Below are 114,343 nucleotides of genomic sequence, written 5' to 3'. Positions count from 1 at the left end.
CGAGCAGCGTGAGCGAATGCAGACTCGACAATTGGCTGGACGGATCGTCTTCCGCGTCGCCCATGCACTCGAAACTTTCGCGCAGTTTGGCGGAGAACAATTGCAGGAACGCCGTGCGTCCTTGTTGCACCTGGTGACGGCTATCGAAAAAGCGCTGCTGCTCGAGGTGGCCGCGAGACTTCTCGGCTTGCGCGTACAGCTGCTTGTCGAAGCGATCCAGGCACAGGCGCATCGTGGGTTCGAGCCAGTGATCGCACTGCACGCAGGCGGCATCGATCAGTTTGCGCGTACGCAGAGGCATCCGCCCGAGGTCGGCATGGCTGCCGCCAGCGGCAAACGGTGGATGAACCTTCGGCTCGACGTCCATGACTTGCTTTCCCCTGAAGTTCCCCTGCGGGAAGTGTAAGCCTGTTCCCGTGCCTCGTCATGGGTTGGAAGGGGGAGCCGCTTAGTCCAGAAAGCTTGCGATGACGTCGTTGAGGAAGCGTTGGCCCAGAGGGGTGGTGCGAAGGATGTGCGGATCGTTTTCCAGCCAGCCTTTGTCGCGGCCCGCAACGAGGCCGGCCGCGATCCGGGCCTGGGGGAGGCCGGTACGGGCGCTGAAATCCTCCGCCGGCACGCCATCGATCAGGCGCAGGGCGTTGAGCATGTATTCGAACGGCAATTCGCCGGCCGCCACGGCCGCGTGGCCGCCGATGCGCGCGGGGCCGCCGGCGGCCTCCAGGTAGGCGTTGGGGTGGCGGGTTTTCCACCGACGCGACACTTCGTTGCGGGCGGTATCAGTGACTTTGCCGTGCGCGCCCGCGCCTATGCCCAGGTAATCGCCAAAGCGCCAGTAATTGAGGTTGTGCTGGCAGCGCCGGCCGGCTTGGGCGTACGCGGATATTTCGTATTGGGTGTAACCGGCGTCGGCCAGTTTGGCTTCGCAGGCCTCCTGCATGGCCCAGGCCGCATCGTCGTCGGGCAGCGGCGGCGGATGGGCGGCGAAGACGGTGTTGGGTTCAAGGGTCAATTGGTAATGCGAGATATGTGTGGGGCGCAGGGCGACTGCGCGATCCACGTCGTTCAGCGCGCCGGGCAAGGTTTGCTCCGGCAGCGCGTACATCAGATCGAGATTGATATTGTCGAAGCCAGCATCCTGCGCTGACTTCACCGCCGCTTCTGCCTCGCTTGCGGAGTGGATGCGCCCCAACCGCTTCAGTTTGGCGTCGTCGAAACTTTGAATGCCGAAAGAAATACGGTTGACGCCGGCGGCGAGATAGCCGTCGAAGCGTCCATGTTCGACCGTGCCCGGATTGGTTTCCAGTGTGACTTCGCAGGCATCCGCAAAGACCAGGCGTGCGCGTGCGCCGTCGAGAAAGCGGGCAATCAAGTCCGGCGCGAAAAGGCTGGGTGTGCCGCCGCCGAAGAACACGCTGACAATCGGCCGATTTTCCAGTGCGGCGCCGAAATCGACGCGATCCGCGTCGAGATCGGCCAGCAGCGTGTCCACGTAAGTCGCGTACGGCGGTTCGCCGCGCAAACCGTGCGAATTGAAATCGCAGTACGGGCATTTCTTCACGCACCAAGGCATGTGAACGTAAAGCGCCAGCGGTGGTGCGACCCACGACATATCAAGCCTTCAATTCGGCGACGCGCGCGTGCAGTTTCGTCAAAGCTTGCCCGCGATGGCTCAGGCGATTTTTTACATCGGGTTCGAGTTCCGCTGCGCTCAGCGATTGCTCATGCGGCAGAAACAACGGGTCGTAGCCGAAGCCGCGCTCGCCGCGAGGTGCGTCCAGTACGCGCCCGTGCCAGCGTCCCTCCGCGATCAACGGTGCGGGATCTTCCGCGTGCCACAACAGCGCGAGCACGCAGATAAAGAAAGCGCCACGTTGTTCGGCCGTCACGCCATCGAGTTCGCGCAGCAAGCGTGCATTGTTGGCGGCGGAATCGCCGTGCGTGCCGCTGTAGCGCGCGGAATACAAACCTGGCGCGCCGCGCAGATGCGCGACGCACAATCCCGAATCGTCGGCTAGCGCGGGCAAGCCCGTGGCGAGCGACGCGTGACGCGCTTTGAGCAGCGCGTTTTCGACAAAGGTGAGGCCGGTTTCTTCGGCATCCTCCACACCCAATTCGGACTGGGGGATCACTTCGAAATGGCTGTCGGCGAGCAGCGCGCTGAATTCGGCGAGCTTGCCGCGATTGCTGCTGGCGAGAACGATACGTTGCATAAACTTTTTGACGTGCGTGAAAGAGACGCCGCGAAGGCGTCAGTTCGATTCCAGAGCGGCGCGTTGCAAGCCGATCAATTCGCCGATGCCTTTTTCGGCGAGATCGATCATCGCGTCCATTTCAGCACGACGGAACGCATGGCCTTCCGCGGTGCCTTGCACTTCGATGATGCCGCCGCCGTCGTTCATCACCACATTCATGTCGGTGTCGCAGTTGGAATCTTCGTCGTAATCCAGGTCGAGCACGGGCGTGCCCTGGTAGACGCCGACCGATACCGCCGCCACTGCGCCGATAATCGGGTTGCGGCGGAGATTCTCGCGCTTCATCAATACATTCACCGCATCGACCAAGGCCACATAGGCGCCGGTGATGGCGGCGGTGCGGGTGCCGCCGTCCGCTTGCAGCACATCGCAATCGAGCGTGATGACGCGTTCGCCCAGCGCCTGGCGATCCACGCAGGCGCGCAGGCTGCGGCCGATCAATCGCTGGATTTCCATGGTGCGACCACCCTGGCTACCGCGCGTGGCTTCGCGCTGCGTGCGCGTGGAGGTGGCGCGGGGGAGCATGCCGTATTCGGCGGTGACCCAGCCTTCGCCTTTGCCGCGCAGCCAGATCGGCATGCGATCTTCGACGCTGGCCGTGCACAGCACGCGGGTGTGGCCGAAGGCGACCAGCACCGAGCCTTCCGCGTGGCGGGTGTAGTGGCGCTCGATAGAGATGTTGCGCATTTGGTCGTGGGCACGACCGCTCGGGCGGGACACTGTCATAGGCTCATTGGGCAAGTGAGGGCGGTACAGTTTACCATTGGCCCCTTTCCTTACTGTTCGGGACCCGAGTTTCCATGATCCGCAGCATGACCGCCTACGCGTCCGCCGAAGCCAACACCTCCGTAGGGGCGCTGACGTGCGAGCTGCGTGCGGTCAATCATCGTTACCTGGAACTCAGCCCGCGCATGCCGGAAGACATGCGGGTGTTCGAATCTTCGATGCGCGAGCGCATTGCCGCACGCTTATCGCGCGGCAAGGTGGACGTGGTCGTGCGTCGCGGGGAATCGTGCAGCGAATCGCTACAGGTGGACAGCACCATGATCGGACGCCTGTCCGAACTGGCGCTGGACCTGGAAGCCCGCTTCCCGCGCATGCGCATCGAATTCACCGAGCTGTTGCGTTTCCCCGGCGTGCTTCAACACGCCGAAGCGGACCAGGACGCACAGCAGGCCGCGTTGCTGGACGTGCTGGATCGGGCGTTGGATGCCTTGACGGCGACGCGTGAGCGCGAGGGCGCGAAGCTTGGGGACATTCTGCGCGAACGCCTTGACGGGATCGAACGCATCGTCGCCGACGTGCGCGGCTGGATGCCTGAGATTCGCACCGCCTTGCGCGCGCGACTCGAATCGCGGCTAGCCGATCTGAAGCAGCCGGCCGACCCGGGTCGCTTGGAGCAGGAGCTGGTGCTGCAGGTCACCCGTACGGATGTGGACGAAGAGCTCGATCGCCTCAGCACGCATATCGCCGAAACGCGCCGTGTGTTGGGTTTGAAGGAGCCGGTCGGTCGTCGCCTGGATTTCCTGATGCAGGAATTCAATCGCGAGGCCAACACTTTGGGCTCCAAATCGGTGGACTCGCGTACCACCAACGCGGCGGTGGAATTGAAAGTCCTGATTGAGCAGATGCGCGAACAAGTGCAGAACATCGAATGAGTGCGCACACCGCCAACAAGGAACGTGTCGAAGGCACACTCTTTATCGTTGCGGCTCCATCAGGTGCGGGCAAATCGACGCTCGTGAACGCGTTGCTTGAGCGCGAGCCGGATATTTCGCTGTCGATTTCGCATACCACGCGTCCGCCGCGCCCAGGCGAGCAGTACGGTCGTCACTATTATTTTGTGGAGCGCGCGGATTTCGAGCGCGAGGTGGCCGAAGGCATCTTTCTCGAGCACGCCGAAGTGCACGGCAATTTTTACGGCACGTCGCGCAACACCGTGCAAGGACTGCTGGAGCAAGGGCGCGATGTCTTGCTGGAAATCGACTGGCAAGGCGCCGCGCAGATTCGCAAGGCCAAACCCGATTGCGTCAGCGTGTTCATCCTTCCGCCTTCACGGCCGGAACTGGAGCGTCGCTTGCGCGGCCGCGGTTCGGATAGCGAGGAAGTCATCGAGCGCAGACTGCGCAATTCGCGCGGCGAGATCGCCCACGCCCACGAGTTCGACTACATCATCGTCAACGACCGGTTCGAGGACGCGTTGGACGGCCTCCAAGCCATCGTGCGGGCCGTTCGCCTGCGCACGGAGCTGCAGTGTCAGCGCCATGAAAGCTTGATTCGCGAACTCTTGACCGCAACCTGAACACCAAACCCCGATTACTGTACTGGCCCGGATAGCATTAGGCCTCTAGTTCAGTTAACGTCTTCACTTTCCTGCCACCCCCCTGGCCATGATCGATACCGCACAAGTCCAATCCGACGATCGTACGCTGGTGCGCATTCGTGGCCTGACCACGGTGCTCAACGGCAAAACCGTGTTCAATAAATTGGACTTGGATATCCCGCGCGGCAAAGTCACGGCCATCATGGGTCCCAGCGGCACCGGCAAGACCACCTTGCTCAAGCACATCACCGGGCAGATGCGTGCCGATGCGGGCGAAGTTCTGGTCGACGGGCAGAACGTGGCGGCGCTTCCGCGCGAGGCGCTGTTCGCGCTGCGCGAGCGTATCGGTTACCTGTTCCAGAACTCCGCGCTGCTGACCGATTTTGACGTGTTCGAAAACGTCGCGTTTCCGCTGCGCCAGCACACCAAGTTGCCGGAAGTGCTGATTCGCAACATCGTGCTGACCAAGCTGCAAGCCGTGGGTTTGCGCGGCGCGGCCTCGCTGATGCCGACCGAGCTTTCCGGCGGCATGGCGCGTCGCGTGGCGTTGGCGCGCGCGATCGTGTTCGATCCGATGCTGATTCTTTACGACGAACCGTTCGTCGGGTTGGACCCGATTGCGCTCAATCAGGTGCTTAAGCTGATCCGCACGCTCAACGAAACGCTGGGCTTGACCAGCGTGCTGGTGGCCCACGAGTTGGAAGCGATCAAGCAGGTGGCCGATCACGTGTATCTGATCGCCAACGGCAAAGTGGTGGCGCAGGGCGATCCCAAAACCATCGCCAATGACGGCTCGCCGTGGACCCGCCAGTTCTTCGGCGGTGACCCGGACGGCCCGGTGCCCTTTCAATATCCGGCCGACGATTACGCGCAGGCCCTCGGTTTCAAAGAAGGTGCGGCATGAGCGCGCGAGTAGAGCACGAAAATATCGTTGTCGGATCGCTGGCGCAGATCGGCCGCTGCGGTCTTTTCTTGCTGCGCATTCTTTCGGCCATTCCGCTCAGCATGCGGCATGCGCAAGAGACGGTGCGGCAGTTGTGGTTTGTCGGCGCGATGAGCCTCACCATCATCATGACGTGCGGACTGTTCGTCGGCATGGTGCTGGGCTTGCAGCTTTATCACGTGCTGGCGATTTTCGGCGGTACGTCGGCGACGGGTTCGGTGGTGGCGCTGGCGGTGTATCGCGAGCTTGGGCCGGTCGTGACGGCGCTGTTGTTCGCCGGCCGCGCCGGTACGTCGATCACCGCTGAAATCGGCTTGATGCGCGCGACCGATCAGATCGCCGCGATGGAAATGATGGCGGTGGATCCCATCGCCTATGTCATCGCGCCGCGTTTTCTGGCCGGCCTGATTGCGATGCCACTCTTGTGCTGCGTGTTCTGCGGGCTGTCGATTTTCGGCGGCCACATCGTGGCGGTGGATTGGCTGCGCGTCGACAACGGCACGTTCTGGTCGAACATGACCGCAACCGTCAATGTGTGGGACGACGTGATCAACGGCATCGTCTGGAAGAGCGTGGTGTTCGGTGCGGTGGTATCGCTGATCGCCGTATTCCAGGGCTACACCACGCCGCCTACCAGCGAAGGTGTGGCCTACGCCACCACGCGCACCGTTGTGACTTCGTCCATTGCGATTCTCGCGCTGGATTTCGTGCTCACCGCTTTCCTGATGTGACCATCATGACTATTCGTTTCTTTTTGAGGACTACGCCGTGAGCCAGAGAAAATCCTACGCCGTCGGCACCGGCATGTTTATCGTGCTCGGTTTCGCCGCACTGGTTTATCTGGCCACGCAAACGACTTCGGTCGTCAACACGCACCAGGGCGCCAGCTACACCGTTAGCGCGCAGTTCGCGAACATCGGCCAGCTTAAAGACCGTGCGCCGGTGAAAGTGGCGGGCGTGCGCGTGGGGCAGGTGCAGTCGATCAAGCTGGATCCTGGCAAAGACGTGGCGGACGTCAAATTGCAGATCGACAAAAAATACAACGAGATTCCCGCAGACTCGGTCGCGGTGATCTACACCAGCGGCTTGCTGGGCGATCAATATGTCGGCCTGCAATACGGCAATGCTAAGAATTATCTTGCCGATGGTGGCAGCATCGGATTGACCAAATCGACGCAGCCGCTGGAAGAAATGCTCGGCAAATTCTTCGGCGCGGGCGGTTCGGCCGATGCGATCGGCGGCAGCTACAAAGTCACGGCGCACTTCACCAATGTGGGCGCGCTGACGGCCGGCGCGCCGGTGAAGATGGCGGGCGTGGCCATCGGCAGTGTGTCGGACGTGAAGGCCGACCCGGTGAAACTGGACGCCACCGTCACGATGACCATCAACAACCGCTACAACCAGATTCCGGACGATTCGGCGGCGGCCGTGTTCACCAGTGGTTTGATCGGCAGCCAGTATGTTGCGATCCAACCGGGTGGCTCGCCGAATTCGTTGAAAAACGGTGACCAGCTTGTGCTGACGCAGTCGGCGATGCAGCTGGAAGATTTGATCGGCAAGTTCCTGGTAAATGGTTCGTCCAGCGGCAATACCAACAATGCCGGTGGCAACGGTTCGTCCAATCCGCCCGCCGGCAAACATTGATCCGGCTTTACGAGGAGTCATCCATGTTGCGTCATTTGGCTATTGCCACCGCCATCGCCCTGGGCACCGTCGTCGTTGCTGCGCCGGCTTTCGCGCAGAGCGCGCCCAGCGCGCCGACGTCCAATGCGGCCACACCGCAGGCCGTCGTGGAGGACATCACCAACAAGCTCGATACGCAGATTGCCGATCACAAGGCGCAGCTGCAGAACAACAAACCCAAGCTGGTTGCCGAGATCAACGAGATCTTCCTCCCGCACTTCGATACGGATTGGGCGTCGATTCTCGTGTTGGGCATGCACGCACGCGACGCCACACCGGAACAGCGTTCGCGCTTCGCCAAGGCGTTCTACACCTCGCTGACCAACCGCTACGCGGAAGGCTTGCTGAGCTACACCAAGGGCACGGTGAAAGTGTTGCCGTTCGCCGGCGAGCTCAATCCCAAGTACACGGTGGTGAAGACCCAGGTGACTACCGACGACAAGAAACAGATTGCGGTGAACTACGTGTTCCATCAGGCCGCCGACGGTCAGTGGAAGGCGTATGACGTGATCATCGAAGGCATCTCCTACATCACCAACTATCGCAATCAGGTCGACGCCGAGATCAAGAAAGAAGGTCTGGACAAGCTGATCGCCGAGCTGGAAACGCAGGGCGACAAGGCGCTGCAGCAGATGGAACAGGAAGACAAAGGCAATGGCGCCAAGTAAGTCGGGCCAATTTCGGGTCAGTTCCGACGTGCCGGATACGGTTTCCGTATCCGGCACGCTGAATTTCGCCACGGCGGCGGGCGCGCTTGAGGCGATGCGAAGCGCGTTCGCAAAGAACGACCGTCATACGTTGGATCTTTCCGACGTGGACACGTGCGACAGCGCGGGTCTCGCGTGCGTGCTGGCGGCACTGTCGGAAGCCGATAACGACGGACGCCACGTGGTGGTGCGCCACGTGCCTGCAGGCATGCAGGCGTTGGCGCGCGTTTGCGGCGTAGAGCCTTTCTTGCACTGATCGTCGTTCGACCGAAACAGGCATAAAAAAAGGGCTCCGATGAGCCCCTTTTTTTGTGTGCGGCTTGCTTACGCTCAGCCGCCGCCGGATTTCTGCTGCTTCTGTTGTTGTTCCCACTGCTGTTGCTGCTTGAGCAGTTCTTCCGGATCGTAGTTCTGATTGTTGTTGTTCGATCCGTTGCCGCCCTGCTGCAGTTTCAGCATCACGTCCGCCGGCGGGTTGCCGTCGTAGATCTTGTTGAGGCGGTTCTGGCGCCACGCGTCGCGCACGAAGGCATACGGGTCGTAGGCCGTCTTCAGGAAGCTGTCGGCGTCGAGCAACTGCGCGCGCATCTGGATGAAGTACACCACTTCCGGGAAGTAATACTGGCCGTAGTGGAACTTGTGGTTACGCTCGAAGTAGCTGAGCGGATCGAACAGGTAACCGTCCACCGGGTACTGCCACACGTCGCGGAAGTTGGACGGGCCCAGCAGCGGCACCATCAGGAAGTCGCCCTCCGGTACGCCCCAGCGAGCCAGGGTGATGCCGAAATCGGTTTCCTTGATCGGAATCTGCATCTTCGTGGCCGGATCGAAGAAGCCGGCCACGCCCACCGTCATATTGATCAGGAAGCGGCCCGTGTCCGTGATGGCGTCGCTCGGGCGCGCCTGGAGCAGGTTGTTGGCGATGCTGATCGGCAGCTTGATATTGGTGAAGAAGTTGCTGACCGAGGTCTGGACCGGTTTGGGCGTGACCTTGGTGTAGCCCACGGCCACCGGACGCAGCACATGCGTGTCCAGCGCCATGTTGAAGGCGTAGCTCTTGCGGTTGAATTTCTCCAGCGGGTCGTCGGTCCGGGGCGGCGCGATGGCGCAGCCCACGAGCAGGGTCATCATGGCGACCGCGGGCAAAAGTCGGATTAGGGAAGCGAATCGGGGCAGGGAGGGCATCGATTGGGGGTCCGCTGCAAAGGGTCAGTGATAAAAATTGTACTTTTTAGTTCTATATTGTGCACGCATTATGAATGCTGAATCGGATTGGATCGAGCTGGCGCGCAAAGGACCGGCATGATAAGAGTCAATCGCGTTGCCAGCCAAGTGGCCGGCCGATAAACTGTACGACCGCATAAGTTTCTATAGTTTAAGGATTTCTCATGGCCCGCATTACCGTGGAAGACTGCCTTGAAGTGGTCGACAACCGTTTCGAACTGGTGTTGATGGCGACCAAGCGCGCCCGCCAGCTCGCCAACGGCGCCGACCCGGCCGTCAACCCTGACAACGATAAGCCCACCGTGTTGGCGCTACGTGAAATTGCCGACCGTCGCATCGACCAGGTGACGATCGACGAGATCGACCGCGCCGAACGCGAACGCGCCGAACGCGAAGCGCTGGAATGGGCGGCGCAGGAAGTGGACGACGATCTCTCCAAAGGCGGAGATGACTGATGGATGGAGGCGGCTGTCGACAGTGTCGTCGTCACGCCGGTAACGCCGGAGCGTTTAACTGCGCACTGCGCTCACGCTGCCTTCGTCCTTGCCGTTTCCCCATCGATAATGAGGCGGTCGCCTGAACGGGCGTCGTGAACCCATGACAGCGGCCACGCATCCCGCACCCGAGGATACGTCCGCACTGCCTCCTTATGTGCTTGCGCTGAAAGAGCGCATCGCCTATCTGCCCGAGCAACATGTCGCACGCGTGGTACGCGCGTACCAGGTGGGCGCCGTCGCGCACGAAGGGCAAACGCGCAAGAGCGGCGAGCCGTACATCACGCATCCGATCGCCGTGGCCAGCATCCTGGCCGAGTTCGGCATGGACGCGGAAACCATCATCGCCGCGATCCTGCACGACACGCTGGAAGACACCGAACTCACGCGGCCGCAACTCGCGGGCGAATTCGGCGAACCCGTGGCCGAACTGGTCGACGGCGTCACCAAGCTGGACAAGATGCGGTTTTCCAGTCGCCAGGAAGCAGACGCGGAAAGTTTCCGCAAAATGCTGCTGGCGATGGCGCGCGATCTGCGCGTGATCTTGATCAAGCTGGCCGACCGTTTGCACAACATGCGCACGCTCGGCGCCAAAGACGCGCCATCGCGTCGCCGCATCGCGCGCGAAACGCTGGAAATCTACGCGCCCATCGCGCAGCGATTGGGCATGAACAAGATCAAGGCGGAGCTGCAGGATCTGGGCTTCCGTGCGCTGCATCCGGACCGCTATCGCGTGATCAGCGAACGCATTCGCGCTGCGCTGGGCAATCGCCGCGAAGCGATGAGCCGCATCGAAGGCGCATTGACGGCGCGCCTGGTCGAAGAACGCATTCCTGTGCGCGTGGTCGGGCGCATCAAGTCGCCGTGGAGCATCTACTCGAAGATGCGCAGCGAGCATAAAAGCTTCGCTCAGCTGATGGACGTGTACGGCTTCCGCGTCGTGACCGATAGTGCGATGAGCTGTTACATGGCGCTGGGCGTGGTGCATGCGTTGTACAAACCGGTGGATCGCCGCTTCAAGGATTTCATCGCGATTCCCAAAGCGAACGGCTATCAGTCGTTGCACACCGTGTTGCTGGGGCCGTTCGGCGCGCCGATCGAAGTGCAAATCCGCACCGAGGAAATGGATGCGGTGGCCGAGCGTGGCGTCGCTGCGCACGGCGCGTACAAAACCGAAAGCGGTCCGGCGAACAGCGCGCAGGCGCGTGCGCGCGAATGGCTTTCCGCGCTGGCGGACAGTCAGGCAAATACGCCTTCGTCGACCGAGTTCATCGAGAACGTCAAGATCGATCTGTTCCCGGACGAAACGTATCTGTTCACGCCACGCGGCGACATTCTTTCGTTGCCGCGCAGCGCTACGGCGTTGGATTTTGCTTACGCCGTACATACCGACGTGGGCGATCACGCCGTTGCCGCGCGCGTCGACAAGAAGCTGTTGCCGCTGCGCACGCGCTTGGAATCGGGTCAGTTGGTGGAAATCATCACCGCACCTTCCGCCGTGCCGAATCCGGCGTGGCTGGAATTCGTGGTGACGGGCAAAGCGCGCACGGCGATTCGCCAATATCTGAAACATCTGCAGCATGAGGATGCGGTCGACTTCGGTCATCGCATGCTCGACCGCGCGCTCGATGCGTTGGGCACCAGTCTCGACGCCATCCAGCCCGACGTGCTGGAAAAGTTTCTGCATAAATCCAAGCTCAAGCGCCTGGAAGAATTGCTGGCCGATATCGCGCTCGGCAATCGCATGCCTGATCAGGTGGCCAGTCAACTGGTCGCGTCGCGCGGTACGTCCGCACGCGGCGCCGCCACGGCGCATCCGGCGGAGAACATCCGCATCACCGGCGCCGAGCGCGGTGTGCTCAGCTTCGCCAATTGCTGCCACCCGCTGCCGGGCGACGACATCATCGGTTACTTGTCGCCAGGTAAGGGCATCGTCGTGCATCGCACGGAATGCCCGAATGTCGCCGAGTTGCGCAAATCGCCGGAACGTTGCGTGGCGATCGAATGGGATCGCGATGTGCAAGGCGATTACCGTGCCGAGTTGCGCATCGAGGTCATCAATCGCCCTGGCGTGCTCGCGACCATCGCCGCCGCCATCGCCGCTGCGAATTCCAATATCGAAAACGTCGAATACGTCGAGCGCGATATGTCCGCGGCGACGTTGCTCTTCGCCATCGAGGTGAGGAACCGCAAGCATCTGGCGGAAGTGATTCGACGCGTGCGGCGTACGGGCGTGGTGAGCGGCGCGTATCGCTATCCGCTGTAGCGTGGGATTCGCTCCGCCTCTCGAAGTTGAGAGGTACAGGCGCGCTACACTCCTACTTTCGCCTCAATGGATGATCCCCATGCCTCGCACCATCATCTCCACCGAGAAAGCTCCCGCGGCCATCGGTCCGTATTCGCAAGCCGTCCGCGCCGGCAACACGGTGTACTTTTCCGGGCAGATTCCGCTCGATCCGTCCAGCGGCATGTTGGTCGAGGGCGATATCAGCACGCAGGCGCGTCGCGTGTTCGACAATTTGAAGGCGGTCGCCGAAGCGGCTGGCGGATCGTTCGATAAATTCGTGCGCGTGGGTATCTATGTCACCGACTTGGCTAACTTCACGGCCGTCAATGCGGTGATGAACGAATACTTCCAGGCGCCATATCCGGCGCGCTCCACGATCGAAGTGTCCGGCCTGCCGAAGGGCGCGCACGTGGAAGTGGATGCCATCATGGTCTTGGACTGATGGAACGGCGGGCTGACTGCTGACAGGTTTCGTCCGCAGTTAGGCTCGCCAAACCTGCGCGCTCGGTTAGTCTTGTCTCGATGGCCGTCACCAAACGTCAATCCGCACCTGCGCCGACCGATGATCCTGGCAAGCTGCCAGTCACGGCTTTGGGCGGTGTCGGCCCAGCGCTGGTCGATTTGCTGGCGCGTTTGGGTTTGCAGCGCGTGCAGGATTTGTGGTTCCACTTACCGTTGCGCTACGAAGATCGCACGCATCTTGTTCCGCTGGAGGATCTGCGCCCGGGTATGCGTGCGCAGGTGGTGGGCACGGTGGAAGCGGTCGAGAAAGGTTTTCGCTATCGCCCACAATTGAAAGTCGCCATCGGCGACGGCGTGATGAACACGCTCTTGCTGCGATTTTTTCATTTCAATCGTTCGCAGGCCGAACAGTTTCGTCCCGGCGTGCGCGTGCTTTGCTACGGCGAAGTGCGCCAGGGTTCGGGCAGCCTAGAGATGGTGCATCCGCAATATCAGCGCTTGGCGGAAGACGCGGCCGTCGCGCTCGACGAGCGGCTCACACCGGTCTATCCCACCACGGAAGGATTGGGGCAGAAACGATTGGGCGGTGTGATCGCCAAAGCGTTGCAGCTGCTTCCGGAGGATGCGGATCTGGAATTGATACCGCCTTCGTTGTGCGGCACGTTTGGTCTGACGTCGTTGCGTGAAGCGCTGTTGTATGTGCATCGACCGCCTCCTGATGCGCGCATGGATCAATTGATCCAGGGTCGCCATCCTTCGCAACAGCGCCTTGCGTTCGAAGAATTGCTTACCCAACATATGAGCCTCAAACGCTTGCGCGCCGCGGTGCGTGAGCGGCGCGCACCGGTGTTGGGCGGCGATGGAGCGTTGCGGCAGCGCTGGTTGAAATCCTTGCCGTTCCAGCTCACGTCAGCGCAACAACGTGTAAGTGAAGAAGTTGCCACCGATATCGTGCAGCCGCGTCCGATGCTTCGTCTCGTGCAAGGCGATGTGGGTTCGGGCAAAACCGCGGTAGCGTGCGCGGCGGCGCTGGCTGCCGTGGAAGCCGGCTATCAGGTGGCGCTGATGGCACCGACGGAATTGCTCGCCGAGCAACACCTGCGCAATTTTCGCCAATGGCTCGATCCGCTCGGCATTGCTGTCGAATGGCTCGCAGGCAAGCAGCAAGGCAAGGCGCGTCAGCAAGCGATGCGTCGCGTGGCGGAAGGCGCATCGGTAGTGATTGGCACCCATGCATTGATGCAAGAAGGTGTCGAGTTTGCGAGCCTGGGTCTGGTGATTGTGGACGAGCAGCACCGCTTCGGCGTGCAGCAGCGCTTGGCGCTACGGGATAAAGGTTTAGAAGGCGAGTCAGTGCCGCATCAACTGGTGCTCACCGCAACGCCGATTCCGCGCACGCTGGCGATGAGCGCTTACGCGGATTTGGATATTTCCGCGATCGACGAATTGCCCCCCGGCCGCACGCCGGTGCAAACGATTGCCATCTCCAACGCACGGCGCAGCGAAGTGATCGAGCGTATCCATGCCGCCTGCACGGAAGGTCGGCAGGTGTATTGGGTTTGCACGCTGATTGAAGAATCCGAGCAATTGCGCGCGCAAGCTGCCGAAGCGGCGCATGCCGAACTGACGCATGCGCTAGCCGATTGCCGCGTCGGCTTGATTCACGGGCGCATGAAGCCGAAAGAAAAACAAGCGGTGATGGATGCGTTCAAGACCGGCGAACTCGCTGTGCTTGTCGCCACCACCGTGATCGAGGTGGGTGTGGACGTACCCAATGCGAGCTTGATGGTGATCGAAAACAGCGAGCGGCTCGGCTTGTCGCAATTGCATCAGCTGCGTGGACGCGTTGGGCGCGGCGCGATCGCTTCCAATTGCGTGCTGCTTTATCAGCCACCATTAGGCCAACTTGCGCGCGAGCGCTTGCAAGTGATGCGTGAGACCAACGACGGTTTTCGTATTGCCGAAAAAGATCTTGAGCTGCGCGGTCCTGGTGAGGTGTTGGGAACGCGCCAGACCGGTCAGTTGAGTTTCCGCATGGCCGATTTGGCGCGCGATGCGCATCTGTTGCCGGCCGTGCAGCGCGTGGGCGAACAGATGTTGGCGCGTCATCCGGATCAGGCGGCGCGTTTGATCGAGCGCTGGATCGGCGGCGCGGCGCGCTATGTGAACGCTTGAAGCAATTCCGCTTTCCTCATACGCCGATTAAGCTAGCCGGTCGGAATTAGGGAAACGCCATGAGCAAGCCGCAACTTCTTATCGATACCGATCCGGGCGTGGACGATGCGCTGGCCATTTTGATGGCGCACGCGCATGCCGACGTGCTCGGCTTGAGCATCGCCGCCGGCAACGTGGGTCTGGCGCATACGGTGCGCAATGCGCGCACGTTGGTCGATTTGGTTGGCGCGTCGACGCCCGTCTTCGCGGGTTGTCCCACACCGCTGGTGCGATTGCCCGAAGAAGACGCAGCATTTGTGCATGGGCGCGATGGTTTAGGCGATGTCGGTTTTCCAGAACCCACGACAAGTACGTCGGGCGAGCACGCTGCGTTGGCCCTGTTGCGTCTGACGCGCGAACGGCCGGGCGAGGTGACTTTGGTGGCATTGGCGCCGCTGACCAATCTCGCGTTGGCGTTACGACTCGACCCTTCATTACCTCAGCGTGTGAAACGCCTTATCGTGATGGGCGGCGCAGTGACCGGTCACGGCAACACCGATCGCGTGCCGGCGGAATTCAATGTCGGCTTCGATCCCGAAGCGGCGCACATAGTGTTCGAGAGTTTTCCGGATTTCGATCTGGTCGATTGGGAACTCACACTTCGCCATGCCTTCGATGAGGAAGAATTCGATCGTTGGCTGGCCGCCGGCGATCACCGTGCGGATTTCTTCGGTCGCGTGTTCAAAATCGCTCGCGAGGCCAACCGGCGCCGTGAGCGGCGAGGCATCATCGCGGCCGACGCTTTGGCGATGGCGGTCGCGATCGATCCGTCCGTGGTGGTTCGCAGCGAGCGCCGCCATGTCGGGGTCGAACTGGATGGCCGCCTGACGCGCGGCGCTACCGTCGTGGATTGGGGTCATCGGCTTGGTTTGCCCGCGCGGGCCAATATCGTGCTGGAGCTGGATCAGGCCAAGTTCGGGGCGATGGTGCGGCGGGCGCTGGGGGCGGAGCGGGGCGCTTGAATTCGGGCGTTTCGCAGGTTGACCCAGAGGACGGGCCGTCGATATAATGCCGCTCTTGTCTCCACCGGTTTGAGTCCGTCATGAAGCCCGATATCCATCCGAATTACCGCCAGGTGGTGTTCCAGGACCTGTCGTCTGAGTTCGCGTTCCTGACGCGTTCGACGATTGCGACCAAGGAAACCGTCAAATGGGAAGACGGCAACGAGTACCCGCTGGTCAAGGTGGATATCTCCAGCCACTCGCACCCGTTCTACACCGGCAAGCAGAAAGTCGTCGACGCCGGCGGCCGCGTGGACAAGTTCCGCCGCCGTTACGCGCAGAAGTAATTGCTGCGACCTGCCTCGCTGGCAGGTTCAACGAATTCGCACAAGGCAGGCCTCGCGCCTGCCTTGTGCTTTTTCACGTTTGTCAATCCGACCATTCGCGGTCGGATTGAACCGTAGTTCATGTGCGATAATGGATCGGATGCATCGGCGCTCCCCACGTTGATGCGCCTTTCCCTTGCCGGCTGGTCGCCGCTTTGCGGTTGCCCCGGTGGCGATCCATTTGTAGGAGGTTTCCGTGTCCGATTCCAAATCCGTCAAGCTGGTAGATGAGTCCAACGGCCGCAGCAGCGAGCTCCCTTTGCTGACCGGCACGATTGGCCCCGCCTGCATCGACATCGCACCGCTCTACAAGGACACCGGGCACTTCACCTACGACCCAGGTTACGGCAGCACAGCCAGCACCAAGAGCGCGATCACCTACATCGACGGCGACCAAGGCGTGTTGATGTATCGCGGCTATCCGATCGAACAGCTGGCCGAAAAATCCAACTTCCTCGAAGTGGCTTATCTGTTGCTCAACGGCGAGCTGCCCAGCAAGACGCAGTTTGCCGCCTTCGACAACGAGATCACGCATCACACGATGATGCACGAATCGCAGAAGAATTTTTTCCAGGGCTTCCATCACGACGCGCATCCGATGGCGATGCTCGCCGCTTCCATCGCCTCGCTGTCGGCCTTCTATCATGAAGATCTGGACGTCGAGAATCCGGAAGACCGCAAGTTGGCCGCGATCCGTCTGATCGCCAAGATGCCGACCATCGCCGCCGCGTGTTACCGCTATTCGATCGGCTGGCCGTTCCGTTATCCGCGCAACAACCTCGAATACGTCAACCGCTTCCTGCATATGATGTTCGAAGTGCCGAGCGAGCCGCTGGAACTCAGCCCGGTGTGTGCGAAGGCGTTGGATCTGCTGTTCATTCTGCATGCCGATCACGAACAGAACGCGTCCACATCCACGGTGCGCCTGGTCGGTTCCACGGGTGCGAATCCATATGCGTCGATCGCCGCAGGCATCACTGCGTTGTGGGGTCCGGCTCATGGCGGCGCCAACGAAGCCGTGCTGAAGATGCTCGAAGAAATCGGTTCGCCGGATAAGGTGGAAACCGCCGTTAAGCGCGCCAAAGACAAAAACGACAACTTCCGTCTGATGGGCTTCGGCCATCGCGTGTACAAGAACTTCGACCCGCGCGCGAAGATCATTCGCGAGATGTGCCACAAGGTGTTGTCCGAGCTCGGCGTCAACGACCCGCTGCTCGACGTGGCGATGAAGTTGGAAGAGGCCGCTCTGAAGGACGATTACTTCGTCGAGCGCAAGCTTTACCCGAACGTCGACTTCTATTCCGGCATCATCTACAAGGCGCTGGGCATTCCGACCGAAATGTTCACGGTGATGTTTGCTATCGCGCGCACCGCCGGCTGGATCGCGCATTGGATCGAACAGCACGAAACGCCTGGTTCGCGCATCGGCCGCCCGCGCCAGTTGTACGTGGGTTCCGACAAGCGCGATTACGTGAATATCGACAAGCGCTGATCTATCGCACGTTGTGTCGAATAAAAAACGCCCGGCCAAGCCGGGCGTTTTTTATGGTGGTGTTGGTGTGATTAACGCAAAGCTGCCGACAATTTGCGCTCGAAATCATCCTGCTCGGCATTGTCCTCGGCGAGCATAATTTCTACCGACGCCAACGCTGCGCGACGCATCGGTTTTTCGTCGATGCGATCGAGCGGTGCCTGGCGAAGCGCGTTGTGCGGAAGCACGGTGAGGTCGAAGGGAAGATTGTCTGCGGCAAAAAGTAGTACGGGATATTCGACTTGCTCGTCGCGACTGACGCGCAAGCGACGGGTTTGTGTTTCGAACGGTACACCGTGTTCGCGAAGATAAATGCCCACGGCTTCGGGGTCGTCACTGAAAACGTGCAGACACACCGCCGAATGTGCGTCGGCGGTACCGTCCAGCACGGACCCGACCAAACGCGGTTCGAAACGCTCAAGGAATCGCATTGCTTCGATCGCGGCTTCGCGCCGCGCCCGGAGCAATTGCGGCTGGCTATCGCCCTGGAAGAGGCGCTGATGTTCGCGCAAAGCCTCTTCGATTTCGTGGTTGCGGGGAAGCGCCTGTTCGTCCAGCACGCCCAGTCGTTCGGCGGCTTTGCGTTTGGCGCGGTGGAAGTCACGGATGCCGTGTTCGCTCATCAAGCGCGCCGCTTCCTGAGCGACGCGTAGTCGATTGCGCTGCACACGGTCTTGCGCGTGGATACGATGGTGCTCGCCTCGTGCCATGCTGCGGACCCTCTGCTGCATCGTCCGAGGCTAGACTACCGTAAAACTTTAGAAAATGTCGTTACTCTGCTGTTGATCCTGGTTTTGCTGCTGTTGCGCTTGATTGTGCAGGCGGTCGATATCTTCGACCTTGAAGATTTCCTGCATCGCATCCGGATCGCCCTGTTCGGTGGGCAGGCCGCTCTGGCGATTCACCAGCATCGTGGTGATGCCTGGCGGCATCGGCAGACTTTTTTCGGGTTGTCCCTTCAACACGTCGCCGACGTAATCGGTCCAGATCGGCAACGCCGCCTTGGCGCCGAATTCACCTTTGCCTAGCGAGCTGAAATCGTCGAAGCCCACCCATACCGCGGTCGACACATCGCCGTTGAAGCCGACGAACCACGCATCGCGATGGTCGTTGGTCGAACCGGTCTTGCCAGCCAAGTCGCCGCGATTAAGCGATTTGGCGGCGTAGCCCGTACCCATCGGCGATTGAATCACGTCTTTCATCAGCGACGTGACCAGGAAGTCGTTGCGGATGTCGATGACGTGAGGCGCAAGCACCGGCGCTGCGGCGCCATTGTGCGCATCCGCGGGAAGCGTGGTTTCGCCCGCCATAGCAACGCTCGTCGCAGGTGCGGGCGCGTTGGATGAGCTCGGCGATACGCCATTGGTCAGCATGCTGGCCGGCGGCGGCGCGGGCGGCGTGTTTTGCAGCAGTCGCTCGGAACAGTCTGCGCACGCGCGCGCCGGATTGGCGACATAAACGGGCTTGCCGTCGCGGTCGTCGATTTCGCTGATGAAGTACGGCGTGACAAGGTAGCCGCCATTGGCGAACACCGAAAAACCGCGCGCCATGCTGAGCGGCGACACGGATGCGGTGCCGAGCGCCATCGACAAGTTGTTCGGCATCGCATCGAGCGGGAAGCCGAAACGGGTGACGTAATCGCGCGCATAGCGCACGCCGATAGCGTCGAGCAAGCGAACCGATACCAAGTTCTTGGATTCGATCAACGCTTCGCGCAGCCGCATCGGGCCGGCGAACTTGTTATCGTCGTTGCTCGGTGTCCACAGGCCGTTGGGCTGCGATGGATCGGGGAGCGCCAACGGCGCGTCGTTAATGATCGATGCGGGCGTAAAGCCACGCTCGAAAGCAGCCGAATAGATGAAAGGTTTGAAGCTCGATCCCGGCTGGCGAGCCGCCATTACGGCGCGGTTGAACTTGCTTCGTTGGAAGTTGAAGCCGCCAACCAGCGATTGAATGGCGCCGTCTTCGGTGCTGAGCGACACCATCGCCGCCTGCGCCTTGGGAATCTGCGTGAGTTGCCACGCGCCCTTGTCGTCCTGAATCACGCGAATGATGTCGCCACGCTTGAGCACGGCATCGACCTTGGTAGGGGTTGGACCCGTGCGGTTTTCGTTGACGTAAGCCCGCGCCCAATCCATGGCTTTGAGGTCCAACGTGATGGTTTGCTTGTTCGGCAAATAGACCATGGCGTCGGAGGCCGAGGATGCGGTAACCAGGCCTGGGCTCAGTCCAGCGACCTCGTAATAGCTCGACAGCAAATTGCCGTAGTCAGTGTCGGTGGCGCCGGGAGCCAGCTCTTCATGCGCTTCGGGGCCGCGCCAACCGTGACGGTGGTCGTAGATGGACAAGCCATCGCGCACGGACGCCACGGCTGCCAACTGGCGCGTGCTGATCAGGGTGGTTTTGACGACGTAACCTTCCGTCAATGCGTCGTTGCCGAGGCGATCGAGGGCTTGGAGGCGCGCCATTTCGGCCAGATAGGGGGCATCCACCTGGATGGGCTGTTCGTGCGGTGCGGCATCGTCCGGCGCATTGATGGCCTGCTGATACTGCGCCTGGTTGATGTATCGGTGCTCCAGCATCTGGCCCAGCACCCAGTTACGGCGGGCGACCAGGCGCGAGACGTTGGTCAGCGGATTGACCGCCGACGGCAGCTGGAAGGTGGAGGCGATCGCCGCGCATTGAGCCACGGTGAGCTGATCCAGCCGCTTGCCGTAGTAATACTCGGCGGCGGCAGCCACGCCGTAGGAGCGGTGACCCAGAAACATCTTATTAAGGTAGAGCTCCAGGATCTGGTCCTTGGTGAGCTCGTTCTCCATGCGCAGGGCGATGAACATCTCGATCATCTTGCGCGAGTAGAGCTTTTCAGGACTCAGGAAGAAATTGCGGGCCACCTGCTGGGTAATGGTGGAGCCGCCCTGGGTCTTGTTGCCGCCCGAGGCCACCACATGGAAGCCCGCGCGCATCACGCCGCGCCAGTCCACGCCGGGGTGGCTGTAGAAGTCGGCATCCTCGGCGGACAGCACCGCATGCTTGACCATGTCCGGCACCTGGGCGATGGCGACCGGGATACGGCGTGTCTCGCCGAACGTTGCGATCAGCTTGCCATCGGACGTCAGCACGCGCAGGGGCACCTGCATGTGGTAGTCCTTGAGCACGTCCACCGACGGGATGCGGGGGGAGACCAGCCAGTAGGCGACCCCGATAGCGGCGGTAATCAAGAGGAGTCCGCTGAAGCCCAGAATCAGCAGCCAGCGCAGTAGGGCCTTCAGAATTCGCGTCATGTGCTTCTTGTAGCGAGACTTAAGTCAAAACAGCCCAGAGTATAGATGTTGCAGTATGGGCAGCATTAGCGACGGATTAGCAAAACCTTAATCGCGGTACCGGGGCGGGTTGGTCCAAATGTGCAGACCATCACGTCAAAAGTCTCGAAGAAGATCGCGTAGGCCGTTGCTATTGCGTTAATTTTTCGATCTAATGACCCAGCAATCCTGCCAGTATCTGGCGGAAGCGCCAGGGGTCAAGGGGGAACAATCGTGGGGCTCTTTACACCCAAGAAGCCGCCGCTTGTGGGCGTCGACATCAGTTCGACGGCCGTCAAGCTGCTGCAGCTCAGCCAAGCTGGAGGCCGCTATCGCGTGGAGCACTACGCGATCGAGCCGCTTCCCCCTAATGCCGTTGTCGAGAAAAACATCGTCGAGGTCGAGGCGGTGGGCGAGGCGGTGCGTCGCGCGCTGGCGCGCTCCGGCGCAAAGATCAAGCACGCTGCGGCGGCGGTCGCCGGTTCGGCCGTGATCACACGCATTGTACCGATGCCGGCTGAACTCTCCGATGAAGATCTGGAAAGCCAGATCCAAGTCGAGGCGAACCAATACATTCCTTATCCGATCGACGAAGTCAGTCTCGACTTCGAAGTGCTCGGCCCGGTTCGCGACAATCCCGAAATGAACAACGTGTTGCTGGCCGCATCGCGCACGGAAAACGTGGATATGCGCGTGGCGGCGTTGGACCTCGGCGGTCTTGCGGCGCAAGTGGTCGACGTCGAAGCGTTCGCAATGGAGAACGCCTTCACGCTTATCGCCGATCAGTTGAACGTCGGGCGCGATGCCTTGGTTGCGGTCGTCGATATCGGCGCCACGATGACCACGCTATCCGTGCTCAAGAATCAACGCACGATTTATTCGCGCGAACAGGTTTTCGGCGGCAAGCAGCTTACCGACGAAATCATGCGTCGCTATGGCCTCTCCTACGAGGAGGCTGGTCGCGCCAAGCGTAAAGGCGGCCTGCCTGAATCCTATGAAACGGAAGCCTTGCAGCCGTTCAAGGAATCGTTGGTCCAGCAGATCAGCCGCCTGCTGCAATTCTTCTATGCGGGCAGCGAGTTCAGCAAGGTCGACCAAGTCGTGCTCGCCGGCGGTTGCGCCTCGATCGAAGGCATCAATTCGATGCTGGAAGAACAACTCGGTCTGCCGTGCGTGGTCGCCAATCCGCTGGCGCGCATGTCGCTCTCCAACCGGGTGCAGGCGCAGTCGCTCACTCAGGATGCGCCGGCGCTGATGATCGCGGTCGGGCTCGCCATGAGGAGTTTCGACTGATGGCACGCATCAACCTACTTCCCTGGCGTGCCGAGCGCCGCAAGATTCGCCAGCGCGAGTTCTTCACGCAGCTGGGTGTTGCCGCGGTCGTTGCCGTGGGCGCACTCCTGTTGTGGTGGTTCTGGATGGATATGCGCATCGACAACCAGAACAATCGTAATGCGTACCTGCAGGATCAAATCAAGCAGGTGGACGGGCGTCTGGACAAGATCAAGGATCTGGAAAAAGTGCGTGCGCAGTTGCTTGCGCGCAAGCAGATCATCGAGCAGCTGCAAGCGAATCGCTCGCAAATGGTGCATTTGTTCGACGAGCTCGTGAAAACCATTCCGGGCGCGGCGCGTCTGACGTCGATCAAGCAGAATGGCGATCAGATGGTGCTCGGCGGCGTAGCGCAATCCAACGCAAGCGTTGCCGAATACATGCGCAACATCGAAGCCTCGCCGTGGATGGGGCAGACGGATCTAAGCAAGACCGAAAACTCGCATGATGCTTCGCGCATGCCGTACAGCTTCGGGTTAACGGTTGCACTGCAAAAGCCGAAGGATGACGGAACAGGGCAGAACGCCAACTCCGAGCCGGCCTCTTCAAGCACAAGCGCTGCCTCGCCATCCACAGTAATGCCCGGTGCATCGCAAACCGCACCCGCGGTCGCTAAACCTCCTGCAACCCCCGCGGTGCCGGCCAAGCCAAGTACCGCACCTGCCAAAGGAGGGGCCGCGTAATGAAACTTCTCGACGATTTGCGCGGTCTCGACCGCAACAACGTAGGTGGTTGGCCAAAGTCGGTTAAGACGTTCTTTACTGTGCTGTTGTTCCTTCTGATCTTGCTTATCGGCTGGTATACGGTCATCAGCGATCAACAAGACTCCTTGCAGAGTCTTGCCGGTAAAGAAGAGCAGCTAAAGAAAGAGTTTTCGGATAAGCAGGCCAAGTCGGTCAATCTGGAAGCGCTGCAACAGCAGCTCGACGAGATGAAAGACATGTTGCGCCAGTTGCTGCGCCAGCTGCCCAGCAAGACGGAAATGCCTGAACTGCTGGTGGATGTGTCGCAAACGGCCTTGTCGGCGGGTCTTCAGCAGGAATTGTTCCAACCCGGCACCGAGGTTCCAAAGGACTTCTATGCCGAAAAACCGATCCAGCTGAAGATGATCGGCACCTATCATCAGTTCGGTACCTTCATCAGCGGTGTCGCATCGTTGCCGCGCGTGGTGATTCTCACCATGCACGACGTGTCGTTGACACCCCTAAATCCTCCAGGCAAAGGCGCGGAGCCTGGTCCTAACCAGTTGCTGGTGCTTCAGGGTACGGTGAAAACCTATCGCTATCTGGACGACTCCGAAACAGCTGAAGCGAACAGCAAGGCTAAGAAGGCAGGGGGGCGGAAATGAGCGTCATGACTGCCATAAAGCCTGCGCGTTTGATGAAGTTATCGCTGCTGATCGCCACCGCACTCGTGCTTGGGGGCTGCACTCGTGGCATGTCCGATCTGCGCGACTGGGTTGCGCAAGAGAAAGCCAAGCGTGGCGCGCCAATTCCTGCTTTGCCGGTCATCAAAACTTTCGAAACGTTTACGTATAGCGATCAGGAAAAGCGCGATCCGTTCAGTCCGAGTGCGGACGAACTCAACCAGAACACTGGGCCACGGCCGGATGCGGGTCGAGTACGCGAACCTCTTGAAGCGTTTTCTTTGGATAGCTTGAGGATGGTTGGCACGATCGGTGCTGGCGCTAAGACAGAAGCGCTGGTCAAAGATCCCGGTGGCGTTATCCATCGCGTTCACGTCAGCGAATACATGGGCCAGAACTACGGCCGCGTCACCGCCATCGACGGTGATCGGATCGAGCTGGTCGAATTGGTTTCCAACGGCAATGGCGGCTGGATGGAACGTCCGGCCAGCATCGCACTCGAGGCGAATTAGGATTACAGGGGCTGATGCAATGACTAATACCATCAAACCAGTCCGGAGTCGTGCCATGCACCTGGCCAGCCGTTGCCTGATGACCGTCATGGTGCTGGGCGCTGCCGCTTGGGCGAACGCCGCCACCGCGACTAGTACGCTGCAAAACATCACCTACAAGAGCTTGCCGGGTGGTCGCGTCGAAGTGCGTATGAATTTCGACAACGGCCAAGTTCCGCAGCCCAATATCTTCACAACGGAAACACCGCCGCGCATCGCGATCGATCTTCCGGATACCGCGAACGATGCGGCCCGGCACCAGGATGTCGGCATCGGTACCACCTCCGGCGTATCGGCGGTGTCCGCAGGCGGGCGTACTCGCGTGGTTGTTGAATTGCTTCAGGCGTCTTCCTACAAGTCGCATGTAGAAGGCAACAGCTTGGTGTTGGTGGTCAATAACGGTACGCAGTCGCAGCCGGTGACGACGGCTGCCACGATCGATCCGTCAAAGGCATTGCCTTCGGCCATGAACGGTCCGGCTATCACCAATATCGATTTCCAGCGCGGCGCTAACGGTTCCGGTCGAGTATTGATCAACTTCAACGGTTCCGGCGCGAGCGCAAACATGCACCGCCAGAGCGATAACATCGGCGTGGACATAAGCAATGTCCAATTGCCGGCTGATCAAGCGAAACGTCTGAATGTGCTCGATTTCGCCACGCCAGTGCAATCGATTTCGCCGCGCGCCACGCCAAATGGCACGCACATCGATATCGCATTCAGTGGCGAGGTGGAGACTTCGTCGTATCAGACGGCCAATCAATACGTCGTTGAAGTGACGCCGAAGAAGCAGTCGTCCAAGGACACCAATCCGGCGTCCGATGCGCAGCCGGTTTATAGCGGTAGTCGTGTGACGTTCAACTTCCAGGACATCCCCGTGCGATCGGCGCTGCAATTGTTGGCCGACGTATCGGGTTTGAACCTTGTTGCTTCCGATACCGTAGGCGGCAGCGTCACCCTGCGGCTCGTCAACGTACCTTGGGATCAAGCGCTTGATGTGATTCTGCGTTCCAAAGACTTGGATAAGCGTCGCGACGGCAATGTGATCTGGATAGCTCCGCAGAAGGAATTGGCCAATTACGAACAAAACGTGGCTGATGCGCGTTTCAAAGCGCAGGACACAGCTCCGCTTGTAACGACGTACCTTCCGATCAGCTACGGTAAGGCGCAAGACATTGCCAAGTTGCTGACGACGGGAAGCATGCAGAGTGTGAGCGGCGCCGGTGGCAGCGGAGGTAGCGGTGAAGCAGCTCAACACCGTGGCTTCCTCTCGCCCCGTGGCAGCGTCACCTTCGATCAACGCACCAATACCTTGTTGATCAACGATACGGCCGAGAAAACCGCAGAGCTACGCGGTATTGTTGCGCAGCTGGATCGGCCGGTGCAGCAAGTGCTGATCGAATCGCGCATTGTCATCGCTACCGACGACTTCGAGCGCGACCTTGGCGTTCAGTGGGGTGTAAGTGGTAGTCGTACCAACCCAAGTGGGCAGGTTTTGCAGCTTGGCAGCACGGTTACCGGCACGCAGGGCGCCAATGGCGGTTTGAATGTGAATCTGCCTGCAGCACCCACAACGGGCACTGCATCAACGTTGGCTGCCGCAATTCTCGGGAAGAACTATGCGCTCGATCTTGAGTTGTCTGCCGCACAAACCGAAGGGCGCAGCCAGCTCGTTTCGAGTCCGCGTGTGATTACCGCCAACCAGCAAGAAGCAGATATCCGCCAAGGTCAGGAAATCGGTTACGTCACTTATCAGAACACCTCCACTGGCGGCGGTGCGACCGGAACGGCGACCGTTGCCTTCAAGGACGCTGTGCTCGAACTCAAAGTCACGCCGACGATTACTGCGGATAATCGCGTCTATCTCGCGATCAACGTGAACAAAGACTCGCTCGATCACTACATCACGGTGCCGGGCAGCGGCCAGGTTCCGGTGATCGATACACGTTCGCTCAATACGTCGGTGCTTGTGGATAACGGACAAACGGTGGTGCTGGGTGGTATCTACGAAGTCAACAAGACCACGTCGGTCGCCAAGGTTCCTGGTCTTGGAGATATCCCGGTCTTGGGCGTGCTATTCCGCAACACGCAACGTATTAACGACAAAGACGAACTGCTGATCTTCGTGACCCCGCGCATTCTGAGCGAGAGTCTTCAGTAAGCTCGAACGTGTGAAATAACAAAAAGGGCGGCCAGTGTGCCGCCCTTTTTGCGTTGTAGACCTCCAAGCGTCAAACTTTCCTCGCAGGCGGCGGTCTCACATTTCATCAAGCAGTACAGGATTTTCGGATGGATATGCCCCAAGTCCCCACGTCTGGGCGTCTTCAGCAAGCGTTTTCTGGTCTCCGCAGTGCCTTGCAGCAGCAGGTCATCGGGCAGCCAAAGCTTATCGACTGCTTGTTGATCGCTTTGCTCGCCGATGGCCATCTGCTGGTCGAAGGTGCGCCTGGCCTCGCCAAAACCACCGCCGTTAAAGCTTTGGCAGGATGCATTGACGCTGACTTCCATCGCGTGCAATTCACGCCAGATCTGTTGCCTGCCGACCTTACCGGCACCGACGTATTCCGGCCGCAATCCGGTAGCTTCGAATTCGAGCGGGGCCCGCTGTTTCACAACATCGTGCTGGCCGATGAAATCAACCGCGCGCCCGCGAAAGTGCAATCGGCGCTGCTGGAGGCGATGGCTGAGCGGCAAATCACGGTCGGACGAAATACCTGGCACTTGCCCGACTTGTTTATGGTGATGGCGACGCAGAATCCAATCGAGCAGGAAGGCACGTTCGCGTTGCCGGAAGCACAGCTTGATCGCTTCGTGATGCATGTGACGATTGGCTACCCCGACGCTGCTTCGGAGTTGGCCATCCTGCGTCTCGCGCGTCAGCAGGCCCGCGAACCGATGCATCCCTCCACCCCAACTGTTCCGTTGGTGACGCAAGAAGATGTCTTCGCTGCGCGCGATGCCGTGTTGAACGTGCACGTGGCACCCGCCTTGGAGCAATATCTGACGCAATTAGTGCTCGCAACTCGCGATGCCGGTCGTTATGGTCAGGAATTGAAGCGATGGATTGCCTGGGGGGCCAGCCCGCGCGCAACCATCGCATTGGATCGTTGCGCCCGTGCTCACGCATGGTTGAATGGTCGCGACTTTGCGCTGCCGGAAGACGTGCACGCGGTGGTGTACGAAGTACTGCGCCATCGCGTGCTGCTCAGCTATGAAGCCGAGGCGGAAGGTGTTCGCAGCGAAAGAGTCATCCACCGTTTGCTGGATCTTGTCCCGCTACCGTGAGCGCCGTGGTCAGTCATCAAGCGGACGGCGATGGGCGCGTGCGTGTATCGCTGGCGGAACTTATTGCGTTGCGCGGTCGAGTGACCCGAATGCGGATGCCGCCACAGGACAGTCGCGCAACGCGCGTGGGCACGCAATCGAGTCGTTTGTATGGCCGCGGTATGGACTACGCGGAATCGCGCGCGTATCAGCCGGGCGACGACGTGCGTCGATTGGATTGGCGTTTGACGGCGCGCAGTGGGCGTCTTCACACCAAATTGTTTCAGGAAGAGCGCGAAGGGCAGTTGTTGATCCTGCTGGACCAACATCCAAGCATGCGTTTTGGTACACGGGTACGTTTCAAATCTGTCCAAGCCGCGCGCGCGGCCGCGCTGGCTGCGTGGTATGCCGTCAAAGCTGGCGAACGCGTGGGCCTGATGGCATTCGGTGAAAGCCGATTTCTGCAGCGTCCGCGTGGTGGCGTGCATGGAGCCTTGGACGTATGCGGCGCGCTCGCAAAATACGATGCCCAGTCGCTCCATCAAGGTGAGTCGCTTTCCTCGGCATTGCAGCACGTCATCAAGCTTCAGCAGGGCGCAAACCGCGTCTTGCTGATCAGCGATGGGCACAGTAGCGACGAATCCGCGCGCAATCGGTTGTTGGAAATGATGCGGCATACGGCTGTACGCATCTTGATCGTTGCCGACGAACTGGAGTTGAAGCCAGCGCCACCGGGAAGCTATCCGATCGAACACGATGGTGAGCTTCGCAATATAACGTTGCGTTCCCCCCAGCAACGAGAGACTTTTCAGCAACGACTCGGTGCCGGACAAGCCAAGCTATCCACGATGGCGACGTCATTAGGTATTCCGTTTCGCGTGATCGACACCGCGATTGACCCGTTGGATGCCGTGTCCGCCTTGCTGCGCAACGCGGGGGCACGACGATGACCGGACATTTTCCGCAGTCGCCACCCGATCTACCGCTGCGCGATATTCATCTTCCGCCCAACCCGCCATGGTGGCCGCCCGCTCCCGGGTGGTGGTTGCTTTTCGTCATCGTGTGCGTCGGCTTTGTGCTGGCCTTTTTCTTCTATCGGCGCACCAGACATCGGCGCCATTGGCGAACGCGAGTCATGGCCGAGGTGCGTCACTTGGCGGACCGTTATGCGCACGACGAGGCGGCGTACGCCGCTTCGTTACATCAACTTTTGCGCCGCGCTGCGTGGCAATACGCAAGCAATGCGCATCATGCCCAGGGAGAAGAGTGGCGACGCGTTTTAGCGCAAGTGCCCGTCGATGCGACAACGCTCGACACCCTGATGATGCTCGAAGCGCGGATGTATCAGCCGAAAGCTGCTTTTGATCGTCCCGTAATCGAGGCAGCGGTGGAGCGATGGCTGCGGACGGCAGTGCGACGTATCAAACCCGCGGACGTTGGCCATGTTTGAATTCGCGTGGCCGTGGATGTTTGCGCTATTGCCATTGCCTTGGCTGGTATGGCGCCTATGGCGCCCGGCGTCGCCCGGACAGGCGTTGCGATTGCCGCATGCTTTGCTTGAGTGGGGCGCAAATAATCAGGTCTCCGCCCGAAGCGCAGCGCCTTGGTTATTGACCATCGGTTGGTTGAGCCTGCTCGTTGCCGCAGCCCGGCCGCAGCATATCGGTCCGCCACAGGCGCAAACACACAGCGGGCGCGCGATGATGATGGCGGTCGATTTGTCCGGCAGCATGCAGACGCCGGATATGCAGCTGGGTGGACAGCAGCTCAGTCGCTTCGACGCCGTCGAAGCCATCGCCAGCGATTTCATTTCGCGTCGCAGCGGCGACGAACTTGGCCTCGTTCTCTTTGGTACGCACGCATTTCTCGTTACGCCGTTGACGTACGATCTCAATGCCGTGCGTGCGCAACTGCAAAGCGCTGTGGTCGGATTGCCTGGCACCGAAACCGCCATCGGCGATGCTATCGCCGTGGCAGTGAAGCGTTTGGCCGCATTGCCACATCAAGCGCGCGTGCTGATTTTGCTAACGGACGGTGTGAATAATTCCGGCAGCATCACGCCGCAAGTCGCCGCGCGCGCCGCAAAAGCGGCCGGGGTGCGCGTCTACACCATCGGCATTGGCGCAACGCGCATGACGGTTCCTGGCTTTTTTGGCGACAGTGTCATCAACCCGTCTGCCGATCTGGACGCGGACATGCTGACGTATATCGCGCGTGAAACGGGTGGGCAATTTTATCGCGCCACGGACGGCAATCAGCTGGCCGATGCGTATCGCGCCATCGACGCACTGGAGCCGATGCCGCAGCAAGGCCCCACGTTCCGCATGCACCATGAGTGGTTCCGCCTTCCGCTTGCGATCTCTGCGCTGTGTCTGCTGTCGGGTCTGTTGTGGCCGCGCTGGAAAGGTGCTGCGGCATGATCGAGGCGTTTCGCCAATTTCATTTTCTTCAACCTATGTGGTTGTTGGGTCTTGTCGCGTTGCCAGTGCTTCTGTGGGTCGGTTTGCGCGCCGACAAATCGCATCGCGCTCTGGGTCGTCTTGTCGACCCGGAGCTGCTTCCCTTCGTCGTTACCGGGAAAGTGCAACTGACGCGTCTGCCGTCGATATTGTCGGCGTTGGGATGGATGCTAGGTGTATTGGCATTGGCGGGTCCGACATGGAGTCGCGTCGCCGAACCCATGTTCGCCGACCGCGCCGCGCAGGTCGTGGCCATTTCACTGTCGCAGCGTATGCAATCGCACGATGTCCCGCCGAATCGCATCGATCGTGCGCGTTACAAAGCGCGCGATTTACTCGCCGCCAATCATGATGGACTGAACGCGCTGATCGGCTACGCAGGTCAATCCTTCGTGGTGGCGCCGCTGACGAGCGATGCGCACAGTCTGGATTCCTTGCTGGACGCGATGTCGCCGGATGTTATGCCGGTCGACGGCGATAATGCGGCGCAGGCCATCGAACAAGGTGTCCAACTGATTCGCGATGCGAAGCTGAGCAATGGCTCGATCGTATTGATCACCGATGACGCCAATGCCGCTGCGCAGGCTGCCGCCCGCGCTGCGAAATCGTCCGGCATACATATCTCCGTACTGGGTATCGGTACGCCTCAGGGTGCGCCCGTAACGCAAGCTGATGGCAATTTTCTGCACGATGATCAAGGCAATATGGTGATCGCGCATCGTGACGATCAAAACCTATCCGCACTCGCGCAAGCAGGCGGCGGCCGATACGTTCCGATGACGTCGAACAATGACGACGTGAATGCGCTGCGTGCTGAGTTGCAGCTGCCGCAACATGGCTCCGTGTCAACGGGGCAGAGCAGCGATGTATGGGAAGATCGCGGTCCGTGGTTGTTGTTACCTTTGTTGCTGGTGGTTGCGATGGCGTTTCGTCGCGGATGGGTTTTGTTGTTGCCTTTGGTTTTGTTGCCGATGCTGCCCACGAAAGCCAAGGCGGCGGATTGGCAAGATTGGTGGCAGCGTGCCGATCAACAAGCGGCAAGCGCGTTGCGACAAGGTGATGCTGCGAAAGCGCAACAATTGGCGCACGATCCCGTTTGGCGCGGGGCCGCTGCGTATCGCGCCAAGGACTATGCATCCGCAGTCCAGGCGCTTGCGCAAGCCAAAGGTGCGGATGCGCCCTACAACTTGGGAAACGCGCTGGCCAAGCTAGGTCGTTACCCGGAAGCCATCAAAGCCTACGATCGTGCGTTGCAGCTCGATCCGCACAACGACGACGCGCGAGTCAATCGCAAATTGGTTGAAGAAGCTATGCGTAAGCCGCCACAGAATTCCTCGACATCCTCGCAACAGCAAAAGTCGGGTGGCCAAAGCGGTCAAAACAACCAGAGCGGTCACAGCGGCCAATCGTCGAGCGAACAAAAAAATAGCGAAGGGCAAAGCGGTCAGTCCGGCGGGCAGCAAAGTGCCGGGCAAAGTGATCAGAACAAAGACGCCAGAAACCAGAATGGCCGCGACGAAAGCGCTCAACAGACGAATGGAAACGATAGTTCCCAACAAAATACTTCTTCCAACGATCAGCAAGCGCAAAACACGCAGCAGGATCTAGCGCAGGATTCGGCCAAGCCAGCTCCCGCACCCTCATCGAGCGCTGAGCGTGCGCAGAGCGCAAAAGCGCAGCAAGCATTGCAATCGCAGATGGATCACGCGTTGGCGGCCGAACAGAAAAAAGCCGACAGCTCGCAAACCCATGAACTGGGCGCCGTCGAAAGCGACGATCCGCTGTCGAAATTGCCCAACGATACGCGTCGGGACCTTCAGCGCGTTCCCGATGATCCGGGCGCATTGCTGCGGCGAAAGTTTGAGCTCGAATACCGCGAACGCATGGGCGCACAACCGACGGGAGGAGATCAACCGTGAGTCACCGGTGGCTGTTGCTGCTTTGCTTGATGCTGCCGTGGAACGCGATGGCCGCCACGGCGAAAGCCGCGCTGGACCGCAACGACGTGCACTTGGGCGAAACCGTGACGCTCAATCTCACGATCGATGGCGCCATGGGCGCGAGCACGCCCGATCTCAGTGTGCTCGATCAGGATTTTCAGGTGCTCGGCACGTCATCCAACAGCACGTTGAGCGTCGTCAACGGACGGCAGAGCGCGCAGTTCGTGATTGGCATCGCGTTGCGCCCGAAGCATGTCGGCGATGTGCAAATTCCTTCGCTGACGGTTGGGGGGAGTCAAACGCAACCGCTTACCTTGCATGTTGGCGCACCGGATACGTCGACGAGCTCGAACACGAACAAACAAGTCTTTATCGATGTCTCGGCTAGTTCGAATCATGCGTATGTCGGGCAGCAATTGCTCTACACGGTTCGTCTTTTTTTTGACGTCAATCTCAACAGCGGAAGCTTGTCCGACCCGCATGCCGACGGTGTGGATTTGCGCAAGCTGGGTAACGACATCGATTATCAAACTGTGCGCAGTGGTCGGCGCTATCAAGTTATCGAACGGCATTACGCGTTGACGCCGCAACATGCCGGGTCGGTTGCGATCCCACCTGTCGAATTTCAAGGTGAAGTCGCCGACTCGGGCAATCCCAACGATCCCGGAAATTTCTTCGGTCCGGGCGGATTGTTTGGCAACAGTTCGCCGGTCACGGCCGATTCGCTGCAGCTCAGTATCGATGTGCAAGCGCCGCCGGCCGACTGGGGCAATACCAATTGGTTGCCGGCGCGTTCGCTCACGCTCGAACTGCAAGGCATGCCTAGCGACGACAAAGTGACCGCCGGGCAGCCGCTCAATCTGCATATGGTCGTGAAGGCGCAAGGATTGCCCGGCGATGCGTTGCCCGATCCGAGTCTTTCCACCATCGATGGCGCAACGGTCTATCCGGATAAAGTCGTCACGAACACGCACGATGATGGCGAATGGTTGACCGGCGATCGCGAGCGCAGTTTTGCAATTTTTCCGCAGCACCCAGGCACGCTCACGATTCCCGAGATCACGCTTACATGGTTCGATGTGCAAACGGGACAAAAACGCGTTGCCTCCGTGCCTTCACGCACCTTGACGGTGTTGGCGGCCAGCGGAACGCCGGCTACATCGCCGACTACCGCGACGTCGATATCCGCATCGGGCGCTACGAACGCTGCCGCCTCTGCGCCGACAAGCGCCGCAGCGACGACAACATCGACGACACCATGGCGTTGGATTGCGTTGGTCAGTATCGCTCTGTGGTTGATCAGCATGGTCGTGTTCGGCTGGTTGTATGCGCGTCGCCGATCCGGGCATGTCGTCGTTGTTGAGGCAAAGCACGACGATTCCATCAAAAGGTTGCGCCACGCATTTCTGGATGCCGCACGCGGCGACGATCGTTCGACACAAGCGCGTCGGTTGCTCGCGTGGGCGCGCTCGGAACGACCTGCGATGAGAAATCTCGGTCAAGTGGCCGATGCCTTGGCATCGGACGAACAACGCGCAGCGATCGATCTTTTGCAACGTCAGCAGTATGCCGACGTTTCCTCGGAACAACGCGTCGACCTCGCCACATTGTTCGCGCATGGATTTGCGTGGCGACGCGACGATGCCGCCGAATCCGATTCGCCCTTGCCGCCGCTGTACCCGTTCAAACTCGATTGAGCGCTTGTTGCCAAATCGACGCCATGCGTTCGCCGTAGCAACAGAGTTGCACGTTTATCGCGACATGAGCCGCAAGGGCTTCGCGAAGTGTCGCGATCGCCACGCTGGCCGCTTGATCGGGCGGATAACCGTAGACGCCGCAACTTATCGCGGGAAACCCAATGTTGCGAATATCGTATTCGACCGCCAACGCGACGCACGACCGATAACACTGCGCGAGCAAGTCTGGTTCCCCGCTATTGCCGCCATGCCATATCGGGCCGACGGTATGGATGACAAATCGCGCGGGCAGGGCGAATCCCGGCGTGATGCGCGCCTCCCCGGTCGGGCACCGCACGCCGGGCGTGATCTCGGGTATGGCGCGGCAGGCATCCAGCAGAGCGGGCCCCGCGGCGTGATGAATGGCCCCGTCCACGCCGCCGCCGCCCAGCAGACCGGGGTTGGCGGCGTTTACGATGGCATCCAGGGCCAGTCGGGTGAGATCGGCGGTGACGACGCTAAGGGACATAATTCGGCTTATGCTTGTCGAATGTGACACCTTCTACCGGGCGATTGCATCATGCCAAAGACGGAAGACATTTCATTCGGTTACTTGCTGAACGACATCACGTTGTTGTTCCGTAAGCATTTTGACCGACGTGCGGTGAAATTCGGGCTCACGCGCGCCCAATGGCGCGCGACCAAAATGCTGTATCACCGCGAAGGGCTGCGGCAGACGGAGCTGGCCGAATTTCTCGAAATGGAGCCCATCGCCGTGGGCCGAGTGATCGACCGCTTGCAGGCGGCCGGCTTCGTGGAGCGTAGGCCTGATCCGAAAGATCGGCGGGCCTGGCGCCTATACACCACCGCGCAAGCCAGCGAGGTGATCGACGACATGGAGCGCATCGCGCGCGATCTGCGTCGTGAATGCACCGCAGGCATTACTTACGAGGAACTGACGCATGCGCTGGAAATCATGACGCGCCTCAAAGAAAACCTGCAGGCGCTCGATACCACCGACGACCCGCCGCTGCGTAGCGACGACGATTCGGCCGAGTAAAAAGAAAGGCGGCTCACGAGCCGCCTTTCTTGCTTTCACGCTATAGGAAATGGATCAGTCTTCAGCGTTGTCATGCGCAAACGCGCCCGGCGCCGAACCGAAGTCGCCATCCGCCTGCGCGGCCATATACGAGAACACCGCGTACACCGCCACGTTCTGCGCCAGCTGCTTCGGATCGATCTTGTCCAGCGTATCGTTGGGCGTGTGGTGCCAATCGAAGTAGTACGTGCCGTCCTGAGTCAGCGTGAGCGCGGCCATGCCTTTGCCGTGCATCTGCGAAAGATCCGAGCCGCCGCCGCCAGGTTTCTTGACGTCGTAGCTCACGCCAATCGGCGCCAGCACCTTGGCGATCTGCGCGATGGCGCCGCGTGCTTCGGGTTTCACGCTGGCGGTCATCTTCCACACCGGGCCGGAGCCGAAATCCGATTCGGTGCCAAGCTGGAATTTGCTCACTTCCGACGCATGCTTTTCGGCGTACGCGCGTCCACCCCACAAACCCATTTCCTCGTTGGCGAAGGCGATCACGCGGATCGTGCGATCCGGGCGTTGCGGCAAGTCGTGGATCAACTTAGCCGCGCCGGCGGCAATCGCCACGCCCGCGCCGTCGTCGATGGCGCCGGTGCCCAGATCCCAGGAATCCAGATGGCCGCCGATGGCGATCACTTGATCGGGATATTTGCTGCCGGTGATTTCGCCGATCACGTTCGCGCCGGTGTACTGGCCCTCAATGCCGCAATCCAGATCGAGTTTGACGGTGACCGGCTGGCCGTGCGCCAGCACGCGTTCAAGCTGGTCGGCATCCGGATTGGTCAGTGCGGCGGCGGGGATGGCTTTGGTCGGATCGGTAAAGCCGGTCACGCCGGTATGCGGCGTGCGGCTGTCGGCGTCGGTGCCGGCCGAGCGCAACAGGTAACCGGCGGCGCCTTTGGATTGCGCAAGCACCGGGCCTTCTACGCGAATCGGCGAGCCGATGCGGCCATAGTCCAGGCCATCTTTGTGACGCTGCATGCGTTCGCCGATATAGACGATCTTACCTTTCACGCTGGCCGGATCGGCCGCTTTCAAGGCGTCCAGGTTGGCGAACTGCACCACTTGCGCGGTGAGGCCGCCCTTGGGCGTCGCGGGCGAATAACCCAATGCGGTGAGCGTCAACGGCTGCGGAAACGGCGCAACGATGGCGCCATGCTCGCTGCGGCGCACCCACAGCGGGTACGTCACCTCTTCGGTGTAAACCTTGTCGAAACCAAGCGCCTTGAACTTGGCGACCATCCAGTCGCGGCCACGCTGATCGTTCACGCCGCCGGCGAGGCGTGCGCCCACTTCGGTGGTAAGGCCTTCCACCAGCTTGTACGCGGTGTCGTCGTGCATGGCCTTGTCGCGCAAATGTTCTGCGGTTTGAACTGCGGATGCAGGGATCGTGGTGGGCGCATCTTTCGCGCAAACAAATCCGGTAGCCAGCATCAAGCTGGCGGCGAGCAGGGTGAGGGAGGGGCGGGACATGGACGGCTCCTGATGACGAACCCCAAATTATGGGGCTCGCCTCAGGGAGTGCTTAGGCCAGAAGTCATGGCCGAGTGAAGGATGTGCGTTATTACTTGTTTTTCAACAGATCGCGAATTTCCGTAAGCAGCGCGACGTCGGGCGGCGTTGCGGCGGCGGCCTTGGTGTAAAACTTATTGATCACCTTCACCAGGATAAAGATGGCGAACGCCAAGATCAGGAAGGCGATGATGCTGTTGATGAAGCTGCCATAGGCAATCGCCACTTCGGGAATCTTGTGCGCCGGATTGCTGGCATCCGCGGGTTTGATCACCCACTTCATGTCGGAGAAGTCGATACCGCCGGTGACCCAGCCGATGGGCGGCATGATGACGTCGCTGACCAGCGACGTAACGATTTTGCCGAACGCCGCGCCGATGACGATACCCACCGCCATGTCGACCACGTTGCCACGCATGGCAAATTCCTTGAACTCCTTCAACATGCTCATTTGTCGTCTCCCAATTTGGCGCCGAATGGCGTGAAGAACTTTAACGTATGCATCGAGCGTGGTAACGCTTTATCCGTTGCCGACGCGTCCCTCAAGCAGCGCGATGTTTTCCAATTCCGCGCGGAAGCGATCGCCGCGCTGCAAAGCGGCCACGCCCGCCGGCGTACCCGTAAAAATAAGATCGCCAGGTTTCAATTCGAACAGTTTGGACAAGGCCACGATGATGTCCGTTACGCCGTGCACCATGTCCTTGAGCTGACCGTGCTGGCGCAGATCGTCGTTCACATACAGGCTGATGCGCGTCTCAGCATGCGGAGCGGCATCGCTCGCCAAACGCAATGCGGAAACGGGCGCGGAATGATCGAACGCCTTGGCGACGTCCCACGGATGACTCTTGGCCTTGGCGATCGCTTGCAGATCGCGCCGCGTAAGGTCGAGCCCCACGCCGTAACCGAAGATCGCGTCGTCCGCTTGCGAAGCATTCAAATCGCGGCCGCCTGCTTTTAGCGCTACCACCATTTCCACTTCGTGATGCAGATCGTGGGTGGCTTGCGGATACGCCACATCCGCACCGTCCGTCACCACCGCATCGGCAGGCTTACAGAAGAACATCGGTGCGGACGCGTCGACGGTGGCGCCCATCTCGCGCGCATGCTCGGCGTAGTTGCGGCCGATGCAGAACACGCGGCGCACGGGAAAACGTTCCTCGCGGCCGATGACGGGGAGGGAGGGAATGGCAGGGGGATCGATGAGGTAGCGCATGCCAAAAAGGTTAGCAGTTCCATGCGCTTGTGGGGCAAGAAACTAGCCATGGCAGGTATCGCGCGTTGTCAGCAATCTGCAGTTTCGGCGATGCAAAGTCAGCGGTACGCAAGCGAAAACAGCGACCTTAGGCGGCCTTGTGCGCGGGGCCTGGATGTCGATTCCTCGCGTGCTCGCACGTCATATGACATGACAGCTGTCATTGGTAAGGGTTGATGAGCGCACGTGGCGATCCCTAGCCAGGGCCGTTATCGTGTTCAAAGTCGGGGACAACAAGGCCTATCAGCGTGAGTAATACCGATCTATTAAAGGAATTGCGGATCGAGCGTCATCAGCGCGACGACCATAAAAGCGGCCCGGGACCCTGGCCGTGGATCGTCGTGGCGATCCTTGTGGTGTTGCTGGCGGCTGGCGCCGGGGCCTGGTGGTGGACGAGCCACCGCAGCGTGGCCGTTCATACTGCGCAGGCGGTGACGGCGGCCAGCGATCACTCGGCCGGCGCCGTGTTGCAGGCCACCGGTTATGTCACGGCGCGCCGGCAAGCGACGGTTTCCGCGCAGATCACCGGCACGTTGACCGCCGTGCAGATCGAAGAAGGCGATCACGTGAAGAACGGCCAAGTGCTGGCGCGCTTGGACGATAGCCAATACAAGGCGGCGCTCGACACGGCCGTTGCGCAAGCCAAAGCGGCGCACGCGCTGGTGGCTCAGTATCAGGTGCAACTGGCGCAGAATCAGCGCGACGCCTCGCGCGACGAAGCGCTCGCCAAACAAGGCCTGATTTCCAAGCAGGCCGCCGAGCAAGCGCGTACGCAGGCCAACAGCACCAACGCGCTGCTGTTGTCGCAACAGAAACAGGCGGCGGCTGCCGATGCGCAAGTGGTCGAAGCACAAGTCAATTACGGCTATTGCGTGATTCGTGCGCCGTTCGATGGCGTGATCACCACCAAAGATGCGCAGATCGGCGAAATCGTTTCGCCGTTCTCCGCTGGCGGCGGTTTTACGCGTACCGGCATCGGCACCATCGTGGATATGGATTCGTTGGAAGTCGACGTCGACGTCAACGAGGCGTACATCGGACGCGTCACGCCGAAGATGTCGGCCGAAGCGGTGCTCGATGCGTATCCCGACTGGAAAATTCCCGCGCACGTGATCGCCATCGTGCCGGCTGCCGATCGCGGCAAAGCCACGGTAAAAGTGCGTGTCGCGATGGAACAAAAAGATTCGCGCATCGTGCCGGATATGGGCGTGCGCGTATCGTTCCTGGAAGCCAAGCCCGCCACGACCGCACAAGCGCCGAAGGGCGTGCTGGTGCCGGCCAAGGCGATCGTCAAGCGCGACGGCAGCGAAAGCGTCTTCATCGTTGCGAACGGCAAGGCGCGCCAACAATCGGTGCAACCCGCCGCGCAAGACTATGGCGATATGCGTCTGATTCCCGCGTCCGTGAATGCGGGCGACAACGTGGTCGTTTCACCGCCGGACGATTTGAAAGACGGTTCGGACGTCAGTGTGCAAACCCCGTAACCATCATCAGAACACGCGACCTGCATCATGACGGTAGGTCGGATCGTTTCATTCAGGAGGTTGTCGCTATGGGTACGTTGATTGAGCTGCGCGATCTTTCCAAAGTCTACGAACGCGGAAAGCAGAAAGTCGAAGTGTTGCATCACATCAACCTCGATATCGCCGAAGGCGACTTCCTGGCGCTGATGGGGCCGTCCGGCTCGGGCAAGACCACGTTGTTGAACCTGGTGGGCGGGCTGGATACGCCGACCGGCGGCAGTATTCAAGTCGGCGGCCAGCGCATCGACCAATTGAGCGCCGGAGCGTTGGCGCGTTGGCGCGCATCAAACGTCGGGTTCGTGTTCCAGTTCTACAACTTGATGCCGATGTTGAGCGCGCAGCGTAACGTCGAATTGCCGTTGCTGCTCACCAAGTTGTCGGCGGCGCAGCGTCGCAAAAATGCGGCCATTGCGTTGCAATTGGTCGGTCTGGCGGATCGCGCTTCGCACAAGCCCAGCGAACTTTCCGGCGGTCAACAACAGCGCGTCGCGATTGCGCGCGCCATCGTGTCCGATCCCAGCTTGCTGGTGTGCGATGAACCGACCGGCGACTTGGATCGCCAATCGGCGGAAGAAGTGCTCGGCTTGTTGCGTCTGCTCAATCGCGAACACGGCAAGACCATCGTGATGGTGACGCACGATCCGAAGGCCGCCGAATACGCCGATCACACGCTGCATCTGGATAAGGGCACGCTCGTCGAACAGGCTACGGCCTGAGGAGGCTGCGATGAAATACCTTCATCTCATCTGGGCGGCGCTGTTTAGGCGCAAGACGCGCACCGTGCTTACGCTGGTGTCCATCGCCGCGGCATTTTTGTTGTTCGGCATGCTCGACGCCGTGCGCACCTCGTTCGATCAGGCGGGAAAGAGCGCGAACGGCGCACAACGCTTGCAGACGGGTTCCAAGTTGTCCTTTATCGACACCTTGCCTCAAGGTTTGGGCGAGAAAATTGCGGTCGTGTCCGGCGTGAAGTCGGTGGCGTATGCCAACTGGTTTGGCGGCGCGTATCAAGATCCGCACAATCAGGTGTTCACATTCGCCGTCAGCGACAACTACATCGATCAATACCCGGAAGTGGCGGTCAGCGCCGATCAGCGCAAAGCCTATGTAGACACGCGAACCGGCGTGTTGGTCGGCGAAAAGCTGATGGAGAAATATCACTGGAAGGTCGGCGATCAGATTCCGTTGCAATCGAACATCTTTCCGCAGCAGAACGGTAGCAAGAACTGGACCTTCAATATTGTCGGCGTGCTTCATCCCACGGATTCGAGCGTGGCTTTCTACGGTCAGATGATCCTGATGCATTGGAAATACTTCGACGATGCCGTGATGAAGGGCTACAACAATGGCCAGGTCGGTTGGTACGTCACGCGCGTGAACGATGTAAATCAGGCCGATCAGGTCGCGAAGGCCATCGATGCGATATCGGCCAATTCCGACCATGAAACCCGCACGCAAACCGAAGCCGCCGCCACGGCTTCGTGGATGAAGCAGCTGGCGAATATCGGCCTGATCGTGGGTTCGATCATGGGCGCCGTGTTCTTCACCCTGTTGCTGTTGACCGGCAACACCATGATGCAAGCGGTGCGCGAGCGCACATCGGAATTGGCGGTGCTGAAAACGCTGGGTTTTTCTGATCGCGGTGTGCTGAGCATGGTGTTGGCCGAATCGGTGTTGATGGTCTTGCTCGGCGGCGTTATCGGCATCGGATTGGCGGCGCTATTGATTCCCGGCGTCAGCGCGAGCAGCGGTGGTTTTCTCAATCTACCGACGGTGGGCGCGAGCAGTTGGTCGCTCGGTATTGCATTGATGTTGGCGATCGGTCTGGTCGTCGGCGCGATTCCCGCATGGCGCGCCATGCGCCTGAATATTGTCGACGCACTGGCTGGTCGGTGAGGAGTCTGAGACATGACGTTTCTATTCAATCTTCTCGTGTTGGTGATACTGGCTGTGGCCCTCTACGTATGGGTGCAATTGCCATGGTTTGTCGTCTTGGCGCTGGTCGTGGTATTCGCGGCATGGATGGCGCTTACGCGTCGCGGTCGACAAGCCGCATCCGTGACGGGCGTAGGCGTCAGTACGCTTAAGCAGCGCCTCGGGTCGTCGTCGGTGGTCGTGATCGGTATTGCCGGCGTGGTCGGCGTATTAGTGGCGTTGCTCGCGATGGGCGAAGGCTACGCGGAAACGCTGCAAAAGACCGGCAGCACCGATACGGCCATTGTGATGCGCGGCGGCTCGGCGGCCGAAGTGAGTTCGGTGTTGAATCACGACAGCATTGTGGTGATCGAACAAGCACCCGGCGTTGCGCGCGACAAGCAGAACAAGCCCATCGTGTCGGGCGAAATCGTGGTAGCGGCGAATTTGCCGGTGAACGATGGCACGCCGGGCGACGAGGGCAGCGTGCAAGTACGTGGCGTAGGCGAGCAGGCGTGGGCGCTGCGCCCTAACGCCAAGATCGTTGCCGGCCGCATGTTCCAACCCGGCATGCGCGAACTGGTGGTCGGTCAAGGCGCGCAGCGACAGTTCGTAGGTTTGCAGCCTGGACACGAAGTGAAGTTGGGTACGCAAACCTGGAACGTGGTTGGCGTGTTCGCTTCCGGCGATGCATACGACTCGGAAATCTGGGGCGATGCGAACGTCATTGCGGACACCTACCGTCGTGGCAGCAGTCGTACATCGGTGTTCGCCAAACTCACCGACGCCAAAGCGCTCGATACGTTCAAGGCCGCCTTGGCGAGCGATCCGCGTTTGCAGGTAGATGTCGACACCACGCTCAACTACTTCAGCAAGCAATCCGAAGGCATGAGCAAGGTGATGCGCATCATGGGCATTACCGTGGGATCGATCATGGCGATCGGCGCCATCTTCGGCGCGCTCAACACCATGTTCGCCGCCGTCGCCGCACGTGCGCGCGAAATCGCTACGCTGCGCGCCATCGGTTTCCGTGGTGTGCCGGTGGTGGTCGCGGTGATGCTGGAAACGATGATGCTGGCGTTGCTGGGTGGCGTGGTCGGTGGCTTGCTGGCGTGGCTGATCTTCAATGGATGGACAGCGTCGACACTCGCCGCGGGCACGACCGGGCAGCTGGCGTTTACCTTCAGGGTGACACCCAGCTTATTGTGGGAAGGCCTGAAATGGGCGCTGGCGATCGGCTTCGTCGGCGGTTTGTTCCCCGCGCTGCGCGCAGCGCGTCTGCCTGTCACGACTGCATTGCGCGAATTGTGATGGGAATCGGGAGCGCAGGCATTCGTCTGCGCTCCCACGTTGATGGTTGAAACATGCGCATCACGTGGGCGCTACGGGCGCCACGTACTGCAACGTCAACCCAAGCAGCCATAGCAAGCCGAGCACTAGCGGTACATGCACCATCAGTTGCATGAAGGTGAAACCCACCACATCGCGCGCTTTCAATCCAAGCACGCCCAATAGCGGCAGCATCCAGAACGGATTGATCAAATTCGGCAGCGCTTCGGCCGCGTTGTAGACCTGTACAGCCCAGCCCAGATGCACGTGCAAATCGTTGGCCGCTTGCATTACGTACGGGGCTTCCACCAACCATTTGCCTCCGCCCGACGGCACGAAGAAACCGAGAATGGCGGAGTACGCGCCCATCACCAACGGAAAACTTCCGGTCGAGGCGATATGTACGAACAAGCCGGAAAGACGATGCGCCACTGTTGCGCCATCGGCGCCAGGCGCATGTGTCAGCAACGCGGCGATACCGCCGTAAAGCGGAAATTGGATAAGCACGCCGGTCGTGCTCGGCACGGCGCGCGTCACTGCGTTGAGAAAGCTACGCGGTCGCCAGTGCAGCAGCAATCCAATCGTGAGGAACAAAAAGTTGTACGTGTTGAGATTGGCGATGGCGGTGACGACGGGTTTGCTCGCGAATTCGTAGCCAAGCCAACCAAGTCCGAGCAAGCCAATGAGAATGGATAGCGCGGGGCTGTATTCCAACCATTCGCCGGGACGGCTGCGTGGTGGCAGTGTCGATGGGGTTGTCTCAGCGATAGCGAAATCTTCAGCTGTGCGTGCCTGCGTATCCGATGGCGCCGTCAACCAGCAGATCAACAGCGACACCGCGATCAATACGGCGGTGAGCACGATCGATTGCCATAGAAAAATCGTTTGACCAAACGGCAGTACGCCGGTAATGGCAAGCAAACCCGGCGGCATGCTTTTGGGATTGGCCTGCAATTGCGCCGCCGAGGAAGACAAACCCATCGCCCACACTGCGCCAAGCCCGAGATAGGCCGCTGCGCCTGCAGCGCGATAGTCCATGCGCAGCTCAGTACGTTTGGCGAGCGAGCGCACCAGCAAGCCGCCGAACACCAGCGAAAAGCCCCATGAAAGCAATGAGGCAAGCATGCTGATCAAGCCGACGAAACAGATGGCGCCGCGTCCTGTGCGTGGTATGCGCGCCAGCGCATCGATAAAACGCGCCACAATCGGAGCGCTGGCTACCACGTATCCGCCGATCACCACAAAGGCCATCTGCATGGTGAAAGGAATGAGGCTCCAAAAGCCATCGCCAAATGCATTGACCGTTGCCGTAGGCGTGGCGCCAAACGCGAGCACCATCGCAGCGATCAGAATGACGCCCAATGCGGCAAACACCCATGCATCAGGAAACCAGCGCTCCGCCCATGCAGCGCTGCGCAGAGCAGCGCGCGCCATCCAACCATCGGTTGCATTGCTCATAAACGCATTTCTCCCCGGAGGATGCGTTTATGGTGAGGCTGCGCCATGGATTACCGCAAGCGCTCGCGGGTGATGTTTCTGTGACAGTCAGCGCGTGCGTCGCACGCGCGCCAGCGTGATGGTGCCGACGCCGACGAGAATAATCGCCATGCCGACCAAGTCGTAAGGACCTACCGATTCGCCCAACAGCAATACGCCGAACAGCACTGCGACGGGAGGATTGACGTAGGCATAGCTTGTCGCAAACGCAGGGCGCGCGTGCTTGAGTACATAAAGGTACGCGCTGAATGCGATCAACGAGCCGAACACCACCAGATACGCCGCCGCCAACGTGGCGTGCGCGCTGGGATGCGATGGCAATCGCTCGCCGCTTAAAAATCCGACGACCAGCAAGGCGACGCTACCGCACAGCATTTGTGCCGCGGTGTTCATCATCCCTGACGGCATATCGCGGCGGCGACTCCACACCGAGCCGAACGCCCACGCCATGGATGCGACGATCAGCGCGACCGCGCCGATATGCGAGCCCGACAAGGCGCTGCCGAAATTCAGCACGATCACGCCGACGAAGCCGATAAGCAGTCCCGTGGTTTCGCTCCGTGTCGGCCATTCGCCGTACATGCTCGTGAATGCCGCCGCAAACAACGGCATGCTCGCCACCGCCACGGCGGAGATACCCGAGCTCACGCTCTCTTCGGCGTAACACACTAGGCCGTTGCCGAAACCCAGCAAAAGCACGCCGGTAATCGCCGCGTTGAACCATTGGCGTGCGGTGGGCAATGCGACGCCGCGCAAACGCAGATAGCCAAACAATAGCGATCCGGCCACCGCGAAACGGAGTCCCGCCAGGAGAAACGGCGGATAGCTTTCCAGCGCGATGCGTATGCCCAGGTACGTGGAACCCCAGATGATGTACAGAGCGAACATCGACAAGGGCACCCACGTGCCGGTGCTGCTTTTATCGCTGGTTGCGGCGAGCGTGTTGGCGGAATCGTTCATGGGAACAACGATACCTGCATCGCGGGCGATGCAGTAGCGAAAGGTCTGCAAGATTGCGTTGATGGGGAGTCAACGCAGAGGAAAAGCTTGTTCTAGCCTTACGTCATTCCGGCGAAGGCCGGAATCCAGTTTAAATACGCGTCCGAAGGACACAAAACCTAATGAGTGTGCTTCGCACTCCATGTTTAACTGGATTCCGGCTTTCGCCGGAATGACAGTAAGGCAAGGTGTGTCATCGGGTGAACGCGAATGCCGAGTCGCTGAATCAGGCGGAGCGTGCGCTGCGCTGTTCCTCGCGAGCTAGCAACGCACGCTTAAATTCCACGCCCCAACGCCAACCGCCCAGTGATCCATCCTCGCGAACGATGCGATGGCACGGCACCAGCAAAGCAAGCCGATTGCTACCGCACGCCTGGCCGATTGCGCGCGCCGCACCGGGCTTGCCAATCATTGCGGCAAGCTCTCCATAGCTCTTGGTCGTGCCTGCGGGAATACGCGTGAGTGCTTCCCATACGCGCCATTGAAACGCGGTTGCGGCGACGTCGAGCGGCGGCATCTCGGGCGCTTCGACATCGCTCCAACCCAGTTCGCTGGCGATGCGGGCAATCACGGCATCGAGCCATTCTTCGCGTCCGTTATCGACGCGTTCGCGTGTGGCCTTGGGAAATTCATCAGCCAGTCGCTGCTCCAATGCCTTGTCGCTCGCGCCGAGCGTTACGGAGCAGATGCCTTTGGCGGTAGCGGCAACCAGCAGCTGGCCTAAAGGCGTCTTGGTGGTGGTGTAGCGAATGCTGGCGCCCGCACCGCCAGCGCGATAGCTGGCCGGCGTCATGCCGAGCAAACGATTGGTGTGCTCGTAAACGCGGCTGCCGGAGCCGAAACCGGCGTCGTATACGGCATCGGTGACGGCGGCGCCTTGCTTCAACGCAGTTTTGAATTGACCGAAGCGACGCGCGCGATGGTATTCGGCCGGACTCATGCCATAGCGGCGACGGAAGGCGCGCTGCAAATGGCTGGGGCTGAGTTTGGCGGCGTTGGCCAGCGCCGTCAGCGTAGGCGCTTCTGTGGCGCGCTCGATCAGCGCGCGGACGTGTTCCAGTGGGGCATCGAGGGTAGCGAGGGAGTTACGCATGGCAGTATCCGAAAAGGAGCTGCTTTGCAGACTAAAAGCGTTGTCCGAAAGCAGCTATCCGAATCTTGCGTTTAGTGGTGAGCGACCGGGCGCGAGTTGCGAATGACCACATACTCGCCTTCCAGCACTTCCGGCTGGCGGGCGTTCTGGGCGACTTTCGGGGACGCAACGCGGCTGCGCTTCCACTGCCGCCAGACCAGCCACAGGGTGCCACCGACGGTCAGCACACCGGCCACAACCAAGCCAAACACCATCAGCACGCCAATCACCACAAGGCCCAGCACCAGCGAAAGGGCCTGGAGGAGTGGGTTACGACGACGGTGCATCAATGGCAGAACGATGCGCATGTTAAAAATCCGTGTGGTAAAATCAACGACTTACGTGCGTAACGATGAGGCCATATGGCCTCCAAGACAAGTGCCCATGGATACAGCCACCTCTCCCCGCCGCCTTTGCCGGCTTGACGACATGCCCGATGGCGAGGCGATCGCGCTAGACGTGGCGCTGCCCGAAGGCGAAGAGAGCGTGATCCTGCTGAGGCTGGGCCATCACGTTAACGCCTGGCTGAACATCTGCCCGCATGCGGGCCGCCGCCTCGATTGGGCGCCGGGCAAGTTTCTGGTCTCCAAAGGCATGCTGGTGTGCGCAGCACATGGCGCGGCGTTCAATGTCCAGAACGGCGACTGCATTGGCGGACCGTGCAAGGGCGAAAGCCTGCGCGCTGTGCCAGTACGCGTGGAGCATGGCGACGTCTTGCTGGATGTCTGAAACGGTTTCGCCCGTTGAGCGTTAGCGGAACATCAGGTTGATGGCCACCAGCGTAATCACCAGCACGATAAACGTAAGCGGTATGCCCGCACGCAAAAAATCCTTGCCGCTGTAATCGCCGGGGCCGGTGACCATCATCAAGGCCGGGTGACCAGAGCTCAGCAGGAACGTGTTGGACGATGACACCGCGACGATCAACGCATACGCGGATGGATTGCCGCCCGTGGCGACCGCCACGCTGATCGCCACCGGCACCATCATCACCGTGGCGCCCACGTTCGACATCACCTGCGAAAACAGCAAGGTGAGAATGGCGAGCGACGTCTGCAGAATCCACGGCGATGCATGCCCGAGATGCACCAGCACTTCCTGCGCTACCCATGCGGCAGTGCCGGTGGTATCCATCGACCAACCGAGCGGAATCAAGCAGGCGGTAACGAAGATGGTTTTCCAGTTCACTGCGCGATAGGCCTCGTCCATGTTCAACACGCCAGTGAGCAGCATGCCGATGGCGCCGGTCATCATGGCGATGGACAAGTCGAGGTTGGTGAACAGCGCCAGGCTTTTCGCCAACAGAAAGAAACCCACCGCTTGCCAAACTTTGTTTGGGCGCTGCTCTTCGCGCGGGATGTCGGTGACGACGACCAGGTCTTTGTCTTCCGAGACGTCTTGCAGCGCTTTCCAACTCGAGTGCAGCACCAGCGTGTCGCCCGTGCGCAAACTCACCGAGCGCAGATCGTCGCGATACACCTGCTCGCCGCGCGTTACCGCAAGCACCGAAATGCCGTAGCGTTTGCGCAAGCGAAGATCGCCCACCGATTGCTTGAGAAAACGCGAGTTCGGCGGAATCACTGCCTCGGAAATACCGGCGCGCGTCGGGTTGAACAGTTCGGCCAACTGCCGCATGCGCGGCGACACTTTGCAGAGTTGATTGTTGGCGAAGCGATTCAATTCGTCGCGCGGACCAAGCACGCCGAGCACCGAACCGACCCAGATCACTTGATCGGCCGGCGGCGCCATGCGCGCATCGTTAGCGCTCTTGATGGCGAGGATCAGCGGCGCGCCGTGCAGTTGTTCCACTTCGCCGATGCTCATGCCGACCAGCGGACTTTCCGCCGTCACCGTCAGCTCCGCCGTTTCGCCCACGATGCCGTAGGTTTCGGCGAAGTAACTTTCGGTACGACCAGGCGTCACTTTCTGCCGTTCGTCTTCGCGTTCCGGCAAAAGTTTATTGGTGTAGAGATAAAAGAACAGCACGCCGGCGACAGCCAGCGCGAGACCCACCGGCGTCACGCTGAAGAGCCCGAACTTCGGCACCGTTTGCGCGCCCGGCGGCAGGTTGGCGTTGGCGCTGGCGATGAGGTCGTTGAGAACGATCAGCGGCGAGTTCGCGATCAACGTGGTGTTGGTGGCGGTAAGAATGCAGAACGCCATCGGCAGCAACAGACGCGAGATCGGCACGCCGGTGCGCGCGGACAGGCGACTGGTGACGGGAATCATCAGCGCCGCAAGCGCCTGGCTCGGAATCACCGCACTGAACAGACTGGTGACAGAGTTGATGACGACGCCGAGGCGCGATTCTTTGCCGCGCGCCATACGCATCACGAATTGCGCGGTAAGTCCGAGCACGCCGGCGCGATCGAGCCCGGCGCCCATGATCATGATCGCGATGATGGCGATCACAGCGTTACCGGCGAAACCGTTGAACACGCGATCGGAGGGAATGAGGCCAGTGAGGCCGATCACTACCACCACCAGCAAGGCCACCATGTCGGCCCGAATCCATTCCAGCACCAGCATGAGCATGGTGAAACACACCAGCCCCAACACCAGAATCATCTCAGGGGTCAGGGTCAGCGACACTGTCGACCATCCCTGGCGGGCGAAAGAGGCGGGTTGCGATGGGGCAGCAGCAGCTTCACGCGAATGACTCTTCCCTGTTTAGCGAAGAAGTATAAGCGCGTGCGTCGGATTACTGGTGAACCGTTGCCGCATTGGGGCACGGCGTCGCGCCCTCTCCCCTCCGGGGAGAGGGCTGGGGTGAGGGGTCAATCTCGCGGGTATTCAAAAATCGAAGCGAAGCTCTCTCTATTGTTGTCTGAGACAAGCCATGCCCCCTCACCTCCATCCCCTCCCCATAGGGGAGAGGAGGTAAACGCGTCGCGCTATGCGCGAGGATCGCGCCTATAGAGCAGATCCCACACGCCGTGCCCCAGCTTCAGCCCACGCCGCTCGAAGTGCGTTTCGATGCGCCAATCCGGCTTCTCGGCGTATTGTCCTGGCCCGATGTCGTTACGCCAATCCGGCGCGCCTTCCATCACGTCCAGCATGTGTTGCGCGTACGGTTCCCAGTCGGTAGCAAGGTGCAGCAGGCCGCCGGGCGCGACGCGTGAGGCGAGCAGGGCGACGAACGCTGGCTGCACGATGCGCCGCTTGTTGTGGCGCTTCTTGTGCCAGGGATCGGGAAACCAAATACGCACCTCGCTCAAGGAGCCAGGGGCGATCTCCTGTTCCAGCACTTCCACCGCGTCATGCTTGTAGAGGCGCACATTGGTCGCATCGCGCGCAGCCAGTGCATTCATCAGTCGACCGACGCCGGGGCCGTGCACTTCCACGCCGATGTAATCGCGAGCCAGATCGTGCTCGCTGGCCCACGCCAGCGCTTCGCCATTGCCGAAGCCGATCTCCAGCACACGCGGCGCATGGCGACCGAAACGCGCGTCGAAGTCTTGCACGTTGCCGGTGAAGTCGACGCCAAAGCGCGCCCAATGCGTTTGGAAGGCACGCTCTTGCGCGGGCGTCATGCGGCCTTCGCGCAGCACGAAGCTGCGGATACGGCGCAGGTGGTTGGTGGTGTCGTGATCGTTGCTCATGCGAATTTTTGCTCCCTCTCCCCTCCGGGGAGAGGGAGCAAAACCTTTAGCCAATCGTGCCGTCAATCGGGCTGGAAGCCGACGCAAACCGTTTACGCGGAATGCGTCCTGCGCGAAACGCCGCGCGGCCTGCTTCGATCGCTAGCTTCATCGCATGCGCCATCAACACCGGATCTTTGGCGCCGGCGATGGCGGTATTCATCAGCACGCCGTCGCAACCCAATTCCATCGCGATCGCGGCATCGGAAGCCGTGCCCACGCCGGCGTCGACAATGATCGGCACTTTTGCGTTCTCGATGATTTCCAGCAGGTTGTAGCGATTCTGGATGCCGAGACCGGAACCGATCGGCGCCGCCAGTGGCATCACCGCCACGCAGCCGATTTGTTCGAGCTTCTTGGCAAGGATGGGATCGTCGCTGGTGTAGACCATCACGTCGAAACCGTCGGCGACCAATTGTTCGGCGGCCTTCAATGTTTCGACGACGTCGGGAAATAGCGTGCGTTCGTCGCCGAGCACTTCCAGCTTCACCAGTTTGTGGCCGTCCAACAGCTCGCGCGCGAGTTTGCAGGTGCGCACCGCATCGACCGCGTTGTAGCAGCCCGCAGTATTGGGCAGCAGGGTGAATTCGTTGGGCGGCAGGGCGTCGAGCAGGCTGGGCGCATTCGGATCTTGCCCAAGATTCACGCGACGGATGGCCGCCGTAACGATTTCCGCGCCGGCAGCCAGCGTGGCGCGTCGCGTTTCGTCGAGATCTTTGTATTTGCCCGTGCCGGTGAGCAAACGCGAGCCGTAGCTTTTGCCGGCGATGACCAGGGAATCGGTGGTGTCGTGGGTTTTGATGTTCATGGGGAATGTCTTTCGCGGCAGGGTGAGGCGGGCGGGGTCAGCCGCCACCGATGGCATGGACGATTTCCACGCGGTCGCCCTCACGCAAGGCATGGCCGTCGTGCTGGCTGCGCGGAACAATTTCGTGATTCACCTCCACCGCAACACGCCGTCCGGCGTAGCCGGCTTCGTGGAGGAGCTGGGTGACGGTGAGGTTGTCTGCGCAATCGCGCGGATGGCCATTCAAGCTGATCTGCATCCGCCTATTGTAACGGCAGGCTTGCGTTTAATTCCTACACGGTTTTGAAGATTGGCTATATGTCGTGGGCGTCCACGCGAGGTTTGCCGTTTTGTTCTCATCGCTTACCGATTGATTCTCATCCCTTCATCTGGGCAAAACAATTTCTGGGCTAGCGTCAAAAACCTGGGGATTTGCAGTTGTTTTGATTCGCTCCGCCATGTTGCTGGAGGTGAATATGAGCACGTGCAAGCCTATGCGCAGATATACCGCCGCTCGCGCACGGCAGGGGAAATCCGAGGCAGAACCCTATCGCCATCATCGAAGATTGCAGGCGATGGCGTGTTTCTGCGGTCTTTTGGGGCTCAGCGGAGCAGCGCGTGCGCAATCCCAGCAAGACCTGCTCAGCAGCGATCACGGTGGGCACTATTGGTTCAAATACTGTGCGGGGCAAACGCCTGGAGGTCCTGGCACCCCACTGCCAGATAGCACGCCGTTACCAAACGATCCACGTGCGGAAGTTTCACCCGCCATCTCCCAGGGCAGAGCCGTGATGTTCAACGTGTCCTGGTACGCGTGCATGGCGCAAACTCAGCGGCCCCAGACGTGCGGCGACTTGCGCTCGCAAGCGGCAGCGGGGGCGCAGACGGTGGCCGGCTTTGGTAGCGCGAACGACGCGGCGGAGTTCACCGGTAACCAAGCGTCGAGTCAATGGACGCTTCCTGCCGCCGCTTACAACAATCTGTGGCAGCAATGGGGCCTTGGACTTTTCGCGACTCGGCCAGCCAATTTCGACCAAATGGTGGCTGAGCGCTATGGGGTGCCGTTACCGCCGCCAGGAGTAAGCAATCCGTATCCATTGCCCGGCGAAGATCCGAATCAGACCCATGGCGGTTCGGGCACCCTCCCGATGGCGTTGACGCAATTGCATAACGCCGACGGTTCGTGGAGTGGAAATGTCGGTATTACCTGCGCGGTATGTCACGGCGGACAGGTTGGCAGTGCGGCTGACGGGCCGGGGCTCGGACCTTTGCTGGGTCGCAACGGCCTAGCGGACCTCGATGTACTGTTGACCGAATTCGCGAATACGGGTTTGGCGAATGGCACGCCCAACGGCAATACGGGTTTCTATCTGTTTGGCCTCAATCGAGTGCGTGGCAGCGGGGACATTACCAACTTTCAGATGTTCGGACTGCTCACGTTGTTCGACCCGCAATCGTTGCCCAGCCTTCTCAATCCAGGACTTTGGCTGTCGGGAACCAGCGGGAGCGAAAACCCGCCGAGTTGGTGGAACCTCGGTCACCGTCCGGCGAAGTTTTACGACGCAGGGATGAGTGCCGATTCGGCACGGATCGAATTGTCGTGGTACATGCCGTACGCAGCGACACCGCAGTATCAGCAAGGTTTCGACTGGGTCGAGTCGCACGTGAGTTCGTCCAACACCTGGCTGCTTAGCGTCCAATCGCCGTCGTATCCATTCCCTATCAATACCGCATTGGCGGAGCAAGGGTCGGTGTTGTTCCACACGCTTAATTTGTGGGATCCCTCGCGTAACAATCCAGTGCCGCCTCCACCGGGTTACGGCAGTGGCAATGGCAACGGCTCCTGTGCGAGCTGCCACGGTGCTTATGCACCGTATTACGCGAATAACACAGCTTTCCTGTCGGATTCGACGTTAGCGGGCATGGCGGGTTATGTCACGCCCATTAACATCATCAATACCGATCCGGCGCGATTCAACGCCAATACCCTCGCGATCAAAGCTCAGTTTCAGAACAACTACTTTGGTTATCCGGGTCAGACCGGTTGCGCGGAGCAGTTCGAAGGTACCGGTTATCTGGCGCCGCCACTCTACGGCGTCTGGGCGGAGGCGCCTTACTTCCATAACGGATCGGTGCCGAGCGTATGGGACGTTCTGAAGTCGTCCGATCGCCCTGCGTTATGGGAGCGCGTGTCCAAACCACCGCAAACGGGATTTGTAATGGGGTACCAAACCGATCTGTCGGCCTACGATCAAACCAATCTCGGTTGGCAGTTCGCCACATTGCAATGCGATCCCACGGGTTTGCTTTCGCCATATCTCGCATGCAATCCCGCAGACCCGGAGAACACCGTGTTGGTCCAGTCGCTGCTCACGACGTTGTTCAATCCGGTTTACGCCAACGGTTCGATCTTGTGGAACGTGCTGTCGGAACTGACGGCGCCGACGTTTACCAATGCGGATATCGAAAATCGCAAGATTTACAACACGCACATGTACAGCCAATCCAATTCAGGCCATGCATTCACCGATGTTCTGACGGATCAGGAGCGTGCTGCGATTATCGAATATCTAAAGACGCTGTAATCGCGCAAACCGGCTAGACGTGCTCCCACTTCGAGAGCACGTCTATGTGCGCGATCAATGCTGCTGGTTGTCGTTTTTGGCCGGTGGCGCATAGTGAGGTTGCGGCGCATTTTGCGGATGCGGCTGTTGCGCCGGATGCGACATTTCTGGGCGTGCGTATTGCGGCGGAGCCTGATACTGATACGGCTGCGGTCGATACGACGGATTCGGCTGCGGCTCGTATTGACGCGGTTGTTGCTGGGGAACGTACTGGCGCGGTTGTTCCGGCGTGTATTGACGCTCGCGCTGCACGGCCTCCATACGCTGTTGCTCGATGGCGGCGTCGCGCTGGCGTTGCTGCTGTTGCTGCTGCTCCATAGTCGCTTCGCGCTCACGTTGCTGTTGTTCGAACGACGGTTGCGCCGGCGCATAGTGCGGCGCCTGTTGCACCTGCTGAATCTGCTGCGCGGGCGCGAAATGCGGAACCTGCGGCAACGGCTGCGGAGCTTGGCGCGGAGCCGGCACGTTTTGCGGTTGCTCGCCAGGCGTCGCATAGCGCGGATAGCTGCGACCCGACACCACATTCGGCACGTTGCGCGGCTGCACACCGAGCATGCGTACATTCGATGCCGGTTGACCCGCACGAAACGATGCATTCGCCGCGACCGAAGGCGAAGGCGCATTCACCGCAACCACCGGGCGATTGAATCCGGCCGCCGGCAGCGGTCGCATATTGGCGTTGCGCGGTTGACCGAAGCTTGCCGACGAAGGACGTTGCAATGCCGTAGGCGCGACGACCGAGGCATGCGCCCATTGCTGCGGATCCACGTGCATCTGGCTGCTTCGCACGTTGCGCGCGCTGGCAAACGCCTGCGCCGGAACGGCGGTGAACGCATGCGGCGCGTTGCGGTTCACATAATCCACGCCGGTGACCGGGCGACCATCGCGGTAGTAGTTGTATTGATTGTGGATGTTGTTGATCACCGTCGTCTGGTTGTAGTTGCGACTGATCGCGATATTGGTGACGTTGACGTTGGTGTAATAACCGCGCGATGCGCGATACCACGGGTTGTAAACTTCATGCGGTCCGAGCGGGAACCAACCCACCGGTCCGCCGGCGCCCATGCCGACGAAAGCCACTAGCGCAGGCGCGTAGATCGGACGCGCGCGCGGGGGGCACGGAATCCATCCCCAGCGATTGCGAATGTAAGCCCAACGACCGTAGTGATACGGCGCGAAACCCCACGGCATGGCGTCGACCCAGGTCCAACCCCACGGCCCGATCCAGACCCAGTGTCCGTTTTGATACGGCGCCCAACCGGCTACGACGGTGGTGGGATACCACACGTTGCCGTAGTCCTCGTCTTGCTGCCAATCGCCGTATTGGTTGAGATCTTGCGCACCCACGACATCGCTCGACACGTATTGCTGTTGCGTGTTGTCGGTGTTGGCGTATTGCGCATCGCGATCGTTGCACCACGCATCGAACTCGTCGCGACCTTGGATATCGCTCACCGTGATGTTGTTCAACGTGGAATCGGCAACTTCATAGGTGCGGCCGCTGAACACATCGCGCTGCGCGTTGTTTTCGCCGTAGACGATGCCGCCGCCGTCGATCACGGTGATCGTCGTGCCGTTGCCATTGGCGCCTACATCGATACGAAAGGTGCCGGGTTGATTGACGACCAGCGCCAGCGTCGGCGTGTCGATCTCGTAGGTCGCGCCTTGATCGATATTGCGCACGGTGAGATTTACCGTACCTTGCGTCAGTTCGAACTGGCCGATCTGGTCGTTGAGATTGAGTACGCCGACATCGCTCTGGCTGTTGATGCGCAACGATGCGCCACCGAGATCCAACTCGGCGCGCGCATCCGCGCCGCTGGATAACTTGTCGCCGTTGGTTAGGGGCCGGTTGACGTCGGCAGCGCTCCAATCGGTGCTGCCGGAGGGCATCAAACCCAGATCGCCGGTGGCGTAAGAAAGTCGCGCGACGCGCGCGGGTGGATCGCCGGCATCGCCTGGCTGGCTATCGTCCGATTGGGCCCATGCCAAGCTGGCGCAGATCAGAAGCAACGTGGCCAGCAGCATTCGCCAGCCGCGCGAGAAAGACACAACAGCCATGAGCGCACGCATAAATCTCTCTCCGTGCTGCAGCGCGCGAAACGGTCGCGCTCCCGTCATCATCCGTGTATGGGAGATGTTGCTTATCCATTATGAGCGTTTGCTTAGTGAAGGAGTGGCCGTTGCCGAGGGTTTAGAAATCGGGTCAGGATTCCAAAAGCCCCACCTGCCGGTTACCATCGCCAAACGTCGCGGGTGTAGCTCAATGGTAGAGCTGTAGCTTCCCAAGCTACTGACGAGGGTTCGATTCCCTTCACCCGCTCCACGATCTCTTTTCGGCCCCCACCGAGATTCTCAGACCCGACAGCGTGAGCTGACATGGCGGAAGCAATCACCCTCGGTTGGCGGGAACGACTGGCATTGCCTCAGTTCGGCATCGCCTCCCTCAAGGTTAAACTCGATACGGGCGCGCGCAGCAGTTCGCTGCATGTGGACCAGTTGGAAACCTTTACCCGCGACGGCAATACCTGGCTGCGATTCATGGTGGGCCTGGGGCGCCGTTCAGGGCGTCAGGTGCTTTGCGAAGCGCCGGCTTGCGACCGTCGCGTGGTGGTCGACACCGGCGGCGGACGCAGCGAGCGCTGGTTTATCCGTACCGACGTGATGCTGGCCGGCGAGCGTTTTGAAGTTGACATAAATCTGACGGATCGTCGGCACATGCTGTTTCCTATGCTATTGGGGCGCACCGCGCTGGTTGGGCGCTTCCTCGTCAACCCAGCACTTTCCTATACGTTGCCCAAGCCCGCGCACCTCACGATGGATAAGCCATGAAAATCGCCGTCCTTTCGCGCAACGCGCGGCTGTATTCCACGCAACGCCTGGTCGAGGTGGCGCGCGAACGCGGGCACGTGGTGCGCGTGCTCGATCCGCTGCGCTGCTACGTGCGTATCGCGCCGGGCGAAGTGGAAATTCGCTACAAGGGCAAAGCGCTGCACGATATCGACGCGGCCATCCCGCGCATCGGCACATCGAGCACGTTCTATGGCACAGCCGTGTTGCGCCAGCTCGAAATGATGGGCGTGTACACGCCCAATTCGTCCGACGCGGTGCTGCGTGCGCGCGACAAACTGCGCTGCTTGCAGATCCTGTCCGCGAAAGGTCTGGACATGCCGGTCACCGTGTTCGGCGACAACCCTGACGACACCACCGATGTGCTGGACATGCTCGGCGACCCACCGCACGTGATCAAACTCAACGAAGGCAGCCAAGGCACCGGCGTGGTGCTGGCGGAAAAGCGCAGCGCATCGCAAAGCGTGGTGGAAGCGTTCCGCGGCCTGTACGCCAACTTCCTCGTGCAGGAATTTATCGCCGAAGCCAAGGGCAGCGATCTGCGCTGTTTCGTGGTGGGCGGCCAGGTGGTGGCAGCCATGCAGCGCGAAGCGGTTCCCGGAGAATTTCGCGCCAACCTGCATCGCGGCGGCACCGCCGTCGTCGCCAAATTGACGCCGGCCGAGCGGCGGATTTCCATCGATGCCGCCGAAGCCCTTGGCCTGGGGATCGCCGGCGTCGATCTATTGCGCTCCAAGCGCGGTCCGCTGGTGCTGGAAGTGAACGCGTCGCCAGGCTTGGAAGGGATCGAAGCGGCTTCAGGTGTGAATGTGGCCGAGCACATCATCCTGCACCTGGAGCAGCACTGCGGCAAACGCCGTAAACGCGCGTCCTCGCGCGCATTCACGCAGTGACCACAAACCTGCACCGCGCCGCGCATTAACCAAGCAGTGAGCGCGGGTTAACTACGGCGTAACTGCTCCGCGTCTATAAAGACCCTACTGTTTGTTTGCTCGCTACTTCAATCGCAAGGGCGACAGCAGACGACGGTATCGGGGCAGTAGCTTCAGCCCGGATGCGGCAGCGCAGCTGCAGTGTCCGGGCTTTTTCTTGGCTGCGGCCCCCGAAAAATGAGCTGGCACTAAACGTTCAGCCTGGCTCTTAACATTTGCGTCCTTCACTCGTTAAGCTTGGGGCTCCCCCGGCCCTTGTGCTGGCTGCGTAGCGGAGAGACGCATGCGCGTTCTAGTCATAGAAGATAACAGCGATATCGCGACCAATATTGGCGACTATCTGGAAGATCGTGGCCACGTCGTGGATTTTGCCGGAGATGGCGTCACCGGCCTGCACCTGGCCGTGGTGCACGATTTCGACGTCATCGTGCTCGACTTGACCCTGCCGGGTATGGACGGCCTGGACGTAGCCCGCAAGCTGCGCCACGAAGCCCACAAGCAAACCCCCGTGCTGATGCTCACCGCCCGCGACGCCCTGGAGCAAAAGCTCACCGGTTTCGAGTCCGGCGCGGACGATTACATGACCAAGCCCTTCGCCCTGCAGGAGCTGGCCGCGCGCCTGGAAGTCTTGGCGCGTCGCGGCAAGGGCCCGCAGAGCCGTGTGCTCAAGGTCGCCGACCTCACCTATAACCTGGACACCCTCACGGTCACCCGCGACGGCAAATCCATCCAGCTCAATCCGATCGGGCTGAAGCTGTTGCAAGCGTTGATGGAAGCCAGCCCTTCCGTCGTCACGCGGCAGGATCTGGAACAGAAAGTGTGGGGCGAAGAATTGCCCGACAGCGATAGCCTGCGGGTGCACATCCACGGTCTGCGCGCCGCGATCGACAAGCCGTTCGAAAAGGCCTTGATCCACACCAGACACGGCATCGGTTACCGCATGGTCGATCCGGATGCAGTCCAGGCGTAAGCTGCGGTTTCGCCTCATCCTCTCCTTCGCGCTGTTCGGTTTTGGCCTCAGCGCGTTGTTTGCCGTGGCGTCGTTGTATGTGCGCTACAAGGTCGAGAATCAGTTGGTCGCTGGCGCGCTGCAAAGCGACGTCGATCAGGCGGTCGATAAAACCATCGCCAATCCCAATCAGCCGGTTGCTTCCGAATTGGTGGAAGCGTGGATCAAGAGCGATCGCACGCTCTACAAGATGCCGTTGGCGTGGCAGAACCTGGATACCGGCATCCACGACATGTACGAAACGGATGCCAGCGGGCATGTCAAACACTACAAGCTCGCCGTTCGTCGCAAGGACGGCATTATCGGGTTCGTGCGCTACGACATCAGTCGCGAAGATCTAGGTAAGCGCCAGCTGATCACATCGCTCATTTCTGCGGTTGTTTTGTTTAGCTTGTTGTCGCTCGCGATTGGTTTGTGGCTGTCGCGCAAAGTGCTCAAACCCGTCAGCGAATTGGCGCGACGCTTGCGCGATTTCAAGAAAACAGGTCGAGCCGAACCGCTCGCGGTGCACTTTGCCGACGATGAAGTAGGCGAGTTGGCGCAAGCATTGGACGAATACGCCAAGCGGCTTACCGCCATTGTGGAACGCGACCGCGAATTCAATTCCGATGTAAGCCACGAGTTGCGCACGCCGCTTGCCGTTATTTCCAGCACGACGGAACTGTTGCAAGGTTCACCGGATCTCACCGACAAATTGCGCGAACGCCTCAAGCGTATCGAGCGTGCATCGCGTCAGGCGACGGAACTGATCGAGGCGCTTCTGCTTTTGTCGCGCGCCGAGCGCCGCGGGCCGACGCGTGGCGAAACCACTGATGTCGCCAAAGTCGCCTCCGACGTCATCGAAAGCCAGCGGCCGCAAATTCGCGACAAACCCGTCGACATCGAGCTGGTGCAGAACGATGCGATCACCGTCAACGCGCCGGCTTCGGTATTGTCGGTGGCGCTCACCAACCTGATCGGCAATGCGATCAAATACACGCTCGAAGGTCGCGTGACGGTCACCGTGGAAAAAGGTCGTGTCGACGTGATCGATACCGGCCCCGGCATCAAACCGGAAGACGCCGAGCGCCTATTTCAGCGCGGCGTGCGTGGTGAGGGCGCAGGCGGAAGCGGCGCGGGTCTGGGCCTAGCCATCGTGCGTCGTCTTTGCGAGCTTTACAGCTGGGATGTGTCGATGCGACCACGCACCGATACCAACGGCGCCATCGCGACCATCGTATTCGTGCGCAGCGGCAGCGATTGAGCTTTGGAATTTGCCCTCCCCCTGCAGGCAGGGGGAGGTTGAGAGGGGGTAACGCACCTCGCGATAACGCAATGGATTTGCGATGGACGAAAAATGGATGCGCGCACGCGCGCTTCGTCATGCTACAACCGATCCGGAACGCCACTTGTGGCGCTTTTTGCGACGCGAAAATCTCGCGGGATTCAAGTTCCGGCGGCAATATCCCATAGCTGGATATATCGTAGATTTTGTCTGCGTATCAGCCAAATTGGTTATTGAACTGGATGGCGGGAAGCATAGCGAATCGCGGGAATACGACGTGAATCGTACACGCGTAATTGGGTCGCGTGGATATCGTGTTTTGCGCTTTTGGAACGATGACGTACTGCTTCGGACGGAAAGTGCGCTTGAAGAAATTTGGCGGAATTTGCCGAATCGGTAAGGTTGGGGACTGACCCCACCCCAGCCCTCCCCTACTACGCAGGGGAGGGAGCGGTTATCGGCGAGACAGTGTCTTCATGGCGACGACAATGCTAAGGCGCGTGCATCAGCACTCGATCACGTTGACCGCAAGCCCGCCGCGCGACGTTTCTTTGTACTTGTCCTTCATATCGCGACCCGTATCGCGCATAGTCGCGATCACCTTGTCGAGCGATACGCGGTGCTTGCCGTCGCTCTTGAGCGCCATGCGGCTGGCGTTGATGGCTTTGACCGAGCCCATGGCGTTGCGCTCGATGCACGGAATCTGCACCAGGCCGCCGATGGGATCGCACGTCAGGCCTAGGTTGTGTTCCATGCCGATTTCAGCGGCGTTTTCGATTTGATGCACGGTGCCGCCCAAGGCGGCGGTTAGGCCGCCCGCGGCCATGGAGCACGCGACGCCCACTTCGCCCTGACAACCGACTTCGGCGCCGGAAATGGATGCGTTCTCTTTGTAGAGAATGCCGATGGCGGCGGCGGTGAGTAGAAAATCGATAATGCCGTTTTCGTCGGATTTCGGGCAGAAACGGTGGTAGTAGTGCAGCACCGCCGGAACGATGCCCGCCGCGCCGTTGGTCGGTGCGGTGACGACGCGTCCGCCGGCGGCGTTTTCTTCGTTCACGGCAAGCGCGTAGAGATTCACCCAGTCCAGAATCGTGAGCGGATCTTTGAGCGACGCCTCGGGTTGGTTGCGCAATTCCGTCGCCATCGCGGGCGCACGACGCGTGACTTTCAAGCCGCCCGGCAATATGCCCGGCGAGCGCAGCCCGCGTTCCATGCATCCTTGCATGGCTTTCCAAATATTCAGCATGCCTGCGCGGATTTCCGCTTCGCTGCGCCAAACCTTTTCGTTTTCCATCATCAGCTGGGCGATGGTCATCTTGTGCTGTTCGCACAACGCCAGCAATTGATCGCCGGTGGCGAAGTGATACGGCTGCTCAGTGGTGTCGGCGACGATGCGGTCTTCCGCCGCTTCATCGTGATTGACGACGAAGCCGCCGCCCACGGAGTAGTAATCGCGCGTCGCCAGTTCGTTGCCGTCGGCATCGTAGGCGGAGAAGCGCATGCCGTTGGTGTGGAACGGAAGCTTTTGACGCTTGTTGAAAACGAGATCGCGCTTTTCGTCGAACTCGATCTCATGTTTGCCGAGGAGGCGAATGCGATGACTCGTATGCACGCGCTTGAGAATCTCGGGAATATTGTCGGCGTCGACCGTATCCGGATGCTCGCCCTCGAAGCCGAGCACGACGGCTTTGTCGGTGCCGTGTCCACGACCGGTCATGGCGAGAGAACCGTAGAGTTCCGCGCGCACGCGCACCACGCGATCGAGCACGCCTTTTTCATCCAGCCAGCGCTCGGAAAAACGAGCGGCGGCCCGCATGGGGCCTACGGTGTGAGAGGAAGAAGGGCCAATACCGATCTTGAAAATATCGAATGCGCTGACAGCCATGGGGGCGATGCGATGACAGGGAAGAACTGGCTATTCTACGCGGACCGTTCCTTCCCAGCATTCTGCGGACGCACGTAATGGCCGATTGGGTCCTTTACCAACGCGATTATTGCCACCTGTGCGACATGGCCCTGGCCGTGCTGGCCGAAGCGCGTGCGCCGGATTTCGATAGCGTCTGGGTGGACGACAGCCAGGAGCTGGAAGAACGCTACGGCGCCCGTGTACCCGTGCTGCGCGATCTACGCAGCGGGCGGGAGCTGGATTGGCCGTTCGATGCCGACAAAGTGTCGCGTTGGATCCATGCGAACGGACGATGAAGAACGAGTGGGGTAACCCGTTCCTCACCGTTTAGCGTAGCGCCGATTACTTGCCTTTGAGCACCAGATGCGCCGTGATCTTTACGTCCGCGCCAATCACGGACGTATCGGCGTATTGACCGCCGCCCACGCCGAAATCCAGGCGCTTGAGCGAGCCGCTTACGTCCAGCGTGGCGCCGCCGCCCTGAGGCTTGAACACGACATTCAAACTCACCGGCTTAGTCACGCCGCGCAACGTCAGCATGCCATCGGCCACGACTTGGTTGCCTTGCTGATGGAACGCCGTGGTGACGAAATGCGCTTGCGGAAATTTCGCGACATTGAAGAAATCCGCACCGGGCAGGGCGCCATCGCGATCGCTGTCGCCGGTTTTGGCGCTGGAAAGATCCACGGTCACATCGAATTTCGACGACGCCAATTTGGCTTGGTCGTAACTGATCGCCGCCGTCCATTTCTCGAAGTGGCCATCGAAACCACTGCCCTGGAAACTGTCGGCAAAACCCAGCGTGCTGCCCGGCTGCACGGTGTAATCGGTCGCGGTGGCGACGCACGGTGCAGCGAGCACGAGCAGCAACGCGAGCGCGCGAGGACGAATGCGAAAGGTCATGAGAGCTCTCCTTGAGATGATTTGTCGCCATTGACGCGGCTAAACGGCAGCATGCGACGAAGAACGTTGTCGCGATCGAAGAAATGATGTTTCAACGCGGCGCCGACATGCGCGACCAATACCAGCAGCAACAGATAGAACAGCGATTCGTGAATCGCGTGCGCGGTGCGCGCCAGTTCATCGTTTTTGTCGGCCAGTGCGGGCAGATTGAACAGCTTGAACCACTGCAGCGGATAACCGTGCAAGGAATTGAACCACCAGCCGCTCAGTGGCAACGCAAGAATGAATCCGTACAGCGCGATATGCGTCAGGTGTGCGCCGATGCGTTGCCAACGCGGCATCGGTTCGTCCGGCGGTGCGCGGTCGTAAAGCCGCCACGCGAGGCGCAATGCGAATAACGCGAGAATGGTCAAGCCTATCGATTTATGCAGCGCGTAAACGCTGATCTTGGTCATCGACGGCGACATATCGGTCATCAGCAATCCCCAGATGCCGTTGCCGAGAATGCCCAGTGCCACCACCCAGTGAAACAGTTTGGAGACCGATCCCCACTGGCGGTCGTCGCTACGCAGACTCATGGATGTTCCTTGTCGTTGGTCGAGTTGTCGCGAATGCCTTCGAGCTCCAGCCAGATCGCGACGTCGTGGCCGATGGCGTTGGGAAAGCCGCTGATGCCGAACGCGGTGCGATCGAGCGTGGCGGTTGCGGAAAAGCCAGCGATCGTATGCATGCCGTAAATGGTTTTGCCGACGCGGTTGATGCGAAACGGTATGTCGATCGGCCGACTCACGCCATGCAGGAGAAGCGTGCCATGCAGCACGCCGTGCGTATCGTCTTTGCGTTCCACCGACGCGCTGCTGAAGTGCGCGGTCGGATACGTTTTGCAATCCAGCAGCGAGGGCTTGCACACCGCTTCGTTCCAGGCGGCGTCGCCCAGATCCAGGCTGCGCATGTCGATATCCAGTTCGGTGCTCGATTGCGTCCAATCGTTGGGATCGAAACGCAGCGAACCTTGCGCGATATGCAAGCGGCCCAAGGGGCGCGAGAAGCCGTCGTGGTCGATGCTGAAGACGATCTGGCTGTGCACCGTGTCGTAGCGATAGCTGTCGGCTGCTAAGACAGCCGACGGCAGCCATAGCGAGCTGAGACACACGGTCAGCAGAGAGCAGGCGAGGCGGCTTTTCGTCATCCAGGAAGTCTGGCGGAAACGCTTAGGGTCTGCCAGCGCGGGCGCGGAAACGGATTGTTGCCGCTGGATGAACAGCACATGCGGATACCTGTCAGGTTTGGCATGATCCCTCCCCAGCGAGCGTGTAGGGTACCGCTCTCACGCGAATGGTCCGGGGGCCACTGTGGCGGTTTTTAGTTTGGGGCTGGCCTTCCTGCTGAGTGCTTCCGTGCCCGGCGGGCCCGCATCCGCGGCGTCTCAAGCGACTGCTCCTGCCGCGCAAACGACCGCTCATGCGCAGGATTCCGCACCCCTGCCCACGCCTCAATTTCGACGCTACGGCGTGCAAGAAGGCTTGCCTAGCAGTGCTGTCTATGCGGTGGCGCAAGATCGTGATGGCGCTATGTGGTTCGGCACCAAGGGTGGCATCGCTCGATTCGACGGCCTGCATTTCCAGGTGTTTCGTCATATCGAGAACGATCCCGACTCGCTCTACAACAACGAAATCGCCACCCTGGTCGTCGGCAAGCGCGGAATGATTTGGGCCGGCAGCCTCGATGCGGGGCTCAATCGCTACAACCCCGACACGGGCAAGTTTACGCATTGGGGGCATATTCCGGCGGATCCGCAAAGCTTGGCCAGCGATCGCGTCTGGGTGATCGCGCAGACCTCGGACGGCGCCATCTGGGTGGGCACCAACGCGGGGCTCGACCGCATGTTGCCCGACGGGCACGGCTTCGAGCACGTGGTCAATCCGCTCGCCGGCCTGTATCCGGGTGATATGGGCACCGTGGAATCGTTGTATGCCGATCCTAAGGGACGCCTTTGGATTGGAACGGATCGAGGCGTGTTTCGACGCGACGCGGATGGAAGCTTTGTGCGCATCAAGCCCGCCGATCCCAACCAGTCGATGGACGCCTGGCGCATTGATGGCAATGGCGACGAAGTGCGTATCGACACCGATCGCGGACTGTTGATGGTCGGCGCGGACGATGTCGCGCGATTGTTCGGCGATCCGGTCATCCCGCACGAGACCAATATCATGACCAGCACCCGCGATAAGGCGGGTCGGCTATGGATCGGCACGCAGCGCGGCATGTATCTGCAAACCCATGCGGACGGGCCGATCATCGAGCTGGTCAATCAGCCGCTTTTGTACGGAAATCTACCGGGCACGTGGGTGTGGCAAACGCTGATGGACCGCGAGGGCGGCATGTGGGTCACGCTGCTTGATGGCGGTGTGGCGTATCTCGCGCCCGGTTGGGGACGTTTCAGCCGCTTTACGCACATACCCGACGACGCCGACAGCTTGCGCGATTCGGTGGCGACCACTATGGCGCGCGGACGCGATGCTACGCACATTTGGGTGGGCGAGCGCGAAGGCCGCATCGATCGACTCGATCCCGTCACCGGCAAAGTGGAACACATCCTCAGTGGTCTGAACGGAAACGTTCTCGGCATGACCGAAGACAATCGGCATCGTCTGTGGATCGCCGTGCAAGGTGCGCTGTATCGCTACGACTATGTGCATGATCGGTTGGATCTGATCGATCCGCAGAGAAAACTGCTCGACCGCCCACTGGAAGTGGAGTCGGGCGTCGACGGAATGATGTATGCGCGCACCTTCGGGCAAGGGATTCTTCGAATCGATCCTGAGACCTTGGAGGTGTCCGAGGTTGCGATGGATAAGCCTAACGAGAAGGTGACGTTAGGCAGTCAGATGATGCTTTACAAGGATACGTTCTGGTACGCCAGCGATGGCGGACTGATGTGGTTTGACCGCGCGCGCGATCGGTTCGTCGTCGTACCTGGCGTACCGGTCGATAAGCCCATCGACGCCTTCGATTTCGATCGCACCGGCATTTGGCTGGCGACAGAGGATGGTTTGTCGCATTACCGCCGGAATGGTCAGGCCCTGGTGTTGGATCGCACAGTGGACGCCTCGCAAGGTTGGCCATCCGTGCGGGCGGTCGACTTGGACGTGGATTGTTACGGACGCGTGTGGGTTTTTAGCGTCGATGGGTTGTGGCGTTTCGACCCCAAGCAAAACAGCTTCTATCACGTTGGTTTGCAGAACGGCCTGGCGAACGGCGAATTCGCGCGCGGCTATGCATTGTTGCCGAACGGTTATCTCTACGCGGCGACCAATGGCGGTGTGGTCGGATTCGATCCGGACAAGGAGGATCCCGCTTCTGTCTTGCCGACGTTGTCGGTGACGCAAATCACCGTGCAGCACAAAGGCGTGACGCACGGACTGCCGTTGCTAGCGGAGCCAGTCAAAGTCGGCTGGCGCGATAGTCAGCTGCATATCCAGGCCAGAGTGTTTTCCTATATCAACCCGACCGCCAATCAATATCGATACCGCCTCAACGGGTTCGACAACGATTGGGTTGATCTGGACAATCACGGCGAGCGCGAATTCACCGGCCTGCGCAGCGGCCATTACACGCTGGACATCATGGCGCGTGGGTCGGAAGGCGGCTGGGTGCAGTTGCCGACGCCGCTGCAAATTACGGTGCAATCGCCGCCTTGGTTGCGTTGGTGGGCATGGCTGCTCTATGCAGTCATGGTGGCGGGCATCGCGGCATTGGTGATGCTGGCATGGCGTCGTCGGTTGGCGCATCGCCATCGCATGCAGCTGGTCGAACAGCGGCATCAGATCGCCGAGCAATCCAGTGCGGCCAAGAGCCAGTTTCTCGCCACGCTCAGCCATGAAATTCGCACGCCTATGACCGGCGTGATCGGCATGGCCGAATTGTTGCTGGCTACGCCGCTGAACGATACGCAGCGCGAATACGCCGAATCCATGCAGCGCGCGAGCAACGCCTTGCTGAAACTGCTCAACGATGCGTTGGATCTCGCACGCATCGAGGCCGGCAAGCTTTCGCTGGACCCGGCGCCGTTCGAGCTGCGGCCGATACTGCAGGACATCGTGCGCTTGCAGAAAGGCGCCGCGCTGGCCAAAGGATTGTCGCTCGATATGCACATCCAAGACGATGTGCCGTCATCGTTGGTCGGCGATGCATTGCGCATACGACAAGTGCTGTTCAATCTCGTCAACAACGCGGTCAAATTCACCGAGCGCGGCAGCATCCGCATCAACGTGAAATGGGTGAGCGGCTCCCTGTTGCTGGATGTGATCGACACGGGTCCAGGTATTTCCGAAACCAGCCGCGTGCGTTTATTCCGCCGTTTCGAGCAGGACGAAGGTCCGCAACGCAGCATCGGCAGTGGCCTTGGCTTGTCGATCTGCAACGAATTGGTAAGCCTGATGGGCGGCAGCATGTTGCTGGATTCCACGCTCGGCATCGGCAGCACCTTCCACGTGCGCATCCCGTTGCAGGTTGTGCCAGAAGCGCCGCAAACGGCTGCCGATATCGTCGCTCCGCAAGAAGGGCGTTCGCTGGATGTGCTGTTGGTGGAAGCCGATACGGTGGCCGCCAACGCGATTCGCGGCATGTTGGAGCACCAAGGCCATCACGTGCGCTGCGTCAGTCATGGATTGAACGCGCTTGCGGAATCGGCGTTGAAGGTGAGCGATGTCATTGTGCTTGAACTGGATTTGCCCGGCATCGACGGCTTTCAGATCGCGCAGCTCATTCGCCATGGCGAAGTCAAAGGCGAACACGTGCCCATCGTTGCGATGACGGTACGCGGTGGTGAGGCGGATATCGCGCGCGGTCGCGAGGTCGGTATCGATGCGTTTTTGCACAAGCCGCTGACCGGTGCGCAACTCGCCGCGGCGTTGCAAGAGGCGTTAATGCGGCGGGAAGCAAATCCCGTCTAAGATATTTCGAGGCGGCGGCGCGACTCAACGCGCGCCGCGCTCGCTTACATATCGAACTTGCTGACTTCGAATCCAAGCCGCTGATATTCGCGCCATCGCACGCGCGAACCGTCGCGTTCCGCAGGATCCGCCGCAACCACCTCCAGCACACGGTCACCATAGGTTTGCGGACACTGCTCGCGCAGATTGATGATGAGCGGCCGCGCTTGCGTATCCACGCCGGGCGGGGCGATCAGCACGGCGGTATGTGCATCATCGTCGTCGCCGGCCAATTGATGCGGAATGTACGCATCTTCGTCGAACGACCACAGCAATTCGTCCAGCGCCTCGGCCTGCGGAAAATCGCGCGTGAGAATAAGCGTGGGTTGTTGCGCGGCGAACGCTTTTTTCGCCAGCTCGCAAACCAACAACAACGGTTGCTCGCTGAAACGCGGCTTGGCGATAAGGTAGAAATCGGCGCGGGGCATCGTTATGGACGTGAAATGTGGAGAAGAGGAAACAGGAGCGAGGGGCTCCTGTTTCCGATCGTCATCAGCCGGCGCGATCGATCAACCACTGCGCCAACAGCGGCACAGGACGACCGGTCGCAAGACCTTTGCGGCCTTCGTCCCACGCGGTGCCCGCGATATCCAGATGCGCCCAGCGCTGACCTTCGGTGAAGCGCGACAGGAAGCAGCCGGCGGTAATGGCGCCCGCGTTCTTGCCGCCGATATTGGCGATGTCGGCGAAACCGGAATCGAGCTGGGTTTGATAGTCGTCCCACAGCGGCAAACGCCATGCGCGATCGAGCGTGGTTTCGCCGGCACTGAGCAATTCCGCGGCGAGATCGTCGTGCTTGCTCATCAAGCCGCTGGCGTGTTTGCCGAGCGCAATGACGCACGCGCCCGTTAACGTGGCGGCGTCGATCATCGCTTTGGGTTGGAACGTCTGCGCGGTGTAGGTGAGCGCGTCGCACAGAATCAAGCGGCCTTCCGCATCGGTGTTGAGCACTTCGATGGTGATGCCGGACAAGCTGGTGAGCACGTCGCTCGGGCGATAGCTGTTGCCGTCGGGCATGTTCTCCACCGCCGGCACGACGCAGACGAGGTTGATCTTCAAACCCATTTTTACGGCCGCAATAAAGGCGCCGAGCACACCGGCTGCGCCGCCCATGTCGAACTTCATTTCTTCCATGCCCGGGCCGGGCTTGAGGCTGATGCCGCCGGTGTCGAAAGTGATGCCTTTGCCCACCAATGCATACGGTTTTTCGTCCGACGCGCCGCCGATGTATTCGAGCGCAATCAATTTGGGATGGTTGGCCGATCCACGGCCGACCGCGAGCAGCGACCCAAAGCCGAGCTGATCCATTTCCTCGTGATCGAGCACGGTGCAGCTGACTTTTTCGTTGCTTTCCGCGAATTGCACGGCTTGATCGGCGATGTAAGCCGGGTTGCAGATGTTCGGCGGCAGGTTTGCCAATTCGCGCGCGAAACGCACGCCTTCGGCGATGGCGATGGCCTGATCGAGACCGGTGCGCGCCTGTTCGTCGCTCGCGAACGTGATGCTGGTGAGCTCGGGCTGACTGCTCTTTTCACGTGGCTTGAAGGTGGCGGTGTAACGATAGGCGGCGTGATCCGCCGCCAAGGCGGCCGTGCGCAAACGCCATGCGCTATCGCGACCCGGCACCTCGACGTCGGCGAGGAACGAAACAGCGCTGTCGATCGGCAAGCGGGTGAGCGCGCGCGTCGCTTCCATGCACACTTTCTGGAAGCGCGCGGCGTCGAACGATTTTTGCGAACCCAGCCCCACGACGAGCACGCGCTTGGCATGCATGCCTTCCGGCGCGAACAACACTGTGGTGGAGCCAGCCTTACCCGAGATGTCGCCGCTTTCCACTTGGCGCTTGATCGCACCGCCGGCCGCGCTGTCCACGCGCGCGGCGGCGCTGGTCAGTAGACCGTTTTCATAGACGCCGACCACCACGCAGGGGGTTTCGGCAGTTTCAGGGGCGGCGGAGGCGAGGCTGAATTGAAGCGTCATCATAAGTTCCTGCGGGAAGACCGGTCTTCACCAACCGGCTACACTAAGGGTTTGCCTCTCCGGACGGGAGGCATGGAACCCCAAATTCTATCGCATGCTGAGCATCCTAGACCGGTATTTTCTGCGCGAACTGGGCCAAACCATTGGCGCCACAGTGATTGTGTTGCTGGTGATCATGGCCGGCACCACCTTCGCGCACGTGCTCGAGCAGGTGGCCAAGGGCAGCTTTCCGGCCAGCGTGATGTTCCAGGTGCTGGGGCTGAACATGGTCGACACCTTGTCCACCATGTTGCCGTTGGCGGGGTTCCTTGGCGTGTTGCAGACCTTCGGGCGCATGTATCGCGAAAGCGAAATGCACGTGCTGTCGTCGTCGGGCATGGGCATGGCCGGTTTGTTGCGGCCGATGTCGATCATCGCGATCGTGATGGTGGTGTCGGTCAGCGCGGTGGCGATGTGGTTGGGGCCGTTGGCGGCGCGCACGTCCGATAGCCTGGTGCAGGCGGCCAACCGTTCGGTCATCGCCGCCGGTCTGGATGCCGGACGCTTTACCGATCTGCCCGGTAAGGGCGGCATCATTCTGGTGGATACGCTTAGCCGCGATGGTCAAAAGCTCGGCCGCACGTTTATCGCCACCGAACGCACTAACAAGGACGGCAGCCTGGTCATGAAGATGGCCACCGGCCAGCACGGGCATCTGTATTCCAACAGTGACAACAGCAACCGCTATCTGGCTCTGCAGGACGGCTGGCAATACGAAATTCCGCTGGGCGCCAATAACTGGCGCCGCATGGAGTACGAGCGCAACGACAACGCATTGTCGTCGGTGCAATCGGATGACGAAGAAGATCCGATCCACAACCTCAACATGGTCGAGCTGCTGCACAACGTCACGCCCGATGCGCGCGCCGAATTCGCGTGGCGTACGGTGATGCCGCTGATGACCCTGGCATTGTTGATGATGGCGTTGCCGTTGTCGAAGCAAACGCCGCGCGAGCCGCGCTATGGGCGCATGTTGATCGCGGTGCTCGGATTTTTCGTTTACAACAATCTGCTCGCCTTGTGCCGCGGCAAGATCGCTAAAGGCAACTGGCATCACGCCACGCCGATGTGGTTGCTCAGCATCGCTTTGTTTCTGGTCGCTGCGTGGTATTTCCGCAATCAATACGCGGCGCGCAAACCGCGCAAAGCAGGGGCGTAACGATGAGCTTGCGCATCAAACGCGTGGATTGGCTGATCGGCGTTACCGTGTTCGGCTCGCTGTTTCTGGTGTGGATGGTGCTGGTGGGGCTGGACGCGATGATCCAGTTCGTGCGCCAACTCGGTTTTATCGGGCGCAACGGCTATACGCTCAGCAACGCCATTTTCTACATCGTGGTGACGATTCCGCGCCGCATGTACGAGATGTTCAGTTTCTCGGCGTTGATTGGCGGCCTGCTGGGGCTCGGTGGCTTGGCTGCTACCGGCGAGTTGACAGCGCTGCGCGCGGCCGGCATGTCGCGCCTGCGTATCGCTGTGTCGACCGTGGGCGTGGTCGCTGTATTGGCGGCCGGCGTGGTCTTTATGGGCGAAACCGTCGGTCCATGGGGCGATCAACAGGCGCAAGCCTTGCAAATGCGCCTGCGTTCCGGCGGCAGCCTTGGACTGACCAATAGCGGCCTGTGGGCGCGCGACGGCGATCGCATCATCAACGCCAAACACAGCGAAGTGCGCAATACGAGCGATGGGTCCCACGTGCAATTGATGGACGTGCGCGTATTCACCCTGTCGCCCGACGGCCGGCAATTGGTGCGTTTCGATCAGGCCAATACGGCCGAACAGATCGGCAAACAGTGGGTGTTGAACGGTGTACGCACCACCACGGTGGACGACACCGGCGTGCACGACAGCACGTCGGCCAACGAACACTGGGATTCCAAACTCGACCCAGAAGTGCTGCAGCAATCGCAAGTGTTGCCGCAATACCTCGCGATGCGCGATCTGCAGCACATCATCGATTACAAACAAAAGAACGGCGAAAACACGCGGCCTTACGAAATTCCGTTCTGGGGCCGCGTGATGTATCCCTTCAATGTGCTGGTGCTGGTGTTGTGCACCATGCCCTTCGCCTTTGGCGCATTGCGCTCGGGCGGGTTGGGCAAACGCATTTTCATTGGCATGATCATCGCGATCAGCTGGTATTTCGTGCAGAAGGCGATTGTGAGCTTCGGCACGGTGTATGGCGTGCCACCGATCGCTGCGAACGTGTTGCCGGCCATGTTGCTGGCGTTTATTGCGTGGTTCTATTTCCGCAAAAATGCCTGATGCGATGGGCGCGCCGCCGCGTTACGTACTGGACACCAACGTCTGCCTGGATCTGTTCGTTTTCGACGATCCGCAATGCGCTGCTTTGTTGACGGCGGCGCAAGCCGGGGAGATCGAGCTTGTTACGCGTAACGATTGCCGCGCCGAATGGCACGCGGTGCTGTCGTATTCGCAGCTTAAACTGAGTGCTGAGCGGCAGGCGCAAGCGATTGCGCTGTCTGATAAGCACGTACGAAATCTGAGCGTCGCGGACATGATGGAAGCCGGCGACATCGCCTTGCCGCGCTGTCGAGACCGCGACGATCAAAAGTTTCTGGAATTGGCCCTGCAAGCGGGCGCGGTGGCGTTACTGACACGCGACGACGAACTTTTACGACTTGCACGCCGTACGAAGCGCGATGGCTTATTCGCCATTTTGCCGCCTAGCGCATGGCGGGACGCGATTTAGGGCGAAAGACGACTTGCCGTTCGCTCGCATGAGCGGCAAAGTGGAAGACTGTTTCGTCCGTCAACGAGGTATGTCATGGACTGGGTCGATCTACGCAGCGATACGGTGACGCGCCCCACGCGCGCGATGCGCGAGGCGATGCTCGATGCCGAGGTCGGCGACGATGTTTACGGCGAAGATCCCACCGTCAATGCGCTGCAACAGCGACTTGCCGGCGATCTCGGATTCGAAGCGGGCTTGTTCGTGCCATCGGGTACGCAATCCAATCTGCTTGCCTTGATGTCGCATTGCGAGCGCGGCGACGAATACCTCGTCGGCGCCGATGCGCATACGTATAAATTCGAAGGCGGCGGCGCGGCCGTGCTTGGCTCGATTCAGCCGCAGCCGATCGCGCACGATGCCGATGGCACGTTGCCGCTAGACAAGGTCGCCGCGGCAATCAAGCCGATCGATCCGCATTTCGCGCGCACTCGGTTGCTGGCGCTGGAAAACACCTGGCACGGTCGCGTGTTGCCGATGGATTACTTGAGCGCTGCGCATGCTTTTGCGCGCGACCGCAAGCTGGCGTTGCATCTGGATGGCGCGCGTCTTTATAACGCCGCGATCGGCGGCGGCGTGTCGGTGCGCGATATCGCGCGGTATTTCGACAGCGTTTCGATTTGTTTGTCGAAAGGGCTGGGCGCGCCGGTGGGATCGGTGCTCGTCGGTTCCGCAGCGTTGATCGACAAGGCGCGGCGTTGGCGCAAAGTCGCCGGCGGCGGCTGGCGTCAGGCGGGCATGCTTGCGGCGGCGTGTTTGCATGCGTTGGATCATCACGTCGCCCGTTTGGCGGACGATCATGCACGCGCCGTGCAACTGGCGAGTAGCCTGCGCGATATTCCGGGCATCCAGTTGCTCGGCCAGCACACCAACATGGTGTTTATCGACGTGCCAGCGGATCGCTTGCGCGAATTGGATGCGCATCTGCGCGCCGCATCGATTCGCATCAGCATCGGCTATCTGCCGACGCTGCGTTTGGTGACGCATCTGGATATCGACGATGCCGGCATCGAACGCGTCATCACCGCATTCAAGGCCTTTTTCGTCCGTTAAAGCGATTCTCCCCAAAACGGGGAGAACGCATCAGGCGCGCTTGGTCGACACCAGCGCCATATCCGAGCGGCGAATAAAGTCGCGCACTTGCGGATACACCACTTCGCGCCAACGACGTCCGCTGAAAATGCCGTAGTGGCCGGCGCCGTGAATCATGCGGTGCAGGCGGCGCGATTGCGGGATGCCGGTGCACAAGTCGTGCGCCGCTTCCGTCTGGCCGATGCCGGAGATGTCGTCCAACTCGCCTTCAATGGTAAGCAGACTGGTGCGCTTGATCGCCGAAGGATCCACGCGCTCGCCGTTCACGTCCCACACGCCGCGCGGCAGCAGGAATTGCTGGAACACCGTGCTGATCGTGTCGAGGTAATACTCCGCCGGCATATCGAGCACGGCGTTGTATTCGTCGTAGAACTTGCGATGCGCCTGCGCGTCGTCTTCGTCGCCGCGCAACAGGTTGAGATAGAAGTCCCAATGCGACGTCAGATGACGGCCCGGATTCATCGCGATAAATCCGGCGTGCTGCAGAAAGCCCGGATACACCTCGCGCCCATGCCCCGGATAGTTCGGCGGTACGGTGTGGATCACGTTGCCCTTGAACCAGCTCAGCGGTTGTTGAGTGGCGAGGTTGTTGACGCTGGTGGGGCTGCGGCGCGGATCGATCGGGCCGCCCATCATCGTCATGCTGCGTGGCGTGGCTTCGCCGCGGGCGGCCATCAAGGAAATGGCCGCCAGCACCGGCACGGTGGGTTGGCAGACCGAGATCACATGCAGCGATTCGGCGCCGATGTGACGGATAAACGTTTCGATGGTCGCGACGTAGTCGTCCAGATGGAACGCGCCCGCCGACGCGGGAACCATGCGCGCATCCGTCCAATCGGTGATGTACACCTTGTGATCGAGCAGCAGCGTGCGCACGGTGTCGCGCAGTAATGTGGAGTGGTGCCCCGACAACGGCGCCACCACCAGCACCACCGGTTCGGTCTTCATCTTTTCGATGGTTTCCGGATCGTCGCTGAAGCGCTTGAAGCGACGCAGTTGGCAGAACGGCGTCTCCATGTCGATGCGCTCGACGATGGCGATTTGATTGCCTTGCGGGTTGGTGATGCTGTGAATGCCGAACGCGGGTTTTTCGTAATCCTTGCCCAGGCGATGGATCAGCTCATACCCCGCCGCCATGCGTTGCGCGCCCGGGATGTGCGAGAGCGGGCTGCTGGGGTCGGAGAGCATGCGAGCGCTGGCTTCGGCGTAGTGGCTGAGCGGGCCGAGAAAAGCGCGTTGCCATTCGTGGAACTGATAAAGCATGGGGAACTGACCGGCGGTCTAAAGTCATATCATAGCCGGTTAGCGTCTCTGATGTTGCGTTGCGGCAGACCAAAGTTTCTTTGTGGGTCAGATAGTTATGAATTAGGTGAAGTCCGATCGTCTCACGCGCCCCAGTGACGCCAAGTTTTCATCCGATTCGACGCACCTCTGAACCGGCGACGATATCGTGCAGCGTTCGGCGATGACGATCGACCAACGCCACCGCAAACCAGACACACCAGCCGATCGCGACGGCCCAGAGCGCCGTTCGCGGGCCGGAATAAGGCGCTAGCGCCAGGAGCGACAAGGGCAGGGCGGCGACAATCAACCGAAGCAGCGCCTGCTTGGGCGCCAATCGAGCGCCTCCGTTGGATGTCACTCGAATGCGCCACGGCCGCATGCCCAAAGTCTGTCCGCCGCGCAACCACGAAACCAGAAAATACGCAGCCACCATCAGCGCTTGCAATGGCTGATACCACCACGCGATATGCACGTTTGCGCCGGTGGTGATCAGGTTTCCGTGCGTGGCCAGTTGGCAGATCATTCCCACCACCATCACGATGGCGATCACCGCAACCAAGTCATAGAGCAGTGCGAACAAGCGTCGCCACAGCGGGCACATCACATCCTGCGTTGTCGTTTGTGTCATGGATCGCTTGCACCTTGCGCGGTCTATGCCCAGCATCGTGCGCATGAAAGAGAACATCCGTAAAGAGCCCGCGCCCATTTCGGACGCCGACCAACAGGAAATCGCTGCTTTTATCGAGCGTATCTGGTCCGAGGACGGGCTCGCCGAGCGCACGCTCGATGCGTACAAGCAAGACCTCGAAACCCTGGCGCGCTGGCTGGCGACACGCGGCCGTCAGCTGCGCACCGCGCAACGCGAGGATCTATCGGCGTTCCACGGCTCGCAGCCGGTGGCGGTTCGTTCGATGGCGCGCCGCCAATCGGCATTTCGCCGTTATTACGCATCGCTCGCGCGCAACGAGCCGGGGTTCGACGATCCCACCTTGTTGATCGAACGCCCAAAAATGCCGCGCAGCTTGCCCAAAGCCTTGGCGGAGCGCGAGGTGGAAGGCTTGCTGCATGCGCCCGATGTCTCGGCCACGCTCGGCTTGCGCGACCGTGCGATGCTGGAATTGATGTACGCCTCGGGCTTGCGCGTTTCCGAATTGGTCGAATTGCCGCTGGCCGCGTTGAACATGCGCCAAGGCGTGCTGCGCGTCACCGGTAAGGGCGGCAAGGATCGACTGGTGCCGGTCGGCGAGGTGGCGATGGAATACATCCAGACCTACCTGGCCCAGGCGCGCCCCGCGCTCGCCAAAGGTCGACAGCCGGCCGCGCTCTTCTTGAGCAAGCGCGGCGAAGGCATGACGCGGCAGATGTTCTGGACCTTGGTCAAGCGCTACGCCGTCGCCGTGGGCATCAACGCCAAGCGCATTTCACCGCACGTTTTGCGGCATTCCTTCGCCACGCATTTGCTCAATCATGGCGCGGACCTACGCGCTTTGCAGATGCTCTTGGGTCACAGCGCGTTGAGCACCACGCAAATTTATACGCTGGTCGCCAAGGAAGGACTGAAACGCCTGCACGCCCAGCATCATCCGCGCGGTTAGCAGCGTAAGATCGCCTTGTAGGCATGAAGTGATGCTGCGGTGAGCATCGCGCTGACAGCGCGTTGCTGCGGCAGAAATGCGATAATTCGCGCCTTCCCCGTTGATCTCGGCGCAGTCGAAGAGGTTGTGATGTCCAAGAAGTTCTGGCGGATGCTTTGCACTGGTGTGCTGGCGATCCAAGCAGGTGCGGCCATGGCGGCAACGGTCAGCACGCCGCCGCCCGCCGCGACGGCAACCCCTGAAAATGTCGTGCGCCAAACCCTTCAGCGGCTGGTTCCCAAGGCCAAGATCGATCAAATCACGCCCTCGCCGATGCCTGGGTTCTACCAGGTGATTGCGTCGGGCCATTTGATCTACATGAGCGCCGATGGCAAGTACGTCATGGACGGAAGTCTGATCGATGCGAACAACGGCGCAAACCTCAGCGAAAGCGCCTGGGCGACGTTTCGCAAATCGGAGCTCGCGAAAGTGCCGGCGTCGGACCGCATCGTGTTCGCACCCGAGCATCCCAAATACACGGTGACGGTATTCACCGACGTCACGTGTCCGTATTGCCGCGTGCTGCACGACCAGATCAAAGACCTCAACAAAGAGGGTATCGCTGTTGAGTATCTGGCATGGCCGCGTTCGGGCGTGATCGGCGACGACGGCCAACCCACCGCCACGTATAAAGAGATGGTGTCGATCTGGTGTTCGGCCCATCGCAACGATGCGTTTACCGACGCGAAGAAGGGCCACGAACCCAAAGCGGCGACGTGCGACAACCCGGTCAAGAACCAATTCGATCTGGGATTGCGTTTGGGCGTTACCGGCACGCCGGCGGTGTATACCGAAGACGGCACGATGATTGGCGGCTATCTGACGCCCGAGCAGATGCTGCAAGCGGTGCAGGCGCACGCAACCAAGGGAAGTTGATCCATCGATCCGGCTTAGACACGTACCGACAATAGACCCGCGTTTTTGCTTCGCGCGCGAAAGCGGCGAATGGGTCATTGGATTCTCGGGGATGTGTCATGCGGAAATCTCTACGTGCGGCAAGTACATTGCGTGTCTTGCCCTTTCTGATCGGTCTGGCGCTCGCTCAGCCGGTGTATGCGGTATCGGCGACGCCATCGCCGGTTACGCTGCCGAGTCTTTATCACGCTGGCGTTGCGCTCGGCGATTATTGGGTCAGCGAAAAATACGACGGCGTGCGCGGCTATTGGGACGGCGAAGCGCTGCGCACACGCAGCGGCAACGTGATCCACGCGCCCGCGTGGTTCACCGCGAAATTTCCGAAAACGGCGCTGGATGGCGAGTTGTGGGTGGCGCGCGGCGAATTCGAACAAGCCTCGTCTACCGTTCGCCAACAACCTGCCGACGATGAAGCCTGGCGTCACATCCATTACATGGTGTTCGACGCGCCGGGCCAATCCGGTGCGTTCGATCGGCGCATTCCTGCGCTCCAACGTCTGATTGCGCAGATCGATCGCCCCTGGGTGCAGGCCGTAGAACAATTCAAAGTGGCCGACGAAGCCGCGTTACAGCGCAAACTCGACGAGATCGTGCAAGGCGACGGTGAGGGACTGGTGCTGCATCGAGGCGCATCGCTTTATCACGCCGGTCGGAATGACGATCTGCTGAAATTCAAGCCCTTCGACGACGCCGAAGCGCGCGTGGTGGCCTACATGCCCGGCAAAGGCAAATATGAAGGCATGATGGGCGCGCTGCTGGTGGAGCGAACGGACGGTACGCGCTTTCGGATCGGCACGGGCTTTAGCGACGATCAGCGACGTGATCCGCCGCCGGTAGGAAGTACGGTCACTTATCGTTACCAGGGCATGACATCCGGCGGAAAGCCTCGGTTTGCGCGATTTATGCGCATTCGCGACGAGCTTTAGCACGATGGCGAAGGCGCGTCAGCCCAGTCTGGCTGCCCGGTCTCGCCCGGAATAGAAGCGAGCATGGCGTGGCTAAGGTACAATAGCCGACTCCACTGCTTAGCGCCTTTTCCCCCGCAATGATCGCACTCGACGGGCAGAGCGCCCTCTCGCCTTTTCGTCTGGAACGTCTGAATGCCCGTCTGGATGCCCTGCATCGTGGCGCCCGGGTGCAGGCGTGCTGGTTTGTCTATGTCATCGACGCGGCCGCCGAGCCCGAGGGCGAGCAGCGCAAGCACTTGCTTGAGGCGCTGGAAGCCAAAGACAGCAAGCCGGAATCGGCTTCGTTTTGGATCGTGCCGCGTCTGGGCACCATTTCGCCGTGGTCCAGCAAGGCGACGGACATCCTGCACGACTGCGGATTCGATGTACGACGCGTCGAACGCGGCATCGCTTACCAGATAAGCGGCATGCCCGCTGTCAGCGATGCGCGATACAACGATGTGCTCGCGGTCCTGCACGATCCGATGACGCAATCGGTGCTGACGCAACTGGAACAGGCGCAAGGTTTGTTCCTTGCCGGCCAGCCCGGCAACCTCGTGCATATCGCGCTGGGTTTCGATGCGCGCGCTGCGCTGGCCAAGGCCAACAAAGAATTGGGCCTGGCGTTGGCCGACGACGAGATCGATTACCTCGCCGAGCGCTACGCCGAACTCGGTCGCGATCCCACCGACGCCGAACTCTTTATGTTCGCGCAGGCCAATTCCGAGCATTGCCGCCACAAAGTGTTCAACGCCAGTTGGACGGTCGACGGCGAAGCGCAGGAAAAAAGCCTGTTCGGCATGATCAAGAACACGCATCAGCATTCGCCGGCTTACACGCTTTCGGCCTACAAGGACAACGCCGCCGTCGTCGAAGGTCATGCTGGCAAACGTTTCGTGTGCGGTACCGATGGCGTGTGGCGCGATAGCGAAGAACGCATCGAATACGCCATCAAAGTCGAAACGCACAATCACCCCACGGCGATCGCGCCGTGGCCGGGTGCGGCAACGGGCGCGGGCGGTGAAATCCGCGACGAAGGCGCGACTGGTCGCGGCGCCAAACCGAAGGCCGGCTTGACCGGCTTTTCCGTGTCGGATCTGCGCATTCCCGGTCATCCGCAACCGTGGGAAGTGGAACGTCCGCTGCCGCCGCGCATGGCGAGCGCGTTCGAGATCATGCGCGACGGCCCGCTTGGCGCTGCCGCGTTCAATAACGAATTCGGCCGTCCGTGCCTGGGCGGTTATTTCCGCACGTACGAGCACGAAACCGGCGAAGAAGGCGTGCGCCGCGGTTACGACAAACCGATCATGATCGCCGGCGGTCTCGCCAACATCCGAAGCATCGATGTGCAGAAGCAGGAACTACAGCCGGGTCACGCCGTGATCGTGCTTGGCGGTCCTGCGATGTTGATCGGTTTGGGCGGTGGCGCGGCGTCGTCCGTGGCGTCCGGCGCGTCGAGTGCGGAACTGGATTTTGCATCGGTGCAACGCGACAACGCGGAAATGGAGCGTCGCTGCCAGCAAGTGATCGACGCGTGCTGGTTCCTCGGTGTGCGCAATCCCATCGTGAGCATTCACGACGTGGGCGCGGGCGGTTTGTCCAACGCCATTCCCGAGTTGCTCAACGATGCCGGTGTGGGTGGCGACATCGATTTGTCGAAAGTGCCGTGCGACGATCCTTCGCTTTCGCCGATGCAGGTGTGGAGCAACGAGTCGCAGGAACGCTACGTGCTGGGCATCGCCCAGGAAAACCTCGCGGAATTTGAAGCGTTTTGCGTGCGTGAGCGTTGCCCTTACGCGGTGGTCGGTACGGCCACCAAGGAACGCGTGCTGCGCGTCACCGATCCGCGTCGCAATTTGAAGGTCATCGATCTGCCGATGGATGTGCTGTTCGGCAAAGCGCCGCGCATGCATCGCGATGCCAAGCGCATCAAGCCGCGCATCGATCTGATTCCGGATCTCAGCGGTATCGGCATGAACGAAGCGCTGATGCGCGTGCTGCGTTTGCCGACCGTCGGCAGCAAGAGCTTTCTTATCACCATCGGCGATCGCACCGTGGGCGGTTTGTGCGCGCGCGATCCGATGGTCGGTCCGTGGCAGGTGCCGGTGGCCGATTGCGCGGTGACCTTGCTGGATTTCGAAGGTTACAAAGGCGAAGCGATGGCGATGGCCGAACGCGCGCCGGTCGCTTTGCTCAACAGCGCGGACGCGGCGCGTCTTGCGGTCGGCGAAGCGATCACCAATCTGGCCGCCGCGCCGATCGACTCGTTGGGTGAAGTGCGTCTGTCCGCCAACTGGATGGCAGCCGTGAATCATCCCGGTGAAGACGCGGCGCTGTTCGACGCCGTGAAAGCCGTCGGCATGGAGCTGTGCCCGGAGCTGGATATTTCCATTCCGGTCGGCAAAGACTCGCTCTCCATGCAGACCGTGTGGCAAGACGGCGACACGCCGCAGCGCACGATCGCTCCCGTGTCGCTGGTGATCACCGGCTTTGCGCGCGTCAGCGATGTACGTCGCACGTTGACGCCGCAGCTGCGATTGGATCGCGGCGATTCCGATCTGTGGTTGATCGACCTCGGCGCAGGACGTTGCCGCTTGGGCGGTTCCGCACTCACGCAAGTCTTCAATCGGGGCGGCGGCGTGCCGCCGGATCTGGAAGACGCCAAGCGCCTCAAAGCGCTGTTCGATCTGGTGCAGGAAGCCAATCGCAACGGTTTGGTATTGGCGTACCACGACCGTTCCGACGGCGGCGCGATCGTCACGTTGTTGGAGATGGCGTTCGCCGGCCATTGCGGCTTGGAAATTACGCTGGACGGTTGGGGCGAATCCGCACTGCGCGCGCTTTTCAACGAAGAGCTGGGCGCAGTATTGCAGGTCGCCGCCGCGAATCGCGAAGCATTCGAGGCGCTGCTGATCAAGCACGGTCTGGCCGGCGTCAGCAGCCGCATTGGACGTCCGAAAGAAAAGCTCGGTATCAAGCTATTCCATAACGGCGATACGTTGTTCAAATGGAACTGGACGCAGTTGTTCAACGCGTGGAACGAAACCAGTCACGCGATGCAGCGCTTGCGCGACAACCCGGTCACCGCCGATCAAGAGATGCATTGGCGCGTCGACGACGCCGATGCGGGCATCAGTCCCAAGCTTACGTTCGATCCGGCGGATGACATCGCGAAGCCGTACGCAAAGGCGGCCGACCGTCCGCGCGTGGCGATTCTGCGCGAGCAGGGCGTGAACGGTCAGGTCGAGATGGCGGCTGCGTTTACGCGCGCCGGCTTCGAGGCGGTGGACGTGCATATGTCCGATCTCGTCAGCGGTCGCGTCAAGCTCAGCGACTTCCGCGGCTTCGCCGCGTGCGGCGGGTTCTCCTACGGCGACGTGCTCGGCGCGGGTCGCGGTTGGGCCGCGTCGATTCTTTACAACGATCAATTGCGCGCGCAATTCACGGCCTTCTTTGCCGACTCCAGCAAGTTCGCGTTGGGCGTGTGCAACGGTTGCCAGATGTTGAGCCAGCTCAAGGACATCATTCCCGGCGCGCAACATTGGCCGAAGTTCCTGCGCAATGCGTCCGAACAATACGAAGCGCGCCTGGCGACGCTCGAAGTGCTCGATTCGCCCAGCATCTTCTTCAAGGGTATGACCGGATCGCGCATTCCGGTTGCCGTCGCGCACGGCGAAGGGCGCGTGAGTTTTCCGCAAGCGTGCAGCCCGTCCAAGTCGAACGGCGCGGTGCGTTTCGTGGATAACCGCGGCAAGCCCACCGAAAATTATCCGCTCAATCCGAACGGATCGCCGGGCGGTCTGGCTGGGTTCACGGCCGCCGACGGACGCGTCACGATTCTCATGCCGCATCCGGAACGCGTCTTCCGCAGCGTGCAGATGAGTTGGCATCCGGATTCCTGGGGCGAGGATTCGCCGTGGATGCGCATGTTCCGCAACGCCAGGGTGTGGTGCGGCTGACATCAGCCGAACCCTTACGCCGATGGCCGGCTTGGCTGCTGGCCATCGCTTGGATGGTTTTGCTTGCATGTGTGCCGTGGTGGATCGGGCTGCCGTTGCTGCTCGGCGTCGCGGCGATACAAGCTGCGCAACTGCCGCGACTGCAACGCTTTAGAGGCCCGCTGCGGCGGGCATTGCGCTGGGGGCTGGCAGGATTGCTGATTGCGAGCTATCTCGCATTCGATCGTCCCGCATTGGGCGCTACGTTAACGTTGCTCGGGGCCCTGGTCGGGTTTTCGTTGCTGGTGTGGCTGGAGTCTTGGCAGGACCACAAACCGCAGCGCGATGTCGCCGTCGCTGCAGCGGCGCCAGAATGGAGTGAGATGGCGCTGGCGCATGTTGGGCCTTCGGACACATTGATTGAATTGGCGCCGCCCCAATGGATGACTGTGGATAGTGCATCAACGAATATCGCTTGCCGCATCGCGATGACAGCCGAGCATCGTTGTTGCATTGAAGCAACGGTGCACATCGATAACATCGAGCCGCAGGTTGCCGTGGCGCCCGGGGAACAATGGGTCGCGTTGCCGATGACGGCGCAACGCGGTTTGGTGCTGTACGATCGCGCACACGACAAGCTTTATCGATTGCGCGGTTGGCGACTTTACGGCTGGCATGCGAGCGAGGCATGGTTAAGCCGCAGCGAAGAACAACCGCCCTTGGCGCTGTCGCACGTGCTCGGCCAGGATCAGATCGACGTATCGTGATGTAAAGCGTTTGTTTCTGAAGTTGTCCACATCAAGCAGAGCATTCGTTGCAATCTTTGTCGCTCGCTAAGACATCAATCAACACAGAATCCGTCATCATCCAGTCATGCCAGATCTTGATCACGCACCACTGCAGCTCAGCGTTATCATCGTCTCCGCCGACAGCGGTGAGAGTTTGCGCGACTGTGTCAAAAGCGTGCTGGCGTGCACGGTGCCGCTCGAACTGTTGCTGATCGACAACGCATCGTCCGACGGTATTCCACAGGCCATCGCGCGTGCGCGTGAGAGCGATCATCGTTTCATGCTGATCGACAACCACGCCAATCTCGGCTTCGGGCCGGCCGTCAACCGCGCGGCGGCGAAGGCGCGTGGCGAAAACCTGCTGATCCTTAATCCCGATTGCGTGATCGAGGAGTCGGCCCTGCAACGATTGCTGGACGTGTTGGCGACGGAAAAGAAAGCGGGTCTCGTCGGTGCGGTCGTGTGCGATGCGAAAGGCGTGCCCGATCCGGCGTCGTTCCGGCACGATCCCGTGATGGGTCGCGCGCTCGCCACATTGTTCAAGCGCAGCGGCGGGGTGAACATCCATGCGATGCCCGATCATGTGGTCGACGCCGAAGCCGTGTCCGGCGCGGTGATGGCGATGCCGCGTCGCGTCTTCGAATGGTTGTACGGCTTCGACGAAAAATATTTCCTGCATTGCGAAGATCTGGATCTGTGCCGCCGCGCGCGCGACGCAGGCTGGCGCGTGCTGTTGGCGGGCGATGTTCGCGTCTTGCACGGCAAGGGCGGATCGAGTCGGCATCGCCCGGTATTCGTGAGTTATCACAAGCACCGTGGTATGTGGCGCTGGTTCCGCAAGTTCGATCCTGCTGCACAGAAATTTTTCGTGCGTGCGATCGTGTGGCTAGGAATTTGGGTTCACTTTCTGTTGATGATTCCGGGGCAGTGGATGCGGATGGCGCGGCGATGAGCGCCGCTTCGCGGGTGAGCTTGCTGGCAACCTTGGGTTTGCTGGTGATGACGGCGGTGTGGGGTTCCACCTTTGTGTTGATCAAAGGTGTGGTGAACCGGATGCCGGTGGCGGACTTTCTGGCGGTGCGCTTTATCGTTGCCGCCGTCGCCATGTTTCTGCTGTTTCATCGACATGTGGCGCGACTTGAACGACGGCAGTTGTGGCGCGGCATGGTGCTCGGCGCAATCTATGGCGTCGGACAATTGCTGCAGACCTGGGGGCTATCCTTGATATCGCCCAGCGTCAGCGGGTTCGTGACGGGGATGTATGTGGTGTTTACGCCGATACTCGCCACGATCTTGCTGCGCCAGCGCACTCCGGCCATCGTATGGCTCGCCGTCGGTATGGCGACATTAGGTTTGGCGCTGTTGTCGCTCAACGGATTTTCGGTCGATGCCGGCGTGTGGCTCACGTTGGTTTCGGCGTTGCTTTACGGTTTGCACATCGTGGCGCTGGGACAGTGGTCGCGCGCCGATGAAGCGTTTGGTCTTTCGGCTGTGCAGATGGCCGTTATTGCATTTGTTTGCTTGCTTGCGACGGTCCCGCACGGCGGTCCCACCTTGCCGCCCGATCGCGATGCGTGGATTGCCGTGTTGTACATGGCGTTGATCGCAGGCGCCGGCGCGATGCTGATGCAAACGTGGGCGCAGGCGCATCTGCCTGCCTCGCGCGCCGCCATCGTGATGACTACGGAACCGGTTTTTGCCGCCGCATTCGCCGTGGCGTTCGGCAGCGACGTATTGACCTGGCGCATGCTGTGCGGCGGCGGTTTGGTGCTGGCTGCGATGTATCTGGTGGAACTGATGCCGCGTCGCGCGGATAAAAACAAACTACCTGCTGAGGCCGTGCATCACGAGGTGTGATGCGTCCCGCATCACGGCGACTTGCGCCCGTGCGGTTGCATCGCGATGCGCACCAGATACACCACGATCACGATATTTCCGATCAGCGCGCCCAGTTTCAGCCAGTTGAATTTGTGGAACACCTCGTAGATTTCCACCGGAATCAGCGAGCCCGTGGCGATCACGGTGAACCATTCCGCCCAATGCTTGCGCAGCCACAAACCGATGCCTTCGGTTGCGAAGATCGCCGCATAGCCCAGCGCCACGATGCCGATGGCCATGAATTTGCTGGGCCCCATGTCTTCGAGCAATCCGACCAGACGCCAGCGCATGCCGCCGCTGTCTTGCAGCGACAGATGTTCCAGCACATACACCAGATGATCGAAGTTCTGTTCCTTGTGCAGACCGAACGCGACGATGGCCACAAAGATCAGGCACAGCGTTTTGATCACCTCGTAGATGGCGATCACGCGCAGGCCGAGGCTGTGTCGTGCCTCGATCTCGGAAACGGGCTTGGTCATGTTAGGTGCGAAGGGCGATAGCTGAGGTGGATGAGTGAAGTCTAACCGCGGCTTGGCGCTTGCCGCCATGTGGATGATGGTTTGGGCGCCAAACGGGTGCGCACGTTAAGGCTTGCGTCCATGCGGCTGCATCGCAATGCGAATCAGATAGATCACGATCACGACGTTGGCGACGAACGCCCCCAATTTCAGCCACGTGAACTTGTGAAACATCTCGTAGGCTTCCACCGGAATCAAAGAGCCGGTGGCGACGACCGTGAACCATTCCGCCCAATGCTTGCGCAGCCAGAGGCCCGTGCCTTCCGTTGCAAAGATTGCGGCATAGGCCAGCGCCACGGCGCCGACCGCATTGAACTTTCGCGGCCCGAATTTTTCCAGCCATCCGACCAGGCGCCAGCGAATACCGATGCTGTCTTGCAACGGCAAATGCTCCACCATTCGCACCAGATGATCGAAGTTCTGTTCGTGATGCAGATGGAACGCGACCACGGCCACAAAAATCAGGCACGCCGATTTGATCGCCTTGTACACCGCGATGACGCGCAAGCCGAAACTGTGTTGTGCCTCGATGGCGGAAATGGGCTTGGTCATGTGAGACGCCCTGCGTGATTTGCTCGGGTAAAGGGAAACGTTTCACTGGCACGTATATACAACAAGGCCATGTCTTCATATGGACATGGCCTTGGGATTCCAACGTGACGAACGACAGGGGTCAGCAGCAACGCCCGCCCGTTCCCTTGTAGCGCGCCGTTTGCCGCTCGCGGAAGAATTCGGCATAGGTGGGAATCTTGCGCTCCGGGTGATGCGAGCGCAGATGGGCCACGTAGACGTCGTAATCCGGCACGCCGCAGCTTAGGCGGGCGGTCTGCACCAATCGATGCCACAGTTTGGAGAGTGTCATGGTTATGAACTCCTGCTCGCCATGCTGGCCAGCGCGACACGTGGCGCTTCGTGCGCCGTCGGCAGTCGGCTGCGCCATGCTTTCACCATCGCGTAGATGCTGAAACCGAGCATGGTCAATACCAGCAGCACAAACACGGCGGTAAGCGTCGCGTCCACGCTGTTGTTGGTGATGATGCGTTGCATCTCGCCTGCGTTTTTAGCCGGCGCCAGCAATTTTCCAGCTTGCATCGCGTCCGCGTATTTCTGCGAGGCCGCCGTGAAACTGATCGGGCCGACCAGCTTTTCGATACCGGCGGTTACCGTGCACACCACCAGCCACACGGCGGGAATGCCCGGCACCCACGCGTAGCGTTCACGTTTCAATTTGATGGTGACCACGGTAGCGAGCATCAGCGCAATCGCCGCCAACATTTGATTGGCGATGCCGAACAACGGCCACAAGGTGTTGATGCCGCCCAGCGGATCGACCGCGCCTTGATAGAGGAAGTAACCCCACAAAGCGACGCAGATCGTCGTGGCGAGCACGTTGCCGATCCACGATTCGGTGCTCTTCAGCGGTTCGTGCACCAGTCCGGCGATCTCCTGGATCATGAAGCGCCCCACGCGCGTGCCGGCGTCGACAGTGGTGAGAATAAACAGCGCTTCGAACAAGATCGCGTAGTGATACCAAAACGCCACCATGCCCTCGCCGGGAAGGATGTTGTGCAGCAGTTGCGCCATGCCCACCGCCAGCGTGGGCGCGCCGCCCGCGCGACTCAAGATGCTGGTTTCGCCGATATCATGCGCGGTGCGTGTCAGATCGTCGGGCGTCACGACGAAACCCCACTGACTGATCACCGTGGCGGCGTGTTCCGCCGTCGTGCCGATCACGGCCGCCGGCGAATTCATCGCGAAATACACGCCAGGATGCAGCGAGGCCGCAGCGATCAACGCCATGATCGCGACGAAGGCTTCCATCAACATGCCGCCGTAACCGACCATGCGCGCTTCGCGTTCGTTCGACAGCAATTTAGGCGTGGTGCCGGACGCGATGATCGAATGCCAACCCGACACCGCGCCACAAGCGATGGTGATGAACAGGAATGGGAACAATTGGCCTTGGAATACAGGGCCTGTGCCGTCGATAAAGCGCGACACCGCCGGCATCTGCAATTGCGGCGCAGCGAACAAAATCGCAATAGCCAGCAACAAAATCGTGCCGATCTTGAGGAAGGTCGACAAATAATCGCGCGGCGCCAACAACAACCACACCGGCAACACCGATGCGATGTAACCGTAAACGATCAGCAGCCAGGCGAGCTGCGCGGCATTGAAATCGAACAGCGTCGCGAGCGACGGCGTCGTCGCCACATGCGCGCCGTAGGCAATGGAGGAAAGCAGCAACACGAGGCCGATGATCGACACTTCCAAAATGCGGCCAGGACGCAACCAACGCAGGTACACGCCCATCAACAGCGCAATGGGAATCGTGCAAGCCACCGAGAACGTGCCCCAGGGGCTATGCGTCAAGGCTTTCACCACCACCAGCGCCAGCACCGCCAGCACGATCATCATCAACGCAAGCAGGCCGAACATGGCGACCACGCCGGCCAACGGACCGAGTTCTTCGCGCAGCATATGACCGAGCGAACGGGCATCGCGGCGAACCGACAAGCCCAGCACCATGAAATCTTGCACCGCACCACCAAGCACCACGCCGAACAAAATCCACAGGGTGCCTGGGAGATAACCCATCTGCGCCGCTAACACGGGCCCGACCAAGGGGCCTGCACCGGCGATTGCCGCGAAGTGGTGTCCAAAGACCACCCATTTGTCGGTCGGTACGTAATCCAGCCCGTCATTACGCAGCACCGAGGGAGGCGCCCGGTCGGGGTCCATCTGCAGCACGCGGTGTTCGATGAACTTGCCGTAGAAACGGTAGCCGATCAGAAAAATCGCGGCGGCGGCGGCCACCAGCCAGATGGCGTTGATCGGTTCGCCTCGCCGCAGCGCAATGACTGCCAGGCAGGCTGCGCCGATGATGGCGATGACGCCCCAAACGATCTTGCCAAGCATGCCGGTCGGCCTTGTTGCAGTGGTTTCCATGGAAGCTCTCCAAGTCAAAGACTTCATGTCACCCGCGCAAAGACTTCCGTCCTGCAGCACCGCGTCGCTGCGGCAAACAGTACCGTTCGATCCGTGCGGGCCGCTGACTGCGCCTAGGGTCGTCCTGTCGGGGTTGCCGGTCAATAGCTCGCCGCACAGTTTGCGAAAGCGGAGTAAAAACCATGGCCGCAAACTACGCCATCGGAAATACGCTTGCCGGAAGCGCTTCCATGCCCGCTGCAAGCTGTCCGCTTTGTGCGATTGATCGTTGCAGCCAACCTTTCATTCGCATCATTGAGTACAAAGCGCGAAGCGATCGAACGCTGATTATTGCAACGCCATAGCGGTGGAAAAACGCAAGCGCATTTCAGATGGGACGCTTGCTGGAACTTGCGCCGAATCCGTGGCAGATTGATGCGCGACCCGCACTTTTGTTCGTCGAACGGTTGCGGAAGGCTTGGATTCACGCCTTGGCATCCACACTAAAGACTTAAGCACTGCTGCGTGAGGTTGACATGATTCGCGAGATTCTGAAGATGGGCGACCCGCGTCTGCTTCGTGTCGCCCCACCCGTGCCTGAAACGATGATCGGCAGCGCCGAACTCGATGCGCTGATCGCCGATATGTTCGAAACCATGCACGATGCCGGCGGCGTCGGACTTGCCGCGCCGCAAATCGGCGTCGATCTGCAACTGGTGATCTTCGGCTTCGACAGCTCCGAGCGCTATCCGGACGCACCACCGGTGCCGCAAACCATCTTGCTCAATCCAGTGATCACGCCGTTGTCACAAGATATGGAAGAAGGCTGGGAAGGGTGCCTTTCCGTGCCCGGGCTGCGCGGCGCGGTCAATCGCTATTCGCTGATTCGCTACGAAGGCATCGATCCCAAAGGCGAACGTATCGATCGCAACGCGGAAGGCTTTCATGCACGTGTCGTGCAACACGAATGCGATCATTTGATCGGCCGTCTGTATCCGTCGCGCATCACCGATTTCACCAAGTTCGGGTTTACCGATGTGTTGTTTCCGGGGCAGAATTTGATCGACGATTGAGCGCCACAAGGAGCGCGATATGTCCGGTAGGGGGATCGGATGGCTGGTGTTACCAGCGTGTTTGGCATTGATGATGGCTGTCGCAAACGTAGCGTTCGCCGACGTTCATGACGATCCTGCTTCCGTTCGCGATCGCGCAACATTTGGCCTAGCCTATGCCGACATCGCAAATCGACTGTATCCGCAATTGCATTTTCGCTTCGTTGCGGCCGATTTTTCAGTGACGTTCGAAGGCGGCGGTCACAGTCCACATGTGACCTATCTCGACAACGCCTATCTGGCGTACCGCGCCGACCCGAAGGACGAGGAAGCAATCATTTCTCATTATGTTTCGGCCATCGTCGACGTGTACAAGTTCGAGAATAGGTCGATCACGGAGAATGACTGGACTTCGGTGCTTCCGGCCGTCAAAGGGAAAAATTGGATCGATACGTCCAATCGCATGACCGCCAACGCACGCAAACCCAGCGTGGTATTGACGCGTCAGCTGACCGACGGTCTCTATGAGGTGTATGTCATCGACACGCCGGAAGCGATGGAATTCGTCAGCGTGTCGACGCTGGCAGATATGAAGCTGTCGCGGGATCAGATTCACGACTTGGCTGTGCGCAATCTTTCGTTGCTGCTCCCCAATATGCAGATTGAGAGAGAGGGCGATCTCTTTGCAGTTCACCTTGATACGAACTACGAAGCCAGCCTGATTCTGATTTTCGACCGTTGGAAAAATCGCCTAAATCTGCATGGCGATCCTGTGATTGCGATTCCGTCGAGAAGTGAGCTACTTGTCGCCGATGGTTCCAGCAATGCTGCGATCGAGCATTTGCGTGCGAAGGCGTTTGAGGATTGCCAGCACGCCAGCTACCCCATTACGCCACGGCTATTTCGCTTGCATGCGGGCAGCCTCATGGCATTGAACTAGATCGCTATAAGCCCGAAACCGTCAGGCCGGCTGTGGATGCAGCAGAAACCAGCCGAGAAAAACGACACCTGCGATGACGCAGTACGTACCGAATGTGGCAAGTCGCCCACGCCCTTCGAAATAACGCATCAGGAAGTGCAGGCTGAGCCACGCCGCGATCGCCGTCAGCAAGCCGCCCAGCAATGCGTTGCCGAGTTGATCGGGCGCCTTGAAGAGCTTGGGGATCTCCAGCAGGCCCGCTGCAAGAATGATCGGCGTGCCGAGAAGAAAGGAAAATTCGGCGGCTTTTTCTTTGTCGAGCCCCGTGGCGGAACCGGCGATCATCGTAAGACCGCTACGCGAGAAGCCGGGAATCAGCGCGCCAATCTGCGCCAAGCCGACCAGAAACGCCTGGCGAAAGCTGAGTTTCTCGGGGGCCTTGTGCGTGCGTGTACGCTCGATGCGATCGCCGAGCCACAGCAACAAACCGTTTGCGATCAGCGCCGCTGCGACGATGCGTAAATCTTTGAAGACCAGCTCCAGTCGCTTCTCCAACAACAAGCCAACGATGCACGCGGGGATCGTGCCGATGATCAGGGCCCACATCATGTGGCCATCGTCGTTGCGGCGTCCGCCTAACGATGCAAAGAAACCACCGACCAGTGCGATCCATCGATGTCGGAAATAGCCTAGCAGCGCCAACGCCGTGCCCAGATGCAAGGCGACGAGAAAAGGAATGAGCTGCGGTGCGTGTTTATCGATATGGACGCCGAACAGCGCCGGAACCAGCAAGGTATGCCCCAGGCTGCTGACCGGGAAAAGTTCGGTGACGCCCTGTAATACGCTCAAAAACAACAAGAACCACAAATTCACGCAAGCATCCTTTATCGGGTAGTCAACGATGTCCGGTGCAGTCCCTGCTGCACGAGCGGCCGGCTCGCCATTATCGTGGATGAAGATGAGGGTATTGCGAACGAGAATGGAACGGAGGTCCTTTCAGCGAAAAGGCCGCGTTTCGCGGCCTTTTCGCCCTTCCCGAGCGATGTGCTACCGAATCGATCTCACGGCGCCTTGATCTTGAATTGCTTGGTCAGCAACGTGAGCTTCGCCTTCATATCTTCAGGTTTGTGTGTGCCCTGTGTTCCGTAGAACGCGGTGTAAAGCTCGGACGGCGCATCGGACTTCGGAGGATCGATCACGGTGGCGATATCCATCTCGTCGCCGTCGTTATAGGGCTCACCGTCGAACGGATGCTGTTTGTGAACCAGCTTGCCCCAGGTTTCCTTGAAGTTGTCGTCGAGGTCGGGGCTGGGCGCGATATGACGCTTGATGCTGATGCGATCCGGATCGGTGTTGTTCAAGCGGATCTGGATTACGCCGGTTTGCAGCGCAAACTTGCCGTGGTCCTCGTAGTAGCCCACGCCGATGGCCAGCTGGTTGTCCAGTGAAACGGGTTGGAGCGCCGTCGGATAGCTAAACGCTACGTTGCCGGAGTCGTAGCTGAAGCGCTTGCCGTCTTCGATGTCGATGCGTGCGTCTTTCAGCACATCGGGTAGCAGCGATTTGTCAGCGAGAAAATCTTTCCATTGCGAAAGCGTGCCGCCGTAGTCGACGTTGAAGAAGTCGGTCAGCGCTTTCATGTCGATCATACTGTCGTGCGTCACGACGGAAGGATTCATGCGCATCATCATCGCGTAACCGTCGGGCACCGGCAGCGCGAACAACACGATTTCGCCGTTCATATACGGCAGCGGCCAGATAAATACCTTCCAGCGGCGCTGCCAGTTATCGGTAAACGTCGTGTTGGTGGTCGGATTGCCCATCGAGGTAATCTTGATCTTCTCGGGGCCGATCGGTCGATTCCAGAAGCCGGTCTTTAGAATCAGATCCATCATCTGCTTCGGATCGTTGTAGAACGCCGATGCCTTCATGTCGTCGGGTCGACGCACATGAAAGAGGAAATTGTGTCCGACATATCCGCCGGCGACGTAACCGTTGCCGTTGAGCGGAATGCGATTGACTTCGCGACCGGAGTAACTCCATTCGCCGCTGCGATTGTGCAAGATCAGCTCGGGAAAGAAGCTGAGCTCCGGCGTGTCGTGCAGGATGTGATTGGAGCCTGCGCCGTGCGGAAACAGATCGTTGCTGTGTTGCTGCAGCAGCGCTTTCAGCTGGTCATCGTTACTACCGTAGAACGCCTTCAAATAGTTGGCGCTGAAATCCGCGAAGCTGGCAGGCAGCTTGAATTGTCCTTTGAAGACGCCGTTCTGGTTGTAATCGAGCACATCCAACTGATAAGACGTGCGCTTGTCCATCACCGCCAGATTGTCGGGCGCGCTGAGTACTTCGCCGATGGGAAGCGCGTAGTTGAGATTTTCGTTCGCCGATTTCATCAGCACGACGCCGATCACCTTGCCTTCCTCATCGAGCAGCGGACCGCCGCTATTGCCGGGCGAGGCTGCAGCGGAAAACCGCATCCATTTCCAGCGGCCGTTTTCGTCTTCGGGCGTGTCGGAGGTGTACAAGCCGTCGCGAATCACCACGCCGGTGCCAAGTGCGTTGCCCACGGCGTAGACCACGCTGTTCAACGCCGGCTTGGCGTTGGTGTCGAACGAGGTGCTGCCGCTCGGTTGCTCCTTGAGCGAGAACATCACGAAGTCTTGCTGCAACGAGAACTTCTCGATTTTGTCGATGGCGTACACGTGACCGCTCGCATCGCGCAGCGCGGGAGCGCCGGTCAGATCGCCGACGCCGACCATCAGCACATGGCCTGCCGTGACGTAGCGGTTGTTGCCCAACGCAAACGCGGTGCCGATCGAGAAATATTTGTCGGTGCGCTCCTGGTACGGCAGCAGATCGAGCGGCAAAGGCTTTTCGTAGGTCAGTGGATCGTCGCTTCCCCGGGGAATGACCACTTCGAACGTGGCGGCGTCGATTTTTGCCGCCAGCTTCGGATCGGGGCTGGCGGCCTGCGTGCGACCGGCCATGCCTAGCGAGATCACGACAACACACAACGCCAACGACCACTTCTGCACAAACTGAGCGAATTTCGCAGTCACGTTTCGATCCCACCCGTTGGATGCCCGCATACGTTTCCTTCGTATGAATGTCGACCGGCGACACGCCGAATCTCCGCCAGATACTGACATAGCGGCGGGGCATTTGGGGATGTGGCAGAGGTTGGTTCAGGGCGAAAAATGACGCGACCGTGCGCCTATTCGCCGTCGCCTCCGAAGTTCCTTGCGACGCTCGAGGCAGCCGGATGTCTCGGCCTTGCGATTCCGGGCTGGGAATCAACGATAACGGTTGATCAGATCGCGCAGCTCCAGCGTGGCTTTACGCGCGACCTGAGCGAAATCTTCGCCGTTTCCGGCGTAAAGAATCGCGCGCGAAGAGCTGATCATCAGTCCCGCGCCTACCGAAGTGCGACCGTTGCGAACCACCGCTTCCACATCGCCGCCTTGCGCGCCGATGCCGGGAACGAGCAGGGGAACATCGCCGACCAGCGAACGTACTTGCGCAAGCTGTTCCGGCCAGGTTGCGCCGGTGACGAGCGCGCAGTTGCCGTGCGTATTCCAATCGCGCGCAATGATCTGCGCAACATGTTGATAGAGCGGCTTGCCGCCGACGTCGAGATCCTGCAGATCGGCCGCGCCCGGGTTGGACGTGTGGCAGAGCAGAATCACGCCCTTGTCGGCGCGATCGAGAAACGGCTGCACCGAATCGCGACCGAGATAAGGATTAAGCGTCACCGCATCGGCGCCGAAGCGATCGAACGCTTCGGTAACGTAATGCTGCGCCGTGCTGCCGATATCGCCGCGCTTGGCATCGAGAATCACCGGCACGCCGGGATGCTTGGCGTGGATGTGCGCGATCAGTCGTTCCAGCGCATCTTCGGCGCGCAACGCAGCGAAGTGCGCAATCTGCGGTTTGTACACGCAGACCAGATCGGCCGTGGCGTCGACGATGGCGCTGCAGAATTCGAATACGGCATCTGGACGGCCTTTCAGATGCGCGGGAAATTTCGCGGGTTCGGGATCGAGACCGACGCAGACCAGGGAGTTGTTGCGGGTCCATGCTTGGTGCAGGGATTGCATGAAGTGCATGGTCTCTCTCCTCGCCGCCGCTTTATTCCCTCTCCCCTCCGGGGAGAGGGTAGGGTGAGGGGGCAATCTTGCGATGTCGTTGAAGTGAAGCGTTGTTCTTTTGAGGTTTGGGGCCAGCCTTGGCCCCTCACCTCAATCCTCTCCCCGGCGGGGAGAGGAGGCAATCGCAAACGGCCGTACTTATGCGAGTTTCTTGTACTTCACACGATGCGGCTTCGCAGCCTCGTCGCCCAGGCGACGCTTCTTGTCCGCTTCGTATTCGTTGTAGTTGCCGGGGAAGAATTCCACGTGCGAATCGCCTTCGAACGCGATGATGTGCGTGGCGATGCGATCGAGGAACCAGCGGTCATGCGAGATCACCATCGCGCAGCCCGGGAATTCCAGCAACGCGTCTTCCAAGGCGCGCAAGGTTTCGATATCCAGGTCGTTCGACGGTTCGTCGAGCAGCAGCACGTTGCCGCCCTGTAGCAGCGTCTTGGCCATATGCAAGCGGCCGCGTTCACCGCCGGATAGATTGCCGACGATCTTCTGCTGATCGGTGCCCTTGAAGTTGAAGCGGCCGATGTACGCGCGCGACTGAATTTCGAAGTTGCCGATGGTGAGGATGTCCGCACCGCCGGAAACTTCCTGCCACACGTTGTTTTTCGTATCGAGCGCGCCGCGCGACTGGTCGACGTAGGCGAGCTTTACGGTGTGACCGATCTTCACTTCGCCGCTGTCGGGCTTCTCGACGCCGGTGATCAGCTTCATCAGCGTGGATTTACCCGCGCCGTTCGGACCGATCACGCCGACGATGGCGCCCGGCGGCACCTTGAACGACAGGTCGTCGATCAACAGGCGATCGCCGAACGATTTGGTGACGTTCTTGAACTCGATCACTTCCTGGCCCAGGCGCTCGCCCGGCGGAATGAAGATTTCGTTGGTTTCGTTGCGGCGCTGGTATTCGACCGCGTTCAATTCTTCGAAGCGGTTCAAACGCGCCTTGCCCTTGGACTGACGGCCCTTGGCGGCGGAGCGCACCCACTCCAGTTCCTTTTCGATCGCCTTTTGGCGCGATTTTTCCTGCTGCGCTTCCTGCTTCAGGCGCTGGTCTTTCTGTTCCAGCCACTCGGTGTAGTTGCCCTTCCACGGAATGCCGCGGCCGCGGTCGAGTTCCAGAATCCACTCGGCGGCGTTGTCGAGGAAGTAGCGATCATGGGTCACCGCCACCACGGTGCCGGGGTAGTCCTGCAGGAAGTGCTCCAGCCATTCCACCGATTCGGCGTCCAAATGGTTGGTGGGCTCGTCCAGCAGCAGCATGTCGGGCTTGGAGAGCAGCAGGCGGCACAGCGCGACGCGGCGCTTTTCACCGCCCGACAACGGGCCGATCTTGGCGTCCCACGGCGGCAGGCGCAGCGCGTCGGCGGCCACTTCGAGCTGGCGCTCCAGGGCGTGGGCGTCGTTCACGGCCAGGATGTTTTCCAGCGCTTGCTGTTCGGCGGCCAGCTTGTCGAAATCCGCGCCTTCTTCGGCATAGGCGGCGTAGACCTCATCGAGGCGCTTCTGCGCGTCGAAAATCACCGACACGCCTTCTTCCACCGTTTCGCGCACGGTCTTTTCGGGATCGACCTGCGGCTCCTGCGCCAGGTAGCCGACCTTGATGCCGGGCTGCGGGCGCGCTTCGCCCTGAAAATCGGTATCCACGCCGGCCATGATGCGCAGCACGGTGGACTTGCCCGCGCCATTCAAACCCAACAGGCCGATCTTGGCGCCCGGGAAAAAGCTCAGCGAGATGTCCTTGATGATCTGGCGCTTCGGGGGAACGATCTTGCTGACCCCGTTCATGGTGTAGATGTATTGCATGCTGGCTCCGTGGGCGTGCGCGTGGCCGGCCCATAGGGATGGGCGGCACGCCAAGCGTGGGTTTCAAACCCCACATTATAGCGGCTTATGGGTAAGGGCCGGTGACAGGCGCGCGGTTTTCGCCGCCGTATTGCGAGCCGATGGCCACCCGTTCGCCACTTTTTGCGCCGGTCCGACCATGCGGCTGCGCCAGTCTGCTTCATCCAGCCGGCATGGATGACAGCGATGGGTTACTCAGGCGTATTGGGCGCATTGCAAAAGTGGGACAAGCGCGCCGGAAGCTGGGCTCGCTCGCGTGGTCGGGGCGCCGTTGCTCTCCACGAATTCATCTGCTTCGGCGTGAAACAGGCTTCTGCATGTTTATTCGGCGGCAGCATGGTGTTGCTGTTGGGTTTGAGCTGGGCGTTCTATCCGCAGCACGTGGCGCTGGCGCGCTACGACTTTCTGACCTTGGCGGCACTGGCGATCCAGTGCATTTTGATCGCGACCAAGCTGGAGACGCTGGAAGAGGCGAAGGTGATTTTGCTGTTCCATGTGGTGGGAACGGCGATGGAAGTGTTCAAAACGTCGATGGGATCGTGGATCTATCCGGAACCGTCGTTGCTGCGTATCGGCGGCGTGCCGCTGTTTAGCGGGTTTATGTACGCGTCCGTCGGAAGTTACTTCGCACGCGTGTGGCGGCTGTTCGATTTTCGATTCACCAACCATCCATCGTTTGCGGCAACTGTGTATTTGGCCGCAGCGATTTACGCGAATTTCTTCACGCACCATTTTCTCCCCGATATGCGTTTTGCGCTGTTTGTCGCCGTGGCGGTGTTGTTTGGACGCACATGGGTGTATTTCCGCATTCGTCGCGTGCATCGGCGCATGCCGTTGCTGCTCGGGTTTTTTCTCGTGGCGATGTTTATCTGGTTTGCAGAGAACGTCGGTACGTTTACGGCGGCTTGGCGCTACCCGTCGCAAAACCACGGTTGGCACATCGTGCCCGTCTCGAAGTTGGGCGCGTGGTTCTTGCTGATGATCATCAGCTACGTGATGGTCAGCACCGTGGCGTCTGGGGGAGCGCGTACCCGAAGGGCGGCGGCTGGAGGCGAGGCGGGAGGCGGCCAGGCGGGGTCCTAACCGGCCCGAAAGTGGCCGTCAACCCCCTGGGCCGTTACAATTTCAAGACTTACCCCGCCCTGCCACCCCACGAGGCTCGAATGTTCCCGAAGCATCAAACGATTGCCGGCTATGACGATGACCTGGCCAAGTCCATTGCCGACGAAGCCCGTCGCCAGGAAGACCACGTCGAGCTGATTGCCTCGGAGAACTACGCCAGCCCGCGCGTGCTGGAAGCGCAAGGCTCAGTGCTTACCAACAAATACGCCGAAGGCTATCCGGGCAAGCGCTACTACGGCGGTTGCGAATATGTGGACGTGGCCGAGCGCCTCGCCATCGAGCGCGTGAAGCAACTGTTTGGCGCCACGTACGCCAACGTGCAGCCGCATTCGGGTTCGCAAGCCAATCAGGCGGTGTATTTCGCGCTGCTCTCGCCGGGCGACACCATTCTGGGCATGAGCCTCGCGCATGGCGGACACCTTACGCACGGCGCCAAGGTGAATATCTCCGGCAAGCTCTTCAACGCGGTTCAGTACGGCGTGAACGAGCAGGGCCTGGTCGATTACGACGAAGTCGAACGCCTCGCCGTCGAACACAAGCCGAAGATGATCGTGGCCGGTTTCAGCGCGTATTCGCAGCTGATGGATTGGGCACGTTTCCGCGCCATCGCCGATAAGGTGGGCGCGTATCTGTTTGTGGATATGGCGCACGTGGCGGGTCTCGTCGCGGCCGGCGTGTATCCCAACCCGCTGCCACACGCGCATGTGGTCACCTCCACCACGCATAAAACGCTGCGCGGTCCGCGCGGCGGCATCGTGATCGCCAAAGATCCGGGCGAAGAGATCGAGAAGAAGCTGCAGTCCATCGTGTTCCCCGGCATCCAGGGCGGCCCGCTGATGCACGTGATCGCCGCCAAGGCCGTGGCGTTCAAGGAAGCGCTGGAGCCGTCGTTCAAGGATTACCAGGCGCAAGTAGTGAAGAACGCCAAGGCGATGGCGAAGACCTTGATCGAACGCGGCTACAAAGTCGTCTCCGGCGGCACCGAAAACCATTTGATGCTGGTCGACCTGATCGGTCGCGAAGTTACCGGCAAGGATGCGGAAGCCGCGCTCGGTAAGGCGCACATCACCGTCAACAAAAACGCCGTGCCGAACGATCCGCGTTCGCCGTTCGTCACGTCCGGTTTGCGTGTGGGTACGCCCGCAATCACCACCCGCGGCTACAAGGAAGCGGACGTGGTCGAGCTTACGCAGTGGATCTGCGATGTGCTGGATGCGCCGACCGACGAAAGCATCATCAAAGCCGTGCGCGAGAAAGTTTCGGCGCAGTGCAAGAAATTCCCCGTCTACGGTTGATCAGCAAGGCATAATCACCTCACCGGATGCATTGCCCCTTTTGCCAGCACGAAGACACGCGCGTGATCGATTCGCGCCTTGCCGACGACGGCGCCACCGTGCGCCGTCGCCGTGAGTGTCCGCAATGCAGCGAGCGATTCAACACCTTCGAAACCGCCGAGCTGAAGCTGCCCGCCATCGTAAAAAGCGGAGAACGGCGCGAAAGCTTCGACGAACGCAAGTTGCGCACCAGTTTCGAGCGCGCATTGCAGAAGCGACCGGTGGCGAGCCACGACGTCGACGCTGCGGTACGCGCTGTGATCGACGATCTGCGCAAGAGCGGTGAGCGCGAAGTGCCGTCGCGTCACGTGGGCGAACTCGTCATGCGCGAGCTGAAGAAGCTCGACCAAGTGGCGTACGTGCGTTTTGCGTCCGTCTATCGCAAGTTCGAAGACGTGCATGCGTTCCGCGAAGAAATCGAGAAGCTGGAGCGCGATTTGCCGGGGTTGGAGAATTTACAACTTTCGCTGTTGGGCGAGGCTGTGGCTGCGGCGAAGCGCGGACATCGTAAGGGTTGAGCGCTGACGCATGCGGCGTTTGCGTGCCAACACAATCCAACTTCCTCACCGTCATTCCGGCGTAAGCCGGACGGAGCGCGAAGCGCGGAGAACGTCCGAAGGACGGCCCCAAAGGGGTGAGCGAAGCGAATCATCCAGTACAAATAAGCCGTGCGAAGCACACAACTAGTTATTTGATGTGTCCTTCGGACGCGTATCTAAACTGGATTGACCAGCTGCGCTGTTGAAAGGCACCTCGGCCTGCGCCGGAATGACGGTGAGGCAAGATCAACGATAGTGGTTAGCTGAGACTCGCCAACCACTCGTCGTCGGAACCTTCGGCCACGCCTTCAAACAAGAACGTGGACAAATAACGCTCGCCTGTATCCGGCAACATCGCCAAAATCACGCTACCTTCTTCGGCGGTCTCCGCAAACTTGAGCGCCGCAGCCACGGTCGCCCCAGCCGAAATACCAACAAAAACGCCTTCGTCCTTGGCAAGACGACGCGATGTATCGCGAGCGAGCACATCGTCGACCGGCAGGTCGATATCGAATATTTTGCGGTTGAGCACTTCGGGCACAAAGTCCGGCGTCCAACCTTGAATTTTGTGCGGTTGCCATGGCTGATCCGAAAGCAACGATGCGCCAGCCGGTTCGGACACCACGATTTTTACGTCGGGACGTGCGAGCTTCAGCATTTCGCCAACGCCGGTGAGCGTGCCGCCCGTCCCCCAGCCCGTGACGAACGCGTCCAGTCGTTTGCCGGCGAAATCGCGCAGAATTTCCGCGGCGGTGGTGCTGCGGTGATACGCCGGGTTTGCCGGATTCTGGAATTGCCGCGGCAAAAACCAACCATATTTCTTCGACAGCTCCTCGGCACGGCGCACCATGCCGGTACCACGCTCGGCCGCCGGCGTAAGAAGCACTTTGGCGCCGTATGCGCGCATCAGCTTGCGTCGTTCGATCGAAAACGTTTCAGTCATGACCGCGACGAATTGATAGCCGCGCGCGGCGCACACCATCGCCAACGCGACGCCCGTGTTGCCGGATGTCGCCTCCACGACGGTATCACCGGGTTTGAGCAGGCCTTTCTTTTCCGCGTCGAGAATCACCGCGATAGCGAGGCGATCTTTCACCGAACCGCCGGGATTGAATGCCTCCACCTTCGCGTACAGCGTGACGTGCTTGGGTGCGACGCGATGCAGGCGAACGATCGGGGTACTGCCGATGGTGTCCAGGATGCTTTCGTAGATCATGGGGGATGTCCGGGCAGAAAATGAAAGTATGGGGATGCTCTGACTCATTCTGCGTGGACATCACCCTTCGGGCCGATTCTATTCGTCCGCATCCCTTCGGCCCGTCGTCTTGACAGACAGCCAGTCTGTCTTCGCCGATGGTCCTGCGGTCTGCGAACGAATAGAACCGGTGACGCCCGCGCAGAATGAGTCAGAGCGTCCCCAAGGCTACTCCCAATATCCGCGACGCGACAAACCTGACGCGATCCCGCACACTGACGATCATGCATATCGATATTCGGACGCTTCCATGACCTTCTCGGCCATCGATGCTATGCACATGGCGCAGGCCCTGCGCCTGGCCGAGCGTGGTCTGTTTACGACCCAGCCAAATCCCCGCGTGGGCTGCGTTATCGCTCATGGCGAACGGGTTGTGGGGCAGGGCTGGCACGAGCGCGCCGGCGAGCCGCACGCCGAGGTGCATGCGTTGCGTGAAGCGGGAGAGCAAGCGCGCGGCGCCACGGCGTATGTCACGCTGGAACCTTGCGCGCATCACGGTCGCACGCCACCGTGCGCGGATGCGCTGATCGCGGCGGGTGTCGCGCGCGTGGTCATTGCCGCCGAAGATCCGTTTCCTCAAGTTGCTGGAAAAGGCATCGAAAAACTGCGCGCCGCGGGCATCGCCGTGGAAAGCGGTTTGATGCGCGACACGGCGCGCGATATCAATATCGGATTTTTCAGCCGAATCGAGCGCCATCGCCCCTGGGTGCGCGTGAAATTGGCGATGAGCCTCGACGGTCGCACCGCCTTGGCGAATGGCGAATCGAAATGGATTACCGGTGAAGCAGCGCGCGCGGATGTGCAGCGCTGGCGCGCGCGCAGTTCGGCCATTCTTACCGGCGTGGGAACCGTACTTGCGGATAATCCGCAGCTCACCGCGCGGGTCGATGCGCCACACACATCGCCGTGGCGGGTGATTCTCGATCGCCATTTGCGCACACCGACGGGCAGCCATGTATTGGACGGCCAAACGTCCACGCTGCTGCTGCATAGTGAAACGGCGAGCGTCGTCGACGATCGATTCGCGCGCGTCGAACTGATTGCCATGACCGAAAAAGGCGGTGCGCTCGATCTGAATGCCGTGCTCAACCTGCTCGCAGAACGCGGCTGCAATGAACTCCACGTCGAAGCTGGCCCTACTTTATGCGGCGCCTTGTTCGCTGCCGGGCTCGCCGACGAAGTGCTTTTGTATGTCGCCCCCGTCATGCTGGGCGACGCGGCGCGTCCCCTGATGCATCTGCCGTCGCTCACGGATATGGCCTCGCGCTGGCGTTTGGAGGTCATCGACCAGCGCCAGGTCGGCGCGGACTGGCGAATTCGCCTGCGTTCGCCAGCGTGAACGCTTAAATCCGTTGACCGGACCGATCCCGGGGCGGTCCCGGTGTTAAACTTTCCCGGCCGGTTTCCGGCACTCACACAAAACGTCTTCAGGGCGGGGCGGAATTCCCCACCGGCGGTAGGAGTCGCAAGACTTAAGCCCGCGAGCGCTTCCGGCGGTTTCGGAAGGTCAGCAGATCCGGTCCAATGCCGGAGCCGACGGTCAGGTTGTTTCGGTTCGCCGGGGCAACTCAAAGTCCGGATGAAAGAAGACGGCAGCATGCATCGCGCGAGCGATGCGTGTGCCTTTTGCCTTGGGGCGTTCCCACAGAACCTTGCGTGGAGAACGTTCATGATTATTCATTCTCAAGCTCGATCCACCTTCCGCGGACATCTATTCGGGGAGGTGCGCTGATGTTTACCGGCATCATTCAGAGCGTCGGCCGCATCGCGCGGCTGGAGTCGCGTGGCGGCGATGTGCGTTTGCATGTCGATACGGCCGATCTCGATCTTTCGGATGTGCAACTCGGCGACAGCATTGCCGTATCGGGCGTATGCCTCACGGCCGTTACGCTGGAGTCGCGCGGTTTCGCCGCCGATGTCTCCAACGAAACGCTGTCGCTCACTACGCTGGGCAAGCACAAAGCCGGCGATCCGGTGAATCTGGAAAAAGCGTTGCGGCTGGCGGACCGTTTGGGCGGCCATCTGGTTTCCGGTCATGTCGATGGCGTGGGCAAAGTGATTTCCATCGCGCCCGACGGTCGTTCGCAACGCTGGACGTTCGAAGTGCCGGCGCCGCTCGCGCGTTATATCGCGTCGAAAGGCTCCATCTGCATCGATGGCACCAGCCTCACCGTCAACGAAGTGAACGGTCATCGCTTTGGCGTGAACCTGATTCCCCACACGGTGGAACACACGGCCTTTCATGCGCGCAAGTCGGGCGACGCAGTGAATATCGAAGTGGACGTGGTAGCGCGCTATGTCGAGCGCTTGATCGGCGGCGGCGAAGCGTCGCGTATCGATGAAGCGTTTCTCAAGCAGCACGGGTTCGCGTGATTTTCATTAACGCCTCCCCCTGCTTGCAGGGGGAGGTTGGGTGGGGTGAGGTTTTTCGCTAATGCGTGCAACCCCTCCCCAACCCTCCCCTGCAAGCAGGGGAGGGAGCTCACATCAAGGAATAGAACACATGGCATTCAATACCATTCCCGAAATCCTCGAAGACATCCGTGCCGGTCGCATGGTGGTGATCGTGGACGATGAAGATCGCGAGAACGAAGGCGATCTGATCATGGCCGCGCAAATGGTGCGGCCCGAGGACATCAACTTTATGGTGCGCGAGGCGCGCGGGCTGGTGTGCCTGACGCTCACCGAACAGCGCACGCGTCAGCTCGGGTTGCGTCCGATGGTGGTCGACAACACCTCTCCCTATCAAACCAATTTCACGGTCTCGATCGAAGCGGCGGAAGGCGTCACCACCGGCATTTCCGCGCACGATCGCGCACGTACCATCCAGGTGGCGGTGCAGCCGCATGCCAAGCCGCATGATCTCTCCCAGCCCGGTCACATCTTCCCGCTGACCGCGCAGCCGGGTGGCGTGCTGACGCGTGCGGGGCACACCGAAGCGGGTTGCGATCTGGCTGCTTTGGCAGGCTTGGAACCATCCGCGGTGTTGATCGAAGTGCTGCACGAAGACGGCTCCATGGCGCGTCGTCCGGAGCTTGAGATTTTTGCGAAGAAGCACGGATTGAAGATCGGCTCCATCGCCGACCTTATTCGCTATCGGTTGGAAACCGAGAAGACGGTGCAACGCGTTTATGAAGAAGACGTGCAGACCGAATTCGGTCCGTTCCGTCTGGTGGCGTATCGCGATGCGATTCGTCACGGACTTCATTTCGCCCTGGTGCGCGGCGCGGTCGACGGCGCCGACGCGGTGCTTTGCCGCGTGCATATGCGCAACACCTTGTCGGACGTTTTGCATTTGCATCGCGACGATCTGGGCTTGACCGTCACCGCTGCGCTGCGCCGCATCGCCGACGAAAATCGCGGTGTGCTGCTGGTGCTTTCCGGCGAAGACACACCGGATGCGCTGCTGCGTCGTCTCAATCGACAACCCGCCGTGCAAGCGCCTAACGACCAGGACCAGGAATGGCGCCAGCACGGCCTCGGTGCTCAAATCCTCACCGATCTGGGCGTGCATCGCCTGCGCGTGCTGGGTACGCCGCGCAAGATGGTGGGATTGGCGGGGTTCGGGTTGGAGGTTGTGGAATACGCGGAGCACTAAGCGCCTAAGTCGCAAAAATCTCCCGATGAATCCACTTCTCGTTGCCCCAGCGAACGCCGGGGCCCAGTGACTTTAAGCCCGCAGAAAAACAAAGACGCGAGGCCTCAGCATTCGCCAGTGCAACGGGGATTGCAGATTCTGCGCACAGTTTGGCCCCCAAGATGCGTTCGAAACGCATCGCTTCATGGCATGCTTGCGGTATCGACTTTGCTCCACACACGAAGGGACCGGAATGAAGCTCGCTGATCGTTCGCTTGCCCTGCCGCGCGCACGCACGGCCTTGTTCACTGCTCTTTCACTTCTCGGCGCCGCGTCGGCGTTTGCGGCGCAAAGCGGCGCGTCGCCGGATGATCGTGCGACCAAGCTGGAGAAGCGCATGTCGATGGAGGACATGCGTCATCTGTTGCAGAGTTACAACACCATGGTGGCGCAGCAGCCGCCAGGCGGTATCGGTACGGCCGGCTATGTGTCGGCGTTGCCGAAGTTGGGCATTCCGGCGCAGCAGCAGAACGATGCGGGCATCGGCGTACACAACTATCCGTTAGATGTCGGCCCGGGCAAGCAGCCGAACCATGTGCGCGGCGAAGCGGGCAATACCACGCCGTTGCCGTCGTTGATCGGCATCGCCGCCACCTGGAATCCGCAAATCGCGTACGCAGGCGGCCGCATGATCGGCGATGAGGCGTTTCGCCAAGGCATCAACATTCTGCTGGCCGGCGGCATCAACCTTACGCGCGAACCGCGTGACGGCCGCACGTTCGAATACCTCGGCGAAGATCCGCTGTTGGCCTCGCGCATCGACGGCGCGGAAATTCGCGGCATCCAATCGCAGCATGTGGTGTCGACGATCAAGCACTACGCGGTGAACGATCAGGAAACCAATCGCCTTACCGTCAGTTCCAACATCGACGAGCGCGCGATGCGCGAATCGGATCTGCTTGCGTTCGAAATGGCGATCGAAGACGGTCATCCCGGTTCGGTGATGTGCGGTTACAACAAGGTCAACGAAATTTGGAATTGCTCCAATCACCATTTACTGGTGGATATCCTTAAGGGCGATTGGAAATATCTCGGTTGGGTGATGACCGATTGGGGTGCCGATCACGGCCCGATGGACGCGATGGCCGGCACCGATCAGGTGTCGGGCATCGATCTGACGACAGGCCTCAGCATCGGCAGCATGTCGAGCAGTTTCGGCGCGCCGTTGACGCAGGCGATCGCCAAGGGCGACGTCACGCATGCGCGCGTGCACGACATGGTGCATCGCATTCTGCGTTCCATGTTTGCGGTGGGCTTGTTCGATCATCCACCGGTGATCAAGCCGCTCGATGTCGAAGGCGACGCGTTGGTGTCGCAGCATGCTGCGGAACAAGCCATCGTTTTGCTGAAAAACGAAAGCCGCGCGCTGCCGCTTAAACCCACGATCAAAACGGTCGCCATCATTGGCGGTCACGCCGACGCCGGCGTGCTTTCAGGCGGCGGTTCGGCCGAAGTGTGGCCGATTGGTGGCCCGGCCATTCCTGCGGTGAAAGGGCCGGATTGGCAGTGGAAAGTTTACGATCCTTCATCGCCGATGAAGGCGTTGCAGAAGCTGCTGCCGAATGCGAAAGTGATCTACGACGACGGTAGCGATCCAGCCAAGGCAGCAGCGTTGGCGAAGTCGTCGGATGCGGCCATCGTGTTCGCCACGCAGTGGACGTCCGAAGGCGTGGATGTGCCCAATCTTTCCTTGCCCGATAAACAGGATGCGTTGATCGACGCCGTGACGGTCGCCAATGCGCACACCGTGGTGGTGCTGGAAAACGGCGGTCCGGTCACCATGCCGTGGTTGTCGAAAGTGAGTGCGGTGGTGGAGGCCTGGTATCCGGGCGCACGCGGCGGCGACGCTATCGCCAACGTGCTTACGGGCAAGGTGAATCCGTCCGGTCGATTGCCCGTTACGTTCCCGAAAGACGAACAGCAACTACCGCGCCCGCAGATCACCAATGCGCAGGACGTCGATTACAACATCGATGGCGCCGCCGTTGGCTACAAGTGGTATGACAAGAAAGATCTAAAACCGTTGTTCCCGTTCGGCTTCGGTCTTTCATACAGCCACTTCGATTACAGCGATCTTCATATCAACACCGACGGCGAGCATGTCACGGTGAGTTTCAAAGTCAGCAACGCGGGCGATCGCGAAGGCATGGATACGCCGCAGGTTTACGTCGGTATGCCGGCTGATAGCGGTGAGGCGCCGCGTCGACTCGCGGGTTTCGAGAAGGTGTCGCTGCAACCTGGGCAAAGTCGCACAGTAAGCGTCACGATCGATCCGCGCTTGCTCGCCATCTTCGATGTGCCGGGACATCGTTGGCAGATCGCGGCGGGCGATTATCCGATCCAGGTCGGACATTCGTCGCGCGATTTTGTATTGAAAGGCGACGCGACCGTCGCGGCGGCAACCGTGGCTCCTTGATTCGGAACAAACGATTGCGCAGCCGCATTTTAGGACCCAAGTCGAAACAACAAGGACCATGCAGCCATGCAGGCTTTTGATACCTGTCGCGTTCGCCTGATCGCGCCTTCCGGATATCCGCACGATCGCGACGCCATGACGCGCGGCATCGCACGTCTGCACGATGCCGGCTGCGTGGTGGAAGCGCCCGAGGTGATCGACCGCGCCGAATTGCGCTACGCGGGCAGCGATACGCAACGTGCGAGCGACATCAACGGTTTGGCGACACTCGATACGTTGCCGGATATCGCGCTGTCTATTCGCGGCGGATACGGCGCGACGCGTTTACTTGATCATTTGCACTACGACGCATTACGCGAACGTCTTGCCGGTCAGCCGATCGCGCTCGTCGGTCATAGCGATTTCACCGCGTTGCAGATGGCGTTGTACGCGAAGAGCGGCATCGTCACATTCGGCGGCCCGATGCTTGGTCCGGATTTCGGCGCGCAACGACTCAGTCCGCTCACGTGGCGCCACTTCTGGCGCACGCTGAGCTCGCCGCAAGGCAATGCGAGCTGGGAGTGCAACGAAGCCGTGGAGCTGGCTGTGGAAGGGCCGCTGTGGGGCGGCAATCTCGCCATGCTTTGCAGCCTGCTGCAGACGCCGTACTTCCCACGCATCGAGGGCGGCATTCTCTTCGTCGAGGACATCGGCGAACCGCCGTTCCGCATCGAGCGGTTGCTTTATCAGCTGCATCTGTCGGGTGTTCTTGGCCGACAGCGAGCCCTGATCCTCGGCGATTTCACCCAGTGCCGTCCGGCGGCCTACGACAACGGCTACGACCTGGCGGACGGTTTCGACCAGATTCGCCGCATAGCGGGCATTCCAGTGCTTTCCGGCATGCCGTTCGGGCACGAAGCGGACAAATTCACCCTGCCTTTCGGGGTTCCCGCGCGGCTGCGCGTGGTGGGCAAGCGGGCCAGCCTGGATTTTCACGGCTATCCGCATCTGCGCCGCCCCCATGAGCCGTCGATGGGCTAAACCAAGCAACCCCCTCCCTAAACCCGTAAAATAGCGCGCTTGCCGTGGGCGAGCGCCCGCACACAGGAACACCCGATATGAAGACCATCGAAGGCGATTTCGCCACGCCCAAAGGCCGTTTCGCCATCGTCGCCGGCCGATTCAACGGTTTTGTCGTCGAGCCGCTGGTCGCGGGCGCGCGCGACGCGCTGGTGCGCCACGGCGTCAGCGACGACGCCATCGATCTGATTCGCGTGCCAGGCGCGTGGGAAATCGGCCTGGCTGCACACAAGCTGGCGAACTCGGGCAAATACGCCGCGGTGATCGCGCTCGGCGCCGTCATCCGTGGCGCCACGCCGCATTTCGACTTCGTCGCCGGCGAATGCGCCAAGGCGCTCACTCAAGCGGCCCTGGGTTCTGGCGTGCCGGTCGCCTTCGGCGTGCTGACCACCGACACCATCGAACAAGCCATCGAACGTTCTGGCACGAAAGCGGGCAACAAGGGCGCCGACGCCGCCATCGCCGCGCTGGAAATGGTCAATCTGTACGGAAAGCTGTAATGAATTCACGTCCCGAAGGCATCGATCTCGCCGCGCGCTCGCGTGCTCGTCGTCGTGCATTGCAGGCGGTCTACGCCTGGCAGATGAGCGGCAGCAAGATGACGGCGGTGATCGAACAGTTCCGTCACGAGCAAGATATGGAAGTGGCGGATCTGGAGTACTTCGAAGATCTGCTGCGCGGCGTAGAACAAAATCTCGACACGCTCGACGAAGCGCTCAAACCGTATATCGATCGGGATGTCGCACAGATCGATCCGGTCGAGCGCGCGGCGCTGCGTCTGGCGGCCTACGAATTGAAGTATCGACCGGATGTGCCGTATCGCGTGATCATCAACGAAGCGATCGAAGTGACAAAGCGCTTTGGTGCGGACCACGGGCACAGTTACGTGAACGGTGTGTTGGATAAGTTGGCGGCGCAACTGCGTACGACCGAGAAAAAGGGCTAGCTTGAGCTCCCTCTCCCCTCCGGGGAGAGGGTTGGGGTGAGGGGTCGCACTTGCCGCGAACATTGCGTTAACTGCGAAGTATCGCTTCATGTGCGCGGCGACTGGATACTCTCTCGCAAGACTTGCCCCTCACCCCAGCCCTCTCCCCGCAGGGGAGAGGGTGTAAAGAGGTTCCATGGAATTCTCCCTTATCGATCGCATTCGCGAACGCACCGCGCAAGGACGCGACGATGTGCGTCTTGGCATTGGCGATGACGCCGCTTTGCTCGCCGTGCCGCCGGGCCAGGAACTGGCCGTTGCGATCGACACCATGATCGAAGGCGTGCATTTCCCACGTGGCACCGCGGCAGCGGATATCGGCTGGAAATCGCTCGCGGTGAATCTGTCCGATCTTGCCGCAATGGGCGCGACGCCCGCGTGGGCGTTGTTGGCGTTGACCCTACAAAACGCCGATGTCGAATTTATCGATAACTTCGCCACCGGTTTCGCTCAATTGGCGAAGGCGTATCGGCTTGCACTAGTCGGCGGCGACACTACGCGCGGTGCATTGACGGTAAGCGTCGCCGTGCACGGTTTCGTTCCGCCTGGCAAAGCGTTGACGCGTGCGGGTGCGCAAATCGGCGACGCGGTGCTGGTGACCGGAACACTCGGCGACGCCGCTGGCGGCTTGCGGCTGGTGCAGCAAAATGGCCGCGGCGACGCACAATCGGATTACTTGATCGAGCGCCTCAATCGACCTACGCCACGTATCGCCGCAGGCCTTGCCCTGCGCGAACGCGCAAGCGCATGTATCGATATTTCCGATGGCTTGCTTGCCGATCTCGGTCACATCTGCGAAATCAGCGGTGTCGGTGCGGATGTGGATGCCGATCTATTACCGCGTTCTTCCGCGTTGCTCGATCTTTTCGACGACGCTGTATCGCGCGAGTTCGCGCTCAGCGGTGGCGACGATTACGAATTGTGTTTCACCGTGCCAATGCGACACGTCGCCGCGGTGCAGGCCGATCTCGCCAAGCTTGGTTGCGGGGCGACTCGCATCGGACGCATCGTGGAAGGCGATCGCATTCATGTGCGCGATCGCGACGGGCAACGACTCGAACAGAGCCGCAAAGGCTGGGATCATTTCAGCGCATGAGCGAACGCAAAGTTTTGACGACCGCACAACGACGCGCGCTGCTTTCCACCCCAGCAGGTTGGTTGGCGTGCGGTTTCGGTTCGGGCCTTGCGCCAGTCGCGCAAGGTACGTTCGGTTCGCTCGCGGCGATTTTGCCGTGGCTGCTGCTGCGCCAGCTGTCGTTGCCAATGAACGTGTTGGTGATTGTGGTGGGCTTTGTTATCGGCGTGTGGGCCTGCGATGTCGCGGGGCGCGCCTTGGGTGTGGACGATCATCGCAGCCTTGTGTGGGATGAGTTCGTCGGTCAGTGGATTGCGCTGCTGCCTGCGTTAGTCGCACCGTGGTGGGCCGTTATCGCCGGCTTCGTCTTGTTCCGTCTGTTCGATGTGTGGAAACCCTGGCCGATCCGGTACCTGGACCGACATTTGAAGGGTGGTCTTGGTGTGATGGTCGACGATGTCGTCGCCGGGTTGATCGCCGCGGTTCTGCTGAAAATGTTGCTCAGCTACGTGTGACGGCGCGGCGCAAGATTTGGCGACACGCCACATACAATGAAGATTGCGCAACGACTTTTACCGAACGTCGATTGACCTTGCTATCGTAAGGGGCACTTACAGGTAGAGGTCGGTCTCATGATGCGGGCGAAAAGTTGTTTGGCATCGGCGGTAGTTTCGTTGCTCGTCATGGCGCCACTCGCGCATGCAAGCGGCATGCAAACAGCTGGCAACGGCAATCCTGCCGACGCCGGCGCGCCGCCGCCTACGACCGAATCCGCCGGGAGTTATTTCGCGCAGCACTTTACGTTCGACGCGCTCAATGCCGACGTCAAGGATGCGATCACGCGCGCGAATCTTGCGCCTGTGTCGTTCAACCAAATCGTGATGCATACGCGCGACCAAGTCATTACGGAAGGCCAGGCGCAGCCTGCTACCTATTCGTCGATCGTCACGCTTGAAAATGCGGGGCACGGTTTAGTGCGCAGCTTGCAGATCGTGCAGGACAACGGCGCGAATGTCGCGACGCAGTTGGGCCTGACGTACCGCGGTTATTTTTCGTTTTTGACGCAGAGCGTCTCCGCACGCGCCGACAAGGTGCCGCCGGTTCAAGGACCACGCAAGATTCTCAAATTCGACACGGGCACGAGCGCGCACGCCGCGTTTGTGTATTTGTACGGCGATCCGGGCAAGGATGCGTTCCCCGATCCCGGTCAATTCTTGTGCGATAGCGGCAAAACCTATAACGCGGCGCAACTGAGTCCGGCGATCGAGGGCCAGGCGCAGGAAATGAATTGCCGCGCCATCGATTCCAACGGCATGGAAACGGAGAAGGTGACGTTCGCGTATCTGGAGAAATATGGCGTTGCTGTGACACTGCGTGTGCATAACGATCAACGCACCATCGATACCAATATCCTCGATTTCAACGTTCGTTGAGCAAAAAATCGGGCCAACAAAGCAAAGCGTGATGTCTTTCGTCTTTGGCGTGATCGCTTTACTCACCCGACCTACCGTATCCTGACCGCTGGATTTGTCCTCCTTTCCCCCGAGGGCGAAACGCGAATCAGGAGATCGCCATGCAATACCGTCGTCTTGGCCGTACCGGATTGCAGTTGTCCGCGCTTTCGTTCGGCGCATGGGTCACGTTCGGCCGCCAGGTAGGCCGTTCGGAAGCGCGCGACATGCTTGCGTTGGCGTGGGATCGCGGCATCAATTTTTTCGATAACGCGGAAACGTACAACCACGGCGAAGCCGAGCGCCTGATGGGCGATGTGTTGGCCGATCTGCGTTTTCCGCGCGACAGTTATTGCGTATCGAGCAAAGTGTATTTCGGCGCGGTGGAAAAACCGCGACCGACGCAGCGCGGCTTGTCGCGCAAGCATGTGATCGAAGCATGTCATCAAGCGCTGGAACGTTTGCGCGTGGGCCATCTGGATCTTTATTTCTGCCATCGCCCTGATCCGGAAACGCCGATCGAAGAAACCGTGGCGGCGATGGATACGCTGATTCGCCAAGGCAAAGTGCTGTATTGGGGAACGAGCGAATGGCCGGTCGCGGCGATTCATGAAGCGCATCGCATCGCACAGGCGATGCATATGTACGCGCCGGTGGTCGAGCAACCGCAGTACAACTTATTGCACCGCGAACGTGTCGAGCAGGAATACGCGCCGCTCTACGCCAGTTACGGCATGGGCACCACGATCTGGTCGCCGCTTGCGTCGGGTTTGTTGAGCGGCAAATACAACCAGGGTGTGCCGCAAGGTTCGCGTCTCACGCAGCCGGGTTACGAATGGCTGCGCGATATGGTGCTGGGCGAAGGCGGCGAGCGCGTGGAAAAAGTGAAACGCTTGCCGGCGATTGCCGCGGAGGTTGGCGCAACGATGGCGCAGCTCGCCATTGCGTGGTGTCTCGCCAATCCGCATGTGTCGACGGTGATGCTGGGTGCGAGTCGGAAGGAGCAGTTGGAGCAGAACCTGGGTGTGCTGGATCTTTTGCCGCGCTTCGATCTGGCGTTGAAGGAGCGGATCGAGCAAGCGCTCGCCTGATGGCGCGGGGGTGCTTGACTCATAAATGAGAATCATTATCATCCAATCGACACCCCTGACGATTGGAGTCTTGTCATGTCTACGACCGGCACGCTGCTAACGCTTACCCGCTTGCCGCAGCCACCAAGGCCATCGCTTGCAAGCGACGACGGCGGAAGCGCGTCCACCTCGGCGATTCGTCGTATTTCCAGTCAGCGCTTGCTAGCCGGGGAGCGCGAGCTGGTGATCCAGCATATGGGCAGCGAATACCATCTGCGTTTGACGCGCAACGGCAAGCTGATCCTTACCAAGTAATTCATGCCCGCTCTGCCTCGCAGCGGCGTTTTTATCCATACCTCTCGCCAGCAAGCTCTCGCTTACGCCAGCCGGGTCTTCCATCAGGAGATCGCCATGTTCGGCTGGCTCGCCGCTCATTCCTCAACGCTTGGTCGCCGCGCTCCGCGGAACCATGTCTCTCGTCGCGTTCGACGCATCACGCCATATGCATTGGTCGACTTGTTGCCAGGATTGGGCTCAGTGCTTTATCTGCATGCCGCGTCCCGTCGCGACGCACTCGATGTTGCGTCGACCGGCGTACTGATTTCGGATCCGGCGTTCGCGCCCTTGCTTCAAGCGCAGTGGCTTGTCGCCATCAGCGCCGTCACCAGCGATGGCCCGCGCGAATGGTGCGAATGTGTGGATCGCTTCGGCCGCACGCGCGCGCGATGGCATCTGCTGCCCGATACCGACTATCTCGCTTGGGATGCCTTGACGGCATCGTGTGTGGTGGACCGCGATGGATTCGCTTCCATGGATATCCAGCCGCTACGCGCCGACAATGCGAGCGTGGTGAGCTTTCGTCTGCGCGAATGGGTCGGTTTGTTAGTGTTTGAGCAAGACCGTGGCATGTCGCTGTCGACGTTGGGGCAGCAGGTCGCCACTCGCATCGCGCAAACCGAATCGACGTCGTTGCGGGCGTGACCGCGAATCGCCGTCTGTCCGCTGTCCGGCCAGTGTCCGCGGACAGTGAGTGGCTGCTTCGTGGTGCCTATAAGTGATTGAATAAAAGCAAATAAATTGTCGTCCGCGCGTTGGCACGCGGATTGCTCGACATGGTGTGGGGCCGCACTGTCCGCGGCTAAGGACTGCACCATGATTCGTGACACTTCAGCCCAAGATCGCCTGATCGCGGTCAAACCCAGCCGCAAGAAGAAACTCTTGTGGGCCGGCGGGGCGGTGCTCGGCGTAGTCGTGCTCGGCTTCTTCGCGCCAGGCATCGCTCGCATGTTTTCGGCCGAATCGTCGGTGAGCGCGTCGCGACTTGCGTTCGCTACCGTGGAACGCGGACCGTTCGTGCGCGATATCGCTGCGGAAGGTCAGGTGGTCGCCGCGGTGAGTCCTACGATGTACGCCACCTACGGCGGCGCTGTCACCTTGAAAGTGCACGCCGGCGATACGGTAAAGAAAGGCCAGGTGCTGGCGGTGATCGACAGTCCCGAACTCGTCAACAAGCTCGCGCAAGAAGAATCCAACGCCGACGCGATGCAAGTGGACTATATGAGCGCCGAAGTCGATGCGCGCAAGAAGAGCTCGCAAATGCAGAACGCGTACGACAGCGCAAAGATCGACGAAGAAACCGCAGCGCGCGATCTCGCTCGCTATCAAAAAGCGTTTAGCCTGGGCGGCGTACCGCAAATGGAAGTGGATCGCGCCAAAGACACGCTGGCCAAGGCGCAAATCACCTTGGCGCATGCGCAGTCCGATCGCAATCTGGACAGCGACAGCGGCAACTTCGCCATCAAAGCCAAAAAACTCGCGCACGATCGTCAAGTGTTGCTGGTGCAGGATCTGCAGCGCCAAGTGGACAACCTCAACGTGCGTTCGCCAGTGGACGGCCAGGTCGGCCAGCTGTTTATCGCCGAACGCGCCACCGTGGCGAAAGACGCGCAATTGCTCAGCGTGATCGATCTGTCCGCGCTCGAAGTGGAAGTGAAAGTGCCGGAAAGCTTCGCGCGCGATCTTGCCGTAGGCATGGGTGGCGACATCAGCGGCAACGGCAACGATTGGAAAGGTTTGGTCAGCGCTATCTCACCGGAAGTGGTCAATGGCGAAGTCGCCGCGCGCGTGCGCTTCGCAGGTGGCACACCCAAGCAGCTTCGTCAGAATCAGCGCCTGTCCGTGCGCATTCTGCTCGACCATCGCGAAAACGTACTCACTGTGCAGCGCGGCTCGTTCGTCGACGAATCCGGCGGCGCCTATGCCTACGTCGTGCGCGACGGCATGGCGACCAAGACGCCGATCCGCGCGGGTGAAAGCAGCATCGACAAAGTGGAGATTCTCGATGGCCTGAAAGAAGGCGACAACATTGTGATCTCCGGTACCGACAACTTCAAAGGCGCGCAGCGCGTCGTGATCAGCCGCTAACGATTACTCCCTCTCCTGTTTGCAGGAGAGGGCTGGGGTGGGGTGAGCCGTTACGGCAAAACCTTCACCCCCTCCCAGCCTCCTCCTGCGAACGGGAGGAGGGGCATAAAACCTAACGAAGGAACCAACCATGCTGAAGATGACGCATCTCTCGAAGGTCTACCGCACCGAAGTGGTGGAAACCTATGCGCTACGCGATTTCAACATCGACGTGAAAGAAGGCGAGTTCGTCGCCGTGACCGGCCCCTCCGGTTCAGGCAAAACCACCTTCCTCACCATCGCCGGCTTGTTGGAAACCTTCACCGGCGGCGAATACATGCTCGACGGTCAATCGGTCAGCAATCTCGACGACAACGCGCGCTCGAAGATCCGCAACGAAAAGATCGGCTTCATCTTCCAGGCGTTCAACCTGATTCCGGATCTCAACGTGTTCGATAACGTGGAAGTGCCGCTGCGCTATCGCGGCATGAAAACGGCGGAGCGCAAGGAGCGCATCATGAATGCGTTGGAGCGTGTGGGCCTAGCATCGCGCGCGCGTCACTATCCGGCGGAATTGTCCGGCGGTCAGCAGCAACGCGTCGCCATCGCGCGCGCACTCGCAGGCAGCCCGAGACTTCTGCTCGCCGACGAACCGACCGGCAACCTGGATACGCAAATGGCGCGCGGCGTGCTGGAGTTGCTGGAAGAAATCCATCGCGAGGGCGCCACCATCGTGATGGTGACGCACGATCCGGAACTCGCCGCACGCGCGCAGCGCAACGTGCACATCATCGACGGCCAGGTGGTGGATCTTGCGGAAGATCCGCGCTTCCACACGGCGTACACCGCTG

General features: G+C 60.4%; 107 protein-coding genes, 1 tRNA gene and 1 riboswitch (2 of these 109 only partly in view). Of the genes, 71 read left to right on the top strand and 37 right to left on the bottom strand.

The genetic code is table 11. The annotated features are described in order from the left end of the window. From L0U79_RS17780 to rph, 4 genes are all read right to left on the bottom strand, one after another. A protein-coding gene (locus tag L0U79_RS17780) for a DUF1631 family protein (RefSeq protein ID WP_233843559.1) crosses the window boundary here: on the bottom strand, positions 1-367 show its start. Its footprint begins 2,021 nt before the window's first position; 367 of the gene's 2,388 nt are visible here — the first part of the coding sequence; it begins with the start codon at positions 365-367; its stop codon lies beyond the left edge, outside the window. Positions 368-448: 81 nt separating this feature from the next. Then, positions 449-1,612, bottom strand: coding sequence for a radical SAM family heme chaperone HemW (gene hemW, locus L0U79_RS17775; protein WP_233843558.1), 1,164 nt, complete (start codon positions 1,610-1,612; stop codon positions 449-451). A gap of 1 nt (position 1,613) precedes the next feature. After that, complete coding sequence (gene rdgB / locus L0U79_RS17770) at positions 1,614-2,213, bottom strand: RdgB/HAM1 family non-canonical purine NTP pyrophosphatase (protein WP_233843557.1); 600 nt, start codon at positions 2,211-2,213, stop codon at positions 1,614-1,616. Between the two features lie 39 nt (positions 2,214-2,252). Further along, entirely contained in the window at positions 2,253-2,981 is a 729-nt protein-coding gene (gene rph, locus L0U79_RS17765) for a ribonuclease PH (RefSeq protein WP_233843556.1), read from the bottom strand. A gap of 74 nt (positions 2,982-3,055) precedes the next feature. Here rph and L0U79_RS17760 point away from each other — a divergent pair, with 74 nt between their 5' ends. From L0U79_RS17760 to L0U79_RS17730, 7 genes are all read left to right on the top strand, one after another. Further along, positions 3,056-3,913, top strand: a complete 858-nt coding sequence (locus tag L0U79_RS17760) for a YicC/YloC family endoribonuclease (protein ID WP_233843555.1) — start codon at positions 3,056-3,058, stop codon at positions 3,911-3,913. Then, the gene (gmk, locus tag L0U79_RS17755) at positions 3,910-4,557 is read left to right on the top strand and encodes a guanylate kinase (RefSeq protein ID WP_233843554.1); all 648 of its coding nucleotides are present in this window, start codon (positions 3,910-3,912) and stop codon (positions 4,555-4,557) included. The genes L0U79_RS17760 and gmk overlap by 4 nt, the downstream gene beginning before the upstream one ends. A gap of 88 nt (positions 4,558-4,645) precedes the next feature. Continuing rightward, on the top strand, positions 4,646-5,482 hold the full coding sequence (locus L0U79_RS17750) for an ABC transporter ATP-binding protein (protein WP_233843553.1): 837 nt from the start codon (positions 4,646-4,648) through the stop codon (positions 5,480-5,482). Beyond that, positions 5,479-6,252, top strand: coding sequence for a lipid asymmetry maintenance ABC transporter permease subunit MlaE (mlaE, locus tag L0U79_RS17745; RefSeq protein WP_233843552.1), 774 nt, complete (start codon positions 5,479-5,481; stop codon positions 6,250-6,252). Before L0U79_RS17750 ends, mlaE begins: the two co-directional genes overlap by 4 nt. 37 nt (positions 6,253-6,289) lie before the next feature. Then, a complete protein-coding gene (mlaD, locus tag L0U79_RS17740) occupies positions 6,290-7,165 on the top strand; it encodes an outer membrane lipid asymmetry maintenance protein MlaD (protein ID WP_233843551.1) in 876 nt (291 codons plus the stop codon). A 23-nt stretch (positions 7,166-7,188) separates the two neighbouring features. After that, entirely contained in the window at positions 7,189-7,872 is a 684-nt protein-coding gene (locus tag L0U79_RS17735; protein ID WP_233843550.1) for an ABC transporter substrate-binding protein, read from the top strand. Beyond that, complete coding sequence (locus L0U79_RS17730) at positions 7,859-8,167, top strand: STAS domain-containing protein (RefSeq protein WP_233843549.1); 309 nt, start codon at positions 7,859-7,861, stop codon at positions 8,165-8,167. The genes L0U79_RS17735 and L0U79_RS17730 overlap by 14 nt, the downstream gene beginning before the upstream one ends. 74 nt (positions 8,168-8,241) lie before the next feature. On the opposite strand, the gene L0U79_RS17725 is transcribed toward L0U79_RS17730, so the two are convergent. After that, entirely contained in the window at positions 8,242-9,042 is an 801-nt protein-coding gene (locus L0U79_RS17725) for a VacJ family lipoprotein (protein ID WP_233843548.1), read from the bottom strand. Between the two features lie 257 nt (positions 9,043-9,299). Between L0U79_RS17725 and rpoZ the strand changes: the two genes are divergently transcribed. From rpoZ to L0U79_RS17690, 7 genes are all read left to right on the top strand, one after another. Then, entirely contained in the window at positions 9,300-9,590 is a 291-nt protein-coding gene (gene rpoZ, locus L0U79_RS17720; protein ID WP_233843547.1) for a DNA-directed RNA polymerase subunit omega, read from the top strand. Between the two features lie 142 nt (positions 9,591-9,732). Beyond that, positions 9,733-11,895, top strand: coding sequence for a bifunctional (p)ppGpp synthetase/guanosine-3',5'-bis(diphosphate) 3'-pyrophosphohydrolase (locus L0U79_RS17715; protein WP_233843546.1), 2,163 nt, complete (start codon positions 9,733-9,735; stop codon positions 11,893-11,895). Between the two features lie 79 nt (positions 11,896-11,974). Continuing rightward, positions 11,975-12,358 carry a RidA family protein gene (locus tag L0U79_RS17710; protein WP_233843545.1) on the top strand — a complete coding sequence of 128 codons (384 nt, stop codon included), beginning with the start codon at positions 11,975-11,977 and terminating at the stop codon, positions 12,356-12,358. Positions 12,359-12,438: 80 nt separating this feature from the next. After that, positions 12,439-14,553 (top strand): ATP-dependent DNA helicase RecG, encoded by a 2,115-nt coding sequence (recG, locus tag L0U79_RS17705; protein ID WP_233843544.1) that lies wholly within the window; start codon positions 12,439-12,441, stop codon positions 14,551-14,553. Positions 14,554-14,612: 59 nt separating this feature from the next. Further along, positions 14,613-15,554 (top strand): nucleoside hydrolase, encoded by a 942-nt coding sequence (locus L0U79_RS17700; RefSeq protein ID WP_233843543.1) that lies wholly within the window; start codon positions 14,613-14,615, stop codon positions 15,552-15,554. Positions 15,555-15,634: 80 nt separating this feature from the next. Further along, on the top strand, positions 15,635-15,880 hold the full coding sequence (locus L0U79_RS17695) for a type B 50S ribosomal protein L31 (protein WP_233843542.1): 246 nt from the start codon (positions 15,635-15,637) through the stop codon (positions 15,878-15,880). A gap of 235 nt (positions 15,881-16,115) precedes the next feature. Then, the gene (locus tag L0U79_RS17690) at positions 16,116-17,411 is read left to right on the top strand and encodes a citrate synthase (RefSeq protein WP_233843541.1); all 1,296 of its coding nucleotides are present in this window, start codon (positions 16,116-16,118) and stop codon (positions 17,409-17,411) included. A 71-nt stretch (positions 17,412-17,482) separates the two neighbouring features. Here L0U79_RS17690 and L0U79_RS17685 read toward each other — a convergent pair whose 3' ends face one another. Together L0U79_RS17685 and L0U79_RS17680 are read right to left on the bottom strand one after the other, a co-directional pair. Continuing rightward, positions 17,483-18,160, bottom strand: a complete 678-nt coding sequence (locus tag L0U79_RS17685; RefSeq protein ID WP_233843540.1) for a hypothetical protein — start codon at positions 18,158-18,160, stop codon at positions 17,483-17,485. A 48-nt stretch (positions 18,161-18,208) separates the two neighbouring features. Next, on the bottom strand, positions 18,209-20,734 hold the full coding sequence (locus tag L0U79_RS17680; RefSeq protein WP_233843539.1) for a penicillin-binding protein 1A: 2,526 nt from the start codon (positions 20,732-20,734) through the stop codon (positions 18,209-18,211). A gap of 252 nt (positions 20,735-20,986) precedes the next feature. On the opposite strand from L0U79_RS17680, the gene L0U79_RS17675 reads away from it, so the two are divergent. The 11 genes from L0U79_RS17675 (at position 20,987) to L0U79_RS17625 (ending at position 33,361) form a co-directional block, all read left to right on the top strand. Further along, positions 20,987-22,045, top strand: a complete 1,059-nt coding sequence (locus L0U79_RS17675) for a pilus assembly protein PilM (RefSeq protein ID WP_233843538.1) — start codon at positions 20,987-20,989, stop codon at positions 22,043-22,045. Beyond that, positions 22,045-22,767 carry a PilN domain-containing protein gene (locus L0U79_RS17670; RefSeq protein ID WP_233843537.1) on the top strand — a complete coding sequence of 241 codons (723 nt, stop codon included), beginning with the start codon at positions 22,045-22,047 and terminating at the stop codon, positions 22,765-22,767. Before L0U79_RS17675 ends, L0U79_RS17670 begins: the two co-directional genes overlap by 1 nt. Then, positions 22,767-23,432 (top strand): type 4a pilus biogenesis protein PilO, encoded by a 666-nt coding sequence (gene pilO / locus L0U79_RS17665; protein WP_233843536.1) that lies wholly within the window; start codon positions 22,767-22,769, stop codon positions 23,430-23,432. Before L0U79_RS17670 ends, pilO begins: the two co-directional genes overlap by 1 nt. Continuing rightward, entirely contained in the window at positions 23,429-23,962 is a 534-nt protein-coding gene (locus L0U79_RS17660; RefSeq protein WP_233843535.1) for a pilus assembly protein PilP, read from the top strand. Before pilO ends, L0U79_RS17660 begins: the two co-directional genes overlap by 4 nt. Positions 23,963-24,017: 55 nt before the next feature. Further along, the gene (gene pilQ, locus L0U79_RS17655) at positions 24,018-26,162 is read left to right on the top strand and encodes a type IV pilus secretin family protein (RefSeq protein ID WP_233843534.1); all 2,145 of its coding nucleotides are present in this window, start codon (positions 24,018-24,020) and stop codon (positions 26,160-26,162) included. Between the two features lie 128 nt (positions 26,163-26,290). Next, complete coding sequence (locus L0U79_RS17650; protein ID WP_233843533.1) at positions 26,291-27,286, top strand: MoxR family ATPase; 996 nt, start codon at positions 26,291-26,293, stop codon at positions 27,284-27,286. Then, complete coding sequence (locus L0U79_RS17645) at positions 27,283-28,215, top strand: DUF58 domain-containing protein (protein WP_233843532.1); 933 nt, start codon at positions 27,283-27,285, stop codon at positions 28,213-28,215. The genes L0U79_RS17650 and L0U79_RS17645 overlap by 4 nt, the downstream gene beginning before the upstream one ends. Next, positions 28,212-28,715 carry a DUF4381 family protein gene (locus tag L0U79_RS17640; RefSeq protein WP_233843531.1) on the top strand — a complete coding sequence of 168 codons (504 nt, stop codon included), beginning with the start codon at positions 28,212-28,214 and terminating at the stop codon, positions 28,713-28,715. The genes L0U79_RS17645 and L0U79_RS17640 overlap by 4 nt, the downstream gene beginning before the upstream one ends. Further along, positions 28,708-29,685 carry a VWA domain-containing protein gene (locus L0U79_RS17635; RefSeq protein ID WP_233843530.1) on the top strand — a complete coding sequence of 326 codons (978 nt, stop codon included), beginning with the start codon at positions 28,708-28,710 and terminating at the stop codon, positions 29,683-29,685. The genes L0U79_RS17640 and L0U79_RS17635 overlap by 8 nt, the downstream gene beginning before the upstream one ends. Further along, positions 29,682-31,643, top strand: coding sequence for a tetratricopeptide repeat protein (locus L0U79_RS17630; RefSeq protein WP_233843529.1), 1,962 nt, complete (start codon positions 29,682-29,684; stop codon positions 31,641-31,643). The genes L0U79_RS17635 and L0U79_RS17630 overlap by 4 nt, the downstream gene beginning before the upstream one ends. After that, entirely contained in the window at positions 31,640-33,361 is a 1,722-nt protein-coding gene (locus tag L0U79_RS17625) for a BatD family protein (RefSeq protein WP_233843528.1), read from the top strand. Before L0U79_RS17630 ends, L0U79_RS17625 begins: the two co-directional genes overlap by 4 nt. On the opposite strand, the gene L0U79_RS17620 is transcribed toward L0U79_RS17625, so the two are convergent. Next, positions 33,348-33,869 (bottom strand): O-acetyl-ADP-ribose deacetylase, encoded by a 522-nt coding sequence (locus L0U79_RS17620; protein ID WP_233843527.1) that lies wholly within the window; start codon positions 33,867-33,869, stop codon positions 33,348-33,350. The genes L0U79_RS17625 and L0U79_RS17620 overlap by 14 nt on opposite strands. Before the next feature lie 51 nt (positions 33,870-33,920). Here L0U79_RS17620 and L0U79_RS17615 point away from each other — a divergent pair, with 51 nt between their 5' ends. Then, complete coding sequence (locus L0U79_RS17615) at positions 33,921-34,400, top strand: MarR family transcriptional regulator (RefSeq protein ID WP_233843526.1); 480 nt, start codon at positions 33,921-33,923, stop codon at positions 34,398-34,400. Between the two features lie 54 nt (positions 34,401-34,454). Here the strand turns inward: L0U79_RS17615 and L0U79_RS17610 are convergent, their stop codons facing one another. The 3 genes from L0U79_RS17610 to L0U79_RS17600 all read right to left on the bottom strand — a co-directional run bounded on the left by L0U79_RS17610 (position 34,455) and on the right by L0U79_RS17600 (position 37,152). After that, positions 34,455-35,900, bottom strand: coding sequence for a M20/M25/M40 family metallo-hydrolase (locus L0U79_RS17610; RefSeq protein WP_233843525.1), 1,446 nt, complete (start codon positions 35,898-35,900; stop codon positions 34,455-34,457). A gap of 91 nt (positions 35,901-35,991) precedes the next feature. Beyond that, on the bottom strand, positions 35,992-36,390 hold the full coding sequence (mscL, locus tag L0U79_RS17605) for a large-conductance mechanosensitive channel protein MscL (RefSeq protein WP_233843524.1): 399 nt from the start codon (positions 36,388-36,390) through the stop codon (positions 35,992-35,994). Between the two features lie 69 nt (positions 36,391-36,459). Next, the gene (locus tag L0U79_RS17600) at positions 36,460-37,152 is read right to left on the bottom strand and encodes a fumarylacetoacetate hydrolase family protein (RefSeq protein WP_233843523.1); all 693 of its coding nucleotides are present in this window, start codon (positions 37,150-37,152) and stop codon (positions 36,460-36,462) included. A 287-nt stretch (positions 37,153-37,439) separates the two neighbouring features. On the opposite strand from L0U79_RS17600, the gene L0U79_RS17595 reads away from it, so the two are divergent. The 4 genes from L0U79_RS17595 to L0U79_RS17580 all read left to right on the top strand — a co-directional run bounded on the left by L0U79_RS17595 (position 37,440) and on the right by L0U79_RS17580 (position 41,939). Further along, complete coding sequence (locus tag L0U79_RS17595; protein ID WP_233843522.1) at positions 37,440-38,675, top strand: efflux RND transporter periplasmic adaptor subunit; 1,236 nt, start codon at positions 37,440-37,442, stop codon at positions 38,673-38,675. A 68-nt stretch (positions 38,676-38,743) separates the two neighbouring features. Beyond that, a complete protein-coding gene (locus L0U79_RS17590) occupies positions 38,744-39,430 on the top strand; it encodes an ABC transporter ATP-binding protein (protein ID WP_233843521.1) in 687 nt (228 codons plus the stop codon). 10 nt (positions 39,431-39,440) lie between these two features. Then, on the top strand, positions 39,441-40,610 hold the full coding sequence (locus L0U79_RS17585) for an FtsX-like permease family protein (RefSeq protein ID WP_233843520.1): 1,170 nt from the start codon (positions 39,441-39,443) through the stop codon (positions 40,608-40,610). 12 nt (positions 40,611-40,622) lie between these two features. Beyond that, entirely contained in the window at positions 40,623-41,939 is a 1,317-nt protein-coding gene (locus tag L0U79_RS17580; protein WP_233843519.1) for an ABC transporter permease, read from the top strand. A gap of 60 nt (positions 41,940-41,999) precedes the next feature. Here the strand turns inward: L0U79_RS17580 and L0U79_RS17575 are convergent, their stop codons facing one another. The 4 genes from L0U79_RS17575 to L0U79_RS17560 form a co-directional block, all read right to left on the bottom strand. Further along, on the bottom strand, positions 42,000-43,391 hold the full coding sequence (locus L0U79_RS17575) for a TIGR00366 family protein (protein ID WP_233843941.1): 1,392 nt from the start codon (positions 43,389-43,391) through the stop codon (positions 42,000-42,002). Between the two features lie 111 nt (positions 43,392-43,502). Further along, a complete protein-coding gene (yedA, locus tag L0U79_RS17570) occupies positions 43,503-44,414 on the bottom strand; it encodes a drug/metabolite exporter YedA (protein ID WP_233843518.1) in 912 nt (303 codons plus the stop codon). A gap of 265 nt (positions 44,415-44,679) precedes the next feature. Beyond that, positions 44,680-45,546 (bottom strand): methylated-DNA--[protein]-cysteine S-methyltransferase, encoded by an 867-nt coding sequence (locus tag L0U79_RS17565; RefSeq protein WP_233843517.1) that lies wholly within the window; start codon positions 45,544-45,546, stop codon positions 44,680-44,682. Positions 45,547-45,617: 71 nt separating this feature from the next. Further along, entirely contained in the window at positions 45,618-45,893 is a 276-nt protein-coding gene (locus L0U79_RS17560; RefSeq protein ID WP_233843516.1) for a hypothetical protein, read from the bottom strand. A gap of 76 nt (positions 45,894-45,969) precedes the next feature. Here L0U79_RS17560 and L0U79_RS17555 point away from each other — a divergent pair, with 76 nt between their 5' ends. After that, positions 45,970-46,314, top strand: coding sequence for a Rieske (2Fe-2S) protein (locus L0U79_RS17555; protein WP_255682814.1), 345 nt, complete (start codon positions 45,970-45,972; stop codon positions 46,312-46,314). A 21-nt stretch (positions 46,315-46,335) separates the two neighbouring features. On the opposite strand, the gene L0U79_RS17550 is transcribed toward L0U79_RS17555, so the two are convergent. From L0U79_RS17550 to thiS, 4 genes are all read right to left on the bottom strand, one after another. Then, positions 46,336-48,153 carry an SLC13 family permease gene (locus L0U79_RS17550; protein ID WP_233843939.1) on the bottom strand — a complete coding sequence of 606 codons (1,818 nt, stop codon included), beginning with the start codon at positions 48,151-48,153 and terminating at the stop codon, positions 46,336-46,338. Positions 48,154-48,479: 326 nt separating this feature from the next. Further along, complete coding sequence (gene trmB, locus L0U79_RS17545) at positions 48,480-49,187, bottom strand: tRNA (guanosine(46)-N7)-methyltransferase TrmB (RefSeq protein WP_233843515.1); 708 nt, start codon at positions 49,185-49,187, stop codon at positions 48,480-48,482. A gap of 46 nt (positions 49,188-49,233) precedes the next feature. Continuing rightward, complete coding sequence (locus tag L0U79_RS17540; protein ID WP_233843514.1) at positions 49,234-50,034, bottom strand: thiazole synthase; 801 nt, start codon at positions 50,032-50,034, stop codon at positions 49,234-49,236. A 37-nt stretch (positions 50,035-50,071) separates the two neighbouring features. Beyond that, positions 50,072-50,272 (bottom strand): sulfur carrier protein ThiS, encoded by a 201-nt coding sequence (gene thiS, locus L0U79_RS17535; RefSeq protein ID WP_233843513.1) that lies wholly within the window; start codon positions 50,270-50,272, stop codon positions 50,072-50,074. A gap of 532 nt (positions 50,273-50,804) precedes the next feature. Between thiS and L0U79_RS17530 the strand changes: the two genes are divergently transcribed. Next, positions 50,805-52,598: a hypothetical protein gene (locus L0U79_RS17530; RefSeq protein WP_233843512.1), complete on the top strand. Its 1,794-nt coding sequence runs from the start codon at positions 50,805-50,807 to the stop codon at positions 52,596-52,598. Positions 52,599-52,652: 54 nt separating this feature from the next. On the opposite strand, the gene L0U79_RS17525 is transcribed toward L0U79_RS17530, so the two are convergent. Next, positions 52,653-54,710, bottom strand: coding sequence for a DUF6600 domain-containing protein (locus L0U79_RS17525; protein ID WP_233843511.1), 2,058 nt, complete (start codon positions 54,708-54,710; stop codon positions 52,653-52,655). Positions 54,711-54,889: 179 nt separating this feature from the next. Between L0U79_RS17525 and L0U79_RS17520 the strand changes: the two genes are divergently transcribed. From L0U79_RS17520 to L0U79_RS17495, 6 genes are all read left to right on the top strand, one after another. Next, a tRNA-Gly gene (locus L0U79_RS17520) sits at positions 54,890-54,963 on the top strand. 53 nt (positions 54,964-55,016) lie between these two features. After that, positions 55,017-55,469 (top strand): RimK/LysX family protein, encoded by a 453-nt coding sequence (locus L0U79_RS17515; RefSeq protein WP_233843510.1) that lies wholly within the window; start codon positions 55,017-55,019, stop codon positions 55,467-55,469. Further along, positions 55,466-56,380, top strand: coding sequence for a 30S ribosomal protein S6--L-glutamate ligase (gene rimK / locus L0U79_RS17510; protein ID WP_233843509.1), 915 nt, complete (start codon positions 55,466-55,468; stop codon positions 56,378-56,380). Before L0U79_RS17515 ends, rimK begins: the two co-directional genes overlap by 4 nt. Positions 56,381-56,702: 322 nt before the next feature. Continuing rightward, positions 56,703-57,389, top strand: coding sequence for a response regulator transcription factor (locus L0U79_RS17505; RefSeq protein ID WP_115494911.1), 687 nt, complete (start codon positions 56,703-56,705; stop codon positions 57,387-57,389). Beyond that, the gene (locus L0U79_RS17500) at positions 57,373-58,671 is read left to right on the top strand and encodes a HAMP domain-containing sensor histidine kinase (RefSeq protein ID WP_233843508.1); all 1,299 of its coding nucleotides are present in this window, start codon (positions 57,373-57,375) and stop codon (positions 58,669-58,671) included. The genes L0U79_RS17505 and L0U79_RS17500 overlap by 17 nt, the downstream gene beginning before the upstream one ends. Before the next feature lie 82 nt (positions 58,672-58,753). Then, positions 58,754-59,092, top strand: a complete 339-nt coding sequence (locus L0U79_RS17495) for a DUF559 domain-containing protein (RefSeq protein ID WP_345778444.1) — start codon at positions 58,754-58,756, stop codon at positions 59,090-59,092. Between the two features lie 105 nt (positions 59,093-59,197). Here L0U79_RS17495 and L0U79_RS17490 read toward each other — a convergent pair whose 3' ends face one another. Next, on the bottom strand, positions 59,198-60,580 hold the full coding sequence (locus tag L0U79_RS17490; protein ID WP_233843507.1) for an L-serine ammonia-lyase: 1,383 nt from the start codon (positions 60,578-60,580) through the stop codon (positions 59,198-59,200). 77 nt (positions 60,581-60,657) lie between these two features. Between L0U79_RS17490 and L0U79_RS17485 the strand changes: the two genes are divergently transcribed. Then, the gene (locus L0U79_RS17485) at positions 60,658-60,897 is read left to right on the top strand and encodes a glutaredoxin family protein (RefSeq protein ID WP_233843506.1); all 240 of its coding nucleotides are present in this window, start codon (positions 60,658-60,660) and stop codon (positions 60,895-60,897) included. 46 nt (positions 60,898-60,943) lie between these two features. On the opposite strand, the gene L0U79_RS17480 is transcribed toward L0U79_RS17485, so the two are convergent. From L0U79_RS17480 to L0U79_RS17470, 3 genes are read right to left on the bottom strand one after another with little or no spacing between them, the layout of a single operon-like run. Beyond that, entirely contained in the window at positions 60,944-61,504 is a 561-nt protein-coding gene (locus tag L0U79_RS17480; RefSeq protein WP_233843505.1) for a YceI family protein, read from the bottom strand. After that, a complete protein-coding gene (locus tag L0U79_RS17475; RefSeq protein ID WP_233843504.1) occupies positions 61,501-62,082 on the bottom strand; it encodes a cytochrome b in 582 nt (193 codons plus the stop codon). Before L0U79_RS17475 ends, L0U79_RS17480 begins: the two co-directional genes overlap by 4 nt. Beyond that, positions 62,079-62,693 carry a YceI family protein gene (locus L0U79_RS17470; protein ID WP_233843503.1) on the bottom strand — a complete coding sequence of 205 codons (615 nt, stop codon included), beginning with the start codon at positions 62,691-62,693 and terminating at the stop codon, positions 62,079-62,081. The genes L0U79_RS17475 and L0U79_RS17470 overlap by 4 nt, the downstream gene beginning before the upstream one ends. 163 nt (positions 62,694-62,856) lie before the next feature. On the opposite strand from L0U79_RS17470, the gene L0U79_RS17465 reads away from it, so the two are divergent. Continuing rightward, on the top strand, positions 62,857-66,459 hold the full coding sequence (locus tag L0U79_RS17465; protein WP_233843502.1) for an ATP-binding protein: 3,603 nt from the start codon (positions 62,857-62,859) through the stop codon (positions 66,457-66,459). A 44-nt stretch (positions 66,460-66,503) separates the two neighbouring features. Here the strand turns inward: L0U79_RS17465 and L0U79_RS17460 are convergent, their stop codons facing one another. Both L0U79_RS17460 and L0U79_RS17455 read right to left on the bottom strand, forming a co-directional pair. Next, positions 66,504-66,926: a DNA polymerase III subunit chi gene (locus L0U79_RS17460; RefSeq protein ID WP_233843501.1), complete on the bottom strand. Its 423-nt coding sequence runs from the start codon at positions 66,924-66,926 to the stop codon at positions 66,504-66,506. Positions 66,927-66,990: 64 nt separating this feature from the next. Next, positions 66,991-68,478: a leucyl aminopeptidase gene (locus L0U79_RS17455; RefSeq protein ID WP_233843500.1), complete on the bottom strand. Its 1,488-nt coding sequence runs from the start codon at positions 68,476-68,478 to the stop codon at positions 66,991-66,993. 94 nt (positions 68,479-68,572) lie between these two features. Between L0U79_RS17455 and lptF the strand changes: the two genes are divergently transcribed. The 4 genes from lptF to ltaE all read left to right on the top strand — a co-directional run bounded on the left by lptF (position 68,573) and on the right by ltaE (position 72,319). Further along, the gene (lptF, locus tag L0U79_RS17450; RefSeq protein ID WP_233843499.1) at positions 68,573-69,676 is read left to right on the top strand and encodes an LPS export ABC transporter permease LptF; all 1,104 of its coding nucleotides are present in this window, start codon (positions 68,573-68,575) and stop codon (positions 69,674-69,676) included. Positions 69,677-69,678: 2 nt separating this feature from the next. After that, on the top strand, positions 69,679-70,779 hold the full coding sequence (gene lptG / locus L0U79_RS17445; protein ID WP_233843498.1) for an LPS export ABC transporter permease LptG: 1,101 nt from the start codon (positions 69,679-69,681) through the stop codon (positions 70,777-70,779). Then, the gene (locus tag L0U79_RS17440; protein WP_233843497.1) at positions 70,772-71,227 is read left to right on the top strand and encodes a putative toxin-antitoxin system toxin component, PIN family; all 456 of its coding nucleotides are present in this window, start codon (positions 70,772-70,774) and stop codon (positions 71,225-71,227) included. The genes lptG and L0U79_RS17440 overlap by 8 nt, the downstream gene beginning before the upstream one ends. Before the next feature lie 75 nt (positions 71,228-71,302). Continuing rightward, a complete protein-coding gene (gene ltaE, locus L0U79_RS17435; protein ID WP_233843496.1) occupies positions 71,303-72,319 on the top strand; it encodes a low-specificity L-threonine aldolase in 1,017 nt (338 codons plus the stop codon). A 30-nt stretch (positions 72,320-72,349) separates the two neighbouring features. On the opposite strand, the gene phaZ is transcribed toward ltaE, so the two are convergent. Both phaZ and L0U79_RS17425 read right to left on the bottom strand, forming a co-directional pair. Further along, positions 72,350-73,621 carry a polyhydroxyalkanoate depolymerase gene (gene phaZ, locus L0U79_RS17430; RefSeq protein WP_233843495.1) on the bottom strand — a complete coding sequence of 424 codons (1,272 nt, stop codon included), beginning with the start codon at positions 73,619-73,621 and terminating at the stop codon, positions 72,350-72,352. Positions 73,622-73,769: 148 nt separating this feature from the next. Then, the gene (locus L0U79_RS17425) at positions 73,770-74,270 is read right to left on the bottom strand and encodes an RDD family protein (RefSeq protein WP_233843494.1); all 501 of its coding nucleotides are present in this window, start codon (positions 74,268-74,270) and stop codon (positions 73,770-73,772) included. Positions 74,271-74,313: 43 nt separating this feature from the next. Here L0U79_RS17425 and xerD point away from each other — a divergent pair, with 43 nt between their 5' ends. The 7 genes from xerD (at position 74,314) to L0U79_RS17390 (ending at position 83,721) form a co-directional block, all read left to right on the top strand. Further along, positions 74,314-75,237 (top strand): site-specific tyrosine recombinase XerD, encoded by a 924-nt coding sequence (gene xerD, locus L0U79_RS17420; protein ID WP_233843493.1) that lies wholly within the window; start codon positions 74,314-74,316, stop codon positions 75,235-75,237. A 129-nt stretch (positions 75,238-75,366) separates the two neighbouring features. Further along, positions 75,367-76,152, top strand: coding sequence for a thioredoxin fold domain-containing protein (locus L0U79_RS17415; RefSeq protein WP_233843492.1), 786 nt, complete (start codon positions 75,367-75,369; stop codon positions 76,150-76,152). Positions 76,153-76,250: 98 nt separating this feature from the next. Further along, positions 76,251-77,117 (top strand): DNA ligase, encoded by an 867-nt coding sequence (locus L0U79_RS17410; RefSeq protein WP_233843491.1) that lies wholly within the window; start codon positions 76,251-76,253, stop codon positions 77,115-77,117. 119 nt (positions 77,118-77,236) lie between these two features. After that, positions 77,237-81,097, top strand: a complete 3,861-nt coding sequence (gene purL / locus L0U79_RS17405) for a phosphoribosylformylglycinamidine synthase (protein WP_233843490.1) — start codon at positions 77,237-77,239, stop codon at positions 81,095-81,097. Beyond that, positions 81,055-81,843 (top strand): hypothetical protein, encoded by a 789-nt coding sequence (locus tag L0U79_RS17400; protein WP_233843489.1) that lies wholly within the window; start codon positions 81,055-81,057, stop codon positions 81,841-81,843. The genes purL and L0U79_RS17400 overlap by 43 nt, the downstream gene beginning before the upstream one ends. Before the next feature lie 106 nt (positions 81,844-81,949). Beyond that, entirely contained in the window at positions 81,950-82,816 is an 867-nt protein-coding gene (locus L0U79_RS17395) for a glycosyltransferase family 2 protein (protein ID WP_233843488.1), read from the top strand. Then, complete coding sequence (locus L0U79_RS17390; RefSeq protein WP_233843487.1) at positions 82,813-83,721, top strand: DMT family transporter; 909 nt, start codon at positions 82,813-82,815, stop codon at positions 83,719-83,721. The genes L0U79_RS17395 and L0U79_RS17390 overlap by 4 nt, the downstream gene beginning before the upstream one ends. Before the next feature lie 11 nt (positions 83,722-83,732). Here L0U79_RS17390 and L0U79_RS17385 read toward each other — a convergent pair whose 3' ends face one another. The 4 genes from L0U79_RS17385 to L0U79_RS17370 all read right to left on the bottom strand — a co-directional run bounded on the left by L0U79_RS17385 (position 83,733) and on the right by L0U79_RS17370 (position 87,209). Next, the gene (locus L0U79_RS17385; protein WP_233843486.1) at positions 83,733-84,221 is read right to left on the bottom strand and encodes a DUF2127 domain-containing protein; all 489 of its coding nucleotides are present in this window, start codon (positions 84,219-84,221) and stop codon (positions 83,733-83,735) included. Positions 84,222-84,326: 105 nt separating this feature from the next. After that, entirely contained in the window at positions 84,327-84,812 is a 486-nt protein-coding gene (locus L0U79_RS17380) for a DUF2127 domain-containing protein (RefSeq protein ID WP_233843485.1), read from the bottom strand. A gap of 121 nt (positions 84,813-84,933) precedes the next feature. Continuing rightward, positions 84,934-85,122, bottom strand: a complete 189-nt coding sequence (locus tag L0U79_RS17375; protein WP_233843484.1) for a YbdD/YjiX family protein — start codon at positions 85,120-85,122, stop codon at positions 84,934-84,936. A gap of 2 nt (positions 85,123-85,124) precedes the next feature. Then, positions 85,125-87,209, bottom strand: coding sequence for a carbon starvation CstA family protein (locus L0U79_RS17370; protein ID WP_233843483.1), 2,085 nt, complete (start codon positions 87,207-87,209; stop codon positions 85,125-85,127). 515 nt (positions 87,210-87,724) lie between these two features. Here L0U79_RS17370 and def point away from each other — a divergent pair. Then, the gene (gene def, locus L0U79_RS17365) at positions 87,725-88,261 is read left to right on the top strand and encodes a peptide deformylase (protein WP_233843482.1); all 537 of its coding nucleotides are present in this window, start codon (positions 87,725-87,727) and stop codon (positions 88,259-88,261) included. Positions 88,262-88,280: 19 nt separating this feature from the next. Further along, on the top strand, positions 88,281-89,180 hold the full coding sequence (locus L0U79_RS17360) for a DUF1444 family protein (protein ID WP_233843481.1): 900 nt from the start codon (positions 88,281-88,283) through the stop codon (positions 89,178-89,180). Positions 89,181-89,201: 21 nt separating this feature from the next. On the opposite strand, the gene L0U79_RS17355 is transcribed toward L0U79_RS17360, so the two are convergent. From L0U79_RS17355 to ettA, 4 genes are all read right to left on the bottom strand, one after another. Then, positions 89,202-90,032, bottom strand: a complete 831-nt coding sequence (locus tag L0U79_RS17355) for an undecaprenyl-diphosphate phosphatase (RefSeq protein ID WP_233843480.1) — start codon at positions 90,030-90,032, stop codon at positions 89,202-89,204. Positions 90,033-90,220: 188 nt separating this feature from the next. Next, on the bottom strand, positions 90,221-92,218 hold the full coding sequence (locus L0U79_RS17350) for a serine protease (RefSeq protein ID WP_233843479.1): 1,998 nt from the start codon (positions 92,216-92,218) through the stop codon (positions 90,221-90,223). Positions 92,219-92,452: 234 nt separating this feature from the next. Beyond that, a complete protein-coding gene (gene pyrF / locus L0U79_RS17345) occupies positions 92,453-93,265 on the bottom strand; it encodes an orotidine-5'-phosphate decarboxylase (protein ID WP_233843478.1) in 813 nt (270 codons plus the stop codon). Between the two features lie 180 nt (positions 93,266-93,445). Then, positions 93,446-95,107 (bottom strand): energy-dependent translational throttle protein EttA, encoded by a 1,662-nt coding sequence (gene ettA / locus L0U79_RS17340; protein WP_233843477.1) that lies wholly within the window; start codon positions 95,105-95,107, stop codon positions 93,446-93,448. Between the two features lie 225 nt (positions 95,108-95,332). On the opposite strand from ettA, the gene L0U79_RS17335 reads away from it, so the two are divergent. From L0U79_RS17335 to nrdR, 3 genes are all read left to right on the top strand, one after another. Next, positions 95,333-96,229, top strand: a complete 897-nt coding sequence (locus tag L0U79_RS17335; protein ID WP_233843476.1) for a DUF817 domain-containing protein — start codon at positions 95,333-95,335, stop codon at positions 96,227-96,229. A gap of 80 nt (positions 96,230-96,309) precedes the next feature. Continuing rightward, complete coding sequence (glyA, locus tag L0U79_RS17330) at positions 96,310-97,563, top strand: serine hydroxymethyltransferase (protein WP_233843475.1); 1,254 nt, start codon at positions 96,310-96,312, stop codon at positions 97,561-97,563. A 26-nt stretch (positions 97,564-97,589) separates the two neighbouring features. After that, complete coding sequence (nrdR, locus tag L0U79_RS17325) at positions 97,590-98,120, top strand: transcriptional regulator NrdR (RefSeq protein WP_233843474.1); 531 nt, start codon at positions 97,590-97,592, stop codon at positions 98,118-98,120. Positions 98,121-98,400: 280 nt separating this feature from the next. On the opposite strand, the gene cysK is transcribed toward nrdR, so the two are convergent. Beyond that, on the bottom strand, positions 98,401-99,357 hold the full coding sequence (gene cysK, locus L0U79_RS17320) for a cysteine synthase A (RefSeq protein ID WP_233843473.1): 957 nt from the start codon (positions 99,355-99,357) through the stop codon (positions 98,401-98,403). A 289-nt stretch (positions 99,358-99,646) separates the two neighbouring features. On the opposite strand from cysK, the gene ribD reads away from it, so the two are divergent. From ribD to L0U79_RS17245, 15 genes are all read left to right on the top strand, one after another. Continuing rightward, positions 99,647-100,735 (top strand): bifunctional diaminohydroxyphosphoribosylaminopyrimidine deaminase/5-amino-6-(5-phosphoribosylamino)uracil reductase RibD, encoded by a 1,089-nt coding sequence (ribD, locus tag L0U79_RS17315; RefSeq protein ID WP_233843472.1) that lies wholly within the window; start codon positions 99,647-99,649, stop codon positions 100,733-100,735. An 80-nt stretch (positions 100,736-100,815) separates the two neighbouring features. Next, positions 100,816-100,991: riboswitch (FMN riboswitch) on the top strand. A 136-nt stretch (positions 100,992-101,127) separates the two neighbouring features. Further along, on the top strand, positions 101,128-101,769 hold the full coding sequence (locus L0U79_RS17310; RefSeq protein ID WP_233843471.1) for a riboflavin synthase: 642 nt from the start codon (positions 101,128-101,130) through the stop codon (positions 101,767-101,769). 130 nt (positions 101,770-101,899) lie between these two features. After that, the gene (gene ribBA / locus L0U79_RS17305) at positions 101,900-102,994 is read left to right on the top strand and encodes a bifunctional 3,4-dihydroxy-2-butanone-4-phosphate synthase/GTP cyclohydrolase II (RefSeq protein ID WP_233843470.1); all 1,095 of its coding nucleotides are present in this window, start codon (positions 101,900-101,902) and stop codon (positions 102,992-102,994) included. Between the two features lie 232 nt (positions 102,995-103,226). Beyond that, the gene (locus L0U79_RS17300) at positions 103,227-105,449 is read left to right on the top strand and encodes a glycoside hydrolase family 3 C-terminal domain-containing protein (RefSeq protein WP_233843469.1); all 2,223 of its coding nucleotides are present in this window, start codon (positions 103,227-103,229) and stop codon (positions 105,447-105,449) included. Positions 105,450-105,515: 66 nt separating this feature from the next. Further along, positions 105,516-106,469 (top strand): muramoyltetrapeptide carboxypeptidase, encoded by a 954-nt coding sequence (gene ldcA / locus L0U79_RS17295; protein ID WP_233843468.1) that lies wholly within the window; start codon positions 105,516-105,518, stop codon positions 106,467-106,469. Positions 106,470-106,546: 77 nt separating this feature from the next. Next, a complete protein-coding gene (gene ribE, locus L0U79_RS17290) occupies positions 106,547-107,008 on the top strand; it encodes a 6,7-dimethyl-8-ribityllumazine synthase (RefSeq protein ID WP_233843467.1) in 462 nt (153 codons plus the stop codon). Continuing rightward, the gene (gene nusB, locus L0U79_RS17285; protein ID WP_233843466.1) at positions 107,008-107,454 is read left to right on the top strand and encodes a transcription antitermination factor NusB; all 447 of its coding nucleotides are present in this window, start codon (positions 107,008-107,010) and stop codon (positions 107,452-107,454) included. Before ribE ends, nusB begins: the two co-directional genes overlap by 1 nt. 175 nt (positions 107,455-107,629) lie before the next feature. Further along, the gene (gene thiL, locus L0U79_RS17280; protein WP_233843465.1) at positions 107,630-108,589 is read left to right on the top strand and encodes a thiamine-phosphate kinase; all 960 of its coding nucleotides are present in this window, start codon (positions 107,630-107,632) and stop codon (positions 108,587-108,589) included. Continuing rightward, positions 108,586-109,083, top strand: coding sequence for a phosphatidylglycerophosphatase A (locus L0U79_RS17275; RefSeq protein WP_233843464.1), 498 nt, complete (start codon positions 108,586-108,588; stop codon positions 109,081-109,083). Before thiL ends, L0U79_RS17275 begins: the two co-directional genes overlap by 4 nt. 195 nt (positions 109,084-109,278) lie before the next feature. Further along, positions 109,279-110,001, top strand: a complete 723-nt coding sequence (locus L0U79_RS17270; protein WP_233843463.1) for a hypothetical protein — start codon at positions 109,279-109,281, stop codon at positions 109,999-110,001. Between the two features lie 140 nt (positions 110,002-110,141). Beyond that, positions 110,142-111,110, top strand: coding sequence for an aldo/keto reductase (locus L0U79_RS17265; RefSeq protein ID WP_233843462.1), 969 nt, complete (start codon positions 110,142-110,144; stop codon positions 111,108-111,110). A 75-nt stretch (positions 111,111-111,185) separates the two neighbouring features. Further along, positions 111,186-111,404 carry a hemin uptake protein HemP gene (locus tag L0U79_RS17260; RefSeq protein WP_233843461.1) on the top strand — a complete coding sequence of 73 codons (219 nt, stop codon included), beginning with the start codon at positions 111,186-111,188 and terminating at the stop codon, positions 111,402-111,404. A gap of 3 nt (positions 111,405-111,407) precedes the next feature. Further along, on the top strand, positions 111,408-112,070 hold the full coding sequence (locus L0U79_RS17255; RefSeq protein WP_233843460.1) for a hypothetical protein: 663 nt from the start codon (positions 111,408-111,410) through the stop codon (positions 112,068-112,070). 171 nt (positions 112,071-112,241) lie between these two features. Continuing rightward, entirely contained in the window at positions 112,242-113,513 is a 1,272-nt protein-coding gene (locus L0U79_RS17250) for an efflux RND transporter periplasmic adaptor subunit (RefSeq protein ID WP_233843459.1), read from the top strand. 130 nt (positions 113,514-113,643) lie between these two features. Continuing rightward, positions 113,644-114,343 carry the 5' portion of an ABC transporter ATP-binding protein gene (locus L0U79_RS17245; RefSeq protein WP_233843458.1) on the top strand. 23 nt of this gene lie beyond the right edge of the window, so the window shows 700 of its 723 coding nt (coding positions 1-700); the start codon lies at positions 113,644-113,646; the stop codon falls past the right edge of the window.

The sequence above is a fragment of the Dyella sp. 2HG41-7 genome, from assembly GCF_021390675.1.
Taxonomy (GTDB): domain Bacteria; phylum Pseudomonadota; class Gammaproteobacteria; order Xanthomonadales; family Rhodanobacteraceae; genus Dyella_B.
Note: the sequence above shows the minus strand (reverse complement) of the source record. Positions and strands in the feature narration are given on the sequence as shown.

What these genes read in the sequence shown, in the direction of transcription:
- L0U79_RS17590 (WP_233843521.1), top strand. Translation starts at nt 38,744, where the DNA reads ATGGGTACGTTGATTGAGCTGCGCGATCTTTCCAAAGTCTACGAACGC.
- lptF (WP_233843499.1), top strand. Translation starts at nt 68,573, where the DNA reads ATGCTGAGCATCCTAGACCGGTATTTTCTGCGCGAACTGGGCCAAACC.
- L0U79_RS17300 (WP_233843469.1), top strand. Translation starts at nt 103,227, where the DNA reads ATGAAGCTCGCTGATCGTTCGCTTGCCCTGCCGCGCGCACGCACGGCC.
- L0U79_RS17650 (WP_233843533.1), top strand. Translation starts at nt 26,291, where the DNA reads ATGGATATGCCCCAAGTCCCCACGTCTGGGCGTCTTCAGCAAGCGTTT.
- rpoZ (WP_233843547.1), top strand. Translation starts at nt 9,300, where the DNA reads ATGGCCCGCATTACCGTGGAAGACTGCCTTGAAGTGGTCGACAACCGT.
- L0U79_RS17495 (WP_345778444.1), top strand. Translation starts at nt 58,754, where the DNA reads ATGGACGAAAAATGGATGCGCGCACGCGCGCTTCGTCATGCTACAACC.
- L0U79_RS17515 (WP_233843510.1), top strand. Translation starts at nt 55,017, where the DNA reads ATGGCGGAAGCAATCACCCTCGGTTGGCGGGAACGACTGGCATTGCCT.
- L0U79_RS17685 (WP_233843540.1), bottom strand. Translation starts at nt 18,160, where the DNA reads ATGGCACGAGGCGAGCACCATCGTATCCACGCGCAAGACCGTGTGCAG.
- L0U79_RS17360 (WP_233843481.1), top strand. Translation starts at nt 88,281, where the DNA reads ATGTCCGGTAGGGGGATCGGATGGCTGGTGTTACCAGCGTGTTTGGCA.
- rph (WP_233843556.1), bottom strand. Translation starts at nt 2,981, where the DNA reads ATGACAGTGTCCCGCCCGAGCGGTCGTGCCCACGACCAAATGCGCAAC.
- L0U79_RS17310 (WP_233843471.1), top strand. Translation starts at nt 101,128, where the DNA reads ATGTTTACCGGCATCATTCAGAGCGTCGGCCGCATCGCGCGGCTGGAG.
- L0U79_RS17455 (WP_233843500.1), bottom strand. Translation starts at nt 68,478, where the DNA reads ATGACGCTTCAATTCAGCCTCGCCTCCGCCGCCCCTGAAACTGCCGAA.
- L0U79_RS17710 (WP_233843545.1), top strand. Translation starts at nt 11,975, where the DNA reads ATGCCTCGCACCATCATCTCCACCGAGAAAGCTCCCGCGGCCATCGGT.
- L0U79_RS17390 (WP_233843487.1), top strand. Translation starts at nt 82,813, where the DNA reads ATGAGCGCCGCTTCGCGGGTGAGCTTGCTGGCAACCTTGGGTTTGCTG.
- L0U79_RS17490 (WP_233843507.1), bottom strand. Translation starts at nt 60,580, where the DNA reads ATGGCTGTCAGCGCATTCGATATTTTCAAGATCGGTATTGGCCCTTCT.
- thiS (WP_233843513.1), bottom strand. Translation starts at nt 50,272, where the DNA reads ATGCAGATCAGCTTGAATGGCCATCCGCGCGATTGCGCAGACAACCTC.
- cysK (WP_233843473.1), bottom strand. Translation starts at nt 99,357, where the DNA reads ATGATCTACGAAAGCATCCTGGACACCATCGGCAGTACCCCGATCGTT.
- L0U79_RS17265 (WP_233843462.1), top strand. Translation starts at nt 110,142, where the DNA reads ATGCAATACCGTCGTCTTGGCCGTACCGGATTGCAGTTGTCCGCGCTT.
- L0U79_RS17550 (WP_233843939.1), bottom strand. Translation starts at nt 48,153, where the DNA reads ATGATTCTGGTGTTGGGGCTGGTGTGTTTCACCATGCTCATGCTGGTG.
- trmB (WP_233843515.1), bottom strand. Translation starts at nt 49,187, where the DNA reads ATGAGCAACGATCACGACACCACCAACCACCTGCGCCGTATCCGCAGC.
- L0U79_RS17600 (WP_233843523.1), bottom strand. Translation starts at nt 37,152, where the DNA reads ATGCGCTACCTCATCGATCCCCCTGCCATTCCCTCCCTCCCCGTCATC.
- L0U79_RS17475 (WP_233843504.1), bottom strand. Translation starts at nt 62,082, where the DNA reads ATGAGTCTGCGTAGCGACGACCGCCAGTGGGGATCGGTCTCCAAACTG.
- L0U79_RS17555 (WP_255682814.1), top strand. Translation starts at nt 45,970, where the DNA reads ATGGATACAGCCACCTCTCCCCGCCGCCTTTGCCGGCTTGACGACATG.
- L0U79_RS17640 (WP_233843531.1), top strand. Translation starts at nt 28,212, where the DNA reads ATGACCGGACATTTTCCGCAGTCGCCACCCGATCTACCGCTGCGCGAT.
- glyA (WP_233843475.1), top strand. Translation starts at nt 96,310, where the DNA reads ATGTTCCCGAAGCATCAAACGATTGCCGGCTATGACGATGACCTGGCC.
- ldcA (WP_233843468.1), top strand. Translation starts at nt 105,516, where the DNA reads ATGCAGGCTTTTGATACCTGTCGCGTTCGCCTGATCGCGCCTTCCGGA.
- L0U79_RS17715 (WP_233843546.1), top strand. Translation starts at nt 9,733, where the DNA reads ATGACAGCGGCCACGCATCCCGCACCCGAGGATACGTCCGCACTGCCT.
- rimK (WP_233843509.1), top strand. Translation starts at nt 55,466, where the DNA reads ATGAAAATCGCCGTCCTTTCGCGCAACGCGCGGCTGTATTCCACGCAA.
- L0U79_RS17750 (WP_233843553.1), top strand. Translation starts at nt 4,646, where the DNA reads ATGATCGATACCGCACAAGTCCAATCCGACGATCGTACGCTGGTGCGC.
- rdgB (WP_233843557.1), bottom strand. Translation starts at nt 2,213, where the DNA reads ATGCAACGTATCGTTCTCGCCAGCAGCAATCGCGGCAAGCTCGCCGAA.
- L0U79_RS17660 (WP_233843535.1), top strand. Translation starts at nt 23,429, where the DNA reads ATGAGCGTCATGACTGCCATAAAGCCTGCGCGTTTGATGAAGTTATCG.
- L0U79_RS17730 (WP_233843549.1), top strand. Translation starts at nt 7,859, where the DNA reads ATGGCGCCAAGTAAGTCGGGCCAATTTCGGGTCAGTTCCGACGTGCCG.
- gmk (WP_233843554.1), top strand. Translation starts at nt 3,910, where the DNA reads ATGAGTGCGCACACCGCCAACAAGGAACGTGTCGAAGGCACACTCTTT.
- thiL (WP_233843465.1), top strand. Translation starts at nt 107,630, where the DNA reads ATGGAATTCTCCCTTATCGATCGCATTCGCGAACGCACCGCGCAAGGA.
- L0U79_RS17335 (WP_233843476.1), top strand. Translation starts at nt 95,333, where the DNA reads ATGGGTTACTCAGGCGTATTGGGCGCATTGCAAAAGTGGGACAAGCGC.
- def (WP_233843482.1), top strand. Translation starts at nt 87,725, where the DNA reads ATGATTCGCGAGATTCTGAAGATGGGCGACCCGCGTCTGCTTCGTGTC.
- L0U79_RS17585 (WP_233843520.1), top strand. Translation starts at nt 39,441, where the DNA reads ATGAAATACCTTCATCTCATCTGGGCGGCGCTGTTTAGGCGCAAGACG.
- L0U79_RS17260 (WP_233843461.1), top strand. Translation starts at nt 111,186, where the DNA reads ATGTCTACGACCGGCACGCTGCTAACGCTTACCCGCTTGCCGCAGCCA.
- xerD (WP_233843493.1), top strand. Translation starts at nt 74,314, where the DNA reads ATGAAAGAGAACATCCGTAAAGAGCCCGCGCCCATTTCGGACGCCGAC.
- L0U79_RS17530 (WP_233843512.1), top strand. Translation starts at nt 50,805, where the DNA reads ATGTTCAACGTGTCCTGGTACGCGTGCATGGCGCAAACTCAGCGGCCC.
- L0U79_RS17760 (WP_233843555.1), top strand. Translation starts at nt 3,056, where the DNA reads ATGATCCGCAGCATGACCGCCTACGCGTCCGCCGAAGCCAACACCTCC.
- phaZ (WP_233843495.1), bottom strand. Translation starts at nt 73,621, where the DNA reads ATGCTTTATCAGTTCCACGAATGGCAACGCGCTTTTCTCGGCCCGCTC.
- L0U79_RS17425 (WP_233843494.1), bottom strand. Translation starts at nt 74,270, where the DNA reads ATGACACAAACGACAACGCAGGATGTGATGTGCCCGCTGTGGCGACGC.
- nusB (WP_233843466.1), top strand. Translation starts at nt 107,008, where the DNA reads ATGAATTCACGTCCCGAAGGCATCGATCTCGCCGCGCGCTCGCGTGCT.
- L0U79_RS17575 (WP_233843941.1), bottom strand. Translation starts at nt 43,391, where the DNA reads ATGGCGCGCGCTGCTCTGCGCAGCGCTGCATGGGCGGAGCGCTGGTTT.
- L0U79_RS17505 (WP_115494911.1), top strand. Translation starts at nt 56,703, where the DNA reads ATGCGCGTTCTAGTCATAGAAGATAACAGCGATATCGCGACCAATATT.
- ettA (WP_233843477.1), bottom strand. Translation starts at nt 95,107, where the DNA reads ATGCAATACATCTACACCATGAACGGGGTCAGCAAGATCGTTCCCCCG.
- hemW (WP_233843558.1), bottom strand. Translation starts at nt 1,612, where the DNA reads ATGTCGTGGGTCGCACCACCGCTGGCGCTTTACGTTCACATGCCTTGG.
- mscL (WP_233843524.1), bottom strand. Translation starts at nt 36,390, where the DNA reads ATGAGCATGTTGAAGGAGTTCAAGGAATTTGCCATGCGTGGCAACGTG.
- pilO (WP_233843536.1), top strand. Translation starts at nt 22,767, where the DNA reads ATGAAACTTCTCGACGATTTGCGCGGTCTCGACCGCAACAACGTAGGT.
- purL (WP_233843490.1), top strand. Translation starts at nt 77,237, where the DNA reads ATGATCGCACTCGACGGGCAGAGCGCCCTCTCGCCTTTTCGTCTGGAA.
- L0U79_RS17735 (WP_233843550.1), top strand. Translation starts at nt 7,189, where the DNA reads ATGTTGCGTCATTTGGCTATTGCCACCGCCATCGCCCTGGGCACCGTC.
- L0U79_RS17395 (WP_233843488.1), top strand. Translation starts at nt 81,950, where the DNA reads ATGCCAGATCTTGATCACGCACCACTGCAGCTCAGCGTTATCATCGTC.
- L0U79_RS17275 (WP_233843464.1), top strand. Translation starts at nt 108,586, where the DNA reads ATGAGCGAACGCAAAGTTTTGACGACCGCACAACGACGCGCGCTGCTT.
- L0U79_RS17610 (WP_233843525.1), bottom strand. Translation starts at nt 35,900, where the DNA reads ATGTCCCGCCCCTCCCTCACCCTGCTCGCCGCCAGCTTGATGCTGGCT.
- L0U79_RS17485 (WP_233843506.1), top strand. Translation starts at nt 60,658, where the DNA reads ATGGCCGATTGGGTCCTTTACCAACGCGATTATTGCCACCTGTGCGAC.
- L0U79_RS17270 (WP_233843463.1), top strand. Translation starts at nt 109,279, where the DNA reads ATGCAAACAGCTGGCAACGGCAATCCTGCCGACGCCGGCGCGCCGCCG.
- L0U79_RS17470 (WP_233843503.1), bottom strand. Translation starts at nt 62,693, where the DNA reads ATGACGAAAAGCCGCCTCGCCTGCTCTCTGCTGACCGTGTGTCTCAGC.
- L0U79_RS17670 (WP_233843537.1), top strand. Translation starts at nt 22,045, where the DNA reads ATGGCACGCATCAACCTACTTCCCTGGCGTGCCGAGCGCCGCAAGATT.
- L0U79_RS17635 (WP_233843530.1), top strand. Translation starts at nt 28,708, where the DNA reads ATGTTTGAATTCGCGTGGCCGTGGATGTTTGCGCTATTGCCATTGCCT.
- L0U79_RS17615 (WP_233843526.1), top strand. Translation starts at nt 33,921, where the DNA reads ATGCCAAAGACGGAAGACATTTCATTCGGTTACTTGCTGAACGACATC.
- L0U79_RS17630 (WP_233843529.1), top strand. Translation starts at nt 29,682, where the DNA reads ATGATCGAGGCGTTTCGCCAATTTCATTTTCTTCAACCTATGTGGTTG.
- mlaE (WP_233843552.1), top strand. Translation starts at nt 5,479, where the DNA reads ATGAGCGCGCGAGTAGAGCACGAAAATATCGTTGTCGGATCGCTGGCG.
- L0U79_RS17700 (WP_233843543.1), top strand. Translation starts at nt 14,613, where the DNA reads ATGAGCAAGCCGCAACTTCTTATCGATACCGATCCGGGCGTGGACGAT.
- recG (WP_233843544.1), top strand. Translation starts at nt 12,439, where the DNA reads ATGGCCGTCACCAAACGTCAATCCGCACCTGCGCCGACCGATGATCCT.
- ribE (WP_233843467.1), top strand. Translation starts at nt 106,547, where the DNA reads ATGAAGACCATCGAAGGCGATTTCGCCACGCCCAAAGGCCGTTTCGCC.
- L0U79_RS17500 (WP_233843508.1), top strand. Translation starts at nt 57,373, where the DNA reads ATGCAGTCCAGGCGTAAGCTGCGGTTTCGCCTCATCCTCTCCTTCGCG.
- ribD (WP_233843472.1), top strand. Translation starts at nt 99,647, where the DNA reads ATGACCTTCTCGGCCATCGATGCTATGCACATGGCGCAGGCCCTGCGC.
- L0U79_RS17695 (WP_233843542.1), top strand. Translation starts at nt 15,635, where the DNA reads ATGAAGCCCGATATCCATCCGAATTACCGCCAGGTGGTGTTCCAGGAC.
- L0U79_RS17440 (WP_233843497.1), top strand. Translation starts at nt 70,772, where the DNA reads ATGCCTGATGCGATGGGCGCGCCGCCGCGTTACGTACTGGACACCAAC.
- L0U79_RS17680 (WP_233843539.1), bottom strand. Translation starts at nt 20,734, where the DNA reads ATGACGCGAATTCTGAAGGCCCTACTGCGCTGGCTGCTGATTCTGGGC.
- L0U79_RS17370 (WP_233843483.1), bottom strand. Translation starts at nt 87,209, where the DNA reads ATGGAAACCACTGCAACAAGGCCGACCGGCATGCTTGGCAAGATCGTT.
- L0U79_RS17540 (WP_233843514.1), bottom strand. Translation starts at nt 50,034, where the DNA reads ATGAACATCAAAACCCACGACACCACCGATTCCCTGGTCATCGCCGGC.
- L0U79_RS17385 (WP_233843486.1), bottom strand. Translation starts at nt 84,221, where the DNA reads ATGACCAAGCCCGTTTCCGAGATCGAGGCACGACACAGCCTCGGCCTG.
- L0U79_RS17525 (WP_233843511.1), bottom strand. Translation starts at nt 54,710, where the DNA reads ATGCGTGCGCTCATGGCTGTTGTGTCTTTCTCGCGCGGCTGGCGAATG.
- L0U79_RS17410 (WP_233843491.1), top strand. Translation starts at nt 76,251, where the DNA reads ATGCGGAAATCTCTACGTGCGGCAAGTACATTGCGTGTCTTGCCCTTT.
- lptG (WP_233843498.1), top strand. Translation starts at nt 69,679, where the DNA reads ATGAGCTTGCGCATCAAACGCGTGGATTGGCTGATCGGCGTTACCGTG.
- pyrF (WP_233843478.1), bottom strand. Translation starts at nt 93,265, where the DNA reads ATGCACTTCATGCAATCCCTGCACCAAGCATGGACCCGCAACAACTCC.
- L0U79_RS17725 (WP_233843548.1), bottom strand. Translation starts at nt 9,042, where the DNA reads ATGATGACCCTGCTCGTGGGCTGCGCCATCGCGCCGCCCCGGACCGAC.
- ribBA (WP_233843470.1), top strand. Translation starts at nt 101,900, where the DNA reads ATGGCATTCAATACCATTCCCGAAATCCTCGAAGACATCCGTGCCGGT.
- pilQ (WP_233843534.1), top strand. Translation starts at nt 24,018, where the DNA reads ATGCACCTGGCCAGCCGTTGCCTGATGACCGTCATGGTGCTGGGCGCT.
- L0U79_RS17580 (WP_233843519.1), top strand. Translation starts at nt 40,623, where the DNA reads ATGACGTTTCTATTCAATCTTCTCGTGTTGGTGATACTGGCTGTGGCC.
- L0U79_RS17375 (WP_233843484.1), bottom strand. Translation starts at nt 85,122, where the DNA reads ATGACACTCTCCAAACTGTGGCATCGATTGGTGCAGACCGCCCGCCTA.
- L0U79_RS17480 (WP_233843505.1), bottom strand. Translation starts at nt 61,504, where the DNA reads ATGACCTTTCGCATTCGTCCTCGCGCGCTCGCGTTGCTGCTCGTGCTC.
- L0U79_RS17255 (WP_233843460.1), top strand. Translation starts at nt 111,408, where the DNA reads ATGCCCGCTCTGCCTCGCAGCGGCGTTTTTATCCATACCTCTCGCCAG.
- L0U79_RS17565 (WP_233843517.1), bottom strand. Translation starts at nt 45,546, where the DNA reads ATGCGTAACTCCCTCGCTACCCTCGATGCCCCACTGGAACACGTCCGC.
- L0U79_RS17460 (WP_233843501.1), bottom strand. Translation starts at nt 66,926, where the DNA reads ATGCCCCGCGCCGATTTCTACCTTATCGCCAAGCCGCGTTTCAGCGAG.
- nrdR (WP_233843474.1), top strand. Translation starts at nt 97,590, where the DNA reads ATGCATTGCCCCTTTTGCCAGCACGAAGACACGCGCGTGATCGATTCG.
- L0U79_RS17620 (WP_233843527.1), bottom strand. Translation starts at nt 33,869, where the DNA reads ATGTCCCTTAGCGTCGTCACCGCCGATCTCACCCGACTGGCCCTGGAT.
- ltaE (WP_233843496.1), top strand. Translation starts at nt 71,303, where the DNA reads ATGGACTGGGTCGATCTACGCAGCGATACGGTGACGCGCCCCACGCGC.
- L0U79_RS17415 (WP_233843492.1), top strand. Translation starts at nt 75,367, where the DNA reads ATGTCCAAGAAGTTCTGGCGGATGCTTTGCACTGGTGTGCTGGCGATC.
- L0U79_RS17250 (WP_233843459.1), top strand. Translation starts at nt 112,242, where the DNA reads ATGATTCGTGACACTTCAGCCCAAGATCGCCTGATCGCGGTCAAACCC.
- L0U79_RS17560 (WP_233843516.1), bottom strand. Translation starts at nt 45,893, where the DNA reads ATGCGCATCGTTCTGCCATTGATGCACCGTCGTCGTAACCCACTCCTC.
- L0U79_RS17380 (WP_233843485.1), bottom strand. Translation starts at nt 84,812, where the DNA reads ATGACCAAGCCCATTTCCGCCATCGAGGCACAACACAGTTTCGGCTTG.
- yedA (WP_233843518.1), bottom strand. Translation starts at nt 44,414, where the DNA reads ATGAACGATTCCGCCAACACGCTCGCCGCAACCAGCGATAAAAGCAGC.